Source organism: Cupriavidus cauae (assembly GCF_026210475.1).
GTDB lineage: Bacteria > Pseudomonadota > Gammaproteobacteria > Burkholderiales > Burkholderiaceae > Cupriavidus > Cupriavidus cauae.
In genome coordinates this window covers 1133488-1246450 of record NZ_CP080293.1, presented here as the reverse complement: position 1 = coordinate 1246450, position 112963 = coordinate 1133488, and the positions used below count along the sequence as shown (strand labels likewise).

The window sequence follows — 112963 nt, the reverse complement described above, 5'->3', positions numbered from 1 at the left end:
CCCTCGCCATCGCCCATCGCCATCGCCCCTCGCCACCGCCCCTCGCCATCGCCCCTCGCCACCGCCTCTCGCCACCCCTTTCGGCCACCGCCTTCCGACGCCGCCTCTCGCCACCCCTTTCCGCCACCGCCTTCCGACGCCGCCTCTCGCCACCCCTTTCCGCCACCGCCTTCCGACGCCGCCTCGCGCCACCACCGCCTCCTGACGGCGCCTCCTGCCACCGCTCCCGAGGCCGCCAACGCCACCTGCGCCTCCCCGCCCCGCCCCCACGCGCCTCCTCCTCCTCGGGGTTTGCCCGCATCCGCCCGCCGTGATGTTGACAATCACCAAGGCGTGATCTACAAATCCGTACACAACTACAAACGATTTTGTAGACAATCTTGTCTACAAACAAATCCTGAGAGCGGATTCCCGATCCATTCGATCCACACCGCCCGCCCGGCGCGCCCGCGCGCCGGCCACCGCATGGCATCGCCTTGAGGAGACAAGCATGATGCACACCACCGCGCCTGCCGCCGCCGAGCTGCAGGACAGCGCGTCCGTCCACCATGGCAACGCGCTGATCAAGCCGTCGTACGACGAGCGCCTGACCAACGAAGACCTGGCGCCGCTGAAGAAGCAGACCTGGAGCACCTACAACATCTTCGCCTTCTGGATGTCGGACGTGCACAGCGTCGGCGGCTATATCACGGCCGGCAGCCTGTTCGCCTTGGGCCTGACAAGCTGGCAGGTGCTGGTGGCGCTGCTGGTCGGCATCGTCATCGTGCAGTTCTTCTGCAACCTGGTGGCCAAGCCCAGCCAGGTCACCGGCACGCCGTATCCGGTGATCTGCCGGGCCTCGTTCGGCGTGCTCGGCGCCAATATCCCGGCGGTGATCCGCGGCCTGATCGCGGTGGCGTGGTACGGCATCCAGACCTATCTGGCCTCCTCGGCCTTCCTGATCCTGGCGCTGCATTTCTTCCCGTCGCTGGCGCCCTATGCCGACGTCAAGCTGCATGGCTTCGCCGGACTGTCGACCCTGGGCTGGGCCGCGTTCATGACGCTGTGGGTGCTGCAGGCCCTGGTGTTCTGGACCGGCATGGAAACCATCCGCAAGTTCATCGACTGGGCCGGCCCCGCGGTCTATGTGGTGATGATCCTGCTGGCGATCTGGCTGGTGAACAAGGCAGGCTGGAGCAACGTCAGCTTCACGCTGAGCTTCGTCAAGTACAGCGGCTGGGAAGCGGTGCCGGTGATGCTGACCGCGATCGCGCTGGTGGTCTCGTACTTCTCCGGCCCGATGCTGAATTTCGGTGACTTCTCCCGCTACGCGAAGAACTTCGGCGCGGTCCGCAAGGGCAACTTCTGGGGGCTGCCGATCAACTTCCTCGGCTTCTCCCTGCTGACCGTGATCACCACCTCGGCCACGCTGCCGGTGTTCGGCAAGCTGATCACCGATCCGGTCGAGACCGTCAGCCATATCGACAGCACCTTCGCGATGGTGCTGGGCGCGCTGACCTTCATGACCGCCACCATCGGCATCAACATCGTCGCCAACTTCGTCTCGCCGGCGTTCGACTTCTCCAACGTCTCGCCCAGGCACATCAGCTGGCGCACCGGCGGCATGATCGCCGCGGTCGGCTCGATCTTCATCACGCCCTGGAATCTGTACAACAACCCGCAGGTCATCCACTACACGCTGGACGTGCTGGGCGCCTTCATCGGGCCGCTGTTCGGCATCCTGATCTCCGACTACTACCTGGTGCGCCGCCAGCAGGTCGACGTCGACGACCTGTACACGATGCGCCCGCAGGGCAAGTACTGGTACACCCGCGGCTACAACCCGGTGGCGATCGCCACCATGATCCCGGCCGCGATCATCCCGATCCTGTGCGTGGTGGTGCCGGCCTGGCAGGGCCTGGCCAACTACAGCTGGTTCATCGGCATGGGCATTGCGCTGGTGCTGTACCGCGTGCTGGCGCGCCGCATGATGCCGCATTTCTTCGCGGCCGCCTGACCGGCCACAACGACCCGACGCCACGACGACCTCGACGACTCCACGACCCCGACGATCCGACCACCCGACGTTTGCCATGAAGCTGAAGATCATCAATCCCAATACCACGCAAAGCATGACCGACAAGATCGGCCAGTGCGCCCGCACCGTGGCCTCGCCCGACACGCGCATCATTGCGGTCAGCCCACGCATGGGACCCGCTTCCATCGAGAGCCACTATGACGAGGCGCTGTCGGTGCCGGGCATCCTCGAGGAGATCCGGCTGGGCGAGGCCGACGGCGTCGACGGCTACGTGATCGCCTGCTTCGGCGATCCGGGGCTGTACGCGGCACGGGAGATGGCGCGCGGGCCGGTGATCGGCATCGCCGAGGCCGCCATGCACATGGCCAGCCTGATCGGCACCAGCTTCAGCGTCGTCACCACGCTGGCGCGCACCTGCAATATCGCGTGGCATCTGGCCGAGCGCTACGGCATGGAACGGTTCTGCCGCAACGTGCACGCCTGCGATCTGCCGGTGCTGGAGCTCGAGCGGCCAGGCTCCGACGCGCGCCGCATCATCACCGAGTCGTGCCGCCAGGCGCTGGCGCAGGACCGCAGCGACTGCATCGTGCTCGGCTGCGCCGGCATGACCGACCTGTGCGAGGAGATATCCGAGGCGATCGGCGCGCCGGTCATCGACGGCGTGGTGTCGGCGGTCAAGATGGTCGAGTCGCTGGTCGCGATCCGGCTGCGCACCAGCAAGCGCGGCGACTGGGCCAGGCCCTTGCCGAAGGCCTACGCCGGCATGCTGGCACCGTTCGCGATCAATTGAGGCGCGGCCTTCATCGCTTACCGCCTTCATCGATTTCCGCATACCGCAGATCATGTCCACTCCGCTCACTGCTTCCCGCTCGCCGGCCGGTGCCGATGCCGGCCAACCCTATCCCCGCGACCTGATCGGCTACGGCGCGCGGCCGCCGCATGCTCACTGGCCGGGCGGCGCGCGCGTGGCGCTGCAGTTCGTGCTCAATTACGAGGAAGGCGGCGAGAACTGCGTGCTGCATGGCGACGCGGCGTCCGAGCAGTTCCTCTCCGAGATCGTCGGCGCGGCGGCCTACCCCGACCGCCACATGAGCATGGAGAGCATCTACGAATACGGTTCGCGCGCCGGCGTCTGGCGCATCCTGCGCGAGTTCGAGCAGCGCGGCCTGCCGCTGACCATCTTCGGGGTGTCGATGGCGCTGCAGCGCCATCCCGAGCTGACCCGCGCCTTCGTCGAGCTGGGCCACGAGATCGCCTGCCACGGCTGGCGCTGGATCCATTACCAGAACATCGACGAGGCCACCGAGCGCGAGCACATGCGCATCGCGATGCAGATCATCCGCGAGCTGACCGGCAGCGCGCCGCTGGGCTGGTACACCGGCCGCGACAGCCCCAATACGCGGCGCCTGGTGGTCGAGCACGGCGGCTTCGTCTACGACTCGGACTACTACGGCGACGACCTGCCGTTCTGGACCGAGGTGCGGACGAGCAACGGCGAGACGAAGCCGCATCTGGTGGTGCCCTACACGCTGGACTCGAACGACATGCGCTTTGCCACGCCGCAGGGCTTCAACACCGGCGAGCAGTTCTTCCAGTACCTGAAGGACGCCTTCGACGTGCTGTACGCCGAGGGCGATCCCCAGGGGCTGAACCAGCCGAAGATGCTGTCGATCGGCATGCATTGCCGGCTGCTCGGGCGGCCTGGGCGCTTTCGCGCGCTGCAGCGTTTCCTGGACTACGTGCAGTCGCACGACAAGGTCTGGATCGCGCGCCGGATCGATATTGCGCGGCACTGGATCGAGACCCATCCCCATCCGGGATCGGTACGTGCGCCGATGGCGACGGCCGTACAGGGCGATCTGTCGCTGGCACTCTGAAGGGGCGGCGCGGATGGCTGGATGGCACGCTGCGCGGACGACTGGATGGCACGCTGTTGCGCGGATGGCTCCACGGCACGCTGCGCGCATCGTCGCGGTGCCGGGCCCGATCCTTCCATCGGCGCGCGCGCCCGGCGACGTTTCGGACCGGTGCCGCGCGCTTTGTGTACGATATGCGGATCGTTCGTCGCCAATCGCGGTGACAAAGTCCACCGCGCATCGTCACAATGTCTTCTCTTCGCAAGCCGACCGGCGGCAAGACCGCTGCCGCCTCGGCGCCCACGCCGGCCGGGCGCAAGACGGCCGCCGGCAAACCCGCCGCCCGCCGGACGTCCGCCCGCGGCGCTGCCTCGCCGGCTGAGGACGCCCACACCATGAACGCCGCCGAGGCCGCTGCCGCCAATGCCGCCGACAGCCCGGAGAACGGCACCGCCGAGGCGTCGGCCACCGAGGCGATCTATCTGAGCCTGCTGTCCGCCATCATGGAACACCGGCTGCTGGCCGGTACCAAGCTGGTCGAGGAGCGGCTGTGCGAGGTGACCGGGGCGAGCCGCGCCCGCATCCGCCAGGTGTTCGCCCGGCTCGCGCACGAGAAGCTGGTCACGCTGGTGCCGAACCGCGGCGCCTTCATCGCCAGCCCGACGGTCGAGGAAGCGCACCAGGTTTTCCAGACGCGCCAGGTCATCGAGCCGGAGCTGGCCGCCACGCTGGCGCGCCACGCGACGCCGGCCAAGGTCCGCAGCCTGCAGCGGCACGTGCAGGAAGAAGACGCGGCGCGCGCGCGCGGCGACCGCGCCGCGGTGATCCGGCTATCGGGGGAATTCCATATCCTGCTGGCGGAAATGGCGGGCAACGCCATCCTGGAGAAGGTCATCCGCGAGATGGTCTCGCTGACCTGCCTGATCATCACGCTGTATGACCGGCCCGGCGCGCCGGCCTGCCCGGAGCACGAGCACCGCGAGCTGATCGCGGCGATCGAGAAGCGCGACGAGGGCGCGGCGCGCGCGGTGATGCGCGAGCATCTGGAGCACATCGAAGGGTCGCTGGACCTGACCGTGACCGAAGTCGGGGCGCCGGACTTCTACAGCATCTTCAACAAGGGCTGAGCCGCGCAGTACCGAGCACTGAGGACCGAGGACTCAGGACAGACTGAGGGTTCAGGACTGAGGACTCGGGACTGAGGACTCGGGACTGAGGGTTCGGGACTGAGGACTCGGGACTGAGGGTTCGGGACTGAGGACACGGGACCAGAGGACTCCGGACCCATGTCCTTGGGGGGTCGATCGAGACGCTCAGGACAGCAGCTGCTTCATGTCCTTGACGATCGGCTCGGTGCCCTGGCCGTGGCGAATGAACAGCCGCAGCCGCCCTTCCGGATCGAACACATAGCTGCCGGCGGAATGGTCGACCGTGTAGTTGCCCGGCGAACTGCCCGGCACCTTGGCGTAGAACACCTTGAAGTCCTTGGTGAGCTGGCGCAGCGCCGCCTCGTCGGCGGGCCGCATGCCCAGGAAGCGCGGATCGAAGGCCGGCACGTACTGGGCCAGCAGCGCCTGCGTGTCCCGCTCCGGGTCGACGGTGATGAACAGCACCTGCACGCGGTCGGCGTCGGGGCCGAGCTGCTCCATCACGGTCTTCCACTCGACCATCGTGGTCGGGCAGACGTCCGGGCAATGGGTGTAGCCGAAGAACATCACCACCGCCTTGCCCTTGAAGTCCGCCAGCGTGCGCTGCTTGCCGGTGTGGTCGGTCAGCTTGAAGTCCTTGCCGAATTCGCTGCCGCCGGTCACATCGATATTCTGAAAGGTCGGCTTCTGCTGGCCGCAGGCGGCCAGGCCCAGCGCCAGCAGCGCGACCAGCAGAAAGCGCCGCAGCTTGGCCAGGAAGGGGAAGACGGACGAGGAAAACGAGGCGGTGCGCATGGTATCGGTTCGATTGGGCTTGTCCGGGGACATGTCGGCCGCTTGTCGGCGGCTTTGTTGGCGGCTTTGTTGGCGGCTTTGTTGGCGGCGTGTTCGCGTCTTGTTCGCGCTTGTCCGCGTGTGCCGGCGCCTGAGGTGGCGCGGCAGGCGCGCCGCCAGCAGCGGCTAGTATCGCCGATCGCGGCGCACCGGGCGTTGGCCGCGACATCTTGTCGCGGCCGGGCCGCCATCACGGCTGCGGCACGAACTTGAAGTAGTGGTCGATCAGCAGCGCGGCGAACAGCAGCGACAGATAGAAGATCGAGAAACGGAAGGTGCGCTGCGCCAGCGCGTCCGAGTACTGGCGGTACAGCTTCCACGCGTAGGCCAGGAAGATGCCGCCGAGCACCAGCGCCGCCGCCAGATAGATGTAGCCGCTCATGCCGTAGACGAAGGGCAGCAGCGTGGCCGCGATCATCACCAGCGTGTACAGCAGGATATGCAGCAGCGTGAAGCGCTCGCCATGCGTGATCGGCAGCATCGGCAGGCCCGACTTCGCATAGTCGGCGCGGCGGTACAGCGCCAGCGCCCAGAAGTGCGGCGGGGTCCAGGTGAAGATGATCAGCACCAGGAACCAGGCCTCGGCGGGCACGTCTCCGGCGACGGCGGCCCAGCCCAGCGCGGGCGGCATCGCGCCCGACAGGCCGCCGATCACGATGTTCTGCGGCGTGGCCGGCTTGAGCAGGATCGTGTAGACCACCGCGTAGCCGACAAAGGTGGCAAAGGTCAGCCACATCGTCAGGTCGTTGGTGAACACGTGCAGCAGCCACATGCCGGCGCCGCCCAGCACCAGCGAGAACACCAGGATCTGGCTGGTGCCGATTTCGCCGGTCGCCGACGGGCGCCACGCGGTGCGGCGCATCAGCGCGTCCACCTTCTGCTCGACCAGGCAGTTGATCGCGAAGGCGCCGGCCGCCAGCAGCCAGATGCCCGCCGCGCCGCCGATCAGCACGCGCCACGGCACCATGCCGGGCGTGGCGAGGAACATGCCGATGATGGCGCAGAAGACCGCCAGCTGCGTCACGCGCGGCTTGGTCAGCGCGGCGTACTGGCGGGCGAGGTGGCGCAGCCGGCTGGGCGGTTGCTGGGTCTGGGTAGCGGTGGTGGCCACGGGAGTCTTGTCTTTCATGAGGCGCGCGCCGTGTCGGCCGGGCGATTTGCGCCGGCGGCATCGGGAGCCGGGGCGTCAGGGGCGGCAGCGGGGGCGCGATCGAATGAACCGGGGGCCGCGGCGGTGGCGGCACGGGTCGCGAGCCCTATATTGTAATTGAGCCTGACCAACAGCATCAGCAGCACCGCCGCGCCGCCATTGTGGGCGACTGCCGGCAAAAGCGGCCAATCCAGCACGATGTTCGACAAACCCGTCGCCAACTGCAGTACCAGCACCGCCAGCAGCCAGTGCGAGGCCCGCGCCAGCGGCGCAAAGCGGCGCGTGCGCAGCGCGAACCAGGCCAGATAGCCCAGCACAACGACCGCAAAGCCGCGGTGCACCCAGTGGATCGCCACCAGGGCCGAATGCGGGATGTAATCGCCGTCGGCCGTCATGCCAAGCTGCCGCCACAGCGTGAAGCCGTGGCGGAAATCCATCTCCGGAATCCATTGCCCGTTGCACAGCGGGAAGTCGGTGCACGCCAGCACCGCGTAATTGGTGCTGACCCAGCCGCCGAGGAAGATCTGGATCACCAGCAGCGCCAGCGCGATCCGCCCGGGCCAGCGCAGGCCGGCCGCGGCCGGCGCGATCGTGCGCGGCGGGTCGCTGCGCGATCCCAGCCAGATCAGCGCCGCCAGCAGCGCCATGCCCAGCAGCAGATGGGTCACCACGATGATCGGCTGCAGCTTCATGGTCACCGTGAAGGCGCCGAACGCGCCCTGCACGCAGACCAGCAGCAGCACGCCGGTGGCGAACCAGGGCGACTGCTTCAGCTCGCGGCGCTTGCTCCAGGCCAGCACCACCAGCGCGATGATCAGCACGCCGACCGCCATGGCGAAGTAGCGGTGCAGCATCTCGATCCAGGCCTTGGCCCAGGTCACCGGCCCGCTCGGCAGCGCGGTTTCCGCCGCGCGAATGTGCTCGACGGCGGCATACGGGTTCGAATGGCCGTAGCAGCCGGGCCAGTCCGGGCAGCCCAGGCCCGAGTCGGTCAGCCGGGTGAAGCTGCCGAACATGATCAGGTCCAGCGTCAGGAAGGCGGTGATCCAGACCAGCTTGCGGTATTTGTCGCGGCTGCCGCGGGCCAGCACGTAGCTGAGCGGCAGCAGCGCCAGCAGCAGGCCGATCAGGGCGAGTTGAGTCAGCATGGGCCCTCCATCAGCCGATGCGGTTGTACTTGAGCAGGCGGCTGAGGTCCGAATGCACTTTCTTCGGGTCCGGGTCCTTCGGGAACCGCATCATCAGATTGCCGAGCGGATCGACCAGATACAGCGTCGCCTCGACGGCCTGCCCTTCCGCGGGCGGCAGCCAGCCGCGGATCTGCTCGCGGTCCATGCGCAGGAAGCGCACGCCGGCATAGGGCTCGTTGTAGGCCGCCGTCAGGCGCGGATCGATCGGACCGTCGTCGCTGACCAGCCAGACCGGCACGATGCGTTCACGCTCCTTGCCCTGGCCGGCCCGGATCTGCCGGATCGTGAACAGCCGCTTCGCGCAGGCCTCGTCGCAGGCAGCGCTGTCGGTCGACACCAGCAGCCATTTGCCCTTGAAGTCCTGCAGCGGCACCGCTTGGCCGCGTTCGTCGGTCACGCGCACGGCCGGCGCCGGGCGCTGCGGCTCGATCAGCGTGCCGTAGTTGGTCTGCCCGCCGGCCGGCCGGAACACGTAGTAGGTCAGATACGAGGCGATGACCGGCGAGGCGCAGACCAGCAGCAGCAACAGCATCTGGATCCGGCCGCGGCGCGTGCGGGCATCGATGCGCGGATCGCTGCGGGAGTCTTGCGGCGCGGCCGGCTTGGCCGTGGCGGGATCGGAAGGCATGGATAGTCGTTGGAGTGATTAATCGTCGTGGCGGGCACCGCCCGCGGGGGCCGCGGCCGTGGCCCCGCCGGCATCCGCCGGCATCGCGAGCCGCCGGGCACGCCGCCAGGTCAGCGCCACCAGCAATACCAGCGTCAGCGCGGCCAGACCATACCACTGAAAGGCATAGCCGTAGTGGCGCTCGACGCCGAGGTCGGCGCTGGCCCAGTCGCGCGCCAGGCCATCGCCGGTGTCGCTGCGCTGCTGCAGCACGAAGGGCTGCAGGGGCGTACCCAGTTCGGCGGCGAAGGCGTCCAGGTCCAGGTTCTGCCGGATGCGTTCGCCGCGCTGGGCCTCGGCGCCGCCGAGCTGATAGACCCTGGGCACATCGGCCAGTGCCACGCCCTGCAGCGTCACCGTGCCCTCGGGCGTCGGAAACGGCGCGATGCGGTTGCGATCCTGCGCGTCGCGCGGCAGCCAGCCGCGCAGCACCAGCACGGCGCGGGGGGCCTCAGTGCCGGTGCCGGTGCCGGTGCCGGTGCCGGTGCCGGTGCCGGTGCCGGCATGCGTGCCGTTGGGGCCCGCGGCATCGTCGGGCCGCAGCGGCGTCAGCACCAGGAAACCGGAGCGGCTGTCCTGCCCGTTGCCGTGCGGACGGTTTTCCAGCAGCACGGTGTGGGCCGGGTCGAACCGGCCGCGCACGACCACCTTGCGCGAGACCAGATCAGACGCGGGCAGCGGCGGCGGCGCCGTGCCGATCCGCAGCGGCGGCGCCTCGGCCAGCGCGCGCAGCCGCTCGGCGCGGGCGATCTTGTCGTGGGCCCGGCCCAGCTGCCAGTTGCCGAGCGCACAGGTCACCGCGATGACGACCAGCGCCGCCACCGTCGGCACCGGGCTCAGGGCGCGCAGCAGCTTCATCGCTGGAGCGGCGCGAGCTGCTGGATGGGCCGCAGCGGCGGGAACAGCCGGAACGGCGGAAACGGCCGCGGGAACGCGGTGCGATAATGACGCACCCTTGTCCCGACCGCCGCCATGCGCATCGTCATCGTCATTGCCTTCATCCTGATCGTCTCCAGCCTGGCCTCCGCCCTGTTCTTCATGATGCGCGACCGCGGCAAGTCGAGCGCGCATATGGTCCGTTCGCTGACGGTTCGTGTCGGCCTGTCGATCGCGCTGTTCCTGTTCATCCTGTTCTCGTACTGGATGGGGTGGATCGAAAGCACGGGCATCCGCACGGGACCGTAGCACCGGGCACCTTCGACAGCCGGACAAAAAGCAAGCGCCGCAGGGATGGGATTCCTGCGGCGCTTGCTTTTGGACTGGCAGGCAACGCACGGCGATGTCCGCATTCTAAAGGATCGGGTCGGCGCCGCCTGAATCGAAACGGCCCCGGCAAATGAAACGGGGGCGCGATGCGCCCCCGTTTTCCGTTCCTTCGAGCCGGTGCCTGCTTACAGCCAGTACACCACGACGTAGAGGAACAGCCAGACCACGTCGACGAAGTGCCAGTACCAGGCGGCGCCTTCGAAGGCGAAGTGGTGGTCCGGCGTGAAATGGCCCTTGAGCACGCGGATCAGCACCACCGTCAGCATGATGGCGCCCATCGTCACGTGGAAGCCGTGGAAGCCGGTCAGCAGGAAGAAGGTCGAGCCGTAGATGCCCGAGGTCAGCTTCAGGTTCAGGTCGCTGTAGGCGTGCATGTATTCATAGACCTGGAAGCCCATGAAGACCGCGCCCAGCAGGATGGTGAGCACCAGGCCCTGCACCACCTGGCTGCGCTTGCCGGCCAGCAGCGCGTGGTGCGCCCAGGTCAGCGTGACGCCCGACATCAGCAGCAGCGCCGTGTTGATGGTCGGGATCGGCCACGGGCCCATCGCCTCGTACGGCTCGACGGTGCCGGCCGGACCTGCATTCGGCCACACCGCGGCGAAATCGGGCCACAGGATCTTGTTGTTCAGGTCGCCCAGCCACGGCATCGTGTAGACGCGGGCGTAGAAAAGCGCGCCGAAGAAGGCGCCGAAGAACATCACCTCGGAGAAGATGAACCAGCCCATCGACCAGCGGTACGAGATGTCGATGCGGCGGCCGTACATGCCCCCTTCCGACTCGCCGATCGCGTCGCCGAACCAGCTCTTGAGCACGAACAGGAACCACAGGATGCCCAGCACGCAGACATAGGGCGCCCACGGCTGGCCGTTGACCCACCCGGCCGCCCCGGCGGCGGTCAGCAGCAGCCCCAGGGCCGCCGTGACCGGATGGCGCGACGGGCCCGGTACGAAGTAGTACGGAGCGTTTGCGCGATTCGCACTCATTCTGTTTTCTCCAGCTCAGATCTCTGATTCATCGTTATACGCCGGCTGCCCGAGGGCGGACGACGCTCTGTCTTCTGTCTTGTGTTGCCTGTTCGACCGACCTGCCATTGCTGCCTGCTGCCGCACGGCGTTCCTTGCCGACCTGTCCGCCCGGCTATCCGCCCACCTATCCACCCACCACCAGGCGGACGATGCCGATCAGCACCACCACCAGGATCGCGGCACCGAGTACGCCGGCGACGATCACATGGATCGGGTTCAGGTTCGCCATGTCGCGATCGTGTTCCGCGCCCTTGCGCAGGCCGATGAACGACCAGAACACCGCGCGCAGCGTCTGCCAGAACGACATCTTGCGTTTGACCGCGTCCTTCAGTTCGTCCATGGCAACCCTCCTCTACTGCGTCAGCTGCCGGCGCTGGCCGGCGGCTGGTCGAGATGGCCCTGCGGCGCGGGCGCCATCGGCGTGCCGATCTCGAAGAATGTGTACGACAAGGTGATGTTCTCGACGTCCTTGGGCAAGTCCGGGTCGATCACGAACACCACCGGCATCTCGCGCGATTCCTTCGCCTTCAGCGTCTGCTGCTGGAAGCAGAAGCACTCGAGCTTCTTGAAATACTGGGTGGCCTGCTTCGGCGCGTAGCTCGGAATGGCCTGCGCCGAGATATCGCGGGTCTGCCCGTTGGCGACCTCGTAGACGATGGTCGCCATCTCGCCGGGATGGACCTGCATGCTGCTCTTGACCGGACGGAACGCGAAGGGGCCGCGGGCGTTGGAATCGAACTCCACCGTGATCGTGCGGCTGGTGTCGACCTGCGTGTTCTGGCTGACCTTGCCGGCGCTGGCGCCGTAGAGCTCGCGCGTGGTGACGACGTTGATGCCGGTGATCTCGCAGATCTTCTTGTACAGCGGCACCAGCGCATAGCCGAAGGCGAACATCACGCCCACGATCACCAGAAGCCGCAGCATCATGCCGCGGTTGTAGCGCTTGTCCTCGACGTCGCCGGTCGGAACCGGCTGCTTCGTGCTCATCTCGTTACCTTGCAGCGGGGCTCAGCCAATTCAGCCCGTTCAGCCAAGCCACATCATCTTGGCGAAGAAACCCAAAAAGAAGACCAGCACGATCGACAGCAGGATCAGGCCGAGACGGCGATTGGCGGCCTTGCGTTCGGTCGGCGATGGGCTTTCGTTTGGATGCTGCATCGAATTCTCGGGTAGGTGGTGGCCGGTGATGGCCGGTGCAGGCCGGAGCTTGCCGGTGCGGCCCGGCACCGCGGGGCGGGGCGGCGGACCCTGCGGCCCGCCGCCCCGCCTCGTCGGATGCCGTTACCGGACCTGCGGCGGCACCTCGAAGGTGTGGAACGGCGCCGGCGACGGCACGGTCCACTCCAGGCCTTCGGCGCCTTCCCACGGCTTGTCGGTGGCCACTTCGCCTCCGCGGTACGACGGCAGCACCACGAAGAAGAAGAAATACACCTGCATCAGGCCGAAGCCCAGCGCGCCCAGCGACGAGATCGCGTTGAAGTCCGCGAACTGGATCGCGTAGTCCGCATAGCGGCGCGGCATGCCCGCCAGCCCGAGGAAGTGCATCGGGAAGAAGGCGATGTTGAAGAAGATGATCGAACCCCAGAAGTGGACCTTGCCGCGGGCCTCGTTGTACATGAACCCGCTCCACTTCGGACCCCAGTAGTAGAAGCCCGCGAACAGCGCGAACAGCGAGCCCGCCACCAGCACATAGTGGAAGTGCGCCACGATGAAGTAGGTGTCCTGGATCTGGATGTCGATCGGTGCCACCGCCGGGATCAGGCCGGTGAAGCCGCCGATGGTGAACACGAAGATGAAGCCGATCGCGAACAGCATCGGGGTCTCGAAGGTCATCGAGCCCTTCCACATGGTGGCGATCCAGTTGAAGATCTTCACGGCCGTCGGCACCGCGATCAGCATCGTCGCGTACATGAAGAACAGCTGGCCGGTCACCGGCATGCCGGTGGTGAACATGTGGTGCGCCCAGACGATGAACGACAGGATCGCGATCGAGGCGGTCGCGTAGACCATCGAGCTGTAGCCGAACAGGCGCTTGCGCGAGAAGGCCGGCACCACCTGCGAGATGATCCCGAATGCCGGCAGGATCATGATGTAGACCTCGGGGTGGCCGAAGAACCAGAAGATATGCTGGTACATCACCGGGTCGCCGCCGCCGGCCGCCGAGAAGAAGCTGGTGCCGAAGTGGCGGTCGGTCAGGACCATGGTGATGGCGCCCGCCAGCACCGGCATCACGGCGATCAGCAGGTAGGCGGTGATCAGCCAGGTCCAGCAGAACATCGGCATCTTCATCAGCGTCATGCCCGGCGCGCGCATGTTCAGGATGGTGACGATGATGTTGATCGAACCCATGATCGAGGACGCGCCCATGATGTGCATGGCGAAGATCGCCATGTCCATGCCCGGGCCCATCTGCACCGACAGCGGCGCGTACAGCGTCCAGCCTGCGGCGGTGGCGCCGCCCGGCACGAAGAACGACAGCGCCAGCAGCAGCGCGGCGGGCGGCATCAGCCAGAAGCTGAAGTTGTTCATCCGCGCGAACGCCATGTCGGAAGCGCCGATCTGCAGCGGGATCATCCAGTTCGCGAAGCCGACGAAGGCCGGCATGATGGCGCCGAACACCATCACCAGGCCGTGCATCGTGGTGAACTGGTTGAACAGTTCGGGGCGGAAGAACTGCAGGCCCGGCTCGAACAGCTCCAGGCGGATCAGCAGCGCGAGCACGCCGCCCGAGATCAGCATCGTGAAGGAGAACAGCAGGTACAGCGTGCCGATGTCCTTGTGGTTGGTGGCAAACAGCCAGCGGCGCCAGCCATGCGGATGATCGTGGTGTTCGTCATGCGCGTGGTCGTGCGGATGGGCGAGTGCGTCCGGGGTAGCAGTACTCATCGCGAAAACTCCTGAAATCCTGTTCTAACGTCCACGCGCTCAGCTCGCGGCGCCCTGGGCGCCCGCGCTGGCTTGCTCTGCGGCGGGCTTGGCGTCCGCCGGTGCGCCCTGCGCCGACTTGGCGCCGCCGCCCTCGGGGAACTTGCCTGCACGCGCATTGACGAAGTCCGCCGGCTGGATGACCTCGCCGGTCTTGTTGCTCCAGACGTTGCGGGTGTAGGTCATCACCGCGGCGAGCTCGGTATCGGACAGCTGCTTCCACGACGGCATGCCGCCCTTGCCCTCGAGCAGGATGTGCATCTGGTCGGCCTGCGGGCCGTTGACCACCTTCGAGCCGTCCAGCGCCGGGAAGGCGCCGGCGCCCTTGCCGTTGGGCTGGTGGCACACCGCGCAGTTGGCGGCGTAGACCTTCTCGCCGCGCACCTTCAGCTCGTCCAGGGTCCAGGTCTTGTTGGGATCGTCGGCCGCGGCGGCCATCGCCTTCTTCTTCTCCTCGACCCACTTGGTGTACTCGGCGTCGGTCACCACGCGCACCACGATCGGCATGAAGGCGTGTTCCTTGCCGCACAGCTCGGCGCACTGGCCGCGGTAGACGCCGGTCTTCTCGGCGCGGAACCAGGTGTCGCGCACGAAGCCGGGAATCGCATCCTGCTTGACGCCGAAGGCCGGGATCATCCAGGCGTGGATCACGTCGTTGGCAGTCGTGACGATGCGGATCTTCTTGTTGACCGGCACCACCATCTCGTTGTCCACCTCCATCAGGTAGGTGTTCGACTTGGGCGCCTCGTTGTTGATCTGCTCGCGCGGGGTGGTCAGGGTGGACACGAAGGAGATGCCCTCGCCCTCACCCTTCAGATAGTCGTAGCCCCACTTCCACTGGTAGCCGGTGGCCTTGATCGTGATGTCGGAGTTGGTGGTGTCCTTCATCGCGACCACGGTCTTGGTCGCGGGCAGCGCCATGCCGATCACGATCAGGAACGGGATGATGGTCCAGACGACTTCGACGGTGATGCTTTCGTGGAAGGAGGCCGGCTTGGAGCCCTTGGCCTTGCGGTGCGTGAAGATGGAATAGAACATCACGCTGAACACCGCGATGAAGATCACCGTGCAGATGATCAGCATCATCCAGTTCAGCCAGTGAATCTGCTCGGCGATCTTGGTGACCGGCTCGGTCAGGTTCAGCTGGCGCACGGCGGGACCGCCCGGCATGTCTTCGACAGCGAGGGCTGCCTGGCTGGCGAGCAGGGACGCGCCTGCCAGACACGCTGCGGATGCCTTCTTCCACATTTTCATTTGTTGTCTCTACCCAAATTACAGATTCGAATCTGCCCCTCGCTCCCAACGGTGCCGCCTTTTACAAGGCGCGCAATGCTGAAACGAGTTCCTGCGCGAACTTTCGTCGCTTGTACGGGTCCAGAAAACACCCCACCTGCACAGCGTGCGTTCCAGAGCGCACCACCACCAGCGCCGGGAACGATTCGCCCAGTTCGACCCGCACCCAGTGCGGATTGAATTCCTCGCGGGTCACCTCACCGGCGCTGGCCTTCTCGACCACCAACCTGCCCTCGCTGAGCGTGACGCGCTCGTAGTCTGTCGCGTGCTGTGCATAGGCGAGCAGGGCCACGCCCAGCCCGGCCAGTTCGAGCCCCGCAAAGGGCAGCACGAGCCAAGCCCCTCGCCACGCGAAGAACAAGGCGATGGCAAGGGAAATACTGACGATGGAGAGGTAAAACCAGCCGACCTGGCGTGGAGACAGCGAACAATTCCGCTTCATCAGCCAGTCGTTGTTCGGCACGGCATGGGCTCCGTTGGGACTATCACCGGGCCCGTCACGCGCCGTCTGGAGTGCGATACCGAGTTCCTGCATCGCCAACCACTCTGCATCGCTGCATCGGTTGCACGCCTGGAATTCTGCCGGCTTCACCGCACTGCTGCACTGCTTCGGTGCTAAAACGCCGATCTTCTGTGCCAGGGGACCACTGCGACAAACTGGCGCATTATAGGGCGCTTCGTCAACCGTAACAAGCCAAGTCCGGCGCGGCACGGCGCCCGCGCCACAGCGCGGCGGTGCACAGCGGCAGTGCAGCGGCGCGATGTACGCCGGGTCGCGGCGGTGTCGGAGGGGGCTTGATGCAAGGTCCCGCGCGACGTAGGTGCGCGGTCTTGCGCGAGATCTGCCGCGCAGCGGGCGCGCGGTCGGGGCGAGGCTGGGGCGACTCAGCCGCGCGGGCGGCCGCGGCCGATGCGGTCGATCGGCACCACGGTACGGCCCTGTTCGTCGCGGGCCTGGCCGCCCTTGGGCGGCAGCTTCCACGCATGGCCGTAGACGATCTCGAAGGTCAGCGCGATCACGCCGTCGCGATTGCGGCGGCGCTCCAGCGCGGCGAGCAGCGCCTGGTGCCAGCGGCGGCCCTTCAGTCCGCGCACGCCCTGCGCACCGCCCGCGCCCGCGGGCCGGCGCAGGCCGCCGAAGGCATGCACGTCGCGCAGCAGCCGTTCGGGCGTCTCGTAGGTGACCGTCAGCGTTTCCATGTCCATCACCGGCGTCGACCAGCCGCTGTGGACCAGCATGTCGCCGATATCGTGCATGTCGACGAAGCGCAGCGTGTGCGGCTCGGCATCGACCTCGGCGAAGGCATCGCGCAGTTCGCGCAAGGTGTCCGGGCCGAACAGCGAGAACAGCGCCAGGCCGTCGGTCCGTGTCACGCGATGCCATTCGGGAAACACGCGATGCGGCTCGGGATGCCAGTGCAGCGCCAGGTTCGACCACAGCAGGTCGAAGGCGCCCTCGGCAAAGGGAAGCGTGGCAAGATCGCCCTGCACCAGGTCGAAGGTCGGCCGCTTGCCGAGCAGGCGGCCGAGCCAGCCGGGCTGGCGCTGCGGATCGCGCTGCGCCGCCTGCGCCAGCATCGCGCCCGAAATATCGAGCCCGGCGATCTGCGCGTCGGGATACTGCGCCCGCAGCGCGGCGAGGCCCTGGCCCTGGCCGCAGCCGATATCGAGCGCGCGCTCGGGCTGGATGCGGATCAGCTGCATGCGCTCCTGCATGCGCCGGCCGATCTCGCCGAGCAGGAAATCCAGCTGGGCGAAGCCGGGGCTGCGCCGGTCGAAGGCGAGCCGGGTCAGCCGCGCGGGCGGCAAATAGGTATCGGGGGAGTCGGCGTGAGGCGTGGACACGGAAGCGGCGGCAAGGACGAGGATCGGCACGGCGGCGCGCGGCGCGAAGGCGCGGCGGGTCCGCGCGGTGGCGCCGGGCCGACAGTATACGCGCGCCTCGCCCGGCTTGCCGGCGGCGCCCGCGAGCGGCTGGCGCGGTGGTGGCTGCCGTGTGCCTGCGTGCTGTGCGGACAGGTGCAGGCGGACGTCGTCTGCGCCGGCTGCGCGGACGACCTGCTGAAGCCGACGCCGCGCTGTCCGCGCTGCGCCCTGCCGCATCGGGCCGCCGGCCTCTGCAATATGTGCCGCTGCGCGCCGCCGCCCTTCGACGCCACCATCGCCCTGGGCGACTACGCGCCGCCGCGCGAGGCGCTGGTGCTGGCCCTGAAGTTCGGCGGCGTGCTGCCGCTGGCCAACTGGCTGGCGTGCGAACTGGCGTCGGCCTGGGCCGCCCGGCCCTCGCCGTCATCGAGCGATCCGGACGACAAGCCCTGCCTGGTCGTGCCGATTCCCTTGGCCCCGGCGCGGCTCGCCGAGCGCGGCTTCAATCAATCGTGGGAAATCGCCCGCAGCCTCGCGCCTCGACTCGGCGCGGCGGCCCGTGCCGATCTGCTGGTGCGGGCGCGCGACACCGCGCCGCAAACCGCGCTGGCGGCCGACCGCCGGCATCTCAATATCGCGGGCGCCTTCGCGCTGGCGCGCCATGCCGACGCTGATCGCCTGCGGGGACGGCATATCGCGCTGGTCGACGATGTGATGACCACCGGCGCCACGCTGGCCGAGGCGGCCGCCGTCCTCAAGCGCCACGGCGCGGCGCGCGTCACCGCGCTGGTGGCGCTGCGCACGCCGGCACCGCAGTGATGCCTGCCGTGATGCCTGCCGTGATGCCTGCCGTGATGCCTGCCGTGATGCCTGCTGTGATGCCCCGCCGTGATACGCGCGATGGTCCCGCGGAGATGCACGCCGTGATGCCGCCGATGGAGCCCGCGATGGCACGTGGGATGACAGCGGCGCCCCGGCACGGTAAGCTGCGCGCGCCATGTTCCATGTCGTCCTAGTCGAACCCGAGATCCCGCCGAACACCGGCAACGTGATCCGCCTGTGCGCCAACACCGGCGCCCAACTGCACCTGGTCAAGCCGCTCGGCTTTCCGCTGGACGACGCGCGCATGCGCCGCGCCGGCCTCGATTACCACGAGTACGCCAGCATGAAGGTGCACAACAGCTGGGACGCCTTCCTCGCCGGCGAACGTCCCGACCCCGCGCGGATGTTTGCGCTGACCACGCACGGCTCGACGCCGTTCGGCCAGGTCGCCTTCGCCCCCCGGGACTGGTTCGTGTTCGGTTCGGAAACGCGCGGGCTGGCGCCGGAGCGCCGCGAATGGTTCGCGCCGTCGCAGCGCATCCGCCTGCCGATGCGCCCCAACAACCGCAGCCTGAATCTGTCGAACACCGTCGCCGTGGTGGTGTTCGAGGCCTGGCGCCAGCAGGGTTTTGCCGGCGGCGCCTGAACGCCTGTCGAACACCGTCGCCGTGGTGATGTCCGGGGCCTGGCGCCAGCAGGGTTTTGCCGGCGGCGCCTGAACGCCGAACGTTCGGCTATTCCGGCTGCACGCCGGCCGCGCGGATGACCTGGTCCCAGCGCGCCTTCTCGCTGGCCATGGTCTGGCGCAGCGAGGCCGGCGCGGTGCCGGCCGGCATGAAGTACTGCGCCCGCATCTGCGCGCGCACGCTGTCGCTGCCGATGATCTTCACCAGTTCGCGATAGAGCCGGTCGACGATGGGCGCCGGCGTGCCGGCCGGGGCCAGCACCGCCTGCCACGAGATCGCCTCGAAGCCCGGATAGCCGGATTCGGCCACGGTTGGCACCGACGGCAGCAGGCTGGTGCGACCGCTGGTCGTGACCGCGAGCACGCGCAGCCTGCCCGCATTGACCTGCGGCATAGCGATCGCCGGCACCATGAAGGCGGCCTGGATCTGCCCGGCGATCATCGCCGCCGCGATCTGCGGAAAGCCGGGATACGGGATGTGTTCGAGCGAGATTCCGGCCCGCGCCTTCAGCTGCTCCATCGCCAGATGCGCGGCGCTGCCGTTGCCGACCGAGCCGTAATTGAGCGCACCGGGCCGCTCGCGCGCCAGCGCGACGAACTCGCGCAGATCGCGCACGCCGGTGCGCGGGTCGACCACCAGCACGTTGGGCGAGGTCGCGACCAGCGTGATCGGCGCCAGCTGGCGCACCGGATCGTAGGGCAGATGGCGCGACAGCGTCGGCGCCGTGACCAGCGGACCGTTGATGGTGAACAGCAGCGTGTAGCCGTCCGGCGCGGCGCGGGCGACCTGCCCGGTGCCGATATTGCCGCCGGCGCCCGGCCGGTTCTCGATCACCACCGGCTGGCCCAGCGCCTGCGCCAGCGGGTCGGAAATCAAGCGCGCGATCAGGTCCGGGGACGATCCGGGCGGAAACGGCACCACCATGCGCAGCGGCCGCGAGGGCCAGTCCTTGCCGGCCGCCAACAGAGAGCGCGGCAGCGCCAGCGCCCCGCCGCAGGCGGCCAGCGCGCCCAGCCAATGCCGGCGTGATTTCAGGCGATCCGGTGCGGTCATTCGTCGCGCGCGTCGCGTTGCAGCAGCTGCGTGACCGCGTCGGCCACCGCCAAGCCCTCGAACAGCACCGCGCAAACGGCGCGCGTGATCGGCATCTCGACGCCATGCTGGTCCGCCAGTGCCGCCACGGCCTGCGCGCAGCGCACGCCCTCGGCGACGTGGCCCAGTTCGGCCAGCACCTGCTCCAGCGTCCGGCCGCCGGCCAGCTGCTGGCCGACCTTGCGGTTGCGCGACAGATCGCCGGTGGCGGTCAGGATCAGGTCGCCCATGCCGGCCAGGCCCATGAAGGTCTCGGCACGTCCGCCCAGCGCCAGCCCCAGCCGCGTCATCTCGGCAAGGCCGCGCGTGACCAGCGCGGCGCGGGCATTGAGCCCGAGGCCGAGCCCATCGCTGGCGCCGGTGGCGATCGCCAGCACGTTCTTGACCGCGCCGCCGACCTCGACGCCAACCAGATCGTCGCTGCCGTAGATCCGCATCGCGCGATGGTGGAAGGCGCGCTGCGCGAGTTCCGCGATCGCCGGCGCATTGCCGGCCACGGTCAGCGCGCACGGCAGCCCCAGCGCGACCTCGCGCGCGAAGCTCGGTCCCGTCAGCACGCCGTACTCGACCGGCACCGAGGCGCCGGCCGCCGCCAGTTCCTCGGCCACCATCTGATGCGGCATCGCGTGCGTGCCGGCCTCGAAGCCCTTGCACAGCCACAGCATGCGCAGCGGCACGCCGTGCGCGGAGGCCTCGGTGGCCAGGCGCCGCGTCATCTCGCGCAAACCCGACACCGGCGTGGCGACGATCACCAGCCCGTCAGGCGCGCACAGCGCGTGCGCGGCCGCACGGGCGAAATCGGCCTCGAAGCCGAGTCGCTCGGACAGCGGCACGCCCGGCAGATAGTCCGCATTGACGCCGGAGGCCGCCATCGCGGCGAGCTGGCCGGCGTCCCGGCCCCACAGCACGACCGCGTGCGCGGCGGCGGCATGGCTGGCCAGCGCGGTGCCCCAGGCGCCGGCTCCGAGAAAGGCGAGGTTCATGGTCGTGGCGTTGGTCGGTAGCGTTGGTCGTGGCGTTGGTCGATGGCGGTCGAGAGATCAGCCCGCTGCATGCCCGACGGTGGACGCGATGTCAGCGATGACAGCATCGCAGCGATGTCCGTGGTCATAGCGAAGTCAGCGGTCGCAGCGATGTCGGCGATGTCGGCGATGTCGGCGATGTCGGCGATGTCGGCGATGTCGGCGATGTCGGCGATGTCGGCTATGGCGTCGATGGCGTCGATGTCATCGATTGAAGCTATAGACGCAAAAAGGCGGAACGGGGCCGCAGCCCCGTTCCGCCGGCAGATATTTCGACGATCAGTGACGTGCCTGCGTGCCATCGGGCATCACGATGCCGGCGCCGCCGCCTTCCGCCTGTGCCTGCTCCATCGCCGCCTGCAGGCGCTGCTCGTACAGCGCCTGGAAGTTGATTTCCGACAGATGGATGGCCTGGAAGCCCGCGCGGGTGATCACGTCGGCGATATTGCTGCGCAGGTACGGATACAGGATGGTCGGGCAGGCGATGCCCAGCAGCGGATCGAGCTGTTCGTCCGGCACGTTGCGGATATCGAAGATGCCGGCCTGATGGGCCTCGACCAGGAAGGCGACCTTGTCCTGCACCTTGGTGGTGACCGTGCCGGTCACGACGACCTCGAAGATGCCGTCCGTCAGCTGCGAGGCGCCGACGTTGACCTGCACTTCGACCGAAGGCGCTTCGGTTTCGAGGAAGATCTGCGGCGAATTCGGCTGCTCCAGCGACATGTCCTTCAGGTAGACGCGCTGGATATTGAAGTACGGTTGATCGTCCTGCTGCTGATTGGTTTGCTGGTCGCTCATGGATGGCTGCCCGAATGGCGGGAATGAAACGTGGCGGGAAGGGGACGGGCTGCGGACGGCCGCGCGCCAGGCGGCGGCCAACCGCGTGGTCCGGTTGGAAAACGCATATGGTACATGACGCGGATGACGAATTCATCCGCGTGGGGGGCGGATCAGGCAGCCAGCAGCGGCGCCAGGCCCCCTTGGCGATCGAGCGCGGACAGATCGTCGAAGCCGCCGACGTGGCGGTCGTCGATATAGATCTGCGGCACGGTGCGGCGACCGGTGCGGCTCATCATTTCCTCGCGCTTGCCGGGCTCGCGGTCGATCATGATCTTCTCGATCGTCTCGACCCCCTTCGAGCGCAGCAGGCGCTCGGCCATCTGGCAATACGGACACACCATCGTGCTGTACATGACGACGCGGGCCATGCGCTTATCTCCTTGCATCTTGCGGTTCGGACCGGCGCCGCCGCTGCGGTGGCAGCGGCGGCCGGTCGACTTCCGGACTGTACCAGCGTCGGGCGGGGCCTGCTGACGGCCCGCCCGAGCACGGCATCGGCCCGGCTGGGGACTTACTTGACCAGCGGCAGACCGGCCTGCTGCCAGGCGGCCACGCCGCCTTCCAGGGAATAGACCTCGCCGAAGCCGGCCTGCTTCAGTGCCGCGTGCGCCTTGGACGAACGCTGGCCGGTCTGGCATACGACGATGATGGGGGCGGACTTGTCCTTCGCAAGGCTGGCCGCGCGATTGGCCAGCTCGGCCAGCGGCGCGCTCCTGGCCTGCGGCAGGTGGCCCTTGGCATATTCGGCCGGTTCGCGGATATCGACCACGACGGCGCCGCGCTTGTTGATCAGCTGCGTCGCCGTGGTCGCATTGACCGTCTTGCCGCCCGCGCTGCGCGAAATGGTGGGCCAGGCCAGCAGGCCGCCCGACACCACCGCGAGGGCGATCAGGGCAAGGTTGTTGTAGTCGGCGAAGAAATTCACGTTGGGTTTCCGGTGGGTTGTGTCGGCGGCATTATAAAATAGCCGGTTTCGCGCCCAGGCCCTGTCCGTTGGGCCGGTTCGCGTGGCGTTCACCGCGGCCGGCAAGTGGCCCGCGAGCGGCGCGCGCAGCATTCTCACTCTTTGGAAGCAGCATGTACAAACTCGTTCTCATCCGCCACGGCGAATCGACCTGGAATCTGGAAAACCGCTTCACCGGCTGGGTCGACGTGGACCTGACCGAAACCGGCGCGCAGCAGGCCCGCCAGGCCGGCCAACTGCTGAAGGACGCCGGCTTCGCCTTCGACGTGGCCTATACCTCGGTGCTCAAGCGCGCGATCCGCACGCTGTGGCATGTGCAGGACGAGATGGACCTGATGTGGATCCCGGTGCGCAACGAATGGCGCCTCAACGAGCGCCACTACGGTGCGCTGGCGGGCCTGAACAAGGCCGAGACGGCCGCCAAGTTCGGCGACGAGCAGGTGCTGGTCTGGCGCCGCAGCTACGACACCCCGCCCCCCGCGCTCGAGCCGACCGATCCGCGCGCCTCGTATGACGATCCGCGCTATGCCAACGTGCCGCGCGAACTGATTCCGCTGACCGAATGCCTGAAGGACACGGTCGCCCGCGTGCTGCCGCTCTGGAACGAATCGATCGCACCGGACATCAAAGCCGGAAAGCGCGTGGTGATCGCGGCCCATGGCAACAGCATCCGCGCGCTGGTGAAGTACCTCGACCAGATTTCCGATGACGATATCGTGGGCCTCAATATCCCGAACGGCACGCCGCTCGTGTACGAACTCGACGCCGAACTGCGGCCGATCCGGCATTACTACCTGGGCGACCAGGAAGCGATCGCCGCCTCGCTGGCCGCTGTCGCCAGCCAGGGCAAGGCCCGCTGAGCCGGACCCGCCAGCCTTGGCGCATCAAGGCCTGCGCCGCATCGCGGCGCGGCCTTTTTTTCCGCCCGCTCTTATACTGTCGGTCAGACCGGACCGGCAGCGCCCCTTGCGCCACGCCGCAACCGGCGCAATCCACGGCGCCCTGGCCGGCGCCAATCAACGTTCAGGCAGCCCACATGCGTAAGACGCTCAAGAACATCAGCCTTGTCTCCGCGGGACTCGTTGCCGGCGTGCTCGCCACGCTGCAGCTGTCCGCGACCGCGCAGAACTCCTCGGGGCCGCTGCCCCTGGAGCAGTTGCGGCTGATGGCGGACATATTCGGGCAGATCAAGCGCGAGTACGTCGAGCCGGTCGACGACAAGAAGCTGCTGACCGAAGCCATCAAGGGCATGGTCGCCAGCCTCGACCCGCATTCGTCGTATCTGGACGCCAAGGACTTCAAGGAACTGCAGGAAGGCACGCGCGGCCGTTTCGCGGGCCTGGGCATCGAGATCTCGCAGGAAGAGGGCCTGGTCAAGGTCATCAATCCGATCGAGGACACGCCCGCCTTTCGCGCCGGCATCCAGCCCGGCGACCTGATCACCCGCATCGACGACAAGCCGGTGCGCGGCCTGCCGCTGGAACAGGCGGTCAAGCGCATGCGCGGCGAGCCGGGCACCAAGGTCACGCTGACGATCTACCGCAAGAGCGAGGAACGCACCTTCCCGGTGTCGATCACGCGCGCCGAGATCCGCGTGCAGTCGGTCAAGGCCAAGATGGTCGATCCGGCCATCGGCTGGGTCCGCCTGACCAGCTTCCAGGAACGCACCGTGGCCGACCTGGGCCGACGCCTGGCCGAGCTGGCGCAGAAGAATCCGAACATGAAGGGCCTGGTGCTGGACCTGCGCAACAACGGCGGCGGCGTGCTGCAGGGCGCGGTCGGCGTGTCCGCGGCCTTCCTGCCGGAGGACGTGACCGTGGTCTCGACCAACGGCCAGGTGCCCGACGCCAAGCGGGTCTACAAGACCAACTTCAACAACTACCGGCTGTCGTCGGTCGAGGACGATCCGCTGAAGGATCTGCCGCCGCTGTTCAAGAAGATCCCGATGGTGGTGCTGACCAACGCCTATTCGGCGTCGGCCTCGGAAATCGTCGCGGGCGCGCTGCAGGACCACAAGCGCGCGCTGATCATGGGCAAGACCACGTTCGGCAAGGGCTCGGTGCAGACCGTGCGGCCGCTGACGAACGACACCGGCATCAAGCTGACCATCGCGTACTACTACACGCCGTCGGGCAAGTCGATCCAGGCCAAGGGCATCCGTCCGGACATCCCGGTCGACCAGAATCCGGAAGGCGATCCGGACGACGCGCTGATCACGCGCGAGATCGACACCGAGCGCCATCTGCACAACAAGCAGGAATCGGAAGAAGCCGAGATGACCGAGCGCGAGCAGCGCCGCGTCGAGGAACTGCGACGGCTCGAGGAAGAGAACGCGAAGAAGTCGCCGGAGGAGCGCGAGAAGGAACGGCGCAAGAAGCCGATCGAGTTCGGCACCGCCGAGGACTTCATGCTGCAGCAGGCGATCCACCAGCTCAAGGGCGAGCCGATCAAGCGCTCGCGCTCCAAGCTCGAGGCGACGCCGGTGTCCGACAGCAAGGTGCCGAAGGGCCCGGTCAAGGCCGATCCGTCCAAGCGCGCACCCGCTCCGGACGCCAAGCCCGCCGCGCCCGAAGTGAAGCCGGACAGCAAGCCGCCGGCGAGCGCGCCGATGGGCAAGCCGCTCGGCACGCCGACCGGCAAGGCGCCCTGACCACGTTCGCGAACGAAGCCTGAACGCGTAGACCGACGCATCGCGGCGGGACCCCGGTCCCGCCGCCCGCCCGATGAACGACGACCAACTGCTGCGCTACTCGCGGCACATCCTGCTCGATGAGCTGGGCATCGAAGGCCAGGGCCGGCTGCTGGCCGGCCGCGCGCTGGTGATCGGCGCCGGCGGCCTGGGCGCCGCGGCGCTGCCCTATCTGGCCTCGGCCGGCGTCGGCACCATCGTCGTGGTCGACAACGACGACGTCGACCTGACCAATCTGCAACGCCAGATCCTGCACACCACCGCCAATGTCGGCCGGCCCAAGGTCGAGTCGGCGCGCGAAGGCATGCTGCGGATCAATCCCGAGATCGATGTGCGGCTGGTGCCGGCGCGCGTCGGCGACAGCGAACTGGATGTGCTGGTGCGCGACGCCGACGTGGTGCTGGACTGCTGCGACAACTTCGCCACGCGCCATGCGGTCAACCGCGCCTGCGTCGCGCATCGCGTGCCGCTGGTCTCCGGCGCGGCGCTGCGCTTCGACGGGCAGATCAGCGTGTTCGATCGCCGGCGCGACGATGCGCCGTGCTACGCCTGCCTGTTTCCGCCGTCGGAGAACGCGCCGGAGGCCGCCTGCGCGACCATGGGCGTGTTCGCGCCGCTGGTCGGCATGGTCGGCACCGTGCAGGCCGCCGAGGCGCTGAAGCTGATCGCCGGCGTGGGCGAGACGCTGGCCGGACGACTGCTAATGGTGGATGCGTTCCGCATGGAATGGACCACGATGGCGCTGGCGCGCACGCCCGACTGCGAGGTTTGCGGCGGGCATTGAAGGCGCCGCGGTCCCGCTCTCTCCCCTACTCCTCTTCCGCCCGCGGAGCGGAAAAACCCACCGGCCGGCCGGCTCCGTTGTTCAGCGAGCGATCTGCCGCTGTACGGTCGCCTGATTGCGCAGATATTCGCGCACTGCCTGCCGATCGCCGCGGAACACGATGCGGCTCTCCCTCGCCTCGCGCTGGTAGTCGTACATCGGGTCGTAGTAATGGCGCAGCAGCACCGCGATCCAGACGCGGTGCTCGTCGACCTCGCCGCTCTGCGCCTGGCGTTGCAGCGCATGGGCGAGCAGCGCGGCCAGGCGCTCGTAGCGCTGGCCGCCGAGTCGGCGCGAGATGCCGGCCAGCGCGTCGCGCATCCGTTCCGAGAAGGCGTCGAAGCCCTTGTCCGGCCCATGCGCGGCGACATATTCGGCCGCCAGATCGACCACATAATCGTGCAGCACGCGTTCGACGCGCGCCTCGAACGGTTCGTCCAGCCACACCAGCGGACTCGCCTGCATGCGGGCGTACAGCCGCGGCGGCACGTCGCGGCTGCCGATGAAGCGGCCCTCGTCTTCCACCACCAGCGTGCCGGCGCCGGCGGCGCGCCGCCGCAGCAGATCGATCGCCAGCCCGTTCTCGAAGTTGATCTGCGTCGGCTGCGGACGTGCGCGCCGGCCGAAGCTGGAGCCCCGATGCGCGGCATGGCCTTCGAGATCGACCCCGCTGTCGAGCTCGGCCAGCAGCGCGGTCTTGCCGCTGCCCGTCAGGCCGCCGAGCACCAGCCAGTCGCATTCCGTGACGGCGGCGTCCAGCGATTCGATCAGGAACGTCCGCATCGCCTTGTAGCCGCCGGTGACGCGCGGATAGTCGATGCCGGCCTCGCGCAGCCATTGCTGCGAGATCTGCGAGCGCAGGCCGCCGCGGAAGCAGTACAGATAGCCGTCGGGATGGCACCGTGCGAATTCGGCCCAGGCCGCCACCCTCATCGCCTTGCGCTCGCCGCTGACCAGCGCATGGCCGAGCGCGATCGCCGCCTGCTGGCCTTCCTCCTTGTAGCGGCAGCCGACCTGGTGGCGTTCGTCGTCGTCCATCAACGGCAGATTGACCGCGCCCGGGAAGGCGCCGCGCGCGAACTCGGTCGGCGCGCGCACGTCCAGCATCGGCACGCCGGACAGCAGCAGCGCCCGATAGTCGGCGCTGTCCGGCCTTGCGGTGAGCGATGACCCGGGCATGCGGTCCATCAGCACACCACCACGGCGTGATCGGCGCGCTCGGTCATTTCCCCGATGCATTCGAGCGCGAGGCCGCATTCGGCCGCCACGGCGAGGAATTCCTGTTCGCCCGCGGGCTCGACCGCGACCAGCAGCCCCCCGCTGGTCTGCGGATCGCACAGCACCGCGCGCCGTGCCGCGTCCAGTTCGCCGTCGGCACAGGCGATCCGGTGTCCGTAGCTGGCGAAGTTGCGCTGGGTGCCGCCGGGCACGCAGCCGGCGGCGACGTACTCGCGCACGCCCGGCAGCAACGGCACCGCAGCGTGGTCCAGCCGCGCGGTCAGCCCGCTGCCGTCGGCCATTTCGACCAGATGGCCGAGCAGGCCGAAGCCGGTCACGTCGGTCATCGCGCGCACCGCCTCGAGCCGGCCGAAGCGGCTGCCGGGACGGTTCAGCCGGCACATCCAGTCGGTCGCCAGGCGGCTGTGTTCGTCGCGCAGCTTGCCCTGCTTGCCGGCGGTGGTCAGCACGCCGATGCCCAGCGGCTTGGTCAGATACAGCCGGCAGCCGGCGCGCGCGGTGTCGTTGCGCTTCAGATGCGCGCGCTCGACCATGCCGGTCACGGCCAGGCCGAAGATCGGCTCGGGCGCATCGATCGAATGCCCGCCGGCCAGTGCGATGCCGGCCTCGTCGCAGGCGCGCCGCCCGCCGGCCACCACTTCGCGCGCGACCTCGGGCGGCAGCACATTGACCGGCCAGCCCAGGATCGCGATGGCGAGCAGTGGATCGCCGCCCATCGCATAGACGTCGCTGATCGCATTGGTGGCCGCGATACGGCCGAAGTCGAAGGGATCGTCGACCACCGGCATGAAGAAGTCGGTGGTCGAGACCAGCGCGCGGCCCTCGTCGCTGCCATCGATCGCGTAGACCGCTGCGTCATCGCGTGAGGCGTTGCCGACCCACAGCCGCGGGTCCAGGTGCTGCGGCCCGCTGCCGGCCAGGATCACGTCGAGCACCTGCGGCGAAATCTTGCAGCCGCAGCCGGCGCCGTGGCTGTATTGCGTCAATCGGATGGGTTCCGGCATGGGGATGTCCTCTCTGGGAAATCGGACCGCGGAGGTGGCGGCAGCGCTGGAGATCGGAGTCGGGATGGAGTCGACCGGTAGATGGGACCGGAGATGAGAAACCGAATGGGAATGAGAGGGATTCAAGCTGCGAAGCGCGCGGCGGCGGGCGGCTCGGTGAGGCGCCGCTGACGACCGCCTGGCCCGGAAACTGGCGTTGCGGGGCCTTGCGGGTCCTGCCGCGGCCGGGCTTTACTGCTCGCCCGGCTCCATCTGCGATTGCAGATAGTTCTGCAGGCCGACCTTGTCGATCAGGTCCAGCTGCGTTTCCAGATACTCGATGTGCTCTTCGGTATCGGTCAGGATGTCGACCAGAATCTCGCGGCTGACATAGTCGCCGACCGATTCACAGTAGGCGATGCCTTCCTTGACCGTCACGTGAGCGGTCTGCTCCAGCTTCAGGTCGCACTTGAGCATCTCGGGCGTGTCTTCGCCGATCAGCAGCTTGTGCAGGTCCTGCAGGTTGGGCAGTCCGTCGAGCATCAGAATGCGTTCGATCAGCCGGTCGGCATGCTTCATTTCGCCGATCGATTCCTTGTACTCCACGTCGCCGAGCTTCTTGAGGCCCCAGTGGCGATACATACGGGCGTGCAGGAAATACTGGTTGACCGCGGTCAGCTCGTTGGTGAGCTGCGCATTCAGATACTGGATGACCTTCTTGTCACCTTTCATCGGGGGCTCCTGTTGCTACGGGCCCGCAAAAACGCGACGCGGCGCTGGTTGCGCCGCGTGCAGTCAGAGGAAAACGACGAAGACACGCGCCGATCGCCGGTCTGCGATCGGGAGGCGTGTTCAGGCAACCAGCTCGGTTTGCTGGTCGTTCGCGACTGCCGGGTCCCGTGTGTCCATTATGGCACGCGGTCCCGACGAGGAACAGGAGGAAAACTGGACGACGTGAACGGTCTGGGCCGTCACCGTGGTGGAAGCGCCGTGGCAGGACGCTGCAACGCCCTCGGCGAGAACCTGCTGCGCGCAATCGCGGCAGCGGCCGCAGCAAGTGCCGACGCCGAGCGTTTCAGCCAGCTCGTCGAGCGTGGACACGCCCAGCTGGACGGCGCCATGGATCTCGCGATCGGTTACCTGGTTGCAGATGCAGACGTACACAAAGCCTCCTTGGGGCAGCGCGGACACCGGCATGTCCTGACTGTTGGAGGCAGAATAACAGAGATCAAAAATGATAACAATTCCCATTAAGAAACAGAAACATCATAGGGGAATTGGAATCACTTCCTTCCAAATCAAGGGCTTAGGCCGTCACGTGGCGGCTCGCCACGCGGTCCAAGAAGCACTTATGGAGCACAAGGAAGGGCCGCTATAACCCCGCGAGTTTCAGGGTTGTGACAGTCGCGCCAGCGCGGCGGCGGCCTCTTCCGGCTCGTAGGCGCACAGCACCTGTTCGACCAGGCCCTCCAGCCGGGTGCAGTCCGCATGCAGGATCTCCTGCTTGACGCGCAGCAGCTGGGCGGGGTGCATCGAGAACTCGCGCAGGCCCATGCCGAGCAGCAGCCGGGTCATCGCCGGGTCGCCCGCCATCTCGCCGCAGACGGCGACCGGCACGCCGGCGTGATTTGCCTCGCGGATGGTGCGCGCGATCAGTTGCAGCACCGCGGGATGCAGCGGGTCGTACAGATGCGCGACGGCGTTGTCGGCGCGGTCGATCGCCAGCGTGTACTGGATCAGGTCGTTGGTGCCGATCGACAGGAAGTCCATGCGCCGCAGGAACAGCGGCAGCAGCAGCACCGCGGCCGGGATCTCGATCATCGCGCCGACCTTCAGGTTGGGATCGTAGGCGACCCCGCGCTGATCGAGCTCGTGCTTGGCGCGCGCCACCAGTTCCAGCGTCTGGTCGATCTCGCGCGCATGCGCCAGCATCGGGAACAGCAGCCGCACCGGCCCGAAGGCCGAGGCGCGCAGCAGCGCGCGCAGCTGGGTCAGGAACATCGCCGGCTCGGACAGCGACCAGCGGATCGCGCGCAAGCCCAGCGCGGGATTGAGCGCGGTCTCGTATTCCTCGGCACGGCCGTCGCGCCCGTCGCGGAAATCCAGCAGCGGCTTGTCGGCGCCGATGTCGATGGTGCGGATGGTGACCGGCAGCCCGCGCATCGCCTCGACCGCGCGGCGGTAGGCCTCGAACTGTTCGTCCTCGCCGGGCAGTTCGCCGCGCCGGTTCATGAACAGGAATTCGGAGCGGAACAGGCCCACGCCGACCGCGCCGGCGGCCAGCGCGGCGGACGCGTCCTCGGCCATCTCGATATTGGCCAGCAGATCGATCTCGATGCCGTCCAGCGTCACCGCGGGCGTATGCCGCAGCCGCTGCAGCCGCTTGTTCTCGAGCGCCCGCTCGCTCTGCCGATGACGGTATTCCTCGAGGATGATCGGCGTCGGGTCGACGATCACCAGCCCGGCATCGCCGTCGATGATGATCCAGTCATCCTGGCGGATCAGCTCGCTCGCGTTCTGCACGCCGACCGCGGCCGGAATGTCGAGGCTGCGCGCGACGATCGCGGTATGCGAGGTGCGCCCGCCCAGGTCGGTGACGAAGCCGTGGAACACGGTATGGCGGAACTGCAGCATGTCGGCCGGCGAGATGTCGTGGGCGACCACGATCACGCCGGGGGTGGGCTGGCCGTCGGCCGCCACCGCGGGCACCGGCGCCGGCGTCAGCACCGGCGCGCCGGCCAGCACCTTCAGGATCCGTTCGACCACCTGCTCGATATCGGCCTTGCGCTCGCGCAGGTATTCGTCCTCGATCTCGTCGAACTGGCGCATCAGGTCCTCGAGCCGCGTCGTCAGCGCCCATTCGGCGTTGTAGCGGCGCTCGCGGATCAGCCTTTCGGCCTCGCGCGACAGCATCTCGTCGTCGAGGATCATCGCGTGCACGTCGAGGAAGGCGCCCATCTCCTCCGGCGCATCGCGCGGCAGGTCGCGCTTGAGCGCCGCCAGTTCGGCCCGCACCGCGGTCCGCGCGTTGCGCAGCCGCAGCACCTCGTCCTCGAGCCGGTCTTCGTCGACCAGGTAATGGGACACGTCGAGCGCGGCCGGCGCCAGCAGGTGGGCGCGCCCGATCGCAACGCCGCGCGAGACTGGGATGCCGTGCAGGGCGAATGGCATGAACCGCTCCGTTCAGGAACGTTGATGAAATCCGGACAGGGCCTGCGCCCTCACTCTCCCTCGCCGAAGCGGTTGGCGATCAGCGCGGTCAGCGCATCCATCGCCTCCTGCTCGTCGGGTCCCTCGGTTTCGATCGTGACCGTCGAGCCGATGCCCGCGGCCAGCATCATCACACCCATGATGCTCTTGGCGTCGACCTGGCGCCCGTTGCGCGACATCCTGACCTGGCTGACAAAACTGCCCGCCAGTTGCGTGAGCTTGGCGGAGGCGCGGGCATGCAGCCCGAGCTTATTGATGATGGTGATGTCCCTCTGCAGCATACTTGTCGGGGTGATTGGCGATCTGGTTCTGTACGGTGGTCGAGCCGATCTGCAGCACGCCTTGCGAGCCGCCGGCGAGCGCCTTGGTGGCGAGCTGGTCCAGCTTTTCGGAGCGGTAGCAGATCGCCCGCACGAGCATCGGCAGATTGACGCCGGCGAGCACCTTGATCCGGCCCGGCTCGGCGAGCCGGGCGGCGATATTGGCGGGGGTGGCGCCGAAGATGTCGGTCAGCACCAGCGCCCCATTGTCTTCGATCACCGAGGCCAGGCATCGGCGCGCCTCGGCCAGCACGGCCGCGGGCTCCGCATCCGGAGCGACGTCGATCGCCTCGAGCCGCTTGGGCTCGCCGCAATAGACATGCGCGGCGCAGTCCCGCAGCGCGGAAGCGAGCGGCGCGTGCGCGATGATCAGAATGCCTGCCATGATGGTGAATCCTGTGGATTGCCGCGATTGTAGCAGGCGGGGTAACGGCGCCGTCGCGTGAAAGCAGTCCGGCGCCCGCGCTCAGGCGCCCTTCGCGGCCGCCCGCGCCGCGACCGCCCGCTCCAGCGCGTCGATGAACATGCCGGCCACCGGGAAACCGGTCTGCTGCATGATCTCCTGGAAGCAAGTCGGGCTGGTCACGTTGACCTCGGTCAGGTAGTCGCCGATCGCGTCGAGTCCCACCAGCAGCAGGCCGCGCTGCCACAGCACCGGCGCCAGCGTCTGCGCGATCTCGCGGTCGCGCTCCGACAGCGGCTGCGCGCGGCCGGTGCCGCCCGCCGCCAGATTGCCGCGCACCTCGCCGGCCATCGGCACGCGCGCCAGCGCGTACGGCACCGGCTCGCCGCCGATCAGCAGGATGCGCTTGTCGCCGTCCTTGATCGCGGGGATATAGCGCTGCGCCATCAGCGTGCGCGCGCCGTTCGCCCCGAGCGTCTCGATGATCGCGCCCAGGTTCATGCCGTCCGCGCCGACGCGGAACACGCCCATGCCGCCCATGCCGTCCAGCGGCTTGACGATGATGTCGCGATGCTCGGCATGGAAGGCGCGGATGCGGGCCGCATCGCGCGTGACCAGCGTCGGCGTGATGAACTGCGGGAACTGCGCGATCGCCACCTTCTCGGAATGGTCGCGGATCGCCTGCGGCTTGTTGAAGACGTTGGCGCCCTGCGACTCGGCCAGCTCCAGCAGCCAGGTGCTGGTCACGTACTCCATGTCGAACGGCGGGTCCTTGCGCATCAGCACCGCGTCGAAGGCCGGCACCGGCATCGCCGCCGGGGCATCGAGGCGGAACCAGGCGGCGTGGCCATGGCCGTGGTCATGGGCGTGATCGTGACCGTCATCGTTGCCCTGCCCGGCCTCCAGCAGATGCAGCCGCTGCGCGACCGCCTCCACCGCGCCGCCGACCAGCGACAGCTGCGACTGCAGGCAGAAGAACAGCTCGTGGCCGCGCGAGGCGGCCTCGACCATCATCGCGTAGGTGGAGTCCTTGTAGGTCTTGAAGGTCTCGAGCGGATCGGTAATGAACAGAATGCGCATGCTGGCGAGTTCCGGTTGTCGTGCCCGTTGTCGGTCGTGGTCGTGCCCGTTGTGCCCGTTGTGCCCGTTGCCCCGTTACAGGATCGGGTTGGGGTCGGTCTTTTCCAGTTCCAGCGAGGCCGCCAGCAGCGCGAGCCGCGCCACCACGCCATACATGTAGAACCGGTTGGGCACCGCCGCGCCCGGCTTGGCATGCGTGTCCGGAATGCTGTTGGGCGCGAACGCCAGCGGCACGAAATGCATGCCCGGCGCGTTCAGGTTCTCGTCGACGCCGCGGCCGGTATGGACGCGGTAGAAGCCCCCGACCACGTACCGGTCGATCATGTAGACCACCGGCTCGGCCACCGCCTCGTTGACCTTCTCGAAGGTATGCACGCCTTCCTGGATGATCACGTCGTTGACCTCGAGGCCTTCCTTGACGACGCTCATCTTGTTGCGTTCCTTGCGGTTCAGGCCCTTGACCTCGGCCGGATCGCGCACCGTCATCACGCCCATGCCGTAGGTGCCGGCATCGGCCTTGACCACCACGTACGGCGTTTCCTTGATGCCGTACTCGCGGTACTTCTTGGCGATCTTCTTGAGCACGCCCTCGACCGCGTCGGCCAGCGCGTCCTCGCCGACCCGCTCATGGAAGTCGATGCCGCCGACCTTGGCGAAGTACGGGTTGATCATCCACTGGTCGATATCGATCAGCTTGGCGAATTTCTTGGCGACCTCGTCATAGGCCGAGAAGTGCGAGGACTTGCGCCGCGTCGACCAGCCCGCGTGCAGGGGCGGCAGCACGTACTGCTCGTTGATGTTCTCGAGGATCGGCGGCACGCCGGCCGACAGGTCGTTGTTCAGCAGGATCGAACAGGGATCGAAGTCCTTGAGCCCCAGCCGGCGGTCCTTGGTGCCCAGCCGGGTCAGCGGCTCGACCACCAGGGTCTGGCCGTCGGGCAGCTCGATCGGGGTCGGTTCGGTAATGTCCTCGGACAGCGAGCCCAGCCGGACATTGAGCCCCGCCTGGCGCATGATCAGCGACAGCCGCGCCACGTTCTGCAGATAGAACATATTGCGGGTATGGCGCTCGGGGATCAGCAGCAGGTTCTTGGCGTCCGGACAGATCTTCTCGATCGCCGCCATCGCCGCCTGCACCGCCAGCGGCAGCATTTCGGGCGCCAGATTGTTGAAACCGCCGGGGAACAGATTGGTATCGACCGGGGCCAGCTTGAAGCCGGCGTTGCGCAGATCGACCGAACAGTAGAACGGAGGGGTATGCTCCTGCCATTCCAGACGGAACCACCGCTCGATGGACGGGGTCGCGTCCAGTATCTTCTTTTCCAGTTCGAGCAGGGGGCCGTTCAGCGCGGTGATGAGGTGCGGGACCATATCCATCCTATTGATCGTCTTTATCGTCCGCCCCGATTGTAGAGGAACGGCCAATTGCATGCAGATGGCATGCCAATGCCGGCGAAACGGGAAAATGTCCGATCGTTTCCGCCTTGGGCTAACAATATGGGGATGGGCCGCGGAATTCAAAGAGCGCGGGGAGCGCCGTCGCGAGGGCAAAAAAAAACGCGGCTTCGCCGCGTTTCAAGTGGCCTGACAGATACGGGGAGCGTTCTGCAGGTGGAGGAAACTGCCTCACCTGCACTCTATGCGGGTGCTGTCCTTAACACAAATGAAGGATATTGAATTCGGATTTAAGCGGATGGCGAACAGTGCTTGCCAACCTGGCGGCAAGCCGCGCCAGTGCTGGCTTTGCCGGCGGTCCGCCAATAAAAAAGCCCGGCACGCGGCCGGGCAAAACTCCTGAGAGAAGATTCCCAATCAGCTCTCCAGCACAACACCGTGGGCGCTGCGGGGGCGGCAAGCCGTGGGTCCCCGCATCGCATGTTTCGCCGGCATCAGGCCTCGTAGGCGGTCTCGCCGTGCGAGGTGATGTCCAGGCCTTCGCGCTCCTCGTCCTCGGGCACGCGCAGGCCGATCAGCAGGTCCACCAGCTTGAAGGCGACGAAGGCCACCACCGCCGACCACACCACGGTGGTCAGCACGCCCTCGGTCTGCACCCAGACCTGGCTCGCGATCGAATAGTTGTCCGAGACCTTGTTGGCCACGTAGTCGTAGATGCCCACGCCGCCCAGGCTCGGCGCCGCGAACACGCCGGTCAGGATCGCCCCGGCGATGCCGCCGACGCCATGCACGCCGAACACGTCCAGCGAGTCGTCCGCGCCCAGCAGCCGCTTCAGGCCGGTCACGCCCCACAGGCACAGCAGGCCCGCCACCAGGCCCATCACGATCGAGCCCATCGGGCCGACGAAGCCGGCGGCCGGGGTAATCGCCACCAGGCCGGCCACCGCGCCGGACGCGCCGCCCAGCATCGACGGCTTGCCCTTGGTGATCCACTCGCCGAAGGTCCACGCCAGCACCGCCGCGCAGGTCGCCAGCAGCGTGTTGACGAAGGCCAGCGCCGCGCCGCCGCTCGCTTCCAGGCCCGAGCCGGCGTTGAAGCCGAACCAGCCGAACCACAGCAGCGAGGCGCCGACCATGGTGAAGGTCAGGCTGTGCGGGCGCAGCGCCTCGCGGCCGAAGCCGATCCGCTTGCCGAACATGTAGGCACCGACCAGGCCCGCCACCGCGGCGTTGATATGCACCACGGTGCCGCCGGCGTAGTCGAGCGCGCCCTTCTGGAACAGCCAGCCGGCCTTGGCCGTCGCCGCCTCGGCGGCCGCCGCGTCGGTGTAGGCATCCGGACCGGGCCAGAACCAGACCATATGGGCCATCGGGATATAGGCGAAGGTGAACCACAGCACGATGAACACCAGGACCGCGGAGAAGCGGGCGCGCTCGGCGAAGGCGCCAATGATCAGGCTGCAGGTGATCGCCGCGAACGCGCACTGGAAGGCGAAGAAGCCCAGCTCCGGAATCACCACGCCCTTGCTGAAGGTCGCCGTCACCGCTTCCGGCGTCAGGCCCTTCATGAACAGCCGGTCGGTGCCGCCGAAGAAGGCGTTGCCCTCGGTGAAGGCGAAGCTGTAGCCGTAGATGGCCCACAGTAGCGCCACCAGCGAGAAGATCACCAGGCACTGCATCAGCACCGACAGCATGTTCTTCGAGCGGACCAGGCCGCCGTAGAACAGCGCCAGGCCGGGCAGCGTCATCAGGATCACGAAGGCCGTGCACATCAGCAGCCAGGCCACGTCGCCCTTGTTGGGGGTCGGCGCGGCGGCGGGCGCCGCGGCTTCCGCGGCTGCGGGAGCCGGGGCCGTTGCGGCGGCAGGCGCAGCAGGCGCGGCAGCCGGGGCGGCAGGCGCCGTGGCGGCGGCCGAAGCCTCGGCGGCGGGCTTGTCCTGGGCCGCGGCCGGGCCGGACAGCGCCATGCCCGCCGTGCCCAGGGCCAGCGCCATCGCGCCGGCCGTCAGGAATCGTTTGAACCAGCTAGTCATCTGAATACCCTCTTGTCGCTTTTGTCGCGCTTGTGGCTTGTATCGCGTGTGTGTTTGCGTCCGGCGTGCCGTTACAGGGCGTCGCCGCCGGTCTCCCCGGTACGGATCCGGATGACCTGCTCGATCGGTGCGACGAAGATCTTGCCGTCGCCGATCTTGCCGGTGCGGGCCGACTTCTCGATCGCCTCGATGGCGCGGTCGACCACGTCGTCGGGCACCGCCACCTCGATCTTGACCTTGGGCAGAAAGTCGACGATGTATTCGGCGCCGCGGTACAGCTCGGTATGGCCCTTCTGCCGGCCGAAGCCCTTGACCTCGGTAACGGTGATGCCGGACACGCCCACGTCCGACAGCGCTTCACGCACTTCGTCGAGCTTGAACGGCTTGATGACGGCGATGATCAGTTTCATCCGTGTTCTCCTGAGAGCGCGGCCCCGTTCCAGCCGGGGCCCGCTCGTGCTGACCGTGAATTAGAAAGTCTTGGTGAGCGTGGCAACCACCGTGGCCTTGCCCATGTAGCGGCCCGAGGTGTTGGTGTAGACGCCGCGCTTGGCATTGGTGTCGACATACGAGACCGCGGCCGAGAAACCGTTGCCCAGGTCCTTGGTCAGGCCGAGCTTCCAGTCGGTGTACGAGGCGTCCGACACGTTCTGCACCTTCTGGTAGCCGACGTGCGCGTTCAGCGTCAGGCCCCAGAACTCGAGCGGCACGTTGGCCGACAGGTCGACGTACCAGCTGTTCTTGCTGTCGTAGAAGCCGAACAGGTTGGTCGGCGCGTACGAATACTTGAGGAACACCGGGCCGTAGCCGATGCCCGCGTACAGCTCGGTGGTGTACGGGCGGGTGAAGTTGGCCGGATAGTCGCCGGGGTAGTAGTACTGCAGCACGCCGACGTCGTAGTTCCACTTGCCGTCGCCGAAGGTGTTCTTGAAGCCGGCGTAGAAGTCCATCTCGATCGGGGCCGACACCTCGTCGTTGCTGTCGTTCAGCCAGCTGATGCTCGAGTTCCAGTTGCCCGCGTAGAAGCCGCTCGCATGGCTGTAGTCGAAGCCGCCCTGGATCGCCGGCCGGCGATTGGTCTGCATGATCCCGCGGTAGCGGTATTCGGAGGCCAGCGTCACGTTCGCCGTGAACGTATGCGGCGAGGCCGCTTCGGCGGTCGCGGGCGCGCTCTGCGCCAGTGCGGTGGTGGCGGAACCGCACAGCGTCAGCGCGCCGATGGCGAGGGCCAGCGTCTTCATGGATTTCTTCTCCTTTTCCTTGGGCTCGGGACTTCTCTGTCAGGGCGGATACTGCAACTGCCATGCCAGGGTCCGGCGTGGCGCGGGCGCGCATGGACAGCCCTGACGGCACGCTGAACGCCTCGTATGCAAGCCGGTTTCCATCTGCCTTCGAAAAGCCCGCAACACGGGGCTGGGCGCGCCGCGCCGGGTTAAATGCTGTGTCCGGCGGGGCGAAGCCGCTTTTCCCGGCGCGCTTCACGGGCCATAATCCGCCCATGCCACCGGCTGGTGCCGGCCGCCGCCACGGGCGCGCGCTGCACCGATACCGTGCAGATGCGCCCATCCGGCCGCTCCCGCCGCCCCCGATCGATGCACCCCCACGGTGCAGAAGGAGAAACGATGAAACCCACCGATCTCTTCAACGACCTGCAGAGCAAGGTCAGCGAGGTCCTGCGCAATTCGCCCGCCAAGGACATCGAGAAGAACGTCCGCAGCATGATGACCCAGGGCTTTGCCAAGCTCGATCTGGTCACGCGCGAGGAATTCGACGTGCAGTCGCAGGTGCTCGCCCGCACGCGCGCACGGCTCGAGGAGCTGGAGATGCGAGTCGCGGACCTGGAACGGCGCGCCGGCATGGCGGGCGCGGCGGGTGTGGGCCCGGCCACGGTCGGCACCGCCGGCGCCGGCACCACGGCCTCGGCCACCTCGGTACCGGGCTCGACCACGCCCGAGCCGGGCACCGGGCCGGCAAACCCGGGGCTGGCCGGCTGAACGCGCCAGACCTCACGTCATGCGAAGGCCGCCGGGCAACCGGCGGCCTTCTGCGTTTACGGCGGCGTTAATAAATCGGTGACATGCCGGATCGCCCTTCCACCGCCTTCGTCCACCGCATTCGTCTACCGCATTCGTCTACCGCATTCGTCTACCGCATTCGTCTACCGCATTCGTCTACCGCATTCGTCCACCGCCTTGGTCCGTCGCCCAGGCCCATCACCCTCGTCCATCTTTCCTCCACCTCTTCTTCTTTCCCCTGGTCGCCCCCATGCACCTCGCCGTCCTGCGCAGCCGCGCCCTGACCGGCATCGACGCGCCGCCGGTCTCGGTCGAAATCCATCTGGCCAACGGCCTGCCCGCCTTCGCCATCGTCGGGCTGGCCGAGACCGAGGTGCGCGAGAGCCGCGAGCGCGTGCGCGCCGCGATCCTGAACTGCGGCTTCGAATTCCCGAACCGCCGCATCACCGTCAATCTGGCCCCGGCCGATCTGCCCAAGGAATCGGGCCGCTTCGACCTGGCCATCGCGTTGGGCATCCTGGCGGCCAGCGGACAGATTCCGGCGGCGGCGCTGGACGGCTACGAGTTCGCGGCGGAGCTGTCGCTGTCGGGCGCGCTGCGGCCGGTGCGCGGCGCGCTGGCGATGGCGATGGGGCTGGCGCGCGAGCAGGCCGGCACGGTGCGCGGCTCGGCGAGTGGCACGGTGCGCGGGTCGGCGAGCGGCTTGGCGAGTGGCACAGCGGGCGGCTTGGCGGGTGGCTCAGCGGCGGCTTGGCGGGTGGCTCAGCGGGTGGCTCAGCGGGCGGCACAGAGTGCGGCTTGGCGGGCAACACAACCGGCGGACCGGCACGCGCCTTCGTGGTCGCGGCCGGCAACGGCGCCGAGGCCGCGCTGGTGGAGTCGATCACCGTGCTGGCGGCCGCTTCGCTGCCCGAGGTCTGCGCGCACCTGGCCCGCACCGGCCCGCCGCTGGCGCGGGCCAGGCCCGTGACGGCGGCGCCCGTCGATGGCTCGTCCGCGGGCATGCCGGACATGCGCGACGTGCGCGGCCAGGGGCAGGCGCGCCGCGCGATGGAGGTGGCGGCGGCCGGGCAGCACTCGGCCCTGCTGATCGGCCCGCCAGGCACCGGCAAGTCGATGCTGGCGCAGCGCTTTCCCGGGCTGCTGCCGCCGATGACGCTGCAGGAGGCGCTCGAGTCCGCCGCGGTGCTGAGCCTGACCGGCGCCGGCTTCCAGAGCGAGCGCTGGGGCCGCCGGCCGTTCCGGGCGCCGCACCATACCGCCTCGGCGGCCGCGATGGTCGGCGGTGGCGGCGATCCGCGCCCGGGCGAGATCTCGCTGGCGCATCACGGCGTGCTGTTCCTCGACGAGTTGCCCGAGTTCGACCGGCGCGTGCTGGAGGTCCTGCGCGAGCCGCTCGAATCCGGCCGCATCACGATCTCGCGTGCGGGCCGGCAGGCCGACTTCCCGGCGCGCTTCCAGTTCGTCGCGGCTTTTGTGACAAGCGTCAGTTGTTAAGGAGTTAGGTCGTATGGCTCCCTGCTTCATACGTCCGTGTTCGATAGATGGGCGTCGGCGGAGACGGCTCCCTTGAGTCGAAAGTGTCGTTTCGTCGGATTTGTCCCGCGATCTAGGAGCTTTGCAATCGTGGCGTGAGGGCATAGGCGAATTCGCGGTCGATATGGTTCTCCAAGTCGTCAGTCCTCCGCCTGTGGCAACATTGAGTCCTAATAAGAAACAGGGACGGGCCGATGCAAATAATTCAGAAGATTGCGGCTTGGGCTGCAGAGCAGCCGGCGTGGGTCGATGACGCAGTGCGGCGGCTTATTGCCGGCAATCTGACTTCTAAGGACCTGCAGGACTTGGCTGCCCTAGCAAAGTCCGCGCACGGGTTGCCCGACCCTGAGGGCCGCGTCGCGGTACGGCTTGACCCGAGGACATTACCTGTGGATGCCCACGCCGGCGCGGACGTCAGCTTGATCGCGCTGCGCTCGCCCGAGTACCTGAATGCGATTGATCCCGGGCAAGCGTTGACGTTTCAGGCGGCGGGACTGACCATCGTGTATGGCCACAACGGCGCAGGGAAGTCAGGCTACGCAAGGATATTAAAAAAGGCCTGTCGCGCACGCAACGTCGAGGACCTCCTTTCTGATGTATATGTTGAGTTGAAGGGTCCGGCGCCCACCAGCGCAATCTTTGACTGGAGCGAGGGGCAGGCAGCTCAGTCGCAGAAGTGGACGGTCGGAACCGTTCCGCCGGCCCCGCTTTCGCAGATGTCCGTCTTCGATGCCCACTGTGCACGCGTGTTTGTGGACAACCAGGCAAAGGTCCTGTTCGTGCCCAACGGCATGGAGATTCTTCACGGACTCTCCGATGCTTTCGGCGCCGTCCAGCGTCTGATTGAAGCCGACAGAACCGCAAACACCTTCGATCAGACCCAACTTTCACCGCTCGCAGGTTCGACCGTCGTTGGTCGGCTGCACGCCCAACTCGGAAGAAAAAGCGATCCGGAGGCATTTAAGAAACTCGCCGTGTTGTCGGAAGAAGAGGAGGCAGAGCGAAACGTGCTCAGCAAGCTTTTCGGAGACGAAGACCCGATCAAGCTCGCCGCAGTCGTCCGCCGCAAAGCAACGCGCGTTGACACCCTGTGCAATGAGCTCGCAGCCTTGGAGGCCCCTCTTTTGGATGAGGCCATCGGCCAGCTAGCGGCTGCCTTCGTTGCCATGGCTGCGGCAGAGGCTGCATCGAAGCTGGCAGCAGATACACTTCAGGCTCAGGGCGCAAAAGTCGTCGGGACTGGTACTGTGCTATGGGAGACCTTGCTACGCAGCGCGATGAAGTATGCAACAGAGGTTGCGTACCCGGGTCACGAATTTCCGGGACCAGACCGCGACGCGTACTGCGTGCTCTGCCAGCAGCCGCTTGCCGACGAAGCTACGGAAAGGCTGAAGTCCTTCGTTGCGTTTCTGGAGGCCGATGCGCAGAAAAAAGCCACAGAGGCCCGCGAGCTCACCAAGAAGCTGTATCGAGCGATTTCATCACTCAACTTCGACACATTTCCATCTGATCGCGCGTTCTTGGACGAACTCCACGAAAGCGAACCGACATTGGCAGCCGCCATCGATGAATACACAACCGCTCTGAAGGCTCGTCAGGCGAGGGTGGTCGCAATGGCGCCGAACCGAAAATTGGATCGTCTGGAACCGCTGCCTGCGTCCCCGGTACCAACCATAAAGGAATTGCACGGCAGGTATGTTAACGAGGCCGGGCAGCTTATGAAGGCGATGACGCCTGAGGAGCGCGAGCAAAAGAGCAAGGTGCTTGCCGATCTGGATGCTAGGACGAAGCTTGCGGGGCTTCTCCCCAAGGTGCTAGAAGCAATAGAGTGGCACAGGCGTGATCATGCATTTGGCGAGGCCATAAAAGGATGTAGTACTCGCTCTATCACTGGCAAGACGACCGAGCTATACGAAGCGCATGTCACGGAGGAACTTCGCTCAGCCTTTACGCAAGAGCTCGCGAATCTCGGCCTCGGCGGGCTAGATGTCATCCTAGAGATGACGGGGCAAAAAGGTGCCCGCATGCAACAGCTCAGGCTCCGTACCGCACCACAGCACGCACGCGCGAAGGTCTCAGATATCCTCAGTGAGGGCGAGCAGCGAGTCATCGCCATGGCTCTGTTCCTGGCGGAGATCGGCATTGAGCCCGGCAAGTCGGGCCTCATCTTTGACGACCCCGTGTCGTCGCTGGACCATGTGCGTCGCGAGAGAATCGCGAAGCGCCTTGTTCTCGAAGGCAAGAAGCGCCAGATCATTGTGTTTACGCACGACCTAGCCTTTGCCTGGACATTAAAGGACTTCGCCGATAAGCACGGCGTTGCCCACGTGGATCGTCACGTCTTCTCGGCGGGCGCGAAAAAAGGGTTCTGCGGCGACGGCCTCCCCTTCGAAGGAAAGAAGCTTAGCGCGAGAATCAATGAGCTTCGAGACCACGCTCAACGAGCAAGGAAAGCACTGGAAGAGCAGCACAACCATGAGCTGTACAACGACATGGTGCGCAACGGCTACCGAAGGATGCGAGACACCTGGGAGCTGCTCATCGAGGAGCATCTGTTCGCAGGCACCGTGAAGCGCTTCAGACGTTCCATTGAGACCTCGAAGCTACGGTGCGTTTCCGTCGGCGATCCGGAAGCCGCTGCTGTATACAACGGCATGACGCGGTGCTCGAACTTCACGCACGAAGGCGGCGCCGAAGCGCCACCGGCACTGCCAGGACCAGAGGAGTTTCTTGCCGACGTGGAACAGCTTGCGGCGGCGCTGACGTTGATCGATGAGAACAAGAACGCCACGGAAAAGCGACGCAAGCAAGCTGGCCTGGCGACGTAGATCTGAATACGAGCGGGGTCGGGGTAGGCTTGCAAGTCGACGCCGACGCATTTGCCAGGTGCCGGGCGCGAGAACACGTGCAAACGGTAGAAAGTGCCTTACAGTGCCCGCGGCATGGTGACCTGATGTGGACCCGATCAGCGAACGATGAACTGTCCCATCCTCCCGTTATCTTCGTGCTCGAGAATATGGCGGTCGTACATGTACGGGGCCGTTACCGCGGTATGGCAAAACCGAACAAGCAGTTCGACGGAGTTCTCGACCATGTTCGTGTCGCAAAGCCCTTTATCGCGAACACCCGGCGGTGAACCGTTTCGGCTGAGAACTTCGAAGTGAACACAGTGGATATGGAACGGGTGTGCCATCATCTCTGGGGACACCTGCCAGACTTCTGTGTCGCCGCGCCTGATTTCTGCATCGATTGGCTCCATGTCGAACGGGCGGCCATTGACGCCGAACACTCCCATTCCGTGCCACCTCTCATCCCGCGCGTCCCCATGGTCATGGCAATGCGCCGCCGACCAAAGGCGTTCGACGCGGACTAGCGCTGGTGCGTCACGAGCTTGTCGGGCTGCTGAGCGCTGCGCGTGCCTGTTCCCCGAAGCTCAAACCTGATGATCGCCTGCCGTTCACCACGCAGGCGATTGCCGCCGCCCATCATTCGCATCATCATCGGCGCATTGCCATCCGGTCCCGTTTCCAGGACGGCGGGCTGGCCATCGCAAAAATCCACGAGTACCTCGGCTCGCTCCAGAGTCAACTGGGGTCCACATGGCATCGCAACACCGATCTTCATTGCTAGCCCAGACCACCTCAGATTGCGAATCCCGACACGGCGTCCGGCACGAGCGGACGTAATGCATTTCTTGCAATATGGCAATTCTGGCTGGCGGCCACACTCTCAGGAAGCCGATGCGCAACGCAGCGGCAAGTCGACATCGCGATACGCAAGAGTGCTTTCCCCACGTTCAGATTACTGGCCCATTACGAATCTGACAGACCCCTGAAACGTTCTACCTCTGGCACGTCTGTTGCACCGTCCGAGTCGCTGATTATTCCCATCGGCGAAGTCGTGTGTTCCGCCGGTCTATCGCAACCCGCCCAACCTTGGGAGCTCACCATGCAATTGACTGCTACACGCGACCCTGCTCGCGTCTTTCCATCGCCGCTGTCGACAGGGGCCTGTCGGTGGATGCCCCGGACAGTCCGACATCTCATGACGACCGGCCTGATGGCCATGCTTGTCTTGCCAGCTGCTTATGCCGCCCAGCCAGGCAGAGGCCACACTGCCGGCTTCGAGGTTCGTTTGATGCGGTTGGTCATTGACCATCATTTTTCAGCGCTCAGGATGACCGAGCTGGCCGCCGGCACAGATCCGCAGCGCAGCGGACATCTTTCATCAAACGAAGGGACGTCGCCCACGCCGGGATTTTCGGCTACGCCTGCCAAGGCCGCTCTCGATGAAATCAAATCCATGGCCCGGATGGAGAATCGCGCGCAGAGAGAGCAGATCATGCACCTGCAGATGTTGCTGCGCGATTGGTATGGCGTTGCCCACGAGCCCCGCATCAGAGAGGATGCGCAACAGATGCTCACGGCTCTGGAGCAGGCCCAGCCCGGCGCGAGCTTTGATCGCGCTTTCCTTGAAACCTTCAGCCGCCATCACTTTTCGTTGCTGCAGCCGATGAACGCTTGCATCACCGGCGCAGATCGCCTCCATCAGAGGCTGATACGCCTGTGCAAATTGATGTGGCATGAGCAGACATCTGGTATCGACGAAATGCGCGAGCTGCTGGAAACTCGCTTCGGCATCGTCGACTATCAGCCGTTCCGCGGCGAGCGTCCGCTGCAGCAGTAAAGAGTCGACCGGCGCGGAAGCACCGCATTTACTTGGCGAGACGTGGGAACGTCAAGATGAACCGAGTTCTTCCCGCCGACGACTCCACGGAAATTCGACCTCCGTGCGCCGACATGATGGCCTGCGTAATCGACAGCCCAAGCCCAACACTGTCGGAATCGGCCCGGTTGCGGGACTTGTCGGCGCGAAAGAACCGGTCGAAGATCGAGGGCAACAGGTCCGCACTGATTTCCTTGCCCTCGTTCTCCACGACGATCGTTGCGGCACCGGCTTGTTCCTTCGCCTTGACCAGGATGGCCTTTCCCTCCGGCGTATAGCGCAGCGCGTTGGAAAGCAGGTTACTCAGCGCCCTGCGCAGCATCAGACGATCACCGAAGATCCGCGCCTGACCTTCAAGCCGCAGATGCACCCTCTTGTCCTCCGCCAGCGCATCGTAGAAATCGAACAGCGCACGTACTTCGTCGCTTACGTTGATCTCCTCTTCGCTGGGCAGCGTGATGCCGTGCTCCATCTTTGCCAGATAGAGCATGTCGGAAACCATGCGGCCAAGGCGTTGCAGTTCCTCGGCGTTGGACGCCAGAACCTCCCGGTATTTCTCTGCATCCCGTGGTTGCGATAGCACGACATGCGTCTGCGTCATCAGGTTGGTGATCGGCGTGCGCAGCTCGTGTGCCAGATCCGACGAAAACTCGGATAACCGCCGGAAATCGTCCTGCAACCGCTCCAGCATGGCATTCAAGGTGGCGGCCAAATCCGCCATTTCGACTGGGACTGCCTCCACCGGCATGCGTGCATCCAGCTTGTTGGAGGTCACGCCGCTCGCGCGTGAGGCCATCATCCGTAAGGGCGCCAGGCCACGCCTTGCCGCCCACCACCCGAACAAGCCGCTGGCGAGCGCCGCCAGCGCGGTATAGAACGCCAGCGATTGCCGGAATGCCTGCATGAAATGCGCATGAATGTCCGTGTCCATGCCCACGACGACGCGCAATGGCGCCGCTGCCGGGTCCGACATTTTCGCCAGCGCTCGCATGCCGCGGTACTGTTTCCCGTTCTGCTGCCACACCAGGGTGTCTTCGTTCGGCTTCAGCCGGGCGATGGCGGCCAAGGTCGGCGCGAAGTCGTATCCCTTGGTCGCATAGACGAGCTGGCCTTGCGCGGTTTGGACGTGCGCCACGAACCCGGGGTGGTGCTCCACCATCTCGGCCAAGCGCGCGGGCAGCTGTGCTGTCGGTCGTTCCTGCGTGATCTTCTGAATCAAGCGGATGTTGTCACCGAGGATGACGTAGTCCTCGTTGGCAAAGTGGCGGTCCATGGCCAGCCAGATCAATACACCGAGACCCAGCAGCACCGCCGCTGACGACAGCGAGAACAGCAGCGTCAACCGCATCGTCAGCGAAAGCCGTCGCCTCATTCCGTTCCCTCTGGCGCTTCCAGTACGTATCCCATCCCGCGCACTGTCTGGATCAGTTTTGGTTCGAAGTCGTCGTCGATCTTGGCCCTCAGGCGACGAATAGCCACGTCGATCACATTGCTGTCACTGTCGAAATTCATGTCCCACACCTGCGAGGCGATCAGAGAGCGCGGCAAGACCTCGCCACGCCTGCGCGCGAGCAGTTCGAGCAGTGCGAATTCCTTACTGGTCAGCGGGATGCGGCGACCGGCACGGGATGCGCGCCTGCGTCCCAAATCCAGGACCAGATCAGCGACCTGGATGCGGTCAATGGCCAGCACAGATCCCCGGCGCAACAGCGTGCGGACCCGAGCGAGCAACTCCGAGAAGGCGAACGGCTTGACAAGATAGTCGTCTGCACCCAGTTCCAGCCCCTTGACGCGGTCTGTCACGCTGTCACGCGCGGTCAGGAACAAGACAGGGACGGCATTCTCCGCGGCACGGATGGACTGCAATATGTGCCAGCCATCCAGGTCCGGCAACATCACGTCGAGAATGATCAGGTCATACGATTCGTTGAGCGCCAGGTGCTGCCCATCGAGCCCGTTGCCGACCAGGTCGACGACGAAGCCGGCTTCGGTCAGTCCCTGGCGAAGGTAGTCGCCTGTCTTGGATTCGTCCTCCACCACCAGCAGTTTCATTTAGAGCGTCCGATTGGATTGGCTAGCGGCTCCCGGAAGGGAGCCTCGGTGCGGCTAGTCTAGCGAGACGACTTGCGGGTGACCTCAACATTACCGGAATGTAATGTGCAGGTAAGTTGACGGTAGCCTCCTGCTCGTTACTCTCTGCATGCCGACTTCTATGCGGCCATTCAAGCAAAAAGGGACTATTCATGCGACGTGATCGACCGGCCGGTATTGTGCTGCCCAACCCAACGCGCCGCCGCTTCGTTCAAGGCCTGGCCGCAGGGGGTGTCATGGCGGGATTGTCGGGCCTTGGCGGAACCGTTTGGGCGCAGGCGACTGACCGTCCCGCCCAGACGCTGTCCGGCACCGCCCCCGTGCTGCGTGGCACCGAATTCGACCTGGTCATCGGCGAATCGGTGGTCAACTTCACCGGCACGCCGCGCGTGGCGACCACGATCAACGGGATGCTGCCCGGCCCGACGCTGCGGTGGCGTCAGGGCGACACCGTCACCATCCGCGTCACGAACCGGCTGCGCGAGCCAACTTCGATCCATTGGCACGGGATCATCCTGCCGTTCGAAATGGACGGCGTGCCGGGGATCAGCTTTCCCGGCATTGCGCCGGGCGAAACGTTCACCTATCGCTTCAAGGTCGACCAGACCGGCAGCTACTGGTACCACTCGCATTCGGGATTCCAGGAGATGACGGGCGTGTATGGCGGCATCGTGATCGACCCGGCTTCCGGCTACGACGCCGTTCAAGCTGACCGCGACTATACGATTCTGCTGTCCGACTGGACCGATGAAGATCCGATGCGGGTCCTGTCGAAGCTCAAGGTCCAGAGCGACTACTACAACTTCAATCAGCCGACCGTCATCGACTTCTTCCGCGATGTGGCCAACGACGGCATGAAAAGCGCGCTGGCCAAGCGGAAGATGTGGAACGAGATGCGGATGAATCCGACGGATCTGGCCGATCTGTCGGGCGCCACGCTGACGTATCTAACCAATGGTGTCACGCCAGCCGGCAACTGGACGGGCATGTTCCGGCCAGGTGAGAAGGTCAGGCTGCGCTTCATCAACGGCACGGGCAACACGTTCTATGACGTGCGCATCCCTGGGCTGAAGCTGAAGGTGATACAGGCCGACGGGCAGAACTTGGAACCGGTGACCGTCGATGAGTTCCGGTTCGGTCCCGGCGAAACCTATGACGTCGTCGTCGAACCCCGAGATGAGGCCTACACGATTTTCTCCCAATCCATGGACAGGACCGGCTATGCCCGAGGCACGCTGGCTGTTCGTGAAGGTCTGACCGCGCCGGTGCCCGCGCTCGACAAGGCCGAATGGCTGACGATGGCGGACATGATGGGTGCCATGGACCATGGTGGCATGGCAATGCAGGGCATGGACCACGGCAGCATGCAAGGCATGAACCATGATGGCATGAGCATGCAGGGCATGGCGGGCACCGCAATGGCGATGGACCATAGCCAGCACAACATGGGCAACATGGCGGCGGGAAATCCGCTGAAGGTTCCCAGCACAAAGGCGCGGCACGCCCGAACCGAGTACGGGGCCAGCACCGATATGCGCGTGGACATGGCGCGCACCAACCTCGACGATCCCGGCATTGGCCTGCGCAACAACGGTCGTCGTGTGCTGACGCTGGCTGACCAGCACACCATCGGTGGTCCGTTGGACAAGCGGGGCCCTGGACGCGAGGTTGAGCTGCACCTGACCGGCAATATGGAGCGCTATACCTGGTCGTTTGACGGTGTGGAGTTCGGCAAGTCGACACCGGTCTATTTCAAGCATGGCGAGCGCCTGCGCGTGATCCTCCACAACGACACGATGATGACGCATCCGATGCACCTGCACGGCATGTGGAGCGAGCTGGAGTCGGCGGACGGATCCTTCCAGGCGCGGCGGCACACGATTCCCGTTCAGCCGGCCCAGCGCATCAGCTTTCTGGTTACCGCGGACGCATTGGGACGATGGGCATGGCATTGCCATCTGATGCTGCATATGGACGCGGGCATGTTCCGTGAAGTGATAGTGGCCTGACCGTCAACTGGATAGAAATTCCATGCATAAGCGAACAACAACGATTCTTGCTGCCGCGGTCCTGACGTCCGCCGGCATCGGCACGACGTGGGCGCAAGCCGCCCATTCCCCGGAGGCCCACGCGGGCACTTCGGCCGCGGATCCGACCAGGAAGGCCAACGCTGCCGCGCAATCGAAGTCCGTCGGCAAGGCAAATGGTAAGGGTGGCAAGGACCATGGCTCGATGCCGGGCATGGACCACGGCTCAATGAAAGGCATGGACCATGGCTCGATGCAGGGTATGGACCACCGCTCGATGCAGGGCATGGATCACGGCTCGATGCAGGGCATGGATCACGGCGACATGAAAATGCAAGGCGGCAGCGCTCCGCCCGACGCGCGCGATCCGCATGGCTATTCCGGTGGCTATCAACTCGGGGTCGGCAAGTATGCGCTCGGGCCGACCCGAACGCTCCATATGGCGGACGAACATCTGTTTGCTTCCGTGCTGGTGGATCGCCTGGAATGGACCAAGGGCCGAGACAGTAATGCAGCGTCCTACGAGGCGCAGGCCTGGTTCGGCAACTCCTACGACAAGCTGGTGATCAAGGCTGAAGGGGAGGCCGAAGAAGGCAAGGTGCACGAGGCTCGCACCGAACTGCTGTGGGGCCATTCCATTGCGACGTTCTGGGATACCCAGGTCGGTATTCGAAACGATGCTGGCTACGGCAGACCGGCTCGGAACTGGCTGGCGTTCGGTGTGCAAGGCCTGGCGCCCTACTGGTTCGAAGTCGATGCGACCGGCTACGTCGGCACCGAAGGCAGGACCGCGCTTCGACTCTCCGCCGAATACGAGCTTCTGATTACGCAGCGTCTGATCCTGCAGCCGCGAATCGAAGCCAACTTCTACGGCAAGAACGACCCTGAAATCGGTATCGGCAGCGGCCTGGCCAATGGCGCCGTGGGCGTGCGCCTGCGCTATGAGATTAACCGGCAGTTCGCACCGTATATCGGCGTCGAGCGATATCAGACATTCGGCAATACCGCCGACATGATTCGCACGGCAGGCGGTCGTCGTGGCGAGACCCGCTTTGTGGCCGGTGTTCGTATTTGGTTCTGACCACGTTCTCTAACCCCCTTTCAATCTGGGAGTTCATCATGCAGACGCACCGTTTCGCCATCCGAGCCATGCTCGCCGCCACTGCGGCATTGATCAGTTCGGCGGCTTTCGCACATCCCAAGCTGGTCTCTTCGACCCCGGCTGACAAGGCCGAGGTTTCCGCCCCTCAGAAGATCGAACTGAAGTTCTCCGAAAACCTGGTCGCCCAGTTTTCCGGTGCCAACCTGGTAATGACCGGCATGCCTGGCATGGCCAATCATGCCCCGATGAAGATTGCCGCCAAGGTATTAGGCAGCGATGACCCGAAGACGATGGTAATCACGCCGGCCCAACCGCTCGTTCCGGGCAGCTACCGTGTGGATTGGCGCGCCGTTTCGTCGGACACGCATCCGATCAACGGAAATATCGCCTTCACGGTCAAGTGATCCGCCGATGGACTGGGCGACTGTATCGGTGCGCTTTGCACTCTATCTCGACCTGACGGCGCTTTTCGGTTTGCCGCTATTCGGTCTTTATGCGCTTCGCCGTGAGGAGATATCGTCGGGCATCGGCTCGCGGTATGTCGCCATTACGTCCGCGCTGGCTGCGGTCGGCATCGGACTGTCGTTGGCAAATATCGCCGTCATGGCCAAGGCCATGACCGGCGCATCCGAATACGCCGAACTGCAGAGCCACGTTTTCGAGATGATCGTGACGGGTACGGATTTCGGTGCGGCTTGGGCCGTTCGTCTGGTTGCGCTGGTCCTTTGCTTGCTGGTCGCTCTTTTCGCACGCCGGTGGCCGGCGCTGCAAATTGGTGTATTGGCTGCCGCAGGCGGCGTTGCGCTATCGACCCTCGCCTGGGGCGGGCATGGCGCGATGGACGATGGCGTCCGCCGCTATGTTCACCTGGCCTCCGATATTGGACATCTCGCCGCGGCCGGGGCCTGGGTTGGCGCGCTGATCGCTTTCGTGCTGCTGGCAAGAGCTGCGTCCACACCGGAGACCGTCGCACTGCTGAGCCGCACGTCCAATGGCTTCGCTCAGGTTGGCACTATTGTGGTCGCCACTTTGACGGTGACCGGGGTGATCAACTACCTCTTGATTGTCGGCCTGACGCTGCCAGAGCTGTCGCTAACGTCGTATGGCGGCCTGCTTGCCATCAAGCTCGGACTGTTCGGTACGATGCTGGCCCTTGCGGCAACCAATCGCTACTTTCTGAGTCCGCAACTGGAGCATGCGGTGAAGAGCGGCAATCACGCAGCAGCCGTCCGAACGTTTCGACGCAGCCTGATCGTCGAAACCAGCGCGGCAACGCTGATCCTGGCTCTTGTGGCGTCACTGGGCATTCTGTCACCGGCGGGCATGTAGAGCGCGCTTCCGCGCTAACGCGGATTGGCGTATTGCTCCGTCGCTTCACGCTGCGCCGCCGACGCCCTTGGCGGCCAAGTGCTCTTGATATACGCGAGGACAGCAATGATGTCCTCGTCGGACAGCAATTGGCCGAATGCCGGCATGTCGCTGACATACCCGGCCGGAGCCGTGATGCCCGGCACCAGACCATTCTTGGTAATGGCAAACAGCACGGCGTCGGGATGATGCCATGTATGGCCTGTGGCATCGTGCGGCGGCGCCGGCATCCGGCCGCTCGGAAGCCGTTCCCGCCAGTTTGGTTGACCCTCGAGATTGGCGCCATGGCAGGACGCGCATTGCTGCGCGTAAAGCTGCTTGCCTCTGGCAATACGCCGCGCATCACTGGTGTCGATGCGCAGCTGCCTAGCCGCCGACGCTCCGTTCCCACCGTCGACGGGCGTCTCAAGAAAGCGCTTCGTCTTCAGCGCGACCGCGGTCGCGGCCACGGCTGCGAGCACCAACAGGCCGGCAATCAGCCAACGAGACTTGTTCGAGCTTTCCATTCGTAGCCGGCAAGGCTCGGTTGCAGCTTCGCTGTCCGAGCCGAGGCGCCATTAATTCCTGGAGAACGGCTTTCCGTTGAAATCCACGGTCACCAAGTTGCCATCCATGGGACCCATGCCGGGAGAATTTGCCGGCATGCCCGGCACGGCGATCCCTTTCACGCCCGGATTGGCAGCCAGTTTTCTCACCGCTACCGCGGGAACGTGCCCTTCGATAATTTGGCCACTGCCTTGCATGACCGCGGTATGGCAGGAGCCCATCTTCTCGGGAACGCCAAGCTTCGTCTTGATTGCGGCGACATCCGGCGTATTGATGACCTTGGTCTGGATGCCAGCCTCGTTCAAATGCTCCACCCAGCCTTCACAGCATCCGCAATTGGCATCCTTGTAGACGACCAGCGCGGGGGAGCCGCATACGCAAGCGTACCGACAGCGAGAAGGGCAACACCAAGAAGAGGCTTCATCGAAAATTCCCGAGAGATTGGACTTCAGTTTTCGTGGCTATGTTAGCCCGGACCCGCATGATCGGTGTATCACCGGGGGCCGTTCAGGCTTGCTTTGACAAGCATCAGAGCTTACCGTTCACTGCGCCGACGCATCGGACGAGGCAAACAACTTATCGTAGTGGCCCGATGTGAAAGAGCCCAACGTCCGAGAGGTCTCGGCCGCTGGGCCTTGCGACGGTATTAGGAAGCCCGGCACATAGAAAATGCCAACGTCCCGCGATCAGATGCCGTCGGTGAAAGCGTCGCGCGTTCCGGCCGCGTGGCTACCGTCCGTGAAGGTGTCCCGCGTGCCTGTAGTATGGGCGCCATCGGAGAACAGGTCGCGCGTACCTGTAGTATGACTGCCATCGGTGAAGGGATCGCGCGTGCCCATCGTGTGGCCACCGGTAGTGAAGATATCGCGCGACGATGTTACGCCGGCATTCGCCAGTCCTGCTGCGCTGCCCAGCGACGCAATCGTCAATACCAAGAGAGCAGCCTTCTTCAACGTACGCATTTTGTTTCTCCTTTTAAGGGTGATTGGCTCGCTGTGAGCCTGCATGATCAGTGTAGGGAGGGGCTCCCCACCGAGGCATGACACTGCGATTACAAAGCCGTCATCTCAAATCGCCGAGTCGTGGATGGACGTGCCCAGCAACAATTCCGCTTGTCAGCCACCGGTGAAAATCTGGCTGCGATCGATGTTCACGCGCACGCCCCGAGCGATCGGCATGCCGGGGAAAAGGTCGCCCAAGTCAACTGTGCTGCCGTGCACGAACTCGGCAAACTGCCAAGCTACGGATTGATCGCCGTCTGCGAATGCCACCGCTTCCCCGGAGGCTACGTTGATGGTTTTCATACCAGGCCGAAGCGTGATAGTGCGGGACGCCGTGCCAGCCGGGACAACGCTGCCAAAAAGGGCTGCGTGAGGACCGAGACGCGTGCCCGACGTCGTGTTTGCCATCGTTGGAGATGCGGGCTCGGCGGCCTGCTGCACGTGCTTGGCCCAATCATCGCCCGCGTTAGTTCTTGCCTTGTCCGCGCCCCATGCGGGCGCCACGGACAGCGCCGCCAGGCTCAATACAGCTGCCGCGTTCTTGTTGATTTTCATGATTCTCTCCATTGAGTTACGAGGTATTGGCCTCTCGACTTCAATGGTATGAATCCGCCCCTCACCGAGCCATTACCCGACTATTACATCCAGGTAAGGTGCCGAGGATAAGAGGCAATTTTTCGGTCAAGGAGCATTTCGCAGCGCAACACCTGCCCAACCCTTGCCAACGTCAAACGCTGGTACCATTCGGCCAATATGGGCCCACACGTGCGCACGTCCCTCCGGCGGCTTTGGCTGGCCGCATTCCTGCTGACCGCTTTCCTGACAGTCCAGCTGGCAGCGGCGGCGTACGCTTGCGCGGGCAGCCGGTACGCCGTCAGTACCGACCGGGACATGACGGGCATGACGGGCATGATTGGCATGACCGAGTCGTGTCCCGACATGGCGCAGAAGGCCGTCGAGCCGGATTCGCACGATGGGCTGTGCCTCGAACACTGCCAGCTGGGATCCAAGTCCCTCGACCATGCCAGCCCGCAGCTTCCGGTGTTTCATGCAAGCCTGGTCCATCCCGTGATGCTGGTGCCGGAGCCGCTGCTCGCGCGCCCGAGCGCGGCGGCTGCGGGAGCCACGCCACGCGGCCCTCCTCGCCCGCTCTCCATCCTGCACTGCTGTTTCCGAACGTAGCCTCCGCCGCAACGCCACCTATCGCGCCCCGACACGTCGTCTGAGGGCGGTCGTTGCTTTGCGGAGGCTTTATGCATTTGCGTTTCCCCCCATTGTGCGGACGCCGGCTGGCGTTCGCCATCACGCTGCTCGGCGCCAGTCATACGCCATGGGCGCAGCCGGCGAGCCGGCTCTCGTTGCAGGAAGCGGTCGCGCTCGCATCATCCCGGTCGAGCGACGCAGAAACATCCTCGTCCGCGGTGCAGTCCGCCATCGAAATGGCGGTTGCAGGCGGCCAACTGCCGGACCCGGTGCTCAAAGTCGGTGTCAACAACGTCCCGGTCGACGGCCGCGACCGGTTTTCGCTCGGCACCGAAGCCATGACGATGCGGTCGATCAGCGTGATGCAGGAGTTCACCCGAGCGGCAAAGCGCCAGGCTCGCGCCCAACGTTTCGAGGCCGAAGCCACCTCCGCGGAGGCGCAGCGCACGGTGGCGCTGGCCGCCGTGCAGCGCGGCACGGCCAGCGCCTGGCTCGAGCGGCAGTACGCCGAGCGAATGCTCGATGTGTTCGCCGAACAGGCGCAGTCCATCGACTTGATGGTGCAGGCCGCCGAAGCCGCCTACCGCGCCGACCGCGGCACCCGGGCCGAGATTCTGACCGCTCAGCTCGAACTTCAGCAGCTCCGGAACCGCGAAGACGAGGCGCGCGCGGTTGTGGCTGCATCCCGGGCGATGTTGCGCCGATGGGTCGGCGATGCCGCGGACCTGCCGCTTGCCGAGCCCCCTGCCCTTGAGTTGCCCACCTGGCTGGGCAATTTGGACGCCGATACCGCGATGCGACTGCCGGACGTGGCCGCCGCCCAGGCGCAGGTCGGCGTCGCCGAAGCCGACAGCCGGATCGCAAGCGAGAACAAGGTGCCGGACGTCAGCGTGGAGTTGATGTACAGCCAGCGGGGTCCGGCGTATTCCAATATGGTGTCCGTCAATGTTTCCCTCCCCTTGCCGTGGGACCGGAAGCATCGTCAAGACCGCGAACTGGCGGCGAAGCTGGCGCAAGCCGACGCGGTGCGGGCACAGGCCGAGTCGATACGCAGAGGCGTGCTCGGCCAGGTCCGCGGCAAGCAGGCGCAATGGCAGCTCAATCAATCCCGCCTGGCGCGCTATGCCGACACGATACTGCCGCTGGCCAAGGCTCGCATCGATGCAGCACTGACCGCCTATCGTACCGGCGCCGGAACGTTGACCGCGGTGGCGGACGCGAACCGCAAGGCGCTGGACATCTCGTTGCAGCACCTTCAACTGGAGGCCGCCACCGCGCGCCTGTGGACGGAGCTCACCTTTCTGCTGCCGCTGCCGACCGCCGCGCAGGGGCCGGCGCGTGCAACGCGCGTTCATGGGGGATGGGAATGAACAGGACCGCGATCGGTCGCGCAGCGGCTGGCCTGCTCGTCGCCGCCAGCGTAGGCACGGCTTATTACCTGGGCCAACAGCATGGGCGCAACATCACGCCGGCCGCCCCACCGTCCATTGGCGCGTCGGCCGGATCCGAACTGAAGGCCGGGGATATCGACCCGAAGACAGGCAAGCGCATCCTCTATTGGCACGATCCGATGGTGCCGGGCCAGCGCTTCGACAAGCCGGGCAAGTCTCCCTTCATGGACATGCCGTTGTCTCCCGTCTATGAAGACGCGGGCGGCGGCGCCGCTGTCACCATCGACAGCCGCGTCATGCAGAACCTTGGCATTCGCACCGCGCAGGTCAAGATGGGCCGACTCGAATCGACGCTCGAGGTGCCGGGCAATGTCGCGATCGACGAGCGCGGCATCGAGGTACTGCAAGCGCGTACCACCGGCTTCGTGGAGCGAACCTATGCCAGGACAACCCTCGACCCGGTCAGCAAGGGCCAGGCGCTGGCGTTGATCTACGCGCCCGAATGGGTGGCCGCACAGGAGGAATACCTCGCTGTCAGCCGCATGAGCGCCGGCCTGCAGCACGATCTGCGGGAGGCCGCCATCGCGCGCATGCGGCAGGTCGGCATGAGCGAGAGCCACATACGGCTGGTGCAGAAGAGCGGCAAGCTGCAGCCGCGCCTGGCCATCACAAGCTCGATCGATGGCGTTCTGACCGAAATCGGCGCGCGAGATGGCATGACCCTGTCGCCTGGCATGACCCTGTTTCGGATCGCCAGTCTCGCGACGGTTTGGGTGATCGCCGAAGTGCCGGAAAGCCAGGCCGCCCCGTTGCGGCCCGGACAATCGGTCACCGCCGTCGCGGCAGCGCTGCCCGGGCAATCACTGGACGGCAAGGTCGATGCCATCCTGCCCGATGTCAGCACGGCAACGCGTACGGCCAGGGTTCGCATCGAGCTGAACAACAAGGGCCGGCAATTGCTGCCCGGCATGTTCGTGTCCGTTCGCTTTGCGCCAGCCCCGGGCCCGGATCGGCTACTGGTACCGAGCGAGGCGTTGATTCGTACGGGCACGCGCACCGTCGTCATGGTACAGACCGAGCAAGGCGGATTCAGCCCCGTCGAGGTGAGGATTGGCGCGACGGCGGGCGGACAGACCGAGGTCATCGAAGGGCTGAAGGCTGGCCAGAACGTCGTCGTGTCCGGGCAGTTCCTGATCGACTCCGAAGCCAGCCTGCGCGGCACCGCACAGCGCATGGCGGCCGCGCCCGGCGCCTCCGCGCCTGCATCGCCAGCCGCGCCGAGCCCCGAGCATGAAGGCGTCGGACGCATCGAGGCGGTGACCGCCCAAGGTTTGACGATCTCCCACGGGCCGATCCCGTCGGCGCAGTGGGGCGCCATGACGATGGACTTTGCGGCTCCGCCGGTCGGGCTGCCGCGAGCGCTCAAGCCCGGCGACCGCATCCGCTTCCGCTTCCACCTCAACAGCGACGGCGTGGCTGTCCTGTCTTCGGTCGAACCGGCGGCAACTGCGCCAGGGGGCAAGCCATGATCGCCCGGCTCATCCTTGCCTCCATCCGGAATCGCTTCCTGGTGTTGCTGGCGACCGTGATGCTGACCGCGTGGGGACTGTGGGCGGTCAAAGGTACGCCGCTCGATGCCTTGCCGGACCTTTCCGATGTGCAAGTGATCATCCGCACGCCGTTCCCCGGCCAGGCGCCGCAGATCGTCGAGAATCAGGTCACCTATCCACTGACCACCACCATGCTGTCGGTGCCGGGCGCAAGGACGGTGCGGGGCTATTCCTTCTTCGGCGATTCCTATGTCTACGTGCTGTTCGAGGATGGCACCGACCTCTACTGGGCGCGCTCGCGGGTGCTCGAATACCTGAACCAGGCGCAATCGCGTCTGCCCGCCGCGGCCAAGCCTGCGCTCGGCCCCGATGCGACCGGCGTGGGCTGGATCTACGAGTATGCGCTGGTCGACCGGACGGGACAGCACGACCTGAGCCAGCTGCGCGCCTTGCAGGACTGGTTCCTGCGCTTCGAACTCAAGTCGTTGCCCAACGTCGCGGAGGTCGCCTCGCTCGGCGGCATGGTCAAGCAATACCAGGTGGTCCTGATGCCGGATCGGCTGCGCGCTTACGGGCTATCGCAATCGAAGGTGCTGGCGGCGCTCAAGGGGGCCAACCAGGAAACCGGCGGCTCGGTGCTGGAACTGGGCGAGGCCGAATACATGGTGCGCGCGTCGGGCTATCTGAAGACGCTGGAGGACTTCCGGCAGATTCCGCTGGTCACCAGCGACACCGGCATTCCGGTGCGGTTGGGCGACGTCGCCACCATCCAGCTGGGCCCGGAGATGCGGCGCGGCATCGCCGAACTCGACGGCCAGGGCGAAGTCGCGGGCGGCATCATCGTGCTTCGCTCGGGCAAGAACGCGCTCGAGACCATCGACTCGGTCAAGACCAAACTCGCCACGCTGCAACAGAGTCTGCCCGCCGGCGTGGAGGTCGTGACGACTTATGACCGCTCCAGCCTGATCAAGCGCGCGGTCGACAACCTGACCACGAAACTGATCGAGGAGTTTGTCGTGGTCGCGCTGGTGTGCCTGGCATTCCTGTTCCATCTGCGCTCGGCGCTGGTGGCGATCGTATCGCTGCCGCTTGGCGTGCTGGCCGCCTTCCTGGTGATGCGCTACCAGGGCGTGAACGCCAACATCATGTCGCTCGGCGGCATCGCCATCGCGATCGGCGCCATGGTCGATGCGGCGGTCGTCATGATCGAGAACGCGCACAAGCACCTGGAACGCTGGCATGCGGACAATGGCGGGCGGGAACCGTCAGCTGGTGAGCGCTGGCAGATCATTGGGGAATCGGCCGCCGAGGTGGGGCCGGCGCTGTTCTTCTCGCTGCTGATCATCACGCTGTCGTTCGTTCCGGTATTCGCACTGGAGGCGCAGGAAGGACGCCTGTTCTCGCCATTGGCGTTCACCAAGACCTACTCCATGGCGGCGGCGGCGGGACTGTCGGTGACGCTGGTACCGGTCCTGATGGGCTATATGATCCGCGGCCGGATTCCCTCGGAACAGGCCAACCCGCTCAATCGGTGGCTGATCCGCGCCTACCAGCCAGCCTTGGCCAAGGTGTTGACCTACCCCAAGACCACGCTGGCCATCGCCGCGACCCTGCTGGTGGCCACCGCCTGGCCGATCATGCGGATCGGCGGCGAATTCATGCCGCCGCTCGACGAAGGGGACCTGCTGTACATGCCGTCCGCCCTGCCGGGGCTGTCCGCCGGCAAGGCGGCCCAACTGTTGCAGCAGACGGACAGGCTGATCAAGACCGTGCCGGAGGTGGCGACCGTGTTCGGCAAAGCAGGCCGGGCCGATACGGCGACGGACCCCGCGCCGATCGAGATGTTCGAGACAACGATCCAGTTCAAGCCGCGCGACCAATGGCGCCCCGGCATGACCACCGAGAAGCTGGTCGAGGAGCTGGATCGGGTCGTCAAGGTGCCCGGCTTGTCGAATATCTGGGTCCCGCCGATTCGCAACCGGATCGACATGCTGGCCACAGGGATCAAGAGCCCGGTCGGCATCAAGGTCGCCGGCACCGACCTGCAGGAGATCGACCGGCTTGCCATGCGCATCGAGGCGGCGGTCAAGACGGTGCCGGGTGTTACGTCCGCGCTGGCCGAGCGGCTGACCGGCGGCCGCTATATCGACGTCGATATCGACCGCGTGGCCGCTGGCCGTTATGGCCTCAATATCGCCGACGTGCAGAGCATCGTGTCCTCGGCCATCGGCGGCGAGAACGTCGGCGAGGTGGTCGATGGCTTGGCGCGCTTCCCCATCAACGTACGGTATCCCCGCGACTATCGCGACTCGATCGAGCAATTGCGCAGCCTGCCGATCGTGACAGACAAGGGTCTGCAGATCACGCTGTCCGACGTTGCACGCATTCAACTGGTGCAGGGCCCGCCCATGCTCCGCAGCGAAAATGCGCGCCTGTCGGGCTGGATTTACGTCGATATCCGGGGACGGGACCTGCGCTCCGCCGTGCAGGCCATGCAATCCGCGGTGGCCGAGGCGGTACCGATGCCTGCGGGCTATTCGGTCAGTTGGTCCGGGCAGTTCGAATACCTGGAGCGCGCCAGCGCCAAGCTGAAGGTGGTGGTGCCGTTCACGCTGCTGATCATCTTCGTGCTGCTGTACGTGGTATTCGGGCGCCTCGACGAAGCGATGCTGATCATGGGAACGCTGCCGCTGGCGCTGATCGGGGGGTTCTGGCTGCTCTACCTGCTGGGCTACAACCTGTCCGTGGCAGGGATTGTCGGCTTCATCGCGCTGGCCGGCGTCGCGGCGGAGTTCGGCGTGATCATGCTGCTCTATCTCAAGCATGCGTGGAACGAGCGGTTGGAAGCGGGCCAGTCCGATGTCCACTCCCTGCTCGACGCCATCCAGCAAGGCGCCGTGCTGCGCGTGCGCCCGAAAGCCATGACGGTCGCGGTCATTCTGGCCGGCCTGATTCCCATCATGTGGTCGCATGGCACCGGCTCCGAGGTGATGCAGCGCATTGCCGCGCCGATGGTCGGCGGCATGGTGACCGCCCCATTGCTGTCGATGTTCGTCGTGCCGGCGGTGTACCTGCTGCTGCGCCGACGCCAGGCCGCACACGCTACCCCTTCCGCCACCCCCTCACTTCAGAAGGAATCGCAATGACATCATCCATCAAGACCCTCGCTGCCGTCCTCGCTCTTGCCGCCGCGCCCATCGCCTTCGCGGCCGGCGCAATGGAGGGCATGGACATGAAGGCGCCCTCGGCTTCCAGCCAGGCTGCCCGTCCCGTCCCGGCGGAAATCAGGAAGATCGATGCCCAGGCCGGCAAGGTCACGCTCAAGCATGGTCCGATCGAGAACCTCGGCATGCCCGCCATGACGATGGCATTTCCGGTCAAGGACCGCGCGTCCCTGAGCCGCTTCAAGGAGGGCGATGCCGTTTCGGTAACCTTCGGCAAGATCGATGGTGCGCCAGCCGTTCTCGATATGCAGCGCAAGTAGGACTGTGGCGCACGCGATCGATCGATTCTGGTCGCGTGCGTTCACCACACCCGTCGCGGTCACGCCATGGCGCGGCAGGCCTCCGCGCAGCGCTGACACGCCTTCGCGCAGTCCTGGCAATGCTGCGGCGCGTGCTTTGCACATTCCGCTGCGCACGCTTCGCAGATGCGAGCGCAAAGCTGGCAGACGTCGCTGGCGAACTGGCTGCCTCGTGACATCACCGCCGCAGCCAGGCGGCAGACCTGTGCGCAATCCACGTCAAGCCGTATGCAGTCGGCCATTTGCTGCACATTCGACTCTTGCAGGCACGACGCCGCGCAATGGTCGCAGGCGACGGCACAGGCGTTGCAAGCCTCAATACACGCATTGAATCTTTCATGTGGCATGGCAATACTCCTTAAGTCGGGAGACGCCGAATGTCAGGCGCCGACTCCACCGGAGCAAAGGCCAGGCCAGCCGTGAACGCCGCGTCGCGCTATTCGACCGGATGGCAATCGTATGGCAGTGAGGGGCACGCCATGGCGGACTTCCTGGCTTAGCAACGTGCGCATCCGCAACTACTGCGCTGCTCGGTTAACCGGCTCGTCATGACGCCGTCATCTGGCATCCCGCCCCGACCGCATACGCTCGCTCTGAACCTACCTCAAGCGCGGTCCACCGTTACAAGGACGGTGGAAAACATGCAAGCGACGACGCACGGCTGATGCGCGCTAGCGAGCCGGACCCCGTAGTGTTTGAATCGATTACACCTTCGCTTGGCGTAACCTCAGGGCATTGAATACGACCGAAGCAGAGCTCAGGCTCATCGCCAGCGCCGCGATCATCGGCGACAGCAGCAAGCCGGTGGAGCCATACAGAATGCCGGCCGCCAGCGGAACGCCCAATGCGTTGTAGACGAAAGCGAAGCCAAGGTTCTGCTTCATGTTGCGGATGGTCGCTTCCGACAGCAGTCGCGCCCGTGCAATGCCGACCAGGTCGCCCTTGACCAGCGTCACCTGCGCGCTGTTCATCGCGACATCGGTACCGGTCCCCATCGCGATGCCTACGTCGGCCTTTGCCAAGGCCGGCGCATCGTTGATGCCGTCGCCTGCCATCGCCACCACCCGGCCTTGCTCTTGCAGGCGAGAGACCAATGCGAGCTTGTCCGCGGGCTTGACCTCGCCGTGTGCCTCCTCGATACCCAGCCTGGTGGCAACCGCGTTGGCGGTCTTTACGCCATCGCCGGTTGCCATGATGACGCGAACCCCGTCCTCCTTGAGCTGCGCCAGCGCCTGTGGCGTGGTTTCCTTGATGGGATCCGAGACGGCAAGGATGCCCGCCAATGCGCCATCCACGGCGAGATACATCACGCTGGCACCCTGAGCGCGCAACGCATCAGCGTCGCTGGCCAGCGCTTGGGTTGCAATGCCTTCGGCCTCCATCAGCGCGGTGTTGCCCAGCGCCAGCTTCCTGCCAGCCACCATCCCTCGCACGCCGATACCGCTTTCCGAATCGAATGCTTCGGCCTTCTCCAGGGTCAGGCCGCGCTCGCGCGCCGCCTCCACGATCGTCATTGCCAGTGGATGCTCGCTGCCCTGGTCCAGGCTGGCGGCAAGACGTAGCACCTCTTCCTCGACAAAGCCGTCCGATGCGATGGCGCGATCGAACTTCGGCTTCCCCTGAGTCAGCGTTCCGGTCTTGTCGACGATCAACGTATCGACCTTGCGCAGATTTTCGATGGCCGCCGCGTCGCGGAACAGCACGCCGCTCGAAGCGCCCTTGCCGCTTGCTACCATGATCGACATCGGGGTGGCCAGTCCGAGCGCGCATGGGCACGCAATGATCAGCACGGCAACGGCATTGATCAGGCCATAGACCCAGCTCGGCTCGGGTCCAAACACGCCCCACGCAAGAAAGGTGAGCACCGCAATCGCGATGACAGCCAGAACAAAAACACCCGACACCTTATCGGCCATACGCTGCATCGGCGCTCGGGAGCGCTGCGCTTGCGCCACCATCTGGACGATCTGCGCCAGGACGGTTTGAGTTCCGACCTTCTCCGAGCGGATGACCAGACTGCCACTGGTGTTCATCGTGGCCCCGATGACCTTGTCGCCGACCCGCTTGGTCACCGGGATTGGCTCCCCGGTGATCATGGACTCGTCCAGCGAGCTCGCGCCTTCCATTACCACGCCGTCCACCGGCACCTTCTCGCCGGGTCGCACGCGAAGCAGGTCGCCGACATGAACATGCGTCAGCGGCACGTCTTCTTCGGTTCCGTCTTCCCGGATGCGTCGAGCGGTCTTCGGCGCCAGCCCAAGCAACGATTTGATGGCCGCGGATGTCTGCGAGCGCGCTTTGAGCTCCAGCAACTGTCCCATCAAGGTCAGGGAGATGATGACGGCCGCCGCCTCGAAGTAGACGCCGATGCGGCCATGTTCCGCAAAGGTCGACGGGAACGCCTGCGGGGCCACGGTGGCGATCACGCTGTACAGGTAGGCAGCGCCCGTGCCAAGTCCTATCAGCGTCCACATGTTCGGGCTGCGATTGATGAACGACTGGACGCAGCGCTCGAAGAACGGCCAGCCTGCCCAGAGCACCACGGGAGTTGCGACGATCAGTTCAATCCCGCTTTGCGTGGATGCCTGGAACCAACCCAGCCGATGCCCGAACATTGCCAGGACAAAGGTCACCACCGTCAACGGCAATGTCCACCAGAACCGCCGGCGAAAATCGATGAGCTCGGGGTTCTCCCGGTCGTCCAGTGCCGGCAGCATCGGCTCCAGCGCCATGCCGCACTTCGGACAGTTGCCGGGATGATCCTGGCGGATCTCGGGATGCATCGGGCAGGTATAGATCGTGCCGGGCGGCGCTTGCTCGGTGTAGGCGTCCTGCGGCGCGACGTACTTCGCTGGCTCCGCCAAGAACTTGCTCTGGCAGGACTGGCTGCAGAAGTAATAGGCGATGTCCTCGTGCTCTGCGCGAAATGAAGAGGCCGTACTGACTGACATGCCGCAGACCGGGTCCTTGGCGCTCGTTGCGCTGCTGCCAAACGATACGGCGCCGTGCTGATGCGGATGGTGATGTGGTGAAGCATGATCGGCATGCGCATGATGCTGGTCTAATGAGACCGCGCCGTCCCTGTTCGCACGGGTATCCTTATGGGCATCTCCGCTCCGATGCTGGTGATTGCTACTCTCCATACTCCCTCTCCTTCGCAATTCACGCTTCGAGATGAAAACCGCGCCTCGGCGCATAGCTTGCGGCAGGCCCGCGGTAGCCACATAGTGGAATAGGATGCACCTTCCCACTGTGGGAAGGTCAATCCTCCTGATATACGCTCGCGGTGTTGGAGACTCCGGGAAACTGCGAGAGCCCTTGGGCAACACTGAACCTTTGCCACCATGCCTCGAGAACCGTCAGCCACTGACCGACCACAACCGCGCTTGGCAGAGTCCGATGCCGAGCGCGCCCGCCTCCAACGCCAGGCTATCGAAGGGCGCCTGTCGGTCTTGCAACTCTCCCTTGCCCAGGCGGTGTATCTGGCCAGCGCCGGCGCCGCAGATGATTCACTTTCGATCTTGCGCGTATTGGGATTAGACGTCAGCACGCTACAACCGCTGGCGTCACGGCCATGGGTTGACATGGCGGCGCGAACGTCCAGCGTGAGCTATCGGGGACGGCTTCCCACCGATGTACTACGCGCCATGCTGCTTACCGGCGAAACGTCGGATCCGTGGTGTGCACACCTTGGTTACTTGCTGGACGAGGCTCCCCTATCGCTTCTGGTGCTAGCGATCGAGGAAACGGCGCAGCACCACGGCGTCCCCATGAAACCACTCTGGCGCAACCTGAGTCGGCTGGTTGTCAGTTGCCAAAGCCGCCGGCTCGCGGGTTGGCCTGCGCTAATGGACTCGGGCTAGTATCTTGGCCGGCTCTACCGTCGACCGCGCCGCGGGTCCATTCGGCGTACGCTGTCTGCCGAGCCGTAAGGTGATCACGGTCACCCCACGCACAGCGCGGGGCGCAGAGGGGCGGAGTGCATGGTTTCCCCACCTAGCCGATCCGTTCGGGCTGGATATAGTCCCCGAGTACTAATTGAAATGAAGAAAGGGGCCATGAATCAGGATCCGGTTGTTATCGAACAAGCCGAGATTACGGGCTGGGGAACCATTCCCAAGCGCTGCCTTGCGCGGTGGCCGAGACAAGCGCGCGGGCTTCATCCGAATATTGAGTTTGGGCGGAGAGGGCGGTTCGCGTGCATGACGGCCCGTCTGCTTAAGCTCGCCGCGACTTCTCGGCCGCCGCCATTAGAGAAGCTCCTTGCCGACTCGCGGGCCAAAGTCAACTTCCTCGTGGAGGTTTTCCGCTGTGATGCCGGCGATAAGGACATCTAGTTCAGATTCCGCATCCGGCAGCGGTTCGATCACAATCCGACCGTTTTCCTCGCGCACATCAACAACCGCATCCACGCTCAATTTGGCTGCTTCCATGATCGCGGCCGGGATGCGGACCGACGCGCTATTGCCCCATTTCTTAATCACCATGCGCATTTGGACGCTCTCTTGACATAGCATGTCGACACGACGTTGGACGTCGTCGAAGTTATTGACGCTCTTCTAACAGCAGCTCAGAACCCATGGGTCCTGTAGTCGCGGCGGCTTACGAGCGCGCTAGCGTGCCCCCAGTTTCGCGCATAGAGTGCGCGCTCACGCTCATCTTCGTTGGACCAGTGGCGTGAGCAACTGTCTTGAAAGTCAAGCCACGCAGGCTTGATCCAGCATAAGCGGCATTGCCATTGATTCAATAATTGATGTATTATTGAATAATGAATGAAGCCCAAGCCGTTTCCGCCCTCGGTGCCCTGGCCCATGCCCAGCGCCTGCGCGTGTTCCGATCCCTAGTCGTCGCCGGCCCCGAAGGGCTCACGCCCAGCGTTCTGGCCGATCAGCTCGACGTGGCCCGCAACGCGCTGTCCTTCCACCTGAAGGAACTGGCTCATGCTGGCCTCGTCACCATCGAACAGCAAGGCCGCAACCTGATCTACCGCGCCGACTTCAGCCAGATGAATGGGCTGCTCGGCTACCTGACCGAGCACTGCTGCCAAGGCAGCACGTGCGAGGTCAGTGATTCCTCCTCTGCCTGTACCTCCTGCTGAAAGGATCTCCCCATGAAGCGCTTCCACGTCCACCTGCACGTCGATGACCTGAACCGCAGCATCGGCTTCTATTCCCAACTGTTCGCCGCGCAGCCCGCGCGCGTCGAAAGCGACTACGCCAAATGGATGCTCGAAGACCCGCCGGTCAACTTCGCCATCTCCACACGTGGCAACAAGCCGGGCATTGACCACCTGGGTATCCAGACCGACGATGCCGAGGAATTGGCGGTGCTGAAGGCCCGCGCCGAGGCGGCCGACATGACGCTGCTGGACGAGGGCACCACGACCTGCTGCTACGCGCGCAGCGAGAAGCACTGGATCACCGACCCGCAGGGCGTGGCCTGGGAGCACTTTCACACGCTGGGCAATATTCCGGTCTTTAACGAAGCGGCGCCTGCAGCGACTTCCGCCGCAGCGTGCTGTACCCCGGTGCGCGGCAAGCCGATGGGCGTTGCGGTGAAGCCGGCCTCCTCCTGCTGCTGATGTGAGATACCCATGACCACCGACAAGATCTACAGCGCCCTGTTCATCTGCACGGGTAACTCGGCTCGCTCCATCCTGGCCGAAGGCATCCTCAATGAATTGGGCCAGGGGCGCTTTCGCGCCTACTCGGCGGGCAGCCACCCCAAGGGCGAAGTCCACCCACTGGCGCTCGCCACGCTGGAGCGGCTGCACATGCCGACCGCTGGCTACCGCAGCAAGAACTGGGATGAGTTCGCGGCGCCCGGTGCACCGGAGCTGGATTTCATATTCACGGTCTGCGACAACGCCGCCGGCGAGGTCTGCCCGGTGTGGCCGGGACGGCCAATGTCGGCGCATTGGGGCGTTCCTGACCCCGCAGCCGTCAAAGGCACCGATGAGCAGAAGCGCAAGGCATTCACGGATGCGGCGCTGACGCTGCGCCGACGCATCGAGCTGTTCCTGTCGCTGCCGCTGCAGCGGCTGGACGCCATGTCGTTGCAGCATGAGCTGCGCAATATCGGTACGAAGTGAGGCCGGGGCAATGAATGCAATCCCTGAAGCGCTGCGGCCTGAACAAGCGCCGCAGCCCATGAGCCTCTTCGAGCGCTACCTGACGCTGTGGGTGTTCCTGTGCATCGTGCTGGGCGTGGCCCTGGGCCAGTTCGCACCCGGCGTGTTCCAGGCCATCGGCCGCCTCGAGGTCGCGCAGGTCAACCTGCCGGTGGGCCTGTTGATCTGGGTCATGGTCATTCCCATGCTGCTCAAGGTGGACTTCGGTGCGTTGGGCCAGGTCAGGCAGCATTGGCGCGGCATTGGCGTGACGCTGTTCATCAACTGGGCCGTCAAGCCGTTTTCGATGGCGCTGCTGGCCTGGATCTTCGTGCGCCAGATCTTCGCCCAGTGGCTGCCGGCCGACCAGCTCGACAGCTATGTTGCCGGCCTGATCCTGCTGGCCGCCGCGCCCTGCACGGCCATGGTCTTCGTCTGGAGCCGGCTGACCGGCGGCGACCCGGCGTTCACGCTGTCGCAGGTGGCGCTGAACGACACCATCATGGTCTTCGCCTTTGCGCCCATCGTCGGCCTGCTGCTGGGCCTGTCGTCCATCAGCGTGCCCTGGAGCACGCTGATGGTGTCGGTGCTGCTCTACATCGTGATCCCGGTCATCCTCGCGCAACTCTGGCGCCGCGCGCTGCTGCGCCAGGGCCAGGCCGCCTTCGATGCCGCGCTGGCCCGCATCGGCCCGCTGTCCATGGCCGCGCTGCTGCTCACGCTGGTGCTGCTGTTCGCCTTCCAGGGCGAGGCCATCCTGCGCCAACCGCTGGTGATCGCCATGCTGGCCGTGCCCATCCTGATCCAGGTGCTGTTCAACTCGGGGCTGGCCTACTGGCTCAACCGCCAGGTGGGCGAGCAGCACCGCATCGCCTGCCCGTCGGCACTGATCGGCGCTTCCAATTTCTTCGAATTGGCGGTGGCCGCCGCCATCAGCCTGTTCGGCTTCCAGTCCGGCGCGGCGCTGGCCACCGTGGTCGGCGTGCTGATCGAGGTACCCGTGATGCTGCTGGTCGTGCGCGTGGTCAACCGCTCGCGCGGCTGGTACGAATGCGGCCCGAACCCTTCCTCCCGCTAACCCAGGCAAGCCACCATGAGCAACATCACCATCTACCACAACCCCGCCTGCGGCACGTCGCGCAACGTGCTGGCCCTGATCCGCAACAGCGGCGAGGAGCCCACGGTCATCGAGTACCTGAAGACGCCGCCCGACCGGGCGACGCTGACGGCACTGATCGCCGCGATGGGCGTATCGGCGCGCGCCGTGCTGCGCGAGAAAGGCACGCCCTATGCCGAGCTGGGCCTGGATGACCCGCAGTGGAGCGACGTGCAGTTGATCGACTTCATGCTCCAGCACCCCGTCCTCATCAACCGGCCCATCGTGGTCACGCCGCTGGGCACGCGCCTGTGCCGGCCATCGGAGGCCGTGCTGGACATCTTGCCGCAGCCGCAGCGCGGCGCGTTCAACAAAGAGGATGGTGAGGCCGTGGTGGATGCTGAGGGTCGCAAGGTCTAAATACCTCTGCGTGCGCAGTCGGGTGATCTGAAGCTGATATTATCGAATTTCGTTATCGATATTCGATATGAAAGAACAATCGACACCGCGCGCTATGGAGCACCACGACTTGCTGTCGGGACTGATCCGCCTGCATGTGCTGCACCACGCGGCCGAGCAGGAGATCTACGGGCAATGGATGATCGACGAGCTGGCCCACCACGGCTACCGCCTCTCTCCCGGAACGCTGTACCCGATGTTGCACAAGATGGAGCGCGACGGCTACCTCGTCTCCCGCCAGGAGCGTGAAGGGCGCACCGTGCGCAAGCTCTACACGATCACGCCCAAGGGCAAGGAAGGCTTGGCACTGGCCAAGGAACGCATCCGGGAGTTCACCGGGGAGGCGATGCACAAATGACAGATTCAACCAACACCTTGCAGCATGAGTCCGCAGCCGCGCGCGGCTCACCCGTCGAAGTCTTCGGCGCCTTTCTCAAGCTGGGGCTGACCTCCTTCGGCGGGCCGATCGCGCACCTGGGCTATTTCCGCTCGGAGTTCGTCGAGCGTCGCCGCTGGCTGGATGACCGCAGCTACTCCGATCTGGTCGCCCTGTGCCAGTTCCTGCCGGGCCGGCCAGCAGCCAGGTCGGTATGGCGCTGGGGTTGGGCCGCGCGGGCTGGCTGGGGCTGCTGGCGGCCTGGGCCGGATTCACCTTGCCATCGGCGATTGCGCTGATCCTGTTCGCCTTTGGCATCGCCGAGTACCAGGGGCTGGCCCAGTCCGGCTGGGTGCACGGGCTCAAGGTCGTCGCCGTGGCCATCGTGGCGCAAGCGGTCTGGGGATGGCCAAGTCGTTGTGCCCGGACCGGCCGCGCGCCGCGCTGGCCATTCTGGCGGCGCTGCTGACCATGGTCCTGCCCTCGGCCGCGGGACAGCTTGCCGCCATCGCGGTGGCAGGGCTGCTGGGCTGGTGGACATTGAAGATCGCGCAACCCGGCGGCGGCCACGCCCACAGCTACCCCGTCTCGCGCAAGCTGGGCATCGTGGCGCTGCTGCTGTTTGCCGCACCGCTCGTCGGGCTGCCCCTGTGGGCGGCAGCCACGGACTCGTCCACGATAGCCCTGCTGGAAGGGGTGTACCGCTCCGGTGCACTGGTCTTCGGCGGTGGACACGTTGTGCTGCCGCTGCTGCAGGCCTCGGTGGTGCCCAGCGGCGTCGTGAGCAATGCCGACTTCCTGGCCGGCTACGGTGCGGCGCAGGCCGTGCCGGGGCCGCTGTTCACTTTCTCGGCCTACCTCGGCGCGGTCGCCCACGGACCGCTGCATGGCTGGATCGGCGGGCTGGCACTCCTGGGCACGATCTTCCTCCCCGCTTTTTTCATGCTGGTCGGTGCACTGCCGTTCTGGGAAGGGCTGCGCCACCGCGCGGGCATCCAGACGGCCATGGCCGGCATCAACGCCGGCGTGGTCGGTATTCTGGTGTCCGCCCTCTATGACCCGCTATGGACGAGTGCCATCCACAGCAAGGCGGATTTTGGGCTGGCGCTGCTCTCGTTCGGGCTGCTGACGGTGGGACGCGTGCCGCCAGCGCTCGTGGTGCTGCTGGCCGGGCTGGCGGGCTGGGTCATGGCGATGGGTATCTGAAGCCCATTCGCCGGCGCAGCGGCCGGCCGGACATGGGGACACTCTCCAGCAATTTCAGGCCTGTGCAAGCTGGTCATTCCATGGCCGCCCGCTTTTGACCATGGCATTCAGGATAATCAGCAGCTTGCGCATGCAGGCCACGATGGCCACCTTCTTCGGCTTGCCTGCCGCCAGCAGACGCTCATAGCAACGCCGTATCACGGCGTTGTGACGCATGGCGACGATGGCGGCCATGTACAAAGCGCTCCTGACCGCGGCACGTCCGCCGCAGATGAAGCGTTTGCCGCGGGCCTGGCCCGAGTCCCGGTTCATCGGAGCGACGCCTACCAGCGCAGAGATCTGCCTGGCCTTGAGCCGGCCAAGCTCTGGCAGCTCGGACATCAGCGTCGCAGCCGTTGCCGGACCAACCCCTTTGACGCTCTTGAGCAAGGCGGCCAGATCGGGCTGATGGTACGCCAAGTGTTCCGCAATCCTCCGATCCAGCGCTTCAAGCTGTCTCGACAGCACATCCATCAGTTCCACAATGTCCTGCACCACCTCGGCATGCGCCATGTGCTTGCGCTGGCGCTCACTGACCAGAAGGCGCACCAGTTGCCGGCGTCGAAGCACCAGTGCATGAAGGTATTGCTGCGCCTGGTCTGGCATCGGCTTGATGAAGCGGTCTCGATCCGGCCGCAGATTCAGCACCTGGGCCAGCTCAGCCAGCATGCGGGCATCCACGCTGTCGGTCTTGACTAGGCGCCCCATGGCCTTGGCGAAGTCCCGTGCCTGCCGAGGGTTGATGACGACGACAGCGAATCCCGCAGCTTGAAGTGCGCAGGCGCAGGCCAGTTGGTACTGTCCGGTCGCCTCCATCACGATCAGCGAGACCTGATGGTTTTTCAGCTCTTCGATCAACGCTTGATGCCCGGCACCATCGTTGCTGAATATGGCCGTAGGCTGCTCGTGCCCCATGGCTACATCCATGGTCTTCTTGGAGATGTCGATACCGACTGCAATTTGATTGGCCATGATCCCTGCGTCCCTTCCTTGCAAATGCGAACGGCGTTCACGCAACTGTTCGGGCTTTCAGAGATCGGGCGCATGCATGCGCCCAAGACTCACGCACGGGCTCCATGGGCACCGAGGGATGACGGGCTACATGCTGCGGCCAACCCCGAACCCTGACAGGTCCGGGCGTGACGGCACTGCCGGACACGCACTTCAAAGATACAAGGGGATAGCTTCATCCGGATCCTATTCAGGGCGCGTAGCGTCTCGTCCTGCACTCCTTGCCGCTTCAACTCGCTGGCCAACTCTTCGAGCGCCGCCACGATCTCTCCACCCGGTGTTTGAGTTGCACTACTCGCCCGCTCGATTTCATCGAATGCCCAATCCACGTACGTCCATAGGCTGTTGATGCTGGAATGGCCTGTCATGCTGGCCAGTCGACTAAGAATCGTCGTTAGGGCATCGAGCCCGAGAGGAACGTCAGATCGAACACTATCTAGCCTCTTTGCCACCTGCAGTGTTATCCACCGATGGCGAAACATGTGTGCTGTGGCGCGCTCCTTGATACCCGCGCTCCGTCGTAGGCGGCCTATCGTCTGCGTGACTGTGACTGGAGCCAACTGTTCTCCGGATACCGAACAAAACGCCCAGCCGGCATCGTCAGATCCGCGCTTTAGCGTCCGGCGGCGATCAAAGAGCAAAGCGCGCTGGATATCAATGAACCTGTTCACCGCCGCAATTGTGTCCAGCGGTACCACGACTTGGCGTGTCGGATTGCCCCGTCGCTTTGCAGATCGAATATCCAGCCTCCCGCCGTTTTCACGAGCGGCCCTCAGCGCCGCGACAGTAACCCAAACCAGTTCCTGGCGGCGAATGCCACTATCCATCAGCAGCTTCAACATGGCAAGATCTCTGGCACGCACGAACGACGACGTTGGCATCGATGAAGCTTGGGCCATCAAGGTTGCGATGTTGTTGGACGAAATCGGACGCACGACTCTTGCAACGTTCGGTGGCCCAACAGCGGGATGAGATCGACGCTGGACAAGTCGCCCACGGACCCGCGTGGACTTGAATTCAATCGTAATTGCCGCGCCATCGCCATCCTCCCCAATGATCGGACGTTCCAGTACCAACCGCTGTTGGAACCACAGAAGGAAGTCGATTACACGCAGGATGATCCGATTGACTTGCCGAGAACTAGTCTTTGACGAGGGGCGTTCACGCAGCCACCCCGCTAGCTCCAATAGGCGATCATCGGTCAGTTGTTCGAACTCAATATTTAACTTTGCCACAAATCTGACCAGATGAGACAGCTGTGCAGCGTACGTCGCCACTGACGAGGGCGCGCTGTTCGCTCGCAGCAGAGCGATCAAGTAGGCGTTGACCGGCCAGCAAGATAAGCCGCTGGGCCAATACACCGCTGCAATCTTGCCCGCGGACAAGAAGCTTGATGGCCCGCTGCCACCATGCTGCCGAAGACGGAATGTCGGATCGGTCAACTCCCACAGTTTTGACATCACTTCACCAGATGCAGCTGTGGCTTAGAGGCGCCGTGCAGTCTCAAGTGATGCTTTAATTCTTGGGCCGCTGTGTCGGATGTGCTCGCGAGACGCTTCAATCGCTCCAGCAAATCGAGGTAACGTCCCGTCATTTCCATGACTGCCCCGGCCCGATCAGATGCCGATTGCTTGCCATGCGGTGCGTGCCCGGTGGTCTTCGCTCGATTGCGCGCCCCTGGTAGCAGAGAAAGAAGTCGGTCTTGCCCTCCCTCGAAGCAATGATTGATATGCCCACGTAGAGTTTTTGGGGTCATGCGGTAGATACCTAATTGGGGATCATGCCAAGCCGCCAGCCGCTCGAAACTTCGGAAGTGCTCGGCATTCCGATGGTCCCCCTGGAGGAACGATTCAAGTTGCTCTAGTCGAGCGAGCGCACTGAAACGATTTTTCTCCGCGAGTGATCTGACGCTTTCCGCTGTTTGCCCTGCACGTAGCCGCGGCATCATAGCTCCTCGAGTTTTAGGTGGATGAAAACCGTATATCGAACACCTTCGGAGGTTCTGATTTGACCTGGCCGAGCCGTATATACGCCTTGCGACTGTAGGAGCTCGAGATAGTCGTGTAGTTCGCTCTCATCGAGGACCGCCAAATCGCTTACTCCAAAGTGCCTTCGCAACAAGTTACGAAGCTGCTCGAGGGCGATCCTGTCATCGTCGCTTCGAACCGCATTGGCGGCCAGCGACGCCTCCACGGAAGAAATTTCAGAGCCCGTGAGGTCTTCTTGGATGTAAGTCCATGTCCGGTACATCTCCTCATGTCCCATCATCCAAGAAAGCGCTGGAAGAGAGTTCTCCAGTCCGCCAAAGTGGAAAAAACTCATGGCGAAAAGGCGCCTCAGCTGATGAGGACGGATATGCCATCGTTTTCCGTTGCGGTCTCGAAGATCCAACCAACCGGATAAGAGAGCGAGCTTGCTATATATCGAAGCTGGCACCAGCGTGTCGATTAGCCGCTCCGTTCGCACCACCGAAAAAAACAGCCGACGTGCCAATAGTGTGTCGTCGATCGATGCTACTGCCAGGAGAGCACGTCGGATGCGAACGAGGGAATTCACAGCCGCGCCTACTAACGGAGGAGCTGGCTTTGACACGTGGCGTCGCATCCCTTGTCGGCCTGTTTTGCGAAGTGCAACCTCTACGTGCCATCTGCCGGCGCGCTGCCACACGTCATCATCCTCCAGCTCAAGCACCTCGCTCTTTCTTGAGCAGGTGAAAAGAGCTATCACAGCGAAGCAAACTGCAGTGTGAATATCGAGCAGGTCGCACACAGTAAGGGCGTCACCGTTTGCGTACTGGTCGTGCCACCCAAGCCGTCCGGTACGCCAAACACCGTCCACGTTCAAATCTTTCAAGCCCGTTGGCAGTGGTATGGATGCGAACGCCGCTTCCATCCGAGCAACGGCGGAGTTCGAGGACGGTGGCACGGACGACATGTGGTCTAAAAGATGTTCGACAAAGCACGTCAGCGCTTCCCCATGACACATCAACCAATCGACGCATCCACTTACCAGCTGCTTTGCCACACTCGGTGGGATGGTTTTCGTTCGTGTCCGACTGCTTACTTTCAAGAACGTCAGGTGTTCCCGTACGGCAGCGACGTCGCACAGCTCCCAATCTTGCAAATGCGTGGAGCGGGCCGCTATTCCACATCGGAGGACCCACGCCACTACGCCGTCGGTATTCCAATACTCTTGATCCACGGCGCGCCACTTGGGGCTCGACCCCTTCGCTTCATCACGGAGTTGGTATCTTTCAAGATACGTCCGAAAGGCGATCAATCGAGCGTATCGCCGTGGCGAGGTGGAAACGGCTTCCGCTACCTTGGCGGCAATCAAACGCCCGTGGCGATCATAAAAGCCGATGCGGGCCAAGGCGTCCTTTGCTGCCCTGAGGGAATCTTGCGCTTGCGAGGGTCGACCGCACGCTAAACGATCATCCTTCATTAGATTGACCATGAAAGCCTCCCAGCGAGCGTTCATCCCAGCGGTAGCCGAGACGCCTCCTTCCTTGAACTGAACGACATACTCCCTGCAAACGTCCCAGCTCATTGCCCGTACTCCAGACCGGATTGCCGCCTCATAGTGCTGTACCGCCAAGAATTCAAGCGTGCTGATTAAGCGGTGATGAAAGGCCGCAAGCCGACTCGGCGGAAGCGACTCTGGTCCAGTGAAGGCAGAAAGCAGTAGCGCTTTGCCGTCCTCCAACAGTATTCGATGTGTTGCGTCAGACAGTCTTCCCGTCGGCAGTCTAAGATCCCAACGCAACTCCGTCAGATTCCTCCATACGCCATTTACCTTGCGAGCTCGCGCGCTGCTTGCTACTTTCCACACTGGATCCGCAAGAGCGCTGTGCAACCAGTGAGGCCGCCGTTCGCTATTTGCGGCAATCGCTGCAGCGGCGAAAAAGTCTTCGAGATCCTGGGGGAGGGATGTCATTGGAGCCTTGGAAAGCGAATCTGTTCGCTTAGTTCTGAGGCCAATACCTCTGCGCTCTGTATCAACGATCTGACCTCCTGAAAGACCGTTGGCAATGGCGCCTTCAGAGAGTCCATGAACTCACACCAGAATCTTGGTGTCATATTGGTTAGCACGTCAGGTTGCTCCAGCGTCGCCTCCGGAATGCCGCGCAAATGCTCGCGATATAGCACCAGGACGGCAAGCGCGCGCACATCTTTGCAAAGAACAAGAGGCGGAATGCTTGCGTCGGCTTCCGACGGGCTCGATACAAACGCGGCCATTGCATCGTTCTGTCGATATGCATCAGGAATGCCAGAATTGAGGAACAGATGCAATTCTTCCAGAGTGCGAAAGTCGGTCATCTTCAGTAAAGAATCACTGTCGGATACTGCTGAAGTGATGAGGATATTTTGGTGGCGACGGATCTGTCTTTCGTGAATTGCTAGACGAAGTGCCTCTGGAATGTAGTGTGCGATCGTGGTTCTGATGTTTCGATGGCCGAATGCACGAGCAGCCGCGACCAAGTCACCTCCGGACTGAAGATATTCCAGGACACCAACGCTCACCCTTAGAGCCTTCAGAGTGGCACACTCCCGCCATCGCTCCAGTTCGGGATGCCGCTCTACGAAGGGAGTTCTGCGAGATTGGTTGCTTGACTTCCCCCAGTCTCTTTCGCCTCGCTGTCCTCTGAACGCAGTGGAGAGCGTCTTTTCCGAAATATCAATTACATCGTAAGTAAGGGTATTGACGCCGAGCCACAGACGATTGGCAGCGCGCGCTTTACCATTTTTTCGAAGCTCCTTACGAAGGACTTCGGTACATTGGATAACACACTTGATAACGCGTCTCGACAGGGGAGTAAGAAGCACAGCACGCTCTGTACCTGCGCGGGGTTTTTGCAAAACGAGTCTTGTTGCAGATCCATCGTCCTCAGTGGCATCAAGTAACAAACTCATCCTGCCCTGATCGTCAAATACGGTAGCTCGAGCGAGCGAGGTTACGTTGATGTTCGGATGCTCGAGAAGGAGCAAGACAAAACACACGGCGGCAATGCCGCTGCTCATCAGGCCTAAATGCGGTAGCAGCGTGTTCTTGCCAGACAGCTGAACGAACCGCCAATGCGGCGGAGTCCCAGGCACTGTGCGCGCGGACTGCTTCCCATCCCGGAGGACATACTGGGCGTACGGCCGCGGGATTCCGCCCATTTCGTGATGAACGACCAGTAGGAGGTGTTCTAGCGAATTTGGATGCCCTCCCTCTGGCCGGAACAGATGCTTCCCGCAGATAGGATCCACATATTTTTGCGGTCCCGTCCTTGTCTCCAAGAGCGTTTTCAGCCGGCCATAATCGCCGCCTCGGATCAACGCATGCCCATCGTTTCTGGCCCTCTCGAACGCCGAGAACTCGCGGAGAGCGCACTGCTTGAAAACTTGGATCGCCTGCCTGAGACGATGCTCATAGTCCTTAAGATACTGATCGTCCGCGGCACTGATGGAGATTGGCTCCAAGAGTTCTTCGTTGTAAGAATCTTTCTTGAAGTTTAAGGTGCGGGGAATCCGGCCGTGATGCTGATCCGGATATTGCGCGGCCGCCTCTCTGCTGGATCGGACAAACCGCTGTGGCAAGGGGCGTAGTGCGCTCGCGTGCAGATTGAATTTTGGTAGGAAGCCAACGGCTCTGGCATCTTTCAAGAATTGCAGAAAGCAGCCCCACTTGAAGCTTACTGTCGCCACCATGTTCCCGGCACCTATGCCTTGACGATAGAGAGCTTCCCGTAGCCGTGCCAGCTCCAGTACCAGGTCGTCTGGGCACCGGCCTGGCCCTGGCGCTTGCGCGCCGTGACGGCTCACTTCTTCTCGCCACAACTCGAGTACGGCGCGCACGGCGTACGTCTGTGTCGCAGTCGAATAGCGGGCTGAAAACCGCCGAAGAGCGCGCCACGCGATTACTCGTGATTCTGCAGTCAGCCATGCCGCGAAGCCGGTGAAATCAACGACGGTCCTGCCAGACTCCTTGGCCGCATTGGCAATCGTTAGGTATCCCTCCTCGAGGTCAACGACATCCGCTGGGGCGTCGTCCCTATGACCTGTATCCCTTCTACCTGCCCTGCTATCCACTTTGCCCACACGCCTGCCCCTTTCCCTTGGTATGGGCCCATTATTGGAACCTAGACCTAACTCCCTCAACCAATTTTTGTCACAAAAGAGATCGATGAACCCCTGTCCGTGCGGCTACCTGGGACATCCGGCCCGGGCCTGCCGCTGCACGCCCGACCAGGTGCTGCGCTACCAGTCGCGATTGTCCGGGCCGCTGCTGGACCGCATCGACCTGCAGATCGAGGTGCCGGCGCAAAGCCAGCAGGAGACGCTGGACGGCCCGCCCGGCGAGGACAGCGCGGCGATCCGCGTGCGCGTGCTGGCCGCCCGGGCGCGGCAGCTCGAGCGGCAGGGCAAACCGAATGGAGAACTGGCGGGGGAGGAGATCGACCGGCATTGCCCGCTGGACGAGCAGGCGCAGGGGCTGTTGCGCGCGGCGATGGCGCGCCTGGGCTGGTCGGCGCGCTCGTACTTTCGCGTGCTGAAGGTCGCGCGGACCATCGCGGATCTGGGCGGCGCCGACACCATCGGCGCGGCGCATGCGGCCGAGGCGGTGCAGTATCGGCGGGTGTTGCGGCCGGTTTAGCGATGCACGGCACGCATCGGCCGATCGGCTTATCGCTCCGGGTCCATTCTCCCGCTGGCGGGAAGGGTTGGAGGAGGGGAACGGCGCTCGCCACACCGACGGTGCCGGCCGTTCAATCGCCCCTGCCCTCTCCCCCCACCCCTCTCCGACCAGTGCGCGAGGGGAGCAAACCGGGCGCGGTGGCGGGGCCTGGCCGTCAATTGAGGCTGATGCCAGCTTCCGGCGGCTCGCCCGGCGGTTCCGGCTCCTCCTCGATCGGCGGATGATCCGGTGGCACGCCGGGCGGCGGCGGATCTTCTATCGGCGGAACGGTGTGGTCGGCGCGGCGCGGCATCGGTCGGCTCCAAGGGGCGGGTAACCACCATTGAAGCAAACCGGCCGGGGGATCGCCAGCCGGCGCGGTCCTGTCCGGTCCGGTCCGATCGCGCTCAGCCCGGCTGTCGCCGCACGAAGAACAGCGCGGCGCCGACCGCCATCAGCACGCTGCCGAACACGCGGTTCTGCCAGCGCATCGCGCGCGCGTCGCGAAACAGCCCCTGCATACGCGAGGCCAGCAGCGCGTAGCCGTGCATCACGATCAGGTCGACCGCGCACATCGTCACGGCCAGGATCGCCAGCTGCGGCGCCAGGGGCCGCGCCGCATCGATGAACTGCGGCAGCACCGCCACCATGAAGACGATGCCCTTGGGATTGGTGACATTGGTCAGCAGGCCGGTGGCGAAACGCCGGCGCGGACTCATCGCGGCCACGCGGATGCCGCCCTGGGACTTGCCCTCGCCATTTGCATCGCCCGGCTCCTGCTCGACCCGCGCCCGCCACTGCTGCACGCCCAGATAGATCAGGTACAGCGCGCCGACCGTCTTGACCGCCGCGAACGCATGCTCGGATGCAATCAGCAGAGCACCGAGTCCGCCGCCGGCGACCAGCAGCACGATCAGCAGCCCGGTCTGCAGGCCGAGAATCGTGGTGGTGGTCTTGCGCAGCCCATAGGACAGCCCGTGGCTCATCGACAGCACGGCCCCCGAGCCCGGCGAGACGGCGATCGCCCAGCAGGCCGCGAAATAGGCGAGCCAGATTTCCCAACGCATGATTTGCTCCTTCTTGTTTTTGCCTAAGCTCGAACCTTTTCAACCCCGGAACCTTGTCGGACCCTGGGACCTTCCATTCCCCGGACTTCTCCAATCCGCGGACTTTTCCAATCCCCGGACCTTTCCAATCCGCGGACGTATCCAAACCCCGGACCTTTTCAGATCCCCGGACGTTTCCGCGGACGTATCCAAACCCCCGGTCCTTTTCAGCCCCCCGGATCGTTCCAAACGCCGGCGGCGTTCAACCCGCCACCCGCCGCCAAAGCCGCGGCACCAGCGCATACCAGAGATAGCCGACGAGCTGCAGCCCCAGCAGTCCGCCAAGCGCCGCGCGGAACGCGTCGGCCTGCGGCAGCCCGGCGTCGCGGAACAGGTCGATCGCCACCCCCAGACCCCACTGGATCAGGAAGCTGCCGCCGAACACCAGCAGGTTGTAGGTGGTATTGGCGCGCCCGGCGACCGCCGCCGGAAACGACAGGCTCAGCGTGCTGAGGATCAGCGACAGCGTGCTCGCGCACATCGCCAGCAGCGGCCACAGCAGCCACGCCGCCGGCGCGGTCCAGGCGACGATCGCCGCCTGCAGCACCAGCGTCAGCCCGGCGCCGACCATCACCAGCCGCGCCGACTCGACCGGATCGCGCGCGCGCCGCGGCGCCAGCCAGCCTAGCAGCAGATAGCCGGCCAGCAGCGCGATATTGAACAGGAACAGGATTTGCGCGGTGCGGTCCGGCCCGAAGCCGAGCACGTCGACCAGCCACGGGCCGACCCACAGCGTCTGCACGGCCATGAAGCCGGCCTGGTTCAGCAGGCCGAAGGGCAGCACGCGGACGAAGGCCGGATGGCGCAGCAGCGCCCGATAACCGCCGGCCATCGTGGCCGCCGGGACCTTCGCAGCGGCGGTCGCGCGATCCACGCCGTTCGTCGGGCTGCCCACGCTGTTCGTCGCGCCGTCCGTCATGCCGTCCGTCGCGCTTCCTGCCCCGCTGCCAGTTGCACTAACGGTCGCGCTAGCAGTAGCGATATCGGCTGCGATATCGGCAGGATCAGCGACGGTCCTCCCCCGTTCCGCCCCGCGCGCCAGCCGCACGCTGCGCCGCTCGACCCGCGCCAGCCCCCGATACAGCGCCAGCGCCGACACCAGCAGCAGGCCCGCCATCACCAGGAACACGCCGCGCCAGCCCAGCCACGGCAGCACCGCCTGCACCGGCAGCGTCGTCATCAGCGCGCCGCCGCTGCCGGCGACCAGCATCCAGACCGACAGCTGGCTCTGCCGCGCGGTCGGAAACCAGCGGCGATAGGCGGTGTAGGACGCCATCAGGCAGGCCGAGACGCCGGCGCCGATCAGCGCCCGCCCCAGCCACAAGGTCGCCGCCGAACCGGCCAGCGCGAACACCAGCGCGCCCGCCGCGGCGATCAGCAGCAGCACGGTTTCGACGCGCCGCACGCCGCGCCGGTCCAGCCACTGGCCGACCGGCAGCTGCATCGCGGCGAAGGCGAGGAAATAGGCTGACGACAGCAGGCCCAGGTCGGCGTTCGACAGCCGCATGTCGGCGATCAGCTCGGGCGCGATCACCGCGTTGATGGTGCGCAGCGCGTACGACAGCACATAGGCCGCGGCGAAGCAGGCGAACACCAGCGCGCCCTCGCTACGCCGCAGCAGCGAGGACGGCCGCATGGACAGTCCGATGCGGTTGCTGCGCGAGCCGGTACGGGGACGCATCAGAACGGGTGGAAGCCGGCCAGGAACTGCTCGACCTGCTCGGCCTGGCGGTGGTCGCGCGCGGCATCGCCGGCCTCGAGCACGACCGCCTGGTAGACCTTGGTGCCTTTGGCGACCAGCCGCGCGGTCAGCCGGCGCGGCGCCTTGTCCTGCGGCGAGACGCCGGCCACGCGGATCTCGATGCCCTGCAGCGCCACCGGCGGCTGGGCCGACGACATCACCGTGACCGCGCGCGTCTGCACCGGCTCGGTCGGCGCGTTGCCCAGATTGGCCAGCAGGCCGGACTGCATCGCCGACAGCGCCTCCGCGCGCAGCGCGGCGTCGTCGCTGGGCAGGCTGACCACGCCGACCGCGAACAGCGTCTCGTCGACGCGTGCCGCCTCCATCGTCATCGGCAGCTTGCGGCCGGCGATCGCGACATCGCGCGCGGCGCTGGTCGGCTTGCCGGGATAGAGCGCGGCATAGCCGCCCTCGTTGGACTGGATGGTCCGCCAGTCGTAGCGCGGCGAGCAGGCGAGCAGCGCGGCCACCGCCAGGCCGGCGCAATACCGGGCCGGCCGGCGGAGGAACGAAAGGCGAGACATCGGGAAGCCTGAACGACGGGTGGAAGAAGACGGCCGATAAAGGGAACGAAGCGCCGCACCGGCAGGGGTGCGGCCAAGCCGCTATTATCGGGGATCAGGCACTGACGCAGTGTCTTTCTGATCTCGATATTTCATTATGGTTTTGGACTTCGCAGGTCGCCGCATGGGTTCGGCATGGCTCCGGGGCGCCGCCCTGGCGCTGTCGGCTGCCCTGTCGGCTGCCCTGACGGCCGCCCGATCGGTCGCGCGATCTGCCGCGCTATCGGCCGCGCTGTTCGTCGCCCCGTTTGTCGCCCTGCCCGTCGCCGGCCTGTCGCTCGCCCTTGCCGCGCCATCGGTCCAGGCGGCCAGCCCCGCGCACCTTCCGGCGGTCGCCGACCTGGCGGCGGAGACGCGCTCGGCCAGCCTGCGCGGCGAACCGCTGGTGGTGCTGGTGACGCTGCCGAACTGCGGCTATTGCGAAGCGGTACGGCGCAACTACCTGGGCCCGCAGGCCGCCGCCGGGCAGCTCGCGGCGCGCGAGCTCGACATGAGCGCCGCCACGCCGATCCGCGATGCCGACGGCCGTGCCACCACCGCACGCGCCTGGGCGCGCGAGCATGGCATCCGCTTCGCGCCGACGGTGCTGTTTCTCGACGGCAAGGGGCGACCGGCCGCGCCGCCGCTGCGCGGCATGCAGCCGGACTTCTACGGCGCCTATCTGGAACAGTCGCTCGACACCGCCCGCGCCGCGATGGCGGCCGCGGCCCGCGGGCGCTGACCCGCCAGGGGCCACCACGCCACGCCACCCACGCCACGCCCGAGCCCGAGCCCGGAGCCCGAGCCCGTGCCCGTCCTCGGGCTCGGCTCGGCTCGGCTCGGCTCGGCTCGGCTCGGCTCGGCTGGGGCTGGGGCTGGGGTTCGGGTTCGGGCGCGCGCGCAGGCTCGAGTTCGGGCTGGAGCTCGGGATCGGCGCCCTCGGCCACCTCGGCGCTAGAATGGCGTTTTCCCCTCCTTCGGTCGGCCCATCATGACTTCGTCCGCCTCCCAACCGGAACGTCCCGCCTCCCCCCGCAAGCGCTGGCCGCTGATCGTGGGCCTGCTGGTGCTGGTCCTGCTCGGCTGGTTCGGCTACCGGGCGCTGACTCCGGCCCCGCATGCGCCGCAGGCGACCTTCGTGCTGCTGTCCGGCGAGCGCGTCAGCACCGCGCAGCTGCAGGGCAAGGTCTATATGGTCAATTTCTGGGCCACCAGCTGCACCACCTGCGTCAAGGAGATGCCGGACATGGTGCGCACCTACCAGCAGTTCAAGGACAAGGGCCTGGAGTTCGTCGCGGTGGCGATGAGCTACGACCCGCCGATGTACGTGACCAATTTCACCGAGACGCGCAAGCTGCCGTTCAAGGTCGCGCTCGATTCGGACGGCTCGGCGGCCAAGGCCTTCGGCGACGTGCAGCTGACGCCGACCACCTTCGTGGTGGACAAGGACGGCCGCATCCTGAAGCGCTACGTCGGCGAGCCGGAATGGGACAGCCTGCACCGGTTGCTGGACGAGGCGCTGGCCAAGGCGGTCTGATGCGCTGACGGGGGAGGGGCTGCCCTCTCGCCCAGCCTCTCCCGCAAGCGGGAGAGGGGCGCAAACCCGCAGCGTCCCAACGGCGATTGGGTTCGCCCTCTCCCGCGGGCGGAAGAGGATCGGGGAGAGGACATTCCCGGCGCAAGCTCCACCAAAAGCGCCCTTCAAGTCCCTTCAACCATCCCCCGCTTGCCCAACACATCTGTATGGATATACAGTCTGCGGCGAACATTTCCGGTTTTCGCCCTCGCCCGCCCCTGTGTCCGCCGATCTCGCCCTCGCTCCCGCCGCAGCACTGTCCGATCCGATCGCTCCGAGCGTTCCGGCCGACCCGGCCGCTCCGGCCGACTATCTCGCCGCGCTCAACCCCGAGCAGCGTGAAGCGGTCGAGCACGCCACCGACCGGCCGCTGCTGATCATCGCCGGCGCGGGCTCGGGCAAGACCAATACGCTGGCGCACCGCGTCGCGCATCTGCTGCTGGGCGGCGCCGATCCGCGCCGCATTCTGCTGCTGACGTTCTCGCGGCGCGCCGCGGTCGAGATGGGCCGGCGCGTCGAGCGCATCGTCGACCAGGCCTTCGCGGCCCGCAACGGCACCACCTCGTCGGCCAATCCCGGCCGCGCCGCGCTGCAATGGGCCGGCACCTTCCACGCGATCGGCGCGCGCCTGCTGCGCGAATACGCGGAGACGCTGGGGCTGTCGCCCTCCTTCACCATCAGCGACCGCGGCGATTCGGCCGACCTGATGAACGTGGTGCGGCACGACCTCGGCCTGTCGGCGCAGAACGCGCGCTTCCCGCGCAAGGAAACGTGCCTGGCGATCTATTCGCGCGTGGTCAACACCCAGTTGCCGCTCGAAGAGGTGCTGCAGCGCCAGTTTCCGCGCTACGCGATGTGGGTGGACGCGCTGCGGGCGCTGTTTGCCGGCTATGTCGAGGCCAAGCAGAAGCAGCAGGTGCTCGACTACGACGACCTGCTGCTGTACTGGGCGCAGGCGCTGGCCGAGCCGGCGCTGGCGCGCGACATGGGCGAGCGCTTCGACCATGTGCTGGTCGACGAATACCAGGACACCAATGCGCTGCAGGCCGCGGTCCTGCTGTCGCTCAAGCCCGACGGCCGCGGCCTGACCGTGGTCGGCGACGACGCGCAGTCGATCTACGCGTTCCGTGGCGCCACCGTGCGCAACATCCTCGACTTCCCGCACCGCTTCTCGCCGCCGGCGGGACAGGTCACGCTGTCGCGCAACTATCGCTCGACGCAGCCGATCCTGGCCGCCGCCAACGCGGTGATCGGGCTGGCGGCCGAGCGCTTCACCAAGGACCTGTGGTCCGACCGCGCCAGTGCCGAGAAGCCCGGCGTGGTGGTGGTGGGAGACGAGACCGAGCAGGCGCGCTTCGTGGTCGAGCGCATCCTCGCGCGGCGCGAGGAAGGGCTGGCGCTGATGGCGCAGGCGGTGCTGTTCCGCGCCGCCGACCACAGCGCGCAGCTCGAACTGGAACTGGTCCGCCGCAACATCCCCTTCGTCAAGTTCGGCGGGCTCAAATTCCTCGAGTCGACCCACGTCAAGGACATGCTGGCGGCGCTGCGCTGGCTGGAGAATCCGCGCGACCGCATGGCGGGCTTCCGCACGCTGCAGCTGATGCCGGGCGTCGGGCCCAAGACCGCCGCGCGCGTGCTCGACGGCCTGCAGCTCGCCAGCGATCCGCTGTTCGCGCTCGAATCGTTCGAGGCGCCGCCGGCCGCGGCCGAGGCATGGTCGGAACTCGTTGCGCTGGCGCGCGAGGCGATGGCGCCCGCGGCGGCATGGCCGGTCGACTTCGAGCGCGTGCTGCGCTGGTACGAGCCGCATCTGGAACGCCTGCACGACGATGCCGCCGCACGCGCCGCCGACCTGCAGCAGCTGGCGCGCATCGCCGCGACCTACGGCTCGCGCGAATGCTTCCTGACGGAGCTGACGCTGGATCCGCCGGACGCCTCCAGCGACGAATCGGGCGTGCCGCTGCGCGACGAGGACTACCTGATCCTGTCGACCATCCATTCGGCCAAGGGCCAGGAATGGAAGGCGGTCTACGTGCTGAACGCCGTGGACGGCTGCCTGCCGTCCGACCTGGCCACCGGCACCACCGAGGAGATCGAGGAGGAGCGCCGGCTGCTCTATGTCGCGATGACCCGCGCACGCGACCATCTCGACATCGTCGTGCCGCAGCGCTTCTACGTGCATCAGCAGCCCGGCATGGGCGACCGCCACGTGTACGCGTCGCGCACGCGCTTCCTGCCCAATCGCGTGATGCCGCATTTCCACAGCCGCGCGTGGCCGCCGCCTCCGCCGGTCGACGCGGCGCCGCAGCGCGCGTCGCTGCCGGCGGTCGACCTGGCCGCGCGGATGCGCAATATGTGGCGGTGAGCCGGGCGTAGTGGTCGTAGGACCGTAGCAGCCGTAGTTGCCGCGCCGGCCGTAGTTGCCATAGGCGACGTAGCCGCCATGGCGTCCGCAGCAACCATAGGGGCCGTAGGCCGTAGCCGCCGTGCCCGTTATGCTGCGCTCGCGACGAGGGCCTCAAACCAGCGCCTCCTGTGCGCCATAGCTAACACCCACCGCGGCGTGGCGCTGCAGACGCCGCCGTGCGGTCGAAACGGCCCCCGGCTCGCCGTATAATTCCGAGCTTCCCACCGTTCCGACCGGCGCCAAGCCGCGCGCGCGGCCCAGCCGAGCGCGCCGCGCCCTCCCACGCATGAGCAGCTACTACCAGCACCACGTCTTCTTCTGCCTGAATCAGCGCGAGCCGGGCGAAAACTGCTGCGCCAACCACAACGCGAAGGCGATGCAGGAATACGCCAAGAAGCGTTGCAAGGAGCTGGGCATCGCCGGCGGCGAGGGACGGGTGCGGATCAACAAGGCGGGCTGCCTGAACCGCTGTGAACTCGGTCCGGTACTGGTGGTCTACCCGGAGGCCGTTTGGTACACATTCGTCGACGAGCAGGACATCGACGAGATCATCGACAGCCATCTGATCCACGGCAAGCCGGTCGAACGCCTGATGGTGGATCGCTGAGCGCCGCGCGCGCAGGCGCATCCGCATCCATCCGCCGCCCACGCCCACTTTCGTTTCGACCCCGGATTTCCGCCCTTCCTGCCATGAACGCGCATACCCAGGTACTCACCGTTGCCGGTCCCGCCGGCGCGATCGACGTCTCGGTCGACCTGCCGCAGGCCGCCCCGGTGCGCGGCCTCGCGCTGGTCGGCCATCCGCATCCGCTGTTCGGCGGCACCAAGGACAACAAGGTCGCGCAGACGCTGGCGCGCGCCTTCGTGCAGCTGGGCTACGCCACCGTGCGGCCGAACTTCCGCGGGGTCGGCGGCACCGCCGGCGAGCATGACAACGGCCAGGGCGAGCAGGACGATCTGCTGGCGGTGATCGACTGGATGCGCCAGCAGCGCGACTGGTCCGCCGACGCGGCAACGCTGCCGCTGGCGCTGGCCGGCTTCTCGTTCGGCAGCTTCGTCGTCAGCCATGTGGCGCGGCGCCTGGCCGAGGCCGGCACGCCCGCCGAGCGGCTGGCGATGGTCGGCACCGCGGCCTCGCGCTGGCAGGTCGCGCCGGTGCCGGCCGATACCATCGTGATTCACGGCGAGCAGGACGAGACCGTGCCGCTCGCCAGCGTGCTCGACTGGGCGCGGCCGCAGGAACTGCCGGTCACGGTGATTCCCGGCGCCGACCATTTCTTCCATCGCAAGCTGCATCTGATCAAGCAGCTCGTCGTCAATGCGTGGCAGCGCTGAGCCCGGGCATTGAGCGGGCGGCCATGGCAATCCGTGGCCGCCGTTCCTTGCCCTGCCGCCACGCCCGCGTGGCGGCGCGACGCTGCCCTTTCTCTCTTGTCGGAACCTGAAAACATGTCCAATCAAGCTTCGCCGCTGTTCTCCCACCGCATCGCCCACACCCTGCTGGCCAGCGCCGCCGTGCTCGCGCTCGCCAGCGCACCGCTGACGGTGCGCGCGCAGGCCGTGCCGATGCCGCAGGTGGCGGCCAAGGCGTGGATGCTCTACGACGTCACCAGCGGCCAGGCGCTCGGCTCGCAGAATGCCGATGCCCGCATCGAGCCGGCTTCGCTGACCAAGATCATGACCGCCTACCTGGCCTTCCAGGCGCTGAAGGAAAAGCGCCTGACGCTGGACCAGGCCGTGGTGCCGACCAATCTGGTGCTGAAGGTCAAGAGCGACGAGTCGCGCATGTTCATCGAGCCGAACAAGCCGGTCACGGTGCAGGACCTGCTGATGGGCCTGATCGTGCAGTCGGGCAACGATGCCGCGCTGGCGCTGGCCGAGGCGGTCGGCGGCTCGGAGGAAGGCTTCGTCGCGATGATGAACCGCGAGGCCCAGCGCATGGGCATGAAGAGCACGCACTTCACGAATACCGACGGCATTCCCGACCCGAACCACTACACCACCGCGGCGGACCTGGCGATCCTGACCACGCGCCTGATCCAGGACTTCCCCGAGTACTACGGCATGTACTCGCAAAAGGAGTTCACCTATAACAAGATCAAGCAGCCCAACCGCAACCGCCTGCTGTACATCGATTCGACCGTGGACGGCGTCAAGACCGGCCACACCCGGTCGGCGGGCTACTGCCTGATCTCCTCGGCCAAGCGCCCGCTGGCCAACGTGCCGAACGGCTCGCGCCGCCTGATCTCGATCGTGATCGGCACCACCAGCGAACAGGTCCGCACGCAGGAAAGCCTGAAGGTGCTGAACTACGGCTTCCAGTTCTTCGACACGCTGCGCCTCTACGACAAGGGCCAGGTGCTGGCCACGCCGGACATCTACAAGGGCAGCAACGACACCATCAAGATCGGCGTCCGCGACGAGACCTACGTGACCGTGCCCAAGGGCACCGCGGGCCGTCTGAAGCCGGTGCTGGAGCGCCAGGAGCTGCTGGTGGCGCCGATCACGGCCGGCCAGCAGGTCGGCACCGTCAAGCTGATGGACGGCACCACCAAGGTGGCCGAGTTCCCGGTGGTCGCGCTGGAGGAGGTGCAGGAAGCCGGCTTCTTCGGCCGCATCTGGGACACCATCCGCCTGTGGTTCAAGCGCAAGTAACACGCAACAAGGAGGCCGCCGCCATGAGCGCCGACAACACCGACAACGGGCGCGACCAGCCTTCGCTGATCGAATACCCGAGCGATTTCCCCATCAAGGTGATGGGCGCGATGCAGGACGGCTTTGCCGAGGCCATCGTCACGCTGGTGCAGGAATTCGACCCCGGCTTTCATGCCGGCAAGATGGAGATGCGCCCCTCGCGCAACGGCAACTACCTGGGCCTGACCGTGACGGTCTGGGTCACCAGCCGCGAGCAGCTGGACGACCTGTATCGCGCGCTGACCGCGCATCCGATGGTCAAGGTGGTGCTGTAACGCGACGATGGCGCCCGCTTCGGCCGGCGGTGCCTGTCCTTTTCCACCGCGCCGCTCTTACCGTGCCGCTTTACCGTTCCCTCCAGGCCCTGTCCCGCAGGCCGGAGAGGAAAGCGAACCGCGCGGTGAACCAGAAGGCCGCCGCTGCGCGGCCTCCCTTCCCTGAATCATGAATACCCTGACCCTGAAGCCCGGCAAGGAAAAGTCCCTGCTGCGCCGCCATCCCTGGATCTATGCGACCGGCATCGACCGCGTCGAGGGCCGTGCCGAGCCCGGCGCCACCATCACGGTGCGCGCCGCCGACGGCCGCTTCCTCGCCAAGGCGGCCTACAGCCCGCACTCGCAGATCCGCGCGCGCGTGTGGACCTTCGACGAGAACGAGCCGGTCGACCATGCGCTGATCAAGCGCCGCGTCGCCACCGCGGTGGCGCATCGCCGCCAATGGGTCAGCGACAGCGACGCGGTGCGGCTGGTGTTCGGCGAGGCCGACCGGCTGCCCGGGCTGGTGGTCGATTACTACGGCGCCGGCCGCGGCGCCGAGCACGCGCAGCTGGTCTGCCAGTTCAACGCCGCCGGCGTCGAGCAGTGGAAGGACGCGATCGTGCAGGCGCTGATCCGGGAGACCGGCTGCCCCAACGTCTACGAGCGCTCCGACGCCGCGGTGCGCGAGCGCGAGGGGCTGGCGCTGGTGACCGGCGTGCTGGCCGGCGCCGAGCCCGACCCCGAGCTGTCGGTCACCGAACACGGCGTGCGCTACTACGTCGACGTGCGCAACGGCCACAAGACCGGCTTCTATGTCGACCAGCGCGACAACCGCAAGCTGGTCGGCGATCTCGCCGAAGGGCGCGAGGTGCTGAACTGCTTCTGCTATACCGGCGGCTTTTCGCTGGCGGCGCTGCGCGGCGGCGCGGCCTCGGTGGTGTCGATCGACTCGTCGGGCGAGGCGCTGAAGATTGCCGAGGGCAATGTCGCGCTGAACGGCTTCGATGCGGGACGTGCGACCTGGCTCGACGCGGACGTGTTCAAGTCGCTGCGCCAGTTCCGCGCCGAGGGCCGGCAGTTCGACCTGATCGTGCTGGACCCGCCGAAGTTCGCGCCGTCGGCCCAGCATATCGACCGCGCCGCGCGCGCCTACAAGGAAATCAACCTGGTCGGCATGCAGCTGCTGCGCCCGGGCGGGCTGCTGTTCACCTACTCGTGCTCGGGCGCGATCGGCATGGAGCTGTTCCACAAGATCGTGGCCGGCGCGGCCACCGACGCCCGCGTCGATGCGCGCATCCTGCGGCGGCTGTCGGCCGGCACCGACCATCCGATGCTGGCGGCCTTCCCCGAGGGCGAATATCTGAAGGGGCTGCTGCTGCAGCGTGTGTAAGCACCGACGGACGCAATGGGCGCGCATGGGCACGCATGGGCACGCATGCGCCGCGCAGGAGCCGTGCAGGAACGCATGGGACCGCGTACCAGCGCATAGGAGCGCGCCGCGTTGCGCGCGCCGCCGGCCGCTTCATCGAGACGTCACCGCCTCGTCCCCGGATCGTCATATTGCCCCTCTACCATGCCGTTGACGGCTTCGGCATTGGCAGGTGCCCGCCGTCGATGTATCAGTCTTCGTGGTAATTGCCCCGCCCCGGACGCGGGGCTTTTTTTTGCCTCGCGTGTTCCGCAAGGGCGCCGACCGCGGGGCAGGGCCGGATTCGCGCTAGATTGGTGGGGCTGGATCGGAATTGCACTTCGGCTAGACCCGCGCTTCTAATGCCGCGATAACGCCCCAACAAGGGAAGTCCCTATAATCGAACGATCGTTCAGAACATCGATGCCACGCAGCGCCACGCTTGCCGTGGGTCAAGGAGACACCATGCCCGCCGCCAAACATATCCCCGCCGCCCTGCAGAAGCTGACGCTGCCCGTGATCGCGTCGCCGATGTTCATCGTCAGCTATCCGGAACTGGTGCTGGCGCAATGCAAGGCCGGCATCGTCGGTTCGTTTCCGGCGCTGAACGCGCGCCCCGCCGAACTGCTCGACGAATGGCTGACGCAGATGCAGCAGGAGCTGGCGGCCTTCCGCGCCGCCAATCCCGATGCCACGATTGGCCCGATCGCGGTCAACCAGATCGTGCACGCGTCGAACGCGCGGCTGGAGCAGGACGTGCGCGTCTGCGTCGAGCACAAGGTGCCGATCTTCATCACCTCGCTGCGCGCGCCGGTCAAGGAGATGATCGACGCGGTGCACAGCTACGGCGGCATCGTGCTGCACGATGTGATCAACCTGCGCCATGCCGAGAAGGCCCTCGAGGCCGGCGTCGACGGCCTGATCCTGGTCGCCGCGGGCGCCGGCGGCCATGCCGGCACGCTGTCGCCGTTCGCGCTGGTCGGCGAGGTGCGCCGCATCTTCGATGGCCCGATCGCGCTGTCGGGCTCGATCGCCACCGGTGACGCCGTGCTGGCGGCGCAGGCGATGGGCGCGGATTTCGCCTATGTCGGCACGCGCTTCATCGCCTCCCAGGAAGCGCATGCCAGCGAAGCCTACAAGCGCTCGATCACCGATGCGGCGGCCGCCGACATCGTCTACACCAACCTGTTCACCGGCGTGCACGGCAACTACATCCGCGAGAGCATCCTCAATTCGGGGCTCGATCCGGAGAACCTGCCGCAGGCCGACAAGAGCAAGATGGATTTCTCCAGCGGCAGCTCCAAGGCCAAGGCGTGGAAGGACATCTGGGGCGCGGGCCAGGGCGTCGGGCAGATCGACGCGATCCAGTCGGCCGGCGAGATTGTCGCGCGCATGAAGGCCGAGTACGATGCGGCCAAGGCGCGCCTGTGCGCCGTCAACTGACCGCAGCCGCAGCAGCCGCCGTAGCCGCTGCCATAGCCGCCGCGGTCGCCGCTGCAGACCGCTGGAGATTCCCCGCTGGATAAGCCCCCTGTCGTCATTGCCGAGGTCCGGCGCAGCCGCCGCGAACGCCTGGTGCGCGCGGCCTGGGCCACGCTCGGCATCGTCTGCATGGTGCTGGCGGTGCTCGGCGTCTTCCTGCCGGTGCTGCCGGCCACGCCCTTCGTGCTGCTCGCGGCGGCCTGCTTCGCGCGCGGCTCCGAACGCTTCCATGACTGGCTGATGCGCCATCCCCGGCTCGGCCCGATCGTGCACGACTGGCAGCGCCATCGCAGCATCCCGCTGCGCGCCAAGATCGTGGCGATCGCGACGATGTGGATCTCGCTGCCGACCACCGCCTGGGTGCTGCGCGCCCGGCCCGCGCTGTCGATCGCGCTGCTGGTGCTGGGCGCCGTGGCCACCGCCTATCTGCTGTACCTGCCGACGCGGCCGCGCGGCGGCCACGGACCGGCAAGCACCGCGCCGCCGTCCGAGCCGGAGCCGCCGCGGCAGGGCTGAACGCGCGCTGTCGCGAACGCCCTGCGAACGCGCCCTGTGAACGCGCCCTGTGAACGCGCCCTGCGAACGCGCCCTGCGAACGCGCCCTGTGAACGCGCCCTGCGAACGCGCCCTGCGAACGCGCCCTGTGAACGCGCCCTGTGAACGCGCCCTGTGAACGCGCTCGTGAACGCGCTCAGTCGTAGCTGCGCGCGTCCTCGATGACCTTGCCGTCCTGCGGCAACGAACCGGCCGGCACGAACCGGACCTCGCCCTTGAGCCGCATCACGTCGCGCATCGACACCGCGATCGCATCGGCCAGCCCCGCGTCCTGCCGCGTGGCGTCGCAATGCAGCGTCATCACGTCGGCGCCCGGCGCGCCGGTCACGACCAGGCGCGCCGCGCGCAGCTCGGGATGGCGGCGCATCACCTCGCCGATCTGGCCCGGATGGACGAACATCCCCTTGACCTTGGTGGTCTGGTCGGCGCGGCCGAGCCAGCCGCGCAGCCGGATATTGGTGCGCCCGCAGGGGCTGGGCGTTGACGACGAGCCCGGCACGACGGCGGACAGGTCGCCGGTGCCGAAGCGGATCAGCGGATAGTCCTCGTTGCCCAGCACCGTGACCACCACCTCGCCGACCTCGCCCTCCGGCATCGGGCGCGTGCCGCCCGGTTCGACGATCTCGACCAGCACGCCCTCGTCGACCACCCAGCCGTCGGCACCCTCGCTCTCATAGGCGATCAGGCCGACATCGGCGGTGCCGTACATCTGGTGCACCTTGATGCCGCGCTCGACGAACCAGGCGCGCAGCGAAGGCGGCATGGCCTCGCCCGACACCAGCGCCTTGGCCAGGCTGCACGGCTGGCCGAGTTCGGCACCGCGTTCGAGCAGGATCTTCAGGAAGGACGGCGTGCCGGCGTAGGCGGCCGGCCGCAGCATCGACAGCGCCTGCACCTGCGATTCGGTCTGGCCGACGCCGGCCGGAAACACGCAGCAGCCCAGCCGGTGCGCGCCGGTTTCCATCATCATGCCGGCCGGCGTGAAGTGGTAGGAGAAGGTGTTGTAGACCAGCTCGCCGCGGCGAAAGCCCGCCGCGTACATCGCGCGTGCGGTGCGCCACCAGTCCGGCCCGTGGCCGTCGGGCTCGTGCAGCGGTCCGGGCGACTGGAAGATATGGCGCAGCGCGCCCAGCGGCGTCGCGTTCAGCCCGCCGAGCGGGGCATTGGCCTGCTGCAGCGCGCTCAGCTGCGCCTTGCGCGTGACCGGCAACGCGGCCAGCGCCTCGCGCGAGGTCAGCGCCTGCGGATCGACATCGCGCAGCGCCTCGGCAAAGTAAGGCGCGTGCGTCCTGGCATGCGCGACCTGGCGCGACAGCGCGGCCAGCAGGGCCTGTTCGCGCGCGGCGGGGTCGCGCGTCTCGAGAGCGTCGAAGTATTCGGACATGGTACGGATGTCGGTGAGGATGGGGTGCCGGGCGATACGGGTTACGGCCGCGGCGGGCCAAGGCATGATGTCGGCGCCGATCGCCGCGCGGGCCGGCCGGTCCACGCGCTGGTCCGTGCGCCGCTCAGGCGAGCCAGCGTTTGCGCCGGCGGTAGCTCTTGACGTCGCGGAACGACTTGCGGCCGCCGCCGTCGGCATCGTTGGCCGCCACGCCGAGGTAGAACTCCTTGACGTCCTCGTTGGTACGGAGCGCCTCGGCGGCACCATCCATCACCACGCGGCCGTTCTCGAGGATGTAGCCGTAGTCGGCATAGCGCAGCGCGACCATCGTGTTCTGCTCGGCCAGCAGGAAGCTGACGCGCTCGCGCTGGTTCAGGTCGCGCACGATCTCGAAGATCTCCTCGACAATCTGCGGCGCCAGTCCCATCGACGGTTCGTCGAGCAGCACCATGCTGGGCTTGGCCATCATGGCCCGGCCGATCGCGCACATCTGCTGCTCGCCGCCGGAGGTATAGCCGGCCTGCGACTTGCGCCGGGTCTTCAGGCGCGGGAAGTAGGTGTAGATCTTGTCGAGCTCGTCGCGCGTCTCGCCGCGCGAGAGCCCGCGCGTATAGGCGCCGGTCAGCAGGTTTTCCTCGATGGTCAGGTGGGCGAAGCAGTGGCGGCCCTCCATCACCTGGATCACGCCGCGCTTGACCAGATCGTTCGGCGTCAGCTGGTCGACGCGCGCGCCGCGGTATTCGATCGAACCCTTGGTCACGTCGCCGCGCTCGGCGCGCAGCAGGTTCGAGATCGCCTTCAGCGTGGTGGTCTTGCCCGCTCCGTTGGCCCCCAGCAGCGCCACGATGCCGCCCTCGGGCACGTCGAGCGACACGCCCTTGAGCACCAGGATCACGTGGTCGTAGATCACTTCGATGTTGTTGATGGACAGCAGGGTCATGGTGGACCTCGGTAGGGATAGCGGGGCGCGGTGGTGTTCTCCATCTCCCGTCCGGGGGAAAGCGGGGGAGAGGTTGGGGAGAGGGAGAACGCCTTACGCAAGCATCAATATGCGCATCACGACTTCGCGCAGGCCGGCGTGATGCCCTTCTCCTTCGCGTACTGCGCCGCGTTGGCCTTGAACAGCGGGTGGATCAGGCTCTTGTTGCCTTCGATCCAGTCCGACACCACGGTCCACTTGGCGCCGTCCCATTGCTGGATCTTGACCTTGCCCGAGCCCTCGTGGTTTTCGCAGCTGGTCTTGATCTCCGGCAGCAGGCCGGTGGCGCCCAGCTGCTGCAGCCGCGCATTGGTCAGGTTCAGGTTCTCGAAGGCCCAGCGCATCTGCTCGCCGCTCATCGGCTTGCCCTTGCCGAACTTGTTCTGCGCCACGCGGATCGCCTCGACCGTGACCACCGCCGCCGACACGCCGCGGTTGTACAGCACCGAGCCGATCTTGTTGCGGTCCTGCATATTGCCCTTGCCGCCGCCGTAGACCACCTTCTCGATATCGGCGATCAGCGGCACGCCCTTGCCCGCGACGTTCCAGGTCGCGCTCATGTAGCCCTTGGCGGCATCGCCCGCGGGCACGGTGTCCTCCTCGGAGCCGGCCCACCACGAGCCGATCATCTTGTCGCGCGGATAGCCGACCTTCTGCGCGGCCTTCAGCGCGGTCTGGTTCATCACGCCCCAGCCCCAGAAGATCACGTAGTCGGGACGCTCCTGCCGGATCCGCAGCCACTGCGCGCCCTGCTCGTTGCCGGGATGCGCGACCGGGATCTCGATCAGGTCGAACTTGTTCAGCTTGGCCTCGGCCTGCAGCGCGACGATGGGCTCCTTGCCGTAGGCCGAGTCGTGGTACAGGTAGACGATCTTCTTGCCGGCCAGCGAACCGCCGCTCTTGCCGGCCAGGTACTTGACGATCGCCGACACCTGCATCTGGTAGGTGGTCACGAGCGGGAAGGCGTAGGGGAACACCGAGCCGTCCACCGCGTCGGTGCGGCCATAGCCCATCATCACCAGCGGCACCTTGTCGGCCGCCGTCTTGTCGACCAGCGCGTACGAGATGCCGGTCGACATCGAATGGTAGGCGGTGCCCCTGGTGGTCGGGTTCTTGCCCTTCAGGCGCTCGTAGCACTCGACGCCCTTGGCGTTGTTGTACTCGGTCTCGCACTCTTCCCAGGTCAGCTTGACGCCGTTGACCCCGCCTTCCTTCAGATTGACGTAGTTCAGATAGTCGATAAAGCCGCCGTACCAGGACTGCCCGTTGGCGCCATACGGCCCGACCCGGTAGCTGGGCAGCGCGATGAACTGCTCGCCGCTCTGGGCCTGCGCCGGCAGCGCCGGCACCAGCAGCGCGGCGGCCGCGCCGACTGCCAGCGCGACGCGCTGGGCATTGCGAATCAGGTTGCTCATCACTGTCTCCTTCACCTTGGCAGGTGCATTGTTATGGCGTTGTTGTCCAACGACCCGTTTGCATGACATCGGCGCGTGCCCCGTCGACACGGCGTCAATGCGGGAACGGCCACAGCCGCAGCTTCTCCTTGCCGATCTGCCAAAGCCGAGCCAGGCCGTGCGGCTCGACGATCAGGAAGAAGATGATCAGGCCGCCGAACACCATCATCTGGATGTGCGACACCGTCGCGTTGGTGAACGGCAGATGCAGCAGCGCGGCCAGCGGCGGCAGCATGTTGTCGAGCAGGATCGGCAGCAGCAGGATGAACGCGGCGCCGAGGAAGGAGCCGAGGATGCTGCCGACCCCGCCGATGATGATCATGAACAGCACGCGGAACGACAGGTCCAGCGAGAAGCCGTCCGGCTCGACCGAGCCCAGGTAGCAGAACGCATACAGCGCGCCGGCCACGCCGCAGTAGAACGAGCTGACGGCAAACGCCAGCAGCTTGGTGCGCATCAGCGGAATGCCGATCACCTCGGCGGCCACGTCCATGTCGCGCACCGACATCCACGCGCGTCCGGTCGACGAGCGCACCAGGTTCTTGGCGACCAGCGCCAGCACCGTGACGATCGCCAGCACGAACAGGTACTTGCGCATCGGCGTGTCGATCGGCAGGCCGAACAGGTCCAGCTGCTGCGCGGTGATCACGCCCGACGAGCTGTTGTTCGAGAACCAGGGGAACTTGGTCAGCGCCCACACCACGAAGAACTGCGCCGCCAGCGTCGCCACCGCCAGGTAGAAGCCCTTGATCCGCAGCGAGGGCAGACCGAAGGCGACGCCGACCACCGCGGCCGACAGCCCGGCCAGCACGAAGGTCAGCAGCACCGGCAGCCCGTCGATGCGCAGCTGGAAGTTGTAGGCCGCGTAGGCGCCCACCGCCATGAAGGCCGCGGTGCCCAGCGACAGCTGCCCCGCGTAGCCGGTCAGGATATTGAGCCCGAGCGCGGCGAGCGAGAAGATCAGGAATGGGATCAGGATCGCCGAGAACCAGTACTCGCTGCCGATCAGCGGCACGCCGACGAAGGCCAGCGCGAGCAGCACGGCGAAGCCGATGCGGTCCTGCCGGATCGGAAAGATCTGGCTGTCGGCGACATAGTCGGTCTTGAACTGGCCGGCTTCACGATAGAACATGGGCGACTCCTTGGCGTCGTGCCACCTGACGGACCGTCATACGCGGTCGATATGTTTTTCGCCGAACAGCCCCTCGGGCCGCACCAGCAGGAACAGCAGCGCGAACACATAGGGGAACCAGCCTTCGATGCCGCCGAAGTTGCCGCCGAACATCGACTGGAACACCGGCGGGATGTAGATCTCCGCCAGCTTCTCCGAGGCGCCGATGATCAGCCCGCCGACGATCGCGCCCGGCACCGAGGTGAAGCCGCCGAGGATCAGCACCGGCAGCGCCTTCAGCGCGGTCAGCGTCAGCGCGAACTGCACGCCATTGCGCGAGCCCCACAGCATGCCGGCCACCAGCGCGACGAAGCCGGCGACGCCCCAGACGATCGCCCAGATATGCTGCAGCGGAATGCCCAGCGACAGCGCGGCCTGGTGGTCGTCGGCGACCGCGCGCAGCGCCCGGCCGACCTTGGTGTACTGGAAGAACAGCGCCAGCGTGGCGACCAGCACGCCGGCGATCGCCGCCGCGGCCAGGTCGAACTTCGAGATCACGATATTGAAGCGAGTCAGGATCGCCTCGATCGGTTCGTCGACGATGCCCAGCTGGATCGGGCGCACCTCGTTGCCGAACAGCAGCGGCCCCAGCCCTTCGAGGAAGAACGACAGGCCGATGGTCGCCATGAACAGCGTGATCGGCGGCTGGTTGACCAGCTTGCGCAGCACGAATCGTTCGGTGCCGATGCCGACCAGCGTCATCACGAAGAAGGCGCCGATCACGGCCGCCCACATCGGCATGCCCTTGTCCATCAGGCCCACCACGGCCAGCGCGGCGAAATAGACCATCGCGCCCTGCGCGAAGTTGAACACGCCGGAGGCCTTGTAGATCAGCACGAAGCCGAGCGCTACCAGCGAGTACATCAGCCCGGACAGCAGTCCGCCGAGCAGGATTTCGAAGAAGAAGGTCATCGGCGTGGCCTCGGTGAAGGACGGGGGTCGGCGTTGGGCAAGCGAGCGAGCTGGCGGGCGGGCGGGCCGTTCAGTGCGACGCGCCCAGGTAGGCGCGGATCACCTCGGGGTTGGACTTGACCTGCTCGGGCGTGCCGTCGCCGATCTTCTTGCCGTAGTCGAGCACCACCACGCGGTCGGAGATGTCCATCACCACGCCCATGTCGTGCTCGATCAGCACGATGGTGGTGCCGAACTGCTGGTTGACGTCCAGGATGAAGCGGCACATGTCCTGCTTTTCCTCGACGTTCATGCCGGCCATCGGCTCGTCGAGCAGCAGCAGCGAGGGCTCGGCGGCCAGCGCGCGCGCCAGCTCGACGCGCTTCTGCAGCCCGTAGGGCAGGCGCCCCACCGGCGTCTTGCGGATCGACTGGATCTCCAGGAAGTCGATCACCTCCTCGACCTTGCGCCGGTGCGCGATCTCCTCGTTGCGGGCCGGTCCCCACCACAGCGCATTGGCCAGCAGGCCGGAGCGGAAGCGCGTGTTGCGACCGGTCATGATGTTGTCGAGCACGGTCATGCCCTTGAACAGCGCGATGTTCTGGAAGGTGCGGGCGATGCCCTGGCGCGCGGCGGCGGTCGGATTCATCTTGCGCCGTTCCTCGCCGCGGAACACGATGCGTCCCTGCTGCGGGTGATAGACGCCGTTGATCACGTTCAGCATCGAACTCTTGCCGGCGCCGTTCGGGCCGATGATCGCGCGGATCTCGTGCTCGCGCACATCGAACGAGATATCGGTCAGCGCCTTGACGCCGCCGAACGCCAGCGAGATATGCTGCAGATCGAGAATCACCTCGCCATGCCGCGTCGATGCCGCGCGCCGGCCCGGCACCGACTCCGCCGCGATCGCCACGCCGCCCTCGGCCAGCGGCTCGCCGGCCGCGCCGGTGCCGGCGCTCGTGCCTGCGCTGGTCCCTGCGCCCGCCCACTCCGGTGAGCCGTCGGCCCGCCGCTCCACGCCTTGCCACGCCATCTGCGTCATCCTCCTGCCCCTGCTATGCCGCTTGCTCGGCGGGCGTTGCCGCGCCGGCCTGCGTTGCCTGCGCGGCCTGCGCCGATCCGGCCGGCGGGAAGCGTTTGGCATCCACCAGCTTCAGCGTCGCGCTGACGCTGCCTTCGCGCCCGTCCTCGAACTTGACGCGCGTCTCGATGAACTGCTCCGGGCGTCCGGCGTACAGCGCGTCGATCAGGACCCCATACTTCTCCGCGATGAAGCCGCGGCGCACCTTGCGGGTGCGGGTCAGCTCGTCGTCGTCGGGATCGAGCTCCTTGTGCAGGATCAGGAAACGCGCGATCTGCGAGCCGGACAGCGCCGGATCCTTGGCCAGATCGGCATTGACCTGCTCCACGCATTCGGCGATCAGGTCGATCACCTGCGGCTGCGCGGCCAGGTCGATATAGCCGGCGTAGGGCAGGTGGCGCCGTTCGGCCCAGTTGCCGACCGCCTCGAAGTCGATGTTGACGAAGGCGCAGACGCGGTCGCGGCCGGTGCCGAAGGCCACCGCTTCCTTGATGTACGGGAAGAACTTGAGCTTGTTCTCGATGTACTTGGGCGCGAACATCGAGCCGTCCACCAGCTTGCCGACGTCCTTGGCGCGATCGATGATCTTCAGATGGCCGTCGGCGTCGATCACGCCGGCGTCGCCGGTCATGAAGTAGCCCTCGTCGTTGATCGCCTCTCGTGTCGCGTCGTCGCGCTTGTAATACGCCTTCAGCAGGCCGACGCCGCGCACCAGCACCTCGCCGTTCTCGGCGATGCGGATCTCCATGCCGGGCGCGGCCGGGCCGACCGAGTCGAACTTGACCTGGCCGTCGGGCTGCAGGCAGACATAGGCGCAGGTCTCGGTCTGGCCGTAGAACTGCTTCAGGTTGATGCCGATCGAGCGATAGAAGCGGAACAGGTCCGGACCGATCGCCTCGCCCGCGGTATAGGCCACGCGGATGCGGCTCATGCCGAGCACGTTGCGCAGCGGGCCGTAGACCAGCGATTCGCCCAGCGCGTAGCGCATGCGCTCGAGCAGCGGCACCGGGCGGCGATCGAGGATGTCGGCGCCGCAGCGGCGCGCCACGTCCATGGCCCAGCCGAACAGCTTGCGCTTGAGCCAGCCGGCGTCCTCCATGCGGATCATCACCTGCGTCAGCAGGCTTTCGTAGATGCGCGGCGGCGCGAAGTAGTAGGTCGGGCCGATCTCGCGCAGATCGGTCATCACGGTCTCGCGCGACTCGGGGCAGTTGACGGTGAAGCCGGCGGCCAGCGCCTGCGCGTACGAGAACAGGTTGTCGCCGACCCAGGCCATCGGCAGGTACGACAGTACGTCGTCGTCGGGACCGAGCCGGTCGAACTCGCAGCCGTGCATCGCCGCGCCGATCAGGCCGCGGTGCGAATGGCAGACGCCCTTGGGCTTGCCGGTGGTGCCCGAGGTGTACAGGATGATCGCGGTATCGTCCGGGTCGCCGGCCGTCACGGCCTCGTCGAAGAAGCCCGGATGCGCGCGGTCGTATTCGCGGCCGATCTCCTGCAGGCGCTCGTACGACATCAGCGACCGATGGTCGTAATCGCGCAGCCCGCGCGGGTCTTCGTAGACCAGATGGCGCACCGCGCCGCCCTGGGCTGCCAGCTCTTCCTCGACCTCGAGCAGCTTGTCGACCTGCTCCTGGTCCTCGACCACCGCGAAGGCGATTTCGGCATCGCGCAGCACGTAGACCATCTCGCTGGCGATCGCGTCCTGGTACAGCGGCACCGGCACGCCGCCCAGCGCCTGCGCGGCGGTCATGGCCCAGTACAGCCGGGGACGGTTGTCGCCGACCACCGCCAGGTTCATGCCGCGGCCGAAGCCCAGCGCGGCCAGTCCGCAGGCCAACGCACGTACCTCTTGCGCCGCCTGCGACCAGCTGCTCGTCTGCCAGATACCGAGATCCTTCTCGCGATAGGCCGGATGATCCGGCCGCTGCTGCGCGTGCGCCAGCAGCAGTCGCGGGAAGGTCGTTGCCGACCTGTCCTGCATCGCTGTCTCCTGTCCCTCCGACGGGTGGGTTCCCGCCGGTGCCAAGCACCGGTGCCGATCGTTATACTTGCCCCTGGTCGTCCGAAGGCCGGCAGGCCGCCGCGCGCCAGGGATATCGTGGCCGCGCCTTGAGCGCGGGTCGGTCCGTGGTGAACGTAAGATAGCCGATGCCCCTCCCCCCGGTTGTCACGTCGGTGACAATTCCGGGTTAATCCCTAGCGGAGTCCCCGCCGGACTCCCGACCGGAGCCAAGCAGGCATGCTCAACGACTTTCTCGACCGGTGCATCTGGGCCGCCGACCTCAGCGACGAACAGCGCCAGCGGGTGCGGCAGGCCATGTTCGTGCGCGAATACAACCCCGGCGATTACGTCTGCCACAAGGGCGAAATGGCCGAGCACTGGCTGGGCGTGCTGGAGGGGATCGTCAAGATCACCACGGTGTCGCCATCGGGCAAGTCGGTGACCTTCACCGGCGTGCCGACCGGCGGATGGTTCGGCGAAGGGGCCGCGCTGAAGCAGGAGATCCGCAAGTACGACGTGATGGCGCTGCGCCATTCGCGCATCGCCTTCCTGCCGCGCGAGACCTTCCAATGGCTGCTCGATACCAGCCTGCCCTTCACGCGCTTTCTGCTGACCCAGCTGAACGAGCGGCTCGGCCAGTTCATTGCCGCGGTCGAATACGAGCGGCTGCTCGATATCGACTCGCGCGTGGCGCGCGCGGTGTCGTCGCTGTTCAACGAGCACCTCTATCCGGGCATCGGCACCAAGCTGGAGATTTCGCAGGAGGAGATCGGACTGCTGGCCGGCATTTCGCGCCAGCGGGCGAACCAGGCCCTGAAGGTGCTGGAGCAGCAGGGCCTGGTTCGGGTCGACTATGGCGAGATCGAAGTGCTCGATCTCGAGGGACTGCGCCAGTACGGCGAATGAGGCATCGGATTCAGACCGGCACCTTTTCGGTGGGCACCTTTTCCGTTGGCACCTTTTCGGTCGGCACCTTTTCGGCCGGCACCTTTTCGGTCGGCACCTTGCTTGCGGAGGAGGACGGCTCCGACTGCTGGTTCGGTGCGCTGCCGTTGCCGAGCGAACGCCACTGCCGCTGATCGCCCTGCTGGTTTGGCCCGGTCGGTTGAAACACGGGCAAGGATTCGAATTTGCCGTCCTTATAGAGGGTGACGGGCTTGTTGCAGTCGGCCTCCGTCACATTGGCAAGCCGCGGGAACACGTTCTTGAGATCCTGCCTGAGCGCGTACGCCGCAGCCTGGCGCTGCGAGACCGGATCCGCTGCCACCGGGCCCGAACGCGCCGCGTCCTCGTCCCGCATGATGACGCGGTCCGCGGAGAAGTCGTTCTGGCCCGGTGCGACACGGGCTGCCCGGTCCGCATCGCCTGCCCAGCGATGGAGGTAGGCGAAGGTCGTATTGCCGATCCGCAGATTGCCGGTCAGCTTGAGCAACAGATCTTTCGCCGCGTCGCCTTCGGGCGTGTCCTGGAAACGCAAATCCTCGCGGAGCGCCTGGACGCTTTCCATGACAAGCGGCAGGATTTCGTTCTGGTAGAACCGCCCGAGCGAGCTGTCGAAAACCGTCTGATGCAGTGCCCTGGCATCGCTTTCGACATCCTTCGGCACCTCGGCCAGCTTGATGGTCTTCCAGGCCCACTTCGCCATGTTGCGCTGTCCCAGCGGCACGAAGCGCAAGGCCTCGCCATCCTCGCGCGATGCGACCGCGAGCACTTCCTCGCCAGGCGCGTCGCCGGACAGGCGCTCCAGCAGTCCCGGCTTGCGTGTGAAGTGCACCAGCCGTACGCGCGCCGGCAAGGCGGAGCCCGCCGCGCGATCGGCATGCAGGGCCTGCGCCGCCTCGCCATTCACACCGCATTGCCGCACGACCTCGCGCACGAAGGCGGCGAGCCGCTTTCCGGCGAGATGGGGCTTGACCTTCTGCTGGACTTTCTCGATCAGCCTCTCGCGCGCATCCAGCACCGTCGATACCACGGGATCGCCCTTGTCGCGACACACGCCATTCAGGATGGTCTGAAAGCGCTGTGCCGCGGACGCACGGCAGGATGCCATGGCTTTGTCGACCGCGCGGGCAAGGGCGCGCCGCGTTGTCCGGGTCGGCTCCGGCCTGCCCTTCTTCACCGTGCAGATCATCAGCGGCCTGACGTCGTTATCCTGGTCATCCCGGACGATCGCGCTGGCCGACGCTTCCAGCAGCCGGGGCGCTTCGTCTTCGATCGTCGCCACCATGAAACGACCCATCAATTCGGCCATGTTCCGATAATCGCAGCCCTGTCTCTGGCCCTTGGCAATACGCAGCAACCGCTCCATGTCGCGCTGGACGCGCTCCTTCCCGTGCGTTGCGACGCTCGGCGCGTGAAGGCGAAACTCGATGGCATCGCCCCCGCTCTTGAAGGACAGCACCAGGATGTCGCCCTCGATTCTGGTCTTGCTTCGGTCGATATGCGCCAGGCCCACCGGACCGCCCTCGGCACAGCGGATCCACGCATCGATTTCCCCGGGGTTCAGCGGCGCCAGTGATCCCAGCGTGCGTTCCGATATCGCCCGGTTCGTCGGCACCGCGTTGCCGCGCCGGTCGGAGGGGCCCTGGCCGGCTTCGGCGTTCCGCGCCTCGATGTCGGGCCACAGTTCGTCGACGATGCGATCGACATGCGCGCGCATGTCCTTGACCAGGCCAGTCGTGATGGTGGACCCGCTGCGCAGCGCCCGCTCCATGGTGCGCGTGCTGCTGCGGAAGAACAGAAAGTCCAACAACTGCATCAGTCGCGTCTGCACCAACGACTCGCCGTTCTCGAACTCGCGCCGGATGCACAGTTGCCGTGTTTTCCCCTTTGTGGCCCACGTCAGCGTGAAGATGTTCTCGCCGATCTGAAACCTGCCACTCGGCTCCGCCCCGGCGGCGTTCTGCCCCAGGACGCGCTTCACGAAGTCGCCTGGATTGTTCCGCACCTCGTTGTAGAACTGCTCGTAGTCCGTCTTCTTCACCGTTCCGATAAAGGTCGCCATGACTTTCAATCCTCATAGAGTGAATGAGGCGGTCATCGTACGGATCAAGGCCAGACCACTTTTCGGAAAGCGAACGATCCTTTCCCATGCCGTCCGGCCTCGCCGAACGCGTCGTCGCGCGACCTTCGCATTCGGCTTGCGCCGTGCGTCATGCGTCCATCATCGACGGCATGCCGCACGGCCGGCACCACCGCGGTGTGCATGTGGTTGTCGCAACATCACCGCATGGCGCTGGAACAGGTCGCCCGAGGCGGCGTTGCGAAGGTATCGGGTTTGGCCGGCATGAAGGACCTGCCTCGCGTCGGAGTCGGTGGCCGCTTACGCGTTCCGTTACGCGTTCCGTTACGCACTCCGTTACGCATTCCGTCGCACGGCGCGGTGTCCGTCATGCCGGCAGCGGATCGCTATTTCGCCGCGCTGTAGACGTAGACTCCCCTGCCCGTCTTGCGGCCGAGGTAGCCGGCGGCCACCATCTCGCGCATCAGCATGGCGGGGCGGTACTTCGGATCGGCGAACTCGGCGTACAGCACCTCCATCACGGCCAGCATGGTGTCGAGCCCGATCATGTCCGCCAGCGCCAGCGGGCCGATCGGATGATTGCAGCCGAGCTTCATCCCTTCGTCGATTTCCTCCGGCGAGGCCAGGCCCTCGCCGAGCACGCAGAAGGCCTCGTTGATCATCGGGCACAGGATGCGGTTGACGACGAAGCCCGGGCTGTTCTTCACCGTGATCGGATACTTGCCGAGCTGCTTCGACAGCTGCTCGACCGCCGCGTGCGTGGCGTCGCTGGTCTGCAGGCCGCGGATCAGCTCGACCAGCGCCATCATCGGCACCGGGTTGAAGAAGTGCATGCCGATGAAGCGTTCGGGGCGGCTGATCGCCGCGGCCAGCTTGGTGATCGAGATCGACGAGGTGTTGGACGCGACGATGGTGTCCTCGCCGACCAGCGCATCGACCTGCTTCAGGATCTTGAGCTTGAGCTCGTAGTTCTCGGTGGCGGCCTCGATCACGATCTGGGCGGCCTTCAGGTCCTCGTAGGCGGTCGAGCCGCGCACGCGCGCGAGCGCCGCGTTCTTGTCGGCCTCGGTGATCTTGTCCTTCTTGATCAGGCGGTCCAGGCTGCCGGCGATGGTGGCGATGCCCTTGTCGACCGCGGCCTGGCTGATATCGACCATCACGACATCGAGCCCGACCACCGCGCACGCCTGCGCGATGCCGTTGCCCATGGTGCCTGCGCCGATGATGCCGACGGTGTGGATTGTCATGCTGTCTCCCTGCTTGCGGATGGAATGGAAATGGAATGGGTATGGATGCGGATCGCGTGAATGCGGATCGCGTGAATGCGGACGGGCGTCAGCCCAGCGCCGCGACGATGCGCGCCGCATGCTGCTGCAGCACCGCCGGGTCCTGCGGCTCGCTGGCGTGGCCGCGCAGCGGGCGGTCGGCGTAGCGCGGCACGATATGGAAGTGCACGTGCGGTACGGTCTGGCCGGCGGCGGCGCCATTGAACTGGCCGATCGACAGGCCGTCCGGGCCGAACGCGTCGCGCACCGCGCGGGCGATGCGCTGGGTGGTGCGGATCGCGGCCTGCGCGGCGGCTTCGGACAGGTCGAACAGCTCGGCGGCGGCCTCCTTGGGCAGCACCAGCACGTGGCCGTCCGACTGCGGCATGATGTCCATGAAGGCCAGCGTGTCGGCGTCTTCGTAGACCTTGTGGCAAGGCAGCTCGCCTCGCAGGATTCGGGCAAAGATATTGTTCGGGTCGTACACCGTGAGCTCCGGTTCGGGAATGCGCGACTGCGCCGGAATCGCGCCGGGGTCCGCTGGACTGGCTGCGATGGATCGACAGCCCGGCGGCAAGGCAGCGCCGCTTGCGAGTTTAACGCACGGTCGTGCGAATCGCCGTCCAAGGGCGAGGCAACAGCAGGCCACCGCAGCAAGCGGCCGAAGCAAACGACCGCGCGGGACGTGGCGGTCCCGCGCGGTCGCTCCCCTCCCCGCAGTCGCCGCCTGTTCGGCGGACGCTACATGTTCCGCCGATACTGTCCGCCAACCTCGAACAGCGCATGCGTAATCTGCCCCAGCGAGCAGACCCGCACCGCGTCCATCAGCACCGCGAACACGTTCTCGTCGTCGATCACCGCCTGGCGCAGCCGCGCCAGCATCGCCGGCGCCGCGTCGGCATGGCGGGCGTGGAATGCCTGCAGCCGCCGCAGCTGGCTCTGCTTCTCGTCCTCGCTGGAGCGTGCCAGTTCGAGCGTGGCCGGGGTCGGATCGCCGTCGGGATTGCGGAAGGTATTGACGCCGATGATCGGCAGCGAGCCATCGTGCTTGCGCTGCTCGTAGAGCATCGACTCTTCCTGGATCTTGGCGCGCTGGTAGCCGGTCTCCATCGCGCCGAGCACGCCGCCGCGCTCGGCGATCCGCTCGAACTCCTGCAGCACCGCCTCCTCCACCAGGTCGGTCAGTTCCTCGATCAGGAAACTGCCCTGGTTCGGGTTCTCGCACTTGGCGACGCCCCATTCGCGATTGATGATCAGCTGGATCGCCAGCGCGCGCCGCACCGACTCCGCCGTCGGCGTGGTGATCGCCTCGTCGTAGGCGTTGGTGTGCAGCGAATTGCAGTTGTCGTAGATCGCGATCAGCGCCTGCAGCGTGGTGCGGATGTCGTTGAAGTCGATCTCCTGCGCGTGCAGCGAGCGGCCCGAGGTCTGGATGTGGTACTTCAGCTTCTGGCTGCGCTCGTTGGCGCCGTACTTGTCGCGCAGCGTGACGGCCCAGATGCGGCGCGCGACGCGGCCCAGCACGCTGTACTCGGGGTCCATGCCGTTCGAGAAGAAGAACGACAGGTTGGGCGCGAAGTCGTCGATATGCATGCCGCGCGCCAGATAGGCCTCGACATAGGTGAAGCCGTTGGCCAGCGTGAAGGCCAGCTGCGAGATCGGATTCGCGCCGGCCTCGGCGATGTGATAGCCGGAGATCGACACCGAGTAGAAGTTGCGCACCTGATGATCGACGAAGTACTGCTGGATGTCGCCCATCACCTTCAGCGAGAACTCGGTCGAGAAGATGCAGGTGTTCTGGCCCTGGTCCTCCTTCAGGATGTCGGCCTGCACGGTGCCGCGCACGTTCTGCAGCACCATCGCGCGGATCTTCGCCGCCTCGCCGGCATCGGGCTCGCGGCCCTGCTCGCGGCGGAAGCGGTCGAGCTGCTGATCGATCGCGGTGTTCATGAACATCGCCAGGATCGCCGGCGCCGGGCCGTTGATCGTCATCGACACCGAGGTCTGCGGATCTATGAGGTCGAAGCCGTCGTACAGCACCTTCATGTCGTCGAGCGTCGCGATCGAGACGCCCGAATTGCCGACCTTGCCGTAGATGTCGGGTCGCAGGTCCGGGTCCTCGCCGTACAGCGTGACCGAATCGAAGGCCGTCGACAGCCGCTTGGCCGGCATGCCCTCGGAAACCAGCTTGAAGCGGCGGTTGGTGCGGAAGGCATCGCCCTCGCCGGCGAACATCCGCGTCGGGTCCTCGTTCTCGCGCTTGAAGGGGAACACGCCCGCGGTGTAGGGGAAATAGCCCGGCAGGTTCTCGCGCATCAGCCAGCGCAGCAGCTCGCCCTCGTCGGTAAAGCGCGGCAGCACGACCTTGCGCAGCCGCGTGCCCGACAGCGTGGTGGTGACGAGCCCGGTGCGCAGGTCCCTGCCGCGGATCGTCACCACGTGCTCGTCGCCGCTGTAGGCTTCGCGCAGCGCGGGCCAGCCGGCCAGCAGCGCGCGCTCGGTCTCGCCCAGCGCGCCGTCGCGCGCGGCTTCGAGCGTCTCCAATGCCTGCAAGGCCTGCGGTGCGTGCCGCGCATCGGCGCCCGCGGCAGCCGAGGCCTCCGCCAGCATCCGCCGTGCCTCGCGCAACTGCTGCCGCTCGCGCGCGATCGCGCTCTGCGCCGCAACCCGCTTGTGATACGCCCGCACGGTATCGGCGAGCTCGGCCAGATAGCGGCTGCGCGCCGGCGGCACGATCGCGTTGCGGCCGGTGCTCTGCCGTCCCGCCAGCCGCGGCAGCGTGCCGTCGCGCAGCACCAGGCCGCGCTGGGCCAGCGCCTCGCGCAGGCCCAGGTACAGCATCGTCACGCCGTCGTCGTTGAAGCGCGAGGCCTGGGTGCCGTAGACCGGCATGTCCTCGGCGCGCGCGTGCCATTGCTCGCGGTTGCGCTGCATCTGCTTGGCGACGTCGCGCCACGCGTCCTGCGCGCCCTTGCGGTCGAACTTGTTGATCGCGACGAAGTCGGCGAAGTCCAGCATGTCGATCTTCTCGAGCTGGCTGGCGGCGCCGAACTCGGGCGTCATCACGTACAGCGACAGGTCGACATGGGGCACGATCGCCGCGTCGCCCTGGCCGATGCCCGAGGTCTCGACCACGATCAGGTCGAAGCCGGCGACCTTGCAGGCCGCCAGCGCGTCCGGCAGCGCGCGCGACACCTCGCTGGCGGCATCGCGCGTGGCCAGCGAGCGCATGTAGATCTGCGGATGGTGGATCGCGTTCATGCGGATCCGGTCGCCCAGCAGCGCGCCGCCGGTACGCCGGCGCGAGGGATCGATCGAGATCACGGCGATGCGCAGGCTGTCCTGCTGGTCGAGCCGGAAGCGGCGGATCAGCTCGTCGGTCAGCGACGATTTGCCGGCCCCGCCGGTACCGGTCACGCCGAGCACCGGGGTCACGATGCCGGCGGCATCCGCATGCAGCGCGGCGGCCAGGGCCGGATCGGCCTTGCCGTTCTCCAGCACGGTGATCCATTGCGCCAGCGCGCGGCGATCGCCCGCGCGCAGCGAGTCCAGCGTCGCGGGCGCATGGCGCGACAGGTCGAAGTCGCAGCGCCGCACCATGTCGGCGATCATGCCGGCCAGGCCCATGCGCTGGCCGTCCTCGGGGCTGTAGATGCGCGCCACGCCATAGTCCTGCAGCTCGCGGATCTCCGCCGGCACGATCACGCCGCCGCCGCCGCCGAACACCTGGATATGGGCGCCGCCGCGCTCGCGCAGCAGGTCGACCATGTACTTGAAGTATTCGACGTGGCCGCCCTGGTAGCTCGAGACGGCGATGCCCTGCACGTCCTCCTGCAGCGCGGCGGCGACGACCTCCTCGACGGAGCGGTTGTGGCCGAGGTGGATCACCTCGCAGCCCTGCGCCTGCAGGATGCGGCGCATGATGTTGATCGAAGCATCGTGGCCGTCGAACAAGGATGCGGCCGTCACGAAACGGACCTTGTGGGTCGGCGCGCCGGCGGGCGCGGGTGCCGGCGCCACGGTGGCGGCCTCGGCTTCGGCGCCTGCCTTGCGCAGGTCGGACAGATCGGTCATGGTCTCCACCCGGTGAGGCCGGGAGCGGCGGACAGACTGCGCCGCCGAAGCACCGGCCATCGCGTTGTGCGGCCATTGCTGGCCATATTGTCTGGGGTTGCCCGCGCCGGCGGTGCCGCCGGTGGGCCAGTCGATTGTAGGCCCATCCCGCCGGGCGTGACCAGCGGGCAGCAAACGGCACGTGACGCCCCCTGCCTTCGGCTACAATCGAGAACATCCGCCGGGACTCGGACCTCCGGTCGGCACAACAAAGGACACGCACAGCCGGCCGTGTCGACCTATTGAAGGGGATTCCTATGCGGCATTGCGTGCCGTGGCTGCCGCGCCTTGCGCTGCTCGCAGGTCTGATCGGCCTGCCCGCCAGTGCCATCGCGTGGGACTACACGCCCGCGGCCATCTCGGGTCTGACCAGCCTGTACGGCTACCTGACCAACCAGAACGCCACGCTCGAGCGCGCCGCGGCCAAATACCCGTCGCTGCGCAACGACATCCAGCAGGTGCGCAACGCGTTCGACCGCCAGTATCCCGATGCGCTGGCCACGGTGACCCGGCTGTTCCAGGACATTCCGCTGCCCGCCACCGACCGTGCCCGGCTGGCGACCAAGGTGCTGGAAATGGACCGCGAGGCGATGCAGTCGGCGCTGGCCTCCGAGCCCGCGATGCAGGCCTATCTGCAGCGCGTGCGCGAAAGCGCCCAGGGCGACATGGAAAAGGCCTCGCTGCAACTGCTGCTGGCCGCGGTCTACGAGGACAAACCCGCCGCCGAACTGGCCTCGCCGATGGCCAGGACCTACACCACCAGGGGCGTCCGGCAGGCCGGCGCGATCGACCTGATGTTGCGCATGCCGCTGTCCTGGGAGCGCGATGCGGCCCGGGAAAAGCTGCTGCCGGACAACGCCATCTTTGCCTTCACCAGCCAGGGCGGCAACGGCCTGTCGACCATCGATCTGCTGGCGCGCCCGCTGCCGAAGGACGCGGCCAGGGAAGGATCGAAGGAAGGCGCAAAGGAAGGCGGGAAGGAAGGCTCGGGCGCTGTGGCCGCCGCGCGCGCGGCCGAGGAACTGAAGGCGCTGACCGGCGCCAGCGCCAAGGTGATCGCCCAGGGCACCGTACGGTTGGCGAATCACCGCGCCAACTGGGCCAGCTTTTCCATCGCCAGCGACGGTGGCCGCCTGCAGTACGGCCGCGTCTGGTGGGTACCGCTGCCGGAGGCCGGCCAGACCGCGGTGCTGCTGTGCCGCACGCCGTCGCTGGCGCCGCAGGCCGCCGACAACGAGCGGCAGCGGCTGGAGCCGTTGTGGCAGGCGGTCGCCGCCACGCTGTCGTCCGCGACGCCGGCGCGCTGAGCGCCGCCGGGCCGCGCTCCATCCTTCCGGCCCATACGCTCCAAACGTTCAAACGTTCCAAACGCTGCGAGGGCTTCGAGCGCTTCAAGGGCTTCGAGGGCTTCGAGGGCTTCGAGGGCTTCGAGCGCTTCGAGCGCTTCGAGCGCTTGGAACGCTTCGAACGCTTCAATCGCTTCGACCCATTCCCGCTAGCGCGACAGATGCCGTGCCGGCCACCAGCCGGCGGACGGCTCCGGCAGCCGTATCGGGTCGGGCCGCGGCCGCGGGCGCAGCAGGGCGAGCAGCCCGCGCCATGACAGCGGCGCCGACTGCTGGGCCACCGTGAAGCGCGCCCCCGGCGCGTCGGCCGAGATCCATACCCAGGCGCCCTCGGGCAGGTCGAACGACTGGCCCGGCGCCAGCCAGACATCGCCGCGCTGCCCTTCCACCGTCAACCAGATGTTCCCGTCGCGCGCGACGATGCGCTGGCCCAGCCGCGCGCGCCAGCTGACCGGCGTGCCGGCCTGGTCCAGTTCGAAATCCCTGAGTTCCTGCATGGTGCTGCTCCTGTCGATGGGCATCGAGCGGAGCCGGCTCGTCCGGCCCGCCGCCTGCCGGTCGCGCAACGGCGGGACCGGATGTTGTCCAGGCGGGCATGGTCGGCGCCGATGGTCCTGAAGCCTTTCGGTATTTCGCGGCGGTTTTTGCCCGCTGCGCCGGGCCTCTTGCCAATGTGGGCGACCGCACGGACGGCCGCGCCACGGCGTGCTTCGATGCACGATTTCATTATGGACGGCCGGCGCGGCCATCAAAGGGACAGTTCCGAACAGTTTCCCAGGTACTGTTCCGGCGTTTTTTCTGACAGTTGGGGCGCTGGGCGGCGGAGGCCCTACCGACGAGGCGGTGACGAGGCTGGACCCGCGACGCCCTGTCGAGGCCCCGACGAGGCCGGACCCACGACGCCCTGACGAGCCCCTGACGGCGCCCGGCCGACGAGGCCCTGGCGAGCCCTACCGATGCAGCACGGCGTTGCGCCGCGCATAGCCGAAATAGATCACCAGGCCCAGCGCCAGCCACAGCAGGAAGGCTACCCAGGTGAACGGCTGCAGATGCGCCATCAGGAACAGGCAGAAGCCGACCGACAGCAGCGGTACCACCGGCACGCCCGGGCAGCGGAAGGTGCGCGGCAGGTCCGGCCGGGTCTTGCGCAGCACCAGCACCGCGATCGAGATCAGCGCGAACGCCGACAGCGTGCCGATATTGATCAGCTCGGCCAGCACGTTCAGCGGCACCAGGCCGGCGATCGACGAGAACACGATGCCGACCGCCCACGTCGCCTGGAACGGCGTCGCGTGCACCGGATGCACCCGCGACAGCCGGGCCGGCAGCAGCCCGTCGCGCGACATCGCGAACAGGATGCGGGTCTGGCCGTAGGTCATCACCAGGATCACCGTCGTCATGCCGAGGATCGCGCCGAGGTCGACAAAACCCGCGACCCAGTTCTCGCCCGCGTACTGCAGCGCCAGCGAGACCGGATGGTCGATGCCCTCGAACTTCGGGAACGGCACGATGCCGGTCATGATCGCCGCCACCGCGACATACAGCAGCGTGCAGACCGCCAGCGACCCAATGATGCCGATCGGCAGGTCGCGGCGCGGATTGCGCACCTCCTCGGCCGCCGAGGTCACCGCATCGAAGCCGATGAAGGCGAAGAACACCAGCGCGGCGGCATTGACGATGCCGGCGAAGCCGAACGGCGCGTAGGGCTGCCAGTTGACCGGCTTGACGTGCCAGACGCCGACCGCGATGAACAGCAGCACCACCGCGACCTTGATCGCCACCATGATGTTGTTGACCCGTGCCGACTCCCGCACGCCATACGACACCACCCAGGTGATCGCCAGCATGATCAGCACCGCCGGCAGGTTCAGCACGGTCTGCACGCCCGGCACCGCGCCGGGCGCGGCGGTCAGCGCCGCCGGCAGTTGCACGCCGAAGCCCGACAGCAGGGACTGGAAGTAGCCCGACCAGCCGACCGACACCGCCGAGGTCGCCAGCCCGTATTCGAGCAGCAGGTCCCAGCCGATCATCCAGGCGACGATCTCGCCCAGCGTGGCGTAGCTGTAGGTGTAGATCGAGCCGGACACCGGGATCGCGGTCGCGAATTCGGCGTAGCACAGCGCGGCGAAACCGCAGGCGAGCGCGGCGATCACGAAGGACAGCGTCAGCGCCGGGCCCGCGGTCAGCGCGCCGGTACCGGTCAGCACGAAGATGCCGGTGCCGATGATGGCGCCGATGCCCATCATCACCAGGTCGACCGGGCCGAGCACCTTTTTCAAGCCATCGTCGCGGCTCGCGGCCAGCATCGTTTCGATGTCCTTGGTGCGGAACAAGCTCATGAAGGGATCTCCTGCATTGGCGGCATCCGCCCGGGGTCGGCCGGGCGGTGTCGCCAGGATCGAGTTTGGCCGGCCTGTGGATGACCGGTCGCCAATGCCCGCGGGCGCCACCGCCTGGGTGGACGCGCAGGGCCGCCCGCGGCTCGGCCAGGTGGGCCGGCCGGGGCAAAAAAGCGCCTAGTTTATCGAACCGCTCTGGCCAAACCGTCACTTATGGAGGCGGGCTTCGGGGTTCGGAGCAGAAGAAGGGAGCGGGAGGCGGGGTGGGAG

102 protein-coding genes and 5 pseudogenes are annotated in these 112963 nt (G+C 66.1%); 45 read left to right on the top strand and 62 right to left on the bottom strand.

Annotated features, from left to right (window positions below; translation table 11 throughout):
- The first annotated feature begins 490 nt into the window (after positions 1-490).
- The 4 genes from KZ686_RS05600 (at position 491) to KZ686_RS05585 (ending at position 5000) form a co-directional block, all read left to right on the top strand.
- Positions 491-1996 carry an NCS1 family nucleobase:cation symporter-1 gene (locus KZ686_RS05600; protein WP_150084679.1) on the top strand — a complete coding sequence of 502 codons (1506 nt, stop codon included), beginning with the start codon at positions 491-493 and terminating at the stop codon, positions 1994-1996.
- A 76-nt stretch (positions 1997-2072) separates the two neighbouring features.
- Positions 2073-2807, top strand: coding sequence for an aspartate/glutamate racemase family protein (locus KZ686_RS05595; RefSeq protein WP_150084678.1), 735 nt, complete (start codon positions 2073-2075; stop codon positions 2805-2807).
- Positions 2808-2859: 52 nt separating this feature from the next.
- Positions 2860-3894 carry an allantoinase PuuE gene (gene puuE / locus KZ686_RS05590; protein WP_265633202.1) on the top strand — a complete coding sequence of 345 codons (1035 nt, stop codon included), beginning with the start codon at positions 2860-2862 and terminating at the stop codon, positions 3892-3894.
- 227 nt (positions 3895-4121) lie between these two features.
- Positions 4122-5000 (top strand): GntR family transcriptional regulator, encoded by an 879-nt coding sequence (locus tag KZ686_RS05585; protein WP_053821014.1) that lies wholly within the window; start codon positions 4122-4124, stop codon positions 4998-5000.
- A 186-nt stretch (positions 5001-5186) separates the two neighbouring features.
- Here the strand turns inward: KZ686_RS05585 and KZ686_RS05580 are convergent, their stop codons facing one another.
- From KZ686_RS05580 to KZ686_RS05560, 5 genes are all read right to left on the bottom strand, one after another.
- Positions 5187-5816 (bottom strand): SCO family protein, encoded by a 630-nt coding sequence (locus tag KZ686_RS05580; protein ID WP_149317583.1) that lies wholly within the window; start codon positions 5814-5816, stop codon positions 5187-5189.
- A 229-nt stretch (positions 5817-6045) separates the two neighbouring features.
- Positions 6046-6984 carry a heme o synthase gene (locus KZ686_RS05575; protein WP_265633201.1) on the bottom strand — a complete coding sequence of 313 codons (939 nt, stop codon included), beginning with the start codon at positions 6982-6984 and terminating at the stop codon, positions 6046-6048.
- The gene (locus KZ686_RS05570; protein ID WP_149317130.1) at positions 6981-8153 is read right to left on the bottom strand and encodes a COX15/CtaA family protein; all 1173 of its coding nucleotides are present in this window, start codon (positions 8151-8153) and stop codon (positions 6981-6983) included. The genes KZ686_RS05575 and KZ686_RS05570 overlap by 4 nt, the downstream gene beginning before the upstream one ends.
- 10 nt (positions 8154-8163) lie before the next feature.
- Positions 8164-8823: an SCO family protein gene (locus tag KZ686_RS05565; protein ID WP_149317131.1), complete on the bottom strand. Its 660-nt coding sequence runs from the start codon at positions 8821-8823 to the stop codon at positions 8164-8166.
- A gap of 18 nt (positions 8824-8841) precedes the next feature.
- Positions 8842-9720: an SURF1 family protein gene (locus KZ686_RS05560; RefSeq protein WP_265633200.1), complete on the bottom strand. Its 879-nt coding sequence runs from the start codon at positions 9718-9720 to the stop codon at positions 8842-8844.
- Positions 9721-9834: 114 nt separating this feature from the next.
- Between KZ686_RS05560 and KZ686_RS05555 the strand changes: the two genes are divergently transcribed.
- The gene (locus KZ686_RS05555) at positions 9835-10047 is read left to right on the top strand and encodes a twin transmembrane helix small protein (protein ID WP_006577163.1); all 213 of its coding nucleotides are present in this window, start codon (positions 9835-9837) and stop codon (positions 10045-10047) included.
- 206 nt (positions 10048-10253) lie between these two features.
- Here the strand turns inward: KZ686_RS05555 and KZ686_RS05550 are convergent, their stop codons facing one another.
- The 8 genes from KZ686_RS05550 to KZ686_RS05515 form a co-directional block, all read right to left on the bottom strand.
- Entirely contained in the window at positions 10254-11114 is an 861-nt protein-coding gene (locus KZ686_RS05550; RefSeq protein WP_149317133.1) for a cytochrome c oxidase subunit 3, read from the bottom strand.
- A 166-nt stretch (positions 11115-11280) separates the two neighbouring features.
- A complete protein-coding gene (locus KZ686_RS05545; protein WP_265633199.1) occupies positions 11281-11496 on the bottom strand; it encodes a DUF2970 domain-containing protein in 216 nt (71 codons plus the stop codon).
- Between the two features lie 20 nt (positions 11497-11516).
- The gene (locus KZ686_RS05540) at positions 11517-12143 is read right to left on the bottom strand and encodes a cytochrome c oxidase assembly protein (protein ID WP_149317135.1); all 627 of its coding nucleotides are present in this window, start codon (positions 12141-12143) and stop codon (positions 11517-11519) included.
- Positions 12144-12182: 39 nt separating this feature from the next.
- Positions 12183-12314 (bottom strand): cytochrome oxidase small assembly protein, encoded by a 132-nt coding sequence (locus KZ686_RS05535; RefSeq protein ID WP_223129672.1) that lies wholly within the window; start codon positions 12312-12314, stop codon positions 12183-12185.
- Positions 12315-12437: 123 nt separating this feature from the next.
- Entirely contained in the window at positions 12438-14042 is a 1605-nt protein-coding gene (ctaD, locus tag KZ686_RS05530) for a cytochrome c oxidase subunit I (protein ID WP_226108137.1), read from the bottom strand.
- A gap of 39 nt (positions 14043-14081) precedes the next feature.
- Positions 14082-15335: a cytochrome c oxidase subunit II gene (coxB, locus tag KZ686_RS05525; protein WP_149317137.1), complete on the bottom strand. Its 1254-nt coding sequence runs from the start codon at positions 15333-15335 to the stop codon at positions 14082-14084.
- 61 nt (positions 15336-15396) lie between these two features.
- Positions 15397-15909, bottom strand: a complete 513-nt coding sequence (locus tag KZ686_RS05520; RefSeq protein WP_149317584.1) for a DUF2244 domain-containing protein — start codon at positions 15907-15909, stop codon at positions 15397-15399.
- A gap of 350 nt (positions 15910-16259) precedes the next feature.
- A complete protein-coding gene (locus tag KZ686_RS05515; RefSeq protein ID WP_187829126.1) occupies positions 16260-17219 on the bottom strand; it encodes a methyltransferase domain-containing protein in 960 nt (319 codons plus the stop codon).
- Positions 17220-17363: 144 nt separating this feature from the next.
- Between KZ686_RS05515 and KZ686_RS05510 the strand changes: the two genes are divergently transcribed.
- Both KZ686_RS05510 and trmL read left to right on the top strand, forming a co-directional pair.
- Positions 17364-18059, top strand: a complete 696-nt coding sequence (locus KZ686_RS05510) for a ComF family protein (protein ID WP_265633415.1) — start codon at positions 17364-17366, stop codon at positions 18057-18059.
- Between the two features lie 178 nt (positions 18060-18237).
- Positions 18238-18708, top strand: a complete 471-nt coding sequence (trmL, locus tag KZ686_RS05505) for a tRNA (uridine(34)/cytosine(34)/5-carboxymethylaminomethyluridine(34)-2'-O)-methyltransferase TrmL (RefSeq protein WP_265633198.1) — start codon at positions 18238-18240, stop codon at positions 18706-18708.
- 88 nt (positions 18709-18796) lie between these two features.
- Here the strand turns inward: trmL and KZ686_RS05500 are convergent, their stop codons facing one another.
- The 6 genes from KZ686_RS05500 to KZ686_RS05475 form a co-directional block, all read right to left on the bottom strand.
- The gene (locus KZ686_RS05500; RefSeq protein WP_407648514.1) at positions 18797-19801 is read right to left on the bottom strand and encodes a Bug family tripartite tricarboxylate transporter substrate binding protein; all 1005 of its coding nucleotides are present in this window, start codon (positions 19799-19801) and stop codon (positions 18797-18799) included.
- Entirely contained in the window at positions 19798-20823 is a 1026-nt protein-coding gene (locus KZ686_RS05495) for an NAD(P)H-dependent glycerol-3-phosphate dehydrogenase (RefSeq protein ID WP_226108135.1), read from the bottom strand. Before KZ686_RS05495 ends, KZ686_RS05500 begins: the two co-directional genes overlap by 4 nt.
- Entirely contained in the window at positions 20820-21164 is a 345-nt protein-coding gene (locus tag KZ686_RS05490) for a hypothetical protein (protein WP_265633197.1), read from the bottom strand. The genes KZ686_RS05495 and KZ686_RS05490 overlap by 4 nt, the downstream gene beginning before the upstream one ends.
- The gene (secB, locus tag KZ686_RS05485) at positions 21142-21660 is read right to left on the bottom strand and encodes a protein-export chaperone SecB (RefSeq protein WP_149317143.1); all 519 of its coding nucleotides are present in this window, start codon (positions 21658-21660) and stop codon (positions 21142-21144) included. Before secB ends, KZ686_RS05490 begins: the two co-directional genes overlap by 23 nt.
- A gap of 152 nt (positions 21661-21812) precedes the next feature.
- On the bottom strand, positions 21813-22070 hold the full coding sequence (grxC, locus tag KZ686_RS05480) for a glutaredoxin 3 (RefSeq protein WP_006579210.1): 258 nt from the start codon (positions 22068-22070) through the stop codon (positions 21813-21815).
- A gap of 143 nt (positions 22071-22213) precedes the next feature.
- Positions 22214-22627 carry a rhodanese-like domain-containing protein gene (locus KZ686_RS05475; protein ID WP_149317586.1) on the bottom strand — a complete coding sequence of 138 codons (414 nt, stop codon included), beginning with the start codon at positions 22625-22627 and terminating at the stop codon, positions 22214-22216.
- A 152-nt stretch (positions 22628-22779) separates the two neighbouring features.
- On the opposite strand from KZ686_RS05475, the gene gpmA reads away from it, so the two are divergent.
- The 3 genes from gpmA (at position 22780) to KZ686_RS05460 (ending at position 26139) form a co-directional block, all read left to right on the top strand.
- Positions 22780-23526, top strand: coding sequence for a 2,3-diphosphoglycerate-dependent phosphoglycerate mutase (gene gpmA, locus KZ686_RS05470; RefSeq protein ID WP_149317144.1), 747 nt, complete (start codon positions 22780-22782; stop codon positions 23524-23526).
- Between the two features lie 176 nt (positions 23527-23702).
- On the top strand, positions 23703-25316 hold the full coding sequence (locus tag KZ686_RS05465; RefSeq protein ID WP_150083649.1) for a S41 family peptidase: 1614 nt from the start codon (positions 23703-23705) through the stop codon (positions 25314-25316).
- Between the two features lie 73 nt (positions 25317-25389).
- On the top strand, positions 25390-26139 hold the full coding sequence (locus tag KZ686_RS05460) for a HesA/MoeB/ThiF family protein (protein ID WP_150083650.1): 750 nt from the start codon (positions 25390-25392) through the stop codon (positions 26137-26139).
- Positions 26140-26220: 81 nt separating this feature from the next.
- Here KZ686_RS05460 and mnmH read toward each other — a convergent pair whose 3' ends face one another.
- From mnmH to KZ686_RS05400, 12 genes are all read right to left on the bottom strand, one after another.
- Entirely contained in the window at positions 26221-27366 is a 1146-nt protein-coding gene (mnmH, locus tag KZ686_RS05455) for a tRNA 2-selenouridine(34) synthase MnmH (RefSeq protein WP_150083652.1), read from the bottom strand.
- Positions 27366-28421, bottom strand: a complete 1056-nt coding sequence (selD, locus tag KZ686_RS05450; RefSeq protein WP_149317148.1) for a selenide, water dikinase SelD — start codon at positions 28419-28421, stop codon at positions 27366-27368. The genes mnmH and selD overlap by 1 nt, the downstream gene beginning before the upstream one ends.
- A 231-nt stretch (positions 28422-28652) precedes the next feature.
- Positions 28653-29132 (bottom strand): bacterioferritin, encoded by a 480-nt coding sequence (gene bfr, locus KZ686_RS05445; RefSeq protein ID WP_053821000.1) that lies wholly within the window; start codon positions 29130-29132, stop codon positions 28653-28655.
- Positions 29133-29252: 120 nt separating this feature from the next.
- On the bottom strand, positions 29253-29597 hold the full coding sequence (locus KZ686_RS05440; protein WP_395896001.1) for a bacterioferritin-associated ferredoxin: 345 nt from the start codon (positions 29595-29597) through the stop codon (positions 29253-29255).
- Between the two features lie 192 nt (positions 29598-29789).
- A complete protein-coding gene (ptsP, locus tag KZ686_RS05435) occupies positions 29790-31571 on the bottom strand; it encodes a phosphoenolpyruvate--protein phosphotransferase (RefSeq protein WP_149317149.1) in 1782 nt (593 codons plus the stop codon).
- A 50-nt stretch (positions 31572-31621) separates the two neighbouring features.
- Positions 31622-31891 carry an HPr family phosphocarrier protein gene (locus KZ686_RS05430; RefSeq protein WP_149317150.1) on the bottom strand — a complete coding sequence of 90 codons (270 nt, stop codon included), beginning with the start codon at positions 31889-31891 and terminating at the stop codon, positions 31622-31624.
- A complete protein-coding gene (locus KZ686_RS05425; RefSeq protein WP_149317151.1) occupies positions 31860-32315 on the bottom strand; it encodes a PTS sugar transporter subunit IIA in 456 nt (151 codons plus the stop codon). The genes KZ686_RS05430 and KZ686_RS05425 overlap by 32 nt, the downstream gene beginning before the upstream one ends.
- 81 nt (positions 32316-32396) lie before the next feature.
- Positions 32397-33413: a glutathione synthase gene (gshB, locus tag KZ686_RS05420; protein WP_149317152.1), complete on the bottom strand. Its 1017-nt coding sequence runs from the start codon at positions 33411-33413 to the stop codon at positions 32397-32399.
- Between the two features lie 75 nt (positions 33414-33488).
- Positions 33489-34784 (bottom strand): glutamate--cysteine ligase, encoded by a 1296-nt coding sequence (gshA, locus tag KZ686_RS05415; protein ID WP_149317153.1) that lies wholly within the window; start codon positions 34782-34784, stop codon positions 33489-33491.
- Between the two features lie 518 nt (positions 34785-35302).
- Entirely contained in the window at positions 35303-36841 is a 1539-nt protein-coding gene (amt, locus tag KZ686_RS05410) for an ammonium transporter (RefSeq protein WP_149317154.1), read from the bottom strand.
- A gap of 71 nt (positions 36842-36912) precedes the next feature.
- A complete protein-coding gene (locus KZ686_RS05405) occupies positions 36913-37251 on the bottom strand; it encodes a P-II family nitrogen regulator (protein ID WP_006159494.1) in 339 nt (112 codons plus the stop codon).
- A gap of 60 nt (positions 37252-37311) precedes the next feature.
- Positions 37312-38082, bottom strand: coding sequence for a TorF family putative porin (locus KZ686_RS05400; RefSeq protein ID WP_149317155.1), 771 nt, complete (start codon positions 38080-38082; stop codon positions 37312-37314).
- A gap of 381 nt (positions 38083-38463) precedes the next feature.
- On the opposite strand from KZ686_RS05400, the pseudogene KZ686_RS05395 reads away from it, so the two are divergent.
- The 3 genes and pseudogenes from KZ686_RS05395 to KZ686_RS05385 all read left to right on the top strand — a co-directional run.
- Positions 38464-38712, top strand: a pseudogene (locus KZ686_RS05395) (accessory factor UbiK family protein); the annotation flags it as partial.
- 394 nt (positions 38713-39106) lie between these two features.
- Positions 39107-40329: pseudogene (locus tag KZ686_RS05390) on the top strand (YifB family Mg chelatase-like AAA ATPase); the annotation flags it as partial.
- Between the two features lie 257 nt (positions 40330-40586).
- Positions 40587-43220, top strand: a complete 2634-nt coding sequence (locus tag KZ686_RS05385) for an AAA family ATPase (RefSeq protein WP_265633196.1) — start codon at positions 40587-40589, stop codon at positions 43218-43220.
- A 137-nt stretch (positions 43221-43357) separates the two neighbouring features.
- Here the strand turns inward: KZ686_RS05385 and KZ686_RS05380 are convergent.
- Positions 43358-43696: pseudogene (locus tag KZ686_RS05380) on the bottom strand (multicopper oxidase domain-containing protein); the annotation flags it as partial.
- Between the two features lie 74 nt (positions 43697-43770).
- Between KZ686_RS05380 and KZ686_RS05375 the strand changes: the two are divergent.
- Both KZ686_RS05375 and KZ686_RS05370 read left to right on the top strand, forming a co-directional pair.
- Positions 43771-44022 (top strand): hypothetical protein, encoded by a 252-nt coding sequence (locus KZ686_RS05375; RefSeq protein ID WP_265633194.1) that lies wholly within the window; start codon positions 43771-43773, stop codon positions 44020-44022.
- 414 nt (positions 44023-44436) lie between these two features.
- On the top strand, positions 44437-45078 hold the full coding sequence (locus tag KZ686_RS05370; RefSeq protein WP_265633193.1) for a DUF305 domain-containing protein: 642 nt from the start codon (positions 44437-44439) through the stop codon (positions 45076-45078).
- Positions 45079-45106: 28 nt separating this feature from the next.
- Here KZ686_RS05370 and KZ686_RS05365 read toward each other — a convergent pair whose 3' ends face one another.
- Together KZ686_RS05365 and KZ686_RS05360 are read right to left on the bottom strand one after the other, a co-directional pair.
- A complete protein-coding gene (locus tag KZ686_RS05365) occupies positions 45107-46489 on the bottom strand; it encodes a heavy metal sensor histidine kinase (RefSeq protein ID WP_265633192.1) in 1383 nt (460 codons plus the stop codon).
- Positions 46486-47169 carry a heavy metal response regulator transcription factor gene (locus KZ686_RS05360; protein WP_265633191.1) on the bottom strand — a complete coding sequence of 228 codons (684 nt, stop codon included), beginning with the start codon at positions 47167-47169 and terminating at the stop codon, positions 46486-46488. The genes KZ686_RS05365 and KZ686_RS05360 overlap by 4 nt, the downstream gene beginning before the upstream one ends.
- Before the next feature lie 191 nt (positions 47170-47360).
- Here KZ686_RS05360 and KZ686_RS05355 point away from each other — a divergent pair, with 191 nt between their 5' ends.
- The 4 genes from KZ686_RS05355 to copD are packed head-to-tail and all read left to right on the top strand — an operon-like array spanning position 47361 to position 51666.
- The gene (locus KZ686_RS05355; RefSeq protein WP_265633190.1) at positions 47361-49217 is read left to right on the top strand and encodes a copper resistance system multicopper oxidase; all 1857 of its coding nucleotides are present in this window, start codon (positions 47361-47363) and stop codon (positions 49215-49217) included.
- 22 nt (positions 49218-49239) lie between these two features.
- Positions 49240-50316, top strand: a complete 1077-nt coding sequence (locus tag KZ686_RS05350) for a copper resistance protein B (RefSeq protein ID WP_265633189.1) — start codon at positions 49240-49242, stop codon at positions 50314-50316.
- A gap of 38 nt (positions 50317-50354) precedes the next feature.
- Positions 50355-50741 carry a copper homeostasis periplasmic binding protein CopC gene (gene copC / locus KZ686_RS05345; RefSeq protein ID WP_265633188.1) on the top strand — a complete coding sequence of 129 codons (387 nt, stop codon included), beginning with the start codon at positions 50355-50357 and terminating at the stop codon, positions 50739-50741.
- A 7-nt stretch (positions 50742-50748) separates the two neighbouring features.
- Complete coding sequence (copD, locus tag KZ686_RS05340; RefSeq protein WP_222245863.1) at positions 50749-51666, top strand: copper homeostasis membrane protein CopD; 918 nt, start codon at positions 50749-50751, stop codon at positions 51664-51666.
- 14 nt (positions 51667-51680) lie between these two features.
- Here copD and KZ686_RS05335 read toward each other — a convergent pair whose 3' ends face one another.
- From KZ686_RS05335 to KZ686_RS05320, 4 genes are all read right to left on the bottom strand, one after another.
- Positions 51681-52211, bottom strand: coding sequence for a c-type cytochrome (locus tag KZ686_RS05335; protein WP_222245864.1), 531 nt, complete (start codon positions 52209-52211; stop codon positions 51681-51683).
- 51 nt (positions 52212-52262) lie between these two features.
- Positions 52263-52565 (bottom strand): DUF411 domain-containing protein, encoded by a 303-nt coding sequence (locus tag KZ686_RS05330; protein ID WP_265633187.1) that lies wholly within the window; start codon positions 52563-52565, stop codon positions 52263-52265.
- A gap of 372 nt (positions 52566-52937) precedes the next feature.
- Positions 52938-53213 (bottom strand): hypothetical protein, encoded by a 276-nt coding sequence (locus KZ686_RS05325; RefSeq protein ID WP_222245866.1) that lies wholly within the window; start codon positions 53211-53213, stop codon positions 52938-52940.
- 153 nt (positions 53214-53366) lie between these two features.
- Entirely contained in the window at positions 53367-53807 is a 441-nt protein-coding gene (locus tag KZ686_RS05320) for a CzcE family metal-binding protein (RefSeq protein ID WP_255581986.1), read from the bottom strand.
- 210 nt (positions 53808-54017) lie between these two features.
- On the opposite strand from KZ686_RS05320, the gene KZ686_RS05315 reads away from it, so the two are divergent.
- The 5 genes from KZ686_RS05315 (at position 54018) to KZ686_RS05295 (ending at position 60880) form a co-directional block, all read left to right on the top strand.
- Complete coding sequence (locus tag KZ686_RS05315) at positions 54018-54434, top strand: copper resistance protein (RefSeq protein ID WP_222245867.1); 417 nt, start codon at positions 54018-54020, stop codon at positions 54432-54434.
- Positions 54435-54505: 71 nt separating this feature from the next.
- Positions 54506-55825 (top strand): TolC family protein, encoded by a 1320-nt coding sequence (locus KZ686_RS05310; protein ID WP_265633186.1) that lies wholly within the window; start codon positions 54506-54508, stop codon positions 55823-55825.
- Entirely contained in the window at positions 55822-57375 is a 1554-nt protein-coding gene (locus KZ686_RS05305) for an efflux RND transporter periplasmic adaptor subunit (RefSeq protein WP_265633185.1), read from the top strand. The genes KZ686_RS05310 and KZ686_RS05305 overlap by 4 nt, the downstream gene beginning before the upstream one ends.
- Entirely contained in the window at positions 57372-60542 is a 3171-nt protein-coding gene (locus tag KZ686_RS05300) for an efflux RND transporter permease subunit (RefSeq protein ID WP_265633184.1), read from the top strand. Before KZ686_RS05305 ends, KZ686_RS05300 begins: the two co-directional genes overlap by 4 nt.
- Entirely contained in the window at positions 60539-60880 is a 342-nt protein-coding gene (locus KZ686_RS05295; RefSeq protein WP_265633183.1) for a copper-binding protein, read from the top strand. Before KZ686_RS05300 ends, KZ686_RS05295 begins: the two co-directional genes overlap by 4 nt.
- A gap of 59 nt (positions 60881-60939) precedes the next feature.
- Here KZ686_RS05295 and KZ686_RS05290 read toward each other — a convergent pair whose 3' ends face one another.
- The 3 genes from KZ686_RS05290 to KZ686_RS05280 form a co-directional block, all read right to left on the bottom strand.
- Positions 60940-61266: a four-helix bundle copper-binding protein gene (locus tag KZ686_RS05290; protein ID WP_265633182.1), complete on the bottom strand. Its 327-nt coding sequence runs from the start codon at positions 61264-61266 to the stop codon at positions 60940-60942.
- Between the two features lie 357 nt (positions 61267-61623).
- Positions 61624-64062: a heavy metal translocating P-type ATPase gene (locus tag KZ686_RS05285; RefSeq protein WP_265633181.1), complete on the bottom strand. Its 2439-nt coding sequence runs from the start codon at positions 64060-64062 to the stop codon at positions 61624-61626.
- A gap of 1107 nt (positions 64063-65169) precedes the next feature.
- The gene (locus KZ686_RS05280) at positions 65170-65406 is read right to left on the bottom strand and encodes an AbrB/MazE/SpoVT family DNA-binding domain-containing protein (RefSeq protein ID WP_265633180.1); all 237 of its coding nucleotides are present in this window, start codon (positions 65404-65406) and stop codon (positions 65170-65172) included.
- Positions 65407-65687: 281 nt separating this feature from the next.
- Here KZ686_RS05280 and KZ686_RS05275 point away from each other — a divergent pair, with 281 nt between their 5' ends.
- The 8 genes and pseudogenes from KZ686_RS05275 to KZ686_RS05245 all read left to right on the top strand — a co-directional run bounded on the left by KZ686_RS05275 (position 65688) and on the right by KZ686_RS05245 (position 70165).
- The gene (locus KZ686_RS05275) at positions 65688-66017 is read left to right on the top strand and encodes an ArsR/SmtB family transcription factor (protein ID WP_027457577.1); all 330 of its coding nucleotides are present in this window, start codon (positions 65688-65690) and stop codon (positions 66015-66017) included.
- Positions 66018-66029: 12 nt separating this feature from the next.
- Positions 66030-66500 (top strand): ArsI/CadI family heavy metal resistance metalloenzyme, encoded by a 471-nt coding sequence (locus tag KZ686_RS05270; protein ID WP_027457578.1) that lies wholly within the window; start codon positions 66030-66032, stop codon positions 66498-66500.
- 12 nt (positions 66501-66512) lie between these two features.
- A complete protein-coding gene (locus KZ686_RS05265) occupies positions 66513-67010 on the top strand; it encodes an arsenate reductase ArsC (protein WP_027457579.1) in 498 nt (165 codons plus the stop codon).
- Positions 67011-67020: 10 nt separating this feature from the next.
- Positions 67021-68106 (top strand): ACR3 family arsenite efflux transporter, encoded by a 1086-nt coding sequence (arsB, locus tag KZ686_RS05260; protein ID WP_049405857.1) that lies wholly within the window; start codon positions 67021-67023, stop codon positions 68104-68106.
- A 15-nt stretch (positions 68107-68121) separates the two neighbouring features.
- Positions 68122-68544 (top strand): arsenate reductase (glutaredoxin), encoded by a 423-nt coding sequence (gene arsC, locus KZ686_RS05255; RefSeq protein WP_027457581.1) that lies wholly within the window; start codon positions 68122-68124, stop codon positions 68542-68544.
- A 67-nt stretch (positions 68545-68611) separates the two neighbouring features.
- On the top strand, positions 68612-68941 hold the full coding sequence (locus KZ686_RS05250; protein WP_223277441.1) for a PadR family transcriptional regulator: 330 nt from the start codon (positions 68612-68614) through the stop codon (positions 68939-68941).
- A pseudogene (locus KZ686_RS25495) lies at positions 68938-69428 on the top strand (chromate transporter). Before KZ686_RS05250 ends, KZ686_RS25495 begins: the two are co-directional and overlap by 4 nt.
- Entirely contained in the window at positions 69365-70165 is an 801-nt protein-coding gene (locus tag KZ686_RS05245) for a chromate transporter (protein ID WP_407648512.1), read from the top strand. Before KZ686_RS25495 ends, KZ686_RS05245 begins: the two are co-directional and overlap by 64 nt.
- 54 nt (positions 70166-70219) lie before the next feature.
- On the opposite strand, the gene KZ686_RS05240 is transcribed toward KZ686_RS05245, so the two are convergent.
- The 4 genes from KZ686_RS05240 to KZ686_RS05225 form a co-directional block, all read right to left on the bottom strand.
- Entirely contained in the window at positions 70220-71176 is a 957-nt protein-coding gene (locus KZ686_RS05240) for an IS110 family transposase (protein WP_027457584.1), read from the bottom strand.
- 89 nt (positions 71177-71265) lie between these two features.
- Positions 71266-72675, bottom strand: a complete 1410-nt coding sequence (locus KZ686_RS05235) for a tyrosine-type recombinase/integrase (RefSeq protein ID WP_265633179.1) — start codon at positions 72673-72675, stop codon at positions 71266-71268.
- Between the two features lie 484 nt (positions 72676-73159).
- Entirely contained in the window at positions 73160-74764 is a 1605-nt protein-coding gene (locus KZ686_RS05230) for a site-specific integrase (RefSeq protein ID WP_265633178.1), read from the bottom strand.
- A gap of 383 nt (positions 74765-75147) precedes the next feature.
- A complete protein-coding gene (locus KZ686_RS05225) occupies positions 75148-76908 on the bottom strand; it encodes a hypothetical protein (protein ID WP_265633177.1) in 1761 nt (586 codons plus the stop codon).
- 472 nt (positions 76909-77380) lie between these two features.
- Here KZ686_RS05225 and KZ686_RS05220 point away from each other — a divergent pair.
- A pseudogene (locus KZ686_RS05220) lies at positions 77381-77854 on the top strand (magnesium chelatase subunit ChlI family protein); the annotation flags it as partial.
- Between the two features lie 196 nt (positions 77855-78050).
- Here KZ686_RS05220 and KZ686_RS05215 read toward each other — a convergent pair.
- The 4 genes from KZ686_RS05215 to KZ686_RS05200 form a co-directional block, all read right to left on the bottom strand.
- Positions 78051-78188: a hypothetical protein gene (locus KZ686_RS05215; protein ID WP_265633176.1), complete on the bottom strand. Its 138-nt coding sequence runs from the start codon at positions 78186-78188 to the stop codon at positions 78051-78053.
- 94 nt (positions 78189-78282) lie between these two features.
- Complete coding sequence (locus KZ686_RS05210; protein ID WP_149317157.1) at positions 78283-78942, bottom strand: LysE family transporter; 660 nt, start codon at positions 78940-78942, stop codon at positions 78283-78285.
- A 241-nt stretch (positions 78943-79183) separates the two neighbouring features.
- The gene (locus KZ686_RS05205) at positions 79184-80662 is read right to left on the bottom strand and encodes an MFS transporter (RefSeq protein WP_265633175.1); all 1479 of its coding nucleotides are present in this window, start codon (positions 80660-80662) and stop codon (positions 79184-79186) included.
- Positions 80662-81246, bottom strand: a complete 585-nt coding sequence (locus KZ686_RS05200; protein ID WP_149317159.1) for a hypothetical protein — start codon at positions 81244-81246, stop codon at positions 80662-80664. The genes KZ686_RS05205 and KZ686_RS05200 overlap by 1 nt, the downstream gene beginning before the upstream one ends.
- Before the next feature lie 163 nt (positions 81247-81409).
- Here KZ686_RS05200 and KZ686_RS05195 point away from each other — a divergent pair, with 163 nt between their 5' ends.
- From KZ686_RS05195 to KZ686_RS05150, 10 genes are all read left to right on the top strand, one after another.
- Positions 81410-82006 carry a thioredoxin fold domain-containing protein gene (locus KZ686_RS05195; protein ID WP_322784907.1) on the top strand — a complete coding sequence of 199 codons (597 nt, stop codon included), beginning with the start codon at positions 81410-81412 and terminating at the stop codon, positions 82004-82006.
- A 249-nt stretch (positions 82007-82255) separates the two neighbouring features.
- On the top strand, positions 82256-82801 hold the full coding sequence (locus KZ686_RS05190; RefSeq protein WP_265633174.1) for a TlpA disulfide reductase family protein: 546 nt from the start codon (positions 82256-82258) through the stop codon (positions 82799-82801).
- A gap of 259 nt (positions 82802-83060) precedes the next feature.
- Positions 83061-85205, top strand: a complete 2145-nt coding sequence (locus KZ686_RS05185; protein WP_407648511.1) for an ATP-dependent helicase — start codon at positions 83061-83063, stop codon at positions 85203-85205.
- A gap of 328 nt (positions 85206-85533) precedes the next feature.
- Entirely contained in the window at positions 85534-85854 is a 321-nt protein-coding gene (locus KZ686_RS05180) for a (2Fe-2S) ferredoxin domain-containing protein (protein ID WP_006578238.1), read from the top strand.
- An 83-nt stretch (positions 85855-85937) separates the two neighbouring features.
- On the top strand, positions 85938-86582 hold the full coding sequence (locus KZ686_RS05175; protein ID WP_149317163.1) for an alpha/beta hydrolase: 645 nt from the start codon (positions 85938-85940) through the stop codon (positions 86580-86582).
- A 114-nt stretch (positions 86583-86696) separates the two neighbouring features.
- Positions 86697-87902 carry a D-alanyl-D-alanine carboxypeptidase family protein gene (locus tag KZ686_RS05170; protein ID WP_265633173.1) on the top strand — a complete coding sequence of 402 codons (1206 nt, stop codon included), beginning with the start codon at positions 86697-86699 and terminating at the stop codon, positions 87900-87902.
- A 23-nt stretch (positions 87903-87925) separates the two neighbouring features.
- A complete protein-coding gene (locus tag KZ686_RS05165) occupies positions 87926-88216 on the top strand; it encodes a DUF493 family protein (protein WP_053820987.1) in 291 nt (96 codons plus the stop codon).
- 169 nt (positions 88217-88385) lie between these two features.
- Positions 88386-89588 carry a class I SAM-dependent rRNA methyltransferase gene (locus tag KZ686_RS05160; protein WP_265633172.1) on the top strand — a complete coding sequence of 401 codons (1203 nt, stop codon included), beginning with the start codon at positions 88386-88388 and terminating at the stop codon, positions 89586-89588.
- Between the two features lie 483 nt (positions 89589-90071).
- Positions 90072-91049 (top strand): NAD(P)H-dependent flavin oxidoreductase, encoded by a 978-nt coding sequence (locus tag KZ686_RS05155; RefSeq protein WP_149317166.1) that lies wholly within the window; start codon positions 90072-90074, stop codon positions 91047-91049.
- Positions 91050-91181: 132 nt separating this feature from the next.
- The gene (locus tag KZ686_RS05150) at positions 91182-91604 is read left to right on the top strand and encodes a YbaN family protein (RefSeq protein ID WP_149317167.1); all 423 of its coding nucleotides are present in this window, start codon (positions 91182-91184) and stop codon (positions 91602-91604) included.
- 175 nt (positions 91605-91779) lie between these two features.
- Here KZ686_RS05150 and KZ686_RS05145 read toward each other — a convergent pair whose 3' ends face one another.
- From KZ686_RS05145 to KZ686_RS05115, 7 genes are all read right to left on the bottom strand, one after another.
- Entirely contained in the window at positions 91780-93027 is a 1248-nt protein-coding gene (locus KZ686_RS05145) for a phenylacetate--CoA ligase family protein (protein WP_265633171.1), read from the bottom strand.
- 124 nt (positions 93028-93151) lie between these two features.
- Positions 93152-93967 carry an ABC transporter ATP-binding protein gene (locus KZ686_RS05140; RefSeq protein ID WP_265633170.1) on the bottom strand — a complete coding sequence of 272 codons (816 nt, stop codon included), beginning with the start codon at positions 93965-93967 and terminating at the stop codon, positions 93152-93154.
- Between the two features lie 116 nt (positions 93968-94083).
- Complete coding sequence (locus tag KZ686_RS05135; RefSeq protein ID WP_149317170.1) at positions 94084-95421, bottom strand: ABC transporter substrate-binding protein; 1338 nt, start codon at positions 95419-95421, stop codon at positions 94084-94086.
- A gap of 94 nt (positions 95422-95515) precedes the next feature.
- A complete protein-coding gene (locus KZ686_RS05130) occupies positions 95516-96592 on the bottom strand; it encodes a branched-chain amino acid ABC transporter permease (RefSeq protein WP_149317171.1) in 1077 nt (358 codons plus the stop codon).
- A gap of 36 nt (positions 96593-96628) precedes the next feature.
- Positions 96629-97543: a branched-chain amino acid ABC transporter permease gene (locus KZ686_RS05125; RefSeq protein ID WP_149317172.1), complete on the bottom strand. Its 915-nt coding sequence runs from the start codon at positions 97541-97543 to the stop codon at positions 96629-96631.
- Between the two features lie 70 nt (positions 97544-97613).
- Positions 97614-98564 carry an ABC transporter ATP-binding protein gene (locus KZ686_RS05120; protein ID WP_149317173.1) on the bottom strand — a complete coding sequence of 317 codons (951 nt, stop codon included), beginning with the start codon at positions 98562-98564 and terminating at the stop codon, positions 97614-97616.
- A gap of 13 nt (positions 98565-98577) precedes the next feature.
- The gene (locus KZ686_RS05115) at positions 98578-100587 is read right to left on the bottom strand and encodes an AMP-dependent synthetase/ligase (RefSeq protein WP_265633168.1); all 2010 of its coding nucleotides are present in this window, start codon (positions 100585-100587) and stop codon (positions 98578-98580) included.
- Positions 100588-100845: 258 nt separating this feature from the next.
- Here KZ686_RS05115 and KZ686_RS05110 point away from each other — a divergent pair, with 258 nt between their 5' ends.
- The gene (locus KZ686_RS05110) at positions 100846-101514 is read left to right on the top strand and encodes a Crp/Fnr family transcriptional regulator (RefSeq protein ID WP_006578248.1); all 669 of its coding nucleotides are present in this window, start codon (positions 100846-100848) and stop codon (positions 101512-101514) included.
- A gap of 10 nt (positions 101515-101524) precedes the next feature.
- On the opposite strand, the gene KZ686_RS05105 is transcribed toward KZ686_RS05110, so the two are convergent.
- From KZ686_RS05105 to icmF, 4 genes are all read right to left on the bottom strand, one after another.
- Positions 101525-103612: a hypothetical protein gene (locus KZ686_RS05105; RefSeq protein ID WP_265633166.1), complete on the bottom strand. Its 2088-nt coding sequence runs from the start codon at positions 103610-103612 to the stop codon at positions 101525-101527.
- 404 nt (positions 103613-104016) lie between these two features.
- The gene (locus KZ686_RS05100; RefSeq protein WP_265633164.1) at positions 104017-104877 is read right to left on the bottom strand and encodes a 3-hydroxybutyryl-CoA dehydrogenase; all 861 of its coding nucleotides are present in this window, start codon (positions 104875-104877) and stop codon (positions 104017-104019) included.
- Between the two features lie 88 nt (positions 104878-104965).
- On the bottom strand, positions 104966-105382 hold the full coding sequence (locus KZ686_RS05095; protein ID WP_223819740.1) for an HIT family protein: 417 nt from the start codon (positions 105380-105382) through the stop codon (positions 104966-104968).
- 254 nt (positions 105383-105636) lie between these two features.
- Positions 105637-108969 (bottom strand): fused isobutyryl-CoA mutase/GTPase IcmF, encoded by a 3333-nt coding sequence (gene icmF / locus KZ686_RS05090; RefSeq protein WP_265633162.1) that lies wholly within the window; start codon positions 108967-108969, stop codon positions 105637-105639.
- A gap of 296 nt (positions 108970-109265) precedes the next feature.
- Here icmF and KZ686_RS05085 point away from each other — a divergent pair, with 296 nt between their 5' ends.
- Positions 109266-110315 carry a hypothetical protein gene (locus tag KZ686_RS05085; RefSeq protein ID WP_265633160.1) on the top strand — a complete coding sequence of 350 codons (1050 nt, stop codon included), beginning with the start codon at positions 109266-109268 and terminating at the stop codon, positions 110313-110315.
- Positions 110316-110503: 188 nt separating this feature from the next.
- On the opposite strand, the gene KZ686_RS05080 is transcribed toward KZ686_RS05085, so the two are convergent.
- Together KZ686_RS05080 and KZ686_RS05075 are read right to left on the bottom strand one after the other, a co-directional pair.
- Positions 110504-110851 (bottom strand): DUF2917 domain-containing protein, encoded by a 348-nt coding sequence (locus KZ686_RS05080; RefSeq protein WP_226108107.1) that lies wholly within the window; start codon positions 110849-110851, stop codon positions 110504-110506.
- 453 nt (positions 110852-111304) lie between these two features.
- Positions 111305-112693 (bottom strand): amino acid permease, encoded by a 1389-nt coding sequence (locus KZ686_RS05075; protein ID WP_149317179.1) that lies wholly within the window; start codon positions 112691-112693, stop codon positions 111305-111307.
- Positions 112694-112963: the final 270 nt, after the last annotated feature.

What these genes read in the sequence shown, in the direction of transcription:
- KZ686_RS05600 (WP_150084679.1), top strand. Translation starts at nt 491, where the DNA reads ATGATGCACACCACCGCGCCTGCCGCCGCCGAGCTGCAGGACAGCGCG.
- KZ686_RS05595 (WP_150084678.1), top strand. Translation starts at nt 2,073, where the DNA reads ATGAAGCTGAAGATCATCAATCCCAATACCACGCAAAGCATGACCGAC.
- puuE (WP_265633202.1), top strand. Translation starts at nt 2,860, where the DNA reads ATGTCCACTCCGCTCACTGCTTCCCGCTCGCCGGCCGGTGCCGATGCC.
- KZ686_RS05585 (WP_053821014.1), top strand. Translation starts at nt 4,122, where the DNA reads ATGTCTTCTCTTCGCAAGCCGACCGGCGGCAAGACCGCTGCCGCCTCG.
- KZ686_RS05580 (WP_149317583.1), bottom strand. Translation starts at nt 5,816, where the DNA reads ATGCGCACCGCCTCGTTTTCCTCGTCCGTCTTCCCCTTCCTGGCCAAG.
- KZ686_RS05575 (WP_265633201.1), bottom strand. Translation starts at nt 6,984, where the DNA reads ATGAAAGACAAGACTCCCGTGGCCACCACCGCTACCCAGACCCAGCAA.
- KZ686_RS05570 (WP_149317130.1), bottom strand. Translation starts at nt 8,153, where the DNA reads ATGCTGACTCAACTCGCCCTGATCGGCCTGCTGCTGGCGCTGCTGCCG.
- KZ686_RS05565 (WP_149317131.1), bottom strand. Translation starts at nt 8,823, where the DNA reads ATGCCTTCCGATCCCGCCACGGCCAAGCCGGCCGCGCCGCAAGACTCC.
- KZ686_RS05560 (WP_265633200.1), bottom strand. Translation starts at nt 9,720, where the DNA reads ATGAAGCTGCTGCGCGCCCTGAGCCCGGTGCCGACGGTGGCGGCGCTG.
- KZ686_RS05555 (WP_006577163.1), top strand. Translation starts at nt 9,835, where the DNA reads ATGCGCATCGTCATCGTCATTGCCTTCATCCTGATCGTCTCCAGCCTG.
- KZ686_RS05550 (WP_149317133.1), bottom strand. Translation starts at nt 11,114, where the DNA reads ATGAGTGCGAATCGCGCAAACGCTCCGTACTACTTCGTACCGGGCCCG.
- KZ686_RS05545 (WP_265633199.1), bottom strand. Translation starts at nt 11,496, where the DNA reads ATGGACGAACTGAAGGACGCGGTCAAACGCAAGATGTCGTTCTGGCAG.
- KZ686_RS05540 (WP_149317135.1), bottom strand. Translation starts at nt 12,143, where the DNA reads ATGAGCACGAAGCAGCCGGTTCCGACCGGCGACGTCGAGGACAAGCGC.
- KZ686_RS05535 (WP_223129672.1), bottom strand. Translation starts at nt 12,314, where the DNA reads ATGCAGCATCCAAACGAAAGCCCATCGCCGACCGAACGCAAGGCCGCC.
- ctaD (WP_226108137.1), bottom strand. Translation starts at nt 14,042, where the DNA reads ATGAGTACTGCTACCCCGGACGCACTCGCCCATCCGCACGACCACGCG.
- coxB (WP_149317137.1), bottom strand. Translation starts at nt 15,335, where the DNA reads ATGAAAATGTGGAAGAAGGCATCCGCAGCGTGTCTGGCAGGCGCGTCC.
- KZ686_RS05520 (WP_149317584.1), bottom strand. Translation starts at nt 15,909, where the DNA reads ATGCAGGAACTCGGTATCGCACTCCAGACGGCGCGTGACGGGCCCGGT.
- trmL (WP_265633198.1), top strand. Translation starts at nt 18,238, where the DNA reads ATGTTCCATGTCGTCCTAGTCGAACCCGAGATCCCGCCGAACACCGGC.
- KZ686_RS05500 (WP_407648514.1), bottom strand. Translation starts at nt 19,801, where the DNA reads ATGACCGCACCGGATCGCCTGAAATCACGCCGGCATTGGCTGGGCGCG.
- KZ686_RS05495 (WP_226108135.1), bottom strand. Translation starts at nt 20,823, where the DNA reads ATGAACCTCGCCTTTCTCGGAGCCGGCGCCTGGGGCACCGCGCTGGCC.
- KZ686_RS05490 (WP_265633197.1), bottom strand. Translation starts at nt 21,164, where the DNA reads ATGGCACGCAGGCACGTCACTGATCGTCGAAATATCTGCCGGCGGAAC.
- secB (WP_149317143.1), bottom strand. Translation starts at nt 21,660, where the DNA reads ATGAGCGACCAGCAAACCAATCAGCAGCAGGACGATCAACCGTACTTC.
- grxC (WP_006579210.1), bottom strand. Translation starts at nt 22,070, where the DNA reads ATGGCCCGCGTCGTCATGTACAGCACGATGGTGTGTCCGTATTGCCAG.
- gpmA (WP_149317144.1), top strand. Translation starts at nt 22,780, where the DNA reads ATGTACAAACTCGTTCTCATCCGCCACGGCGAATCGACCTGGAATCTG.
- KZ686_RS05465 (WP_150083649.1), top strand. Translation starts at nt 23,703, where the DNA reads ATGCGTAAGACGCTCAAGAACATCAGCCTTGTCTCCGCGGGACTCGTT.
- KZ686_RS05460 (WP_150083650.1), top strand. Translation starts at nt 25,390, where the DNA reads ATGAACGACGACCAACTGCTGCGCTACTCGCGGCACATCCTGCTCGAT.
- mnmH (WP_150083652.1), bottom strand. Translation starts at nt 27,366, where the DNA reads ATGGACCGCATGCCCGGGTCATCGCTCACCGCAAGGCCGGACAGCGCC.
- selD (WP_149317148.1), bottom strand. Translation starts at nt 28,421, where the DNA reads ATGCCGGAACCCATCCGATTGACGCAATACAGCCACGGCGCCGGCTGC.
- bfr (WP_053821000.1), bottom strand. Translation starts at nt 29,132, where the DNA reads ATGAAAGGTGACAAGAAGGTCATCCAGTATCTGAATGCGCAGCTCACC.
- KZ686_RS05440 (WP_395896001.1), bottom strand. Translation starts at nt 29,597, where the DNA reads ATGCCGGTGTCCGCGCTGCCCCAAGGAGGCTTTGTGTACGTCTGCATC.
- ptsP (WP_149317149.1), bottom strand. Translation starts at nt 31,571, where the DNA reads ATGCCATTCGCCCTGCACGGCATCCCAGTCTCGCGCGGCGTTGCGATC.
- KZ686_RS05430 (WP_149317150.1), bottom strand. Translation starts at nt 31,891, where the DNA reads ATGCTGCAGAGGGACATCACCATCATCAATAAGCTCGGGCTGCATGCC.
- KZ686_RS05425 (WP_149317151.1), bottom strand. Translation starts at nt 32,315, where the DNA reads ATGGCAGGCATTCTGATCATCGCGCACGCGCCGCTCGCTTCCGCGCTG.
- gshB (WP_149317152.1), bottom strand. Translation starts at nt 33,413, where the DNA reads ATGCGCATTCTGTTCATTACCGATCCGCTCGAGACCTTCAAGACCTAC.
- gshA (WP_149317153.1), bottom strand. Translation starts at nt 34,784, where the DNA reads ATGGTCCCGCACCTCATCACCGCGCTGAACGGCCCCCTGCTCGAACTG.
- amt (WP_149317154.1), bottom strand. Translation starts at nt 36,841, where the DNA reads ATGACTAGCTGGTTCAAACGATTCCTGACGGCCGGCGCGATGGCGCTG.
- KZ686_RS05405 (WP_006159494.1), bottom strand. Translation starts at nt 37,251, where the DNA reads ATGAAACTGATCATCGCCGTCATCAAGCCGTTCAAGCTCGACGAAGTG.
- KZ686_RS05400 (WP_149317155.1), bottom strand. Translation starts at nt 38,082, where the DNA reads ATGAAGACGCTGGCCCTCGCCATCGGCGCGCTGACGCTGTGCGGTTCC.
- KZ686_RS05385 (WP_265633196.1), top strand. Translation starts at nt 40,587, where the DNA reads ATGCAAATAATTCAGAAGATTGCGGCTTGGGCTGCAGAGCAGCCGGCG.
- KZ686_RS05370 (WP_265633193.1), top strand. Translation starts at nt 44,437, where the DNA reads ATGACGACCGGCCTGATGGCCATGCTTGTCTTGCCAGCTGCTTATGCC.
- KZ686_RS05365 (WP_265633192.1), bottom strand. Translation starts at nt 46,489, where the DNA reads ATGAGGCGACGGCTTTCGCTGACGATGCGGTTGACGCTGCTGTTCTCG.
- KZ686_RS05360 (WP_265633191.1), bottom strand. Translation starts at nt 47,169, where the DNA reads ATGAAACTGCTGGTGGTGGAGGACGAATCCAAGACAGGCGACTACCTT.
- KZ686_RS05355 (WP_265633190.1), top strand. Translation starts at nt 47,361, where the DNA reads ATGCGACGTGATCGACCGGCCGGTATTGTGCTGCCCAACCCAACGCGC.
- KZ686_RS05350 (WP_265633189.1), top strand. Translation starts at nt 49,240, where the DNA reads ATGCATAAGCGAACAACAACGATTCTTGCTGCCGCGGTCCTGACGTCC.
- copC (WP_265633188.1), top strand. Translation starts at nt 50,355, where the DNA reads ATGCAGACGCACCGTTTCGCCATCCGAGCCATGCTCGCCGCCACTGCG.
- copD (WP_222245863.1), top strand. Translation starts at nt 50,749, where the DNA reads ATGGACTGGGCGACTGTATCGGTGCGCTTTGCACTCTATCTCGACCTG.
- KZ686_RS05335 (WP_222245864.1), bottom strand. Translation starts at nt 52,211, where the DNA reads ATGGAAAGCTCGAACAAGTCTCGTTGGCTGATTGCCGGCCTGTTGGTG.
- KZ686_RS05325 (WP_222245866.1), bottom strand. Translation starts at nt 53,213, where the DNA reads ATGCGTACGTTGAAGAAGGCTGCTCTCTTGGTATTGACGATTGCGTCG.
- KZ686_RS05320 (WP_255581986.1), bottom strand. Translation starts at nt 53,807, where the DNA reads ATGAAAATCAACAAGAACGCGGCAGCTGTATTGAGCCTGGCGGCGCTG.
- KZ686_RS05310 (WP_265633186.1), top strand. Translation starts at nt 54,506, where the DNA reads ATGCATTTGCGTTTCCCCCCATTGTGCGGACGCCGGCTGGCGTTCGCC.
- KZ686_RS05305 (WP_265633185.1), top strand. Translation starts at nt 55,822, where the DNA reads ATGAACAGGACCGCGATCGGTCGCGCAGCGGCTGGCCTGCTCGTCGCC.
- KZ686_RS05300 (WP_265633184.1), top strand. Translation starts at nt 57,372, where the DNA reads ATGATCGCCCGGCTCATCCTTGCCTCCATCCGGAATCGCTTCCTGGTG.
- KZ686_RS05295 (WP_265633183.1), top strand. Translation starts at nt 60,539, where the DNA reads ATGACATCATCCATCAAGACCCTCGCTGCCGTCCTCGCTCTTGCCGCC.
- KZ686_RS05290 (WP_265633182.1), bottom strand. Translation starts at nt 61,266, where the DNA reads ATGCCACATGAAAGATTCAATGCGTGTATTGAGGCTTGCAACGCCTGT.
- KZ686_RS05285 (WP_265633181.1), bottom strand. Translation starts at nt 64,062, where the DNA reads ATGGAGAGTAGCAATCACCAGCATCGGAGCGGAGATGCCCATAAGGAT.
- KZ686_RS05280 (WP_265633180.1), bottom strand. Translation starts at nt 65,406, where the DNA reads ATGGTGATTAAGAAATGGGGCAATAGCGCGTCGGTCCGCATCCCGGCC.
- KZ686_RS05275 (WP_027457577.1), top strand. Translation starts at nt 65,688, where the DNA reads ATGAATGAAGCCCAAGCCGTTTCCGCCCTCGGTGCCCTGGCCCATGCC.
- KZ686_RS05270 (WP_027457578.1), top strand. Translation starts at nt 66,030, where the DNA reads ATGAAGCGCTTCCACGTCCACCTGCACGTCGATGACCTGAACCGCAGC.
- KZ686_RS05265 (WP_027457579.1), top strand. Translation starts at nt 66,513, where the DNA reads ATGACCACCGACAAGATCTACAGCGCCCTGTTCATCTGCACGGGTAAC.
- arsB (WP_049405857.1), top strand. Translation starts at nt 67,021, where the DNA reads ATGAATGCAATCCCTGAAGCGCTGCGGCCTGAACAAGCGCCGCAGCCC.
- arsC (WP_027457581.1), top strand. Translation starts at nt 68,122, where the DNA reads ATGAGCAACATCACCATCTACCACAACCCCGCCTGCGGCACGTCGCGC.
- KZ686_RS05250 (WP_223277441.1), top strand. Translation starts at nt 68,612, where the DNA reads ATGAAAGAACAATCGACACCGCGCGCTATGGAGCACCACGACTTGCTG.
- KZ686_RS05245 (WP_407648512.1), top strand. Translation starts at nt 69,365, where the DNA reads ATGGCCAAGTCGTTGTGCCCGGACCGGCCGCGCGCCGCGCTGGCCATT.
- KZ686_RS05240 (WP_027457584.1), bottom strand. Translation starts at nt 71,176, where the DNA reads ATGGCCAATCAAATTGCAGTCGGTATCGACATCTCCAAGAAGACCATG.
- KZ686_RS05235 (WP_265633179.1), bottom strand. Translation starts at nt 72,675, where the DNA reads ATGTCAAAACTGTGGGAGTTGACCGATCCGACATTCCGTCTTCGGCAG.
- KZ686_RS05230 (WP_265633178.1), bottom strand. Translation starts at nt 74,764, where the DNA reads ATGAGCTGGGACGTTTGCAGGGAGTATGTCGTTCAGTTCAAGGAAGGA.
- KZ686_RS05225 (WP_265633177.1), bottom strand. Translation starts at nt 76,908, where the DNA reads ATGGTGGCGACAGTAAGCTTCAAGTGGGGCTGCTTTCTGCAATTCTTG.
- KZ686_RS05215 (WP_265633176.1), bottom strand. Translation starts at nt 78,188, where the DNA reads ATGCCGCGCCGCGCCGACCACACCGTTCCGCCGATAGAAGATCCGCCG.
- KZ686_RS05210 (WP_149317157.1), bottom strand. Translation starts at nt 78,942, where the DNA reads ATGCGTTGGGAAATCTGGCTCGCCTATTTCGCGGCCTGCTGGGCGATC.
- KZ686_RS05205 (WP_265633175.1), bottom strand. Translation starts at nt 80,662, where the DNA reads ATGCGTCCCCGTACCGGCTCGCGCAGCAACCGCATCGGACTGTCCATG.
- KZ686_RS05200 (WP_149317159.1), bottom strand. Translation starts at nt 81,246, where the DNA reads ATGTCTCGCCTTTCGTTCCTCCGCCGGCCGGCCCGGTATTGCGCCGGC.
- KZ686_RS05195 (WP_322784907.1), top strand. Translation starts at nt 81,410, where the DNA reads ATGGGTTCGGCATGGCTCCGGGGCGCCGCCCTGGCGCTGTCGGCTGCC.
- KZ686_RS05190 (WP_265633174.1), top strand. Translation starts at nt 82,256, where the DNA reads ATGACTTCGTCCGCCTCCCAACCGGAACGTCCCGCCTCCCCCCGCAAG.
- KZ686_RS05180 (WP_006578238.1), top strand. Translation starts at nt 85,534, where the DNA reads ATGAGCAGCTACTACCAGCACCACGTCTTCTTCTGCCTGAATCAGCGC.
- KZ686_RS05175 (WP_149317163.1), top strand. Translation starts at nt 85,938, where the DNA reads ATGAACGCGCATACCCAGGTACTCACCGTTGCCGGTCCCGCCGGCGCG.
- KZ686_RS05170 (WP_265633173.1), top strand. Translation starts at nt 86,697, where the DNA reads ATGTCCAATCAAGCTTCGCCGCTGTTCTCCCACCGCATCGCCCACACC.
- KZ686_RS05165 (WP_053820987.1), top strand. Translation starts at nt 87,926, where the DNA reads ATGAGCGCCGACAACACCGACAACGGGCGCGACCAGCCTTCGCTGATC.
- KZ686_RS05160 (WP_265633172.1), top strand. Translation starts at nt 88,386, where the DNA reads ATGAATACCCTGACCCTGAAGCCCGGCAAGGAAAAGTCCCTGCTGCGC.
- KZ686_RS05155 (WP_149317166.1), top strand. Translation starts at nt 90,072, where the DNA reads ATGCCCGCCGCCAAACATATCCCCGCCGCCCTGCAGAAGCTGACGCTG.
- KZ686_RS05145 (WP_265633171.1), bottom strand. Translation starts at nt 93,027, where the DNA reads ATGTCCGAATACTTCGACGCTCTCGAGACGCGCGACCCCGCCGCGCGC.
- KZ686_RS05140 (WP_265633170.1), bottom strand. Translation starts at nt 93,967, where the DNA reads ATGACCCTGCTGTCCATCAACAACATCGAAGTGATCTACGACCACGTG.
- KZ686_RS05135 (WP_149317170.1), bottom strand. Translation starts at nt 95,421, where the DNA reads ATGAGCAACCTGATTCGCAATGCCCAGCGCGTCGCGCTGGCAGTCGGC.
- KZ686_RS05130 (WP_149317171.1), bottom strand. Translation starts at nt 96,592, where the DNA reads ATGTTCTATCGTGAAGCCGGCCAGTTCAAGACCGACTATGTCGCCGAC.
- KZ686_RS05125 (WP_149317172.1), bottom strand. Translation starts at nt 97,543, where the DNA reads ATGACCTTCTTCTTCGAAATCCTGCTCGGCGGACTGCTGTCCGGGCTG.
- KZ686_RS05120 (WP_149317173.1), bottom strand. Translation starts at nt 98,564, where the DNA reads ATGACGCAGATGGCGTGGCAAGGCGTGGAGCGGCGGGCCGACGGCTCA.
- KZ686_RS05115 (WP_265633168.1), bottom strand. Translation starts at nt 100,587, where the DNA reads ATGCAGGACAGGTCGGCAACGACCTTCCCGCGACTGCTGCTGGCGCAC.
- KZ686_RS05110 (WP_006578248.1), top strand. Translation starts at nt 100,846, where the DNA reads ATGCTCAACGACTTTCTCGACCGGTGCATCTGGGCCGCCGACCTCAGC.
- KZ686_RS05105 (WP_265633166.1), bottom strand. Translation starts at nt 103,612, where the DNA reads ATGGCGACCTTTATCGGAACGGTGAAGAAGACGGACTACGAGCAGTTC.
- KZ686_RS05100 (WP_265633164.1), bottom strand. Translation starts at nt 104,877, where the DNA reads ATGACAATCCACACCGTCGGCATCATCGGCGCAGGCACCATGGGCAAC.
- icmF (WP_265633162.1), bottom strand. Translation starts at nt 108,969, where the DNA reads ATGACCGATCTGTCCGACCTGCGCAAGGCAGGCGCCGAAGCCGAGGCC.
- KZ686_RS05085 (WP_265633160.1), top strand. Translation starts at nt 109,266, where the DNA reads ATGCGGCATTGCGTGCCGTGGCTGCCGCGCCTTGCGCTGCTCGCAGGT.
- KZ686_RS05080 (WP_226108107.1), bottom strand. Translation starts at nt 110,851, where the DNA reads ATGCAGGAACTCAGGGATTTCGAACTGGACCAGGCCGGCACGCCGGTC.
- KZ686_RS05075 (WP_149317179.1), bottom strand. Translation starts at nt 112,693, where the DNA reads ATGAGCTTGTTCCGCACCAAGGACATCGAAACGATGCTGGCCGCGAGC.